We start from the raw sequence: 85,607 nt of genomic DNA, 5'->3' as shown, positions 1-85,607 counted from the left end.
CGCTGACGGAGTAACTGATCCGGATGAATACTTAGAGATTGCGAAGAAAATCGGTTACGAAAACCTTGAACCTTCCCAGCAGCAATATGTCATTCAGCTTGAACAAGCAAAACAGATGGAAGAAGCCGGAGAAGTGACTTGGGATATTTTAAAAGGGGCTGGCGTCGGTCTTTATGATGTCGGGAAAGACACGGTAACCGGTTTATGGCAGCTGATCAGCAAACCTGATGAAGTTGTCGAAGGTATCATAGGGGCAGTTGCTCATCCAATTAACACGTATAATGCCATTTCAACAGCTATTGAGGAATCATATCAAAAGGATATGGTAAATGGAGATGCGTATTCCAGATCAAGATGGGTGACATATGCAATAGGTACAGTAGTTACCTCTGTAGTAGGCACAAAGGGAGCCGGTTCACTTACAAAAGCAGATGTAGCAGGAAAAGTCACCTCTAAAGTCAGTAAAGCAAGCCAGAAGCTGAAAGATGTCTCAATTGCTGATTTATTGCCATATAATCCTCGTTATGATGTTGTTCCGGCTGGAGGAGTTCCTTATAATGTAGTTAACAGTGAAAATTTAAAGAATCGTCTACTTCAATTAATAAAGTCAGCCAATCCTAGAACAAGGTTGCCCAGAAATCATGGGAGGTGGGAAGGGACTCCTGGTAACGGTAAATGGCACTCAGATAGACCAGACGTTAATGCAGTTACTAAAGGAGAACCAGTCACTTTTATAGATGGCAGACCGATTTTTACACCGTGGAGCAAAGGGACGATTAAGTTTAAACCAGGAGAACTGAAAGGTACTAAAAAGGATTTTCCAGCAGTTTATAAACGTATTCAAAAAATGAAAGGCTTTAAAACCCAAAAAGAAGCTGAAAAATGGCTGAAAGAAGTAGTTAGATTAACACCGCATCATTTAGACAATAACACCATCCAATTAATCCCTATGGATTTGCATGGTAATATACCACACGTGGGTTCGGCATCTGATTTAAGAGGAGGATTTTAAATGGGCTTACAGGCAATCAAGAAAAAAATGAGTGAATTTAATTTAGATATAAGACTTGATAAGAACATAAATTCTCATCAAGTCCTTAAAAAGTTTGAGGACGAAAATTCTTTCGATATAACAGATGATTATAAAGAGTTTCTCAATTTGTACGGGGAATGCTGGATAGAGGAAGATAATGTGCTTTTCCCTGTTTTAGAGGACAACCCACTAGCAGATAACGGTAATCTCCGGTTGGGATATTTCTACGGTCTTAATAACAATGATGCTAATATTATCAAATTAAAAGAGGATCTTTCAGAACAAATGCCGGACTGGATTATACCGATTGCTGATGGTGACGGAGGGGATCAAATTTGTCTTGGTGTGAAAGGAGAAGAAGCAGGGAAAGTTTATTTTTGGGATCATGAATTGACAAATGGAGTAAAAGACACATTTTTGGTCGCAAATTCTTTCTCTGACTTCATTCAAAGTCTGTTTATTGAAGAGGTATCAGATGAGGATGATGAAGACGATGGTATTTTATCTATTGAGCTAGATGATGATTTATTAAACAGTTAAGCAAAAGTATTGCAATTGTGATGAGGTAAGCAGGAGCAAGGATTCTCAATCAAAGTGAAAGTGGTTTAATCCATAAAGCAATAGTATTGCAAATACCATTTTTATGTGGTTATAATTAGTGTAGGTAATACAGTTATATGATTATTTGTGCATTTTGATTTGTGAAATGCATAAAATAAAAAGACCAGGGTGCTACCAACACCCCGGCTTTGTACAAAAAGCTGCCCATCAAAGGGCTTGCTCAGCGGTTATTCGTGATAGACCTCTTCAGGATTCCAGTCTCAAGGGAGGTCTATTTTTTATTTATATACGTCAACAGGGCGATTATAAACGACCCGAATGCAAGCATTAACATTAATGCCTGAAATGTTGACATAAGCATCACCCCCTTTCGTAGGGGATGAGCAAGACTCCCTTGAGTGAGCAAACTTAATGTACAGGAATCATTATACACTAATTCCAAATATATGTCTGTGATTGTAGGAAACAGATTACCAAGCTGAATCAGTCAATTGAAAATCAAAGTTTGATGATTAAGACAATATCATGTAACCTTTATTGTATAAGTGCTTCTAGGCTCTTATAATTTTAAATTGTTGAAATTAACTAAAGGAGAATCTGACGTTGGAATTTACTTTAGCTAAACAGGTTTTAAAGTTTTCATTAACAAGTGGCAAAAGGGCAGAAATAAATGTGCCTCCAGTGCTCAATAAACAAGACATTAAGATATTAAAAAGCCAATTAAGTGTTATGGAGATGCAAACAAAAATATCTAATGAAGATATGAAAAGAAAAAGGATTAGAAAAACGAAAATAAGCAGGATATAAAAAATAGCCCTTCATTTGCGTGATCCGAAAGGAAAACAATGCTTTAGGTTGGAGTTTTTAAGTGTGAAAATAAATTACTATGTCCCCCCTTACAAGCATACATTGTGATATGTAAGGGGGGGATTTTTCTTGCCTAGATACCGGAGCGCTCTTCGCAAGAGAGGGCCTTTGCCTTTTCGGTATGTGCTTCTGCTGTCGTTTACTTTTTTTATCATATCGACGGTCATCAGCCTTTGGATGATCAACTCCTCAATCAAACCAGTGCTGATGAACATAGGAGAAATGGAAACCAAACGGGTGGCGACAGAGGTCATTACGGAATCCATTGAAGAATACATGTCTCACAGCGACAATGTGAAAGATATGGTCGATATGAAAACGGATGAAAACGGAAAAGTCACAACGATGGATTTTAATACACAAATGGTCAACAGTATGAAGGCGAAAGTGACAAAGCAGCTCCAGGCTCATCTGAAGGAAGTGGAGTCGAACAATAAGCAGCATGAAACAGAAAAAGGCGCAAAAACGGCCGATGAAATTATGATTAACATCCCTTTAGGGCAGGTCACGGGAAACAGCATTCTCGGAAATCTCGGGCCGAAAATCCCCGTGCGCTTTAACCTGATCGGTGATGCGTTAACTGATGTGAAAACAAAAATAAAACCGTACGGCATCAACAATGCCCTGATTGATATCAGTATTTTTGTGGAAATTAAAGTGAAGGTCATTATTCCGTTTGCCAGTAAGACATCAGTCGTGACAAATAATATTCCGGTCTCCATTAAAGCGATTCAAGGAGAGGTGCCGCAGTTTTATAACGGAAGCGGCGGATCAGGTGTCACGCCTTCCATTCAGCTACCGAATGAAAAAAAGGAGAAATCCGGAGCCGATAAAGACAAATAAAGACACACAGCTGCCAGAAAAGAATGCGGCTGTGTGTTTACTTTTTCCTGCGGATTTCTTTTCGCTCTTGGAGATAATTCAATGCTTCGACTAGAGCAGCTCATAAAGGCTAGTGGATATTTAATGATTAGTCATTTCCAACAATTACATCGAACTATCGTTCTTATTTATATTGAATAAAGAACGTTTGTTCTGTTAATATTAGATCAATAAAGGAGTGATTCAAAATGCTTAGAGATCGAGGAACAATCAAATGGACTTCCATGATGCTTCCAGAACATTTAACACAACTAAAAAAGGACTTGTTAGATGTTTCGAAAATGGAGAAGCCATCTTTAGATGAACAACAAATTGAGGAGATTGACATCTTGGTTTCTGAAGCAATGGCATTGAATAAAGAACTGAAGTTTAAGCTCTTTAAAGAAGGGGTTGCTGAGGATTTAATCGGTACAGTCCAATATCTCAATTACGAACAACACAAATTACATGTAAAAGATCATCACGATAAAACCGTATACATCACCATGAATGACATCATAGGAGTTGCTTACAATGATTGATTACTCACAGTTTCCACGTAAAAATATACTTTGTGTAGATATGAAATCCTTTTATGCGTCGGTTTCAGCTGTAACAATGGGATTGAATCCAATGACATGTTATCTCGCTGTAGTCGGGAATACAGAAAGACAGGGAAGTGTTGTCTTAGCAGCATCTCCTGCACTTAAAAAAGATTATGGAATCAAGACTGGCTCCCGGTTATTTGAGATTCCAGATGATCCAAGAATTCACATAGTAAATCCGCAAATGAAACTTTTCATCAGAGTTTCAACTGAGATCACTAAATTGTTTTACAGGTTCGTTCCTGAAACATGTGTGCACACGTACTCAATTGATGAATCTTTTTTAGATGCAGGAAAAGAAAATCCAGAAGCCATGGCAGAGGCGATTCAGAGCAGTATGAAGAGAGAGTTCGGCTTAGTTTGTACTGTTGGTATTGGTGACAATATGCTACTGAGCAAGTTAGCTCTTGATTTAGAGAGCAAGAAAACAAAGAATGGGATAGCACGATGGAGGTACGAAGATGTTCCGAAAAAACTTTGGCGTGTTCATCCGTTATCTGAAATGTGGGGAATAGGAGGGAGGATGGAGAGGAATTTAAACAGGATGGGGATTTCAACTGTTGGTCAAGTAGCTAATTATCCATTAGAGCTGCTTGAAAAACGATTCGGCATTATGGGCAATCAGCTTTATTATCATGCTCATGGAATCGATCTTTCTGAAATTGGAGCTCCTTTGATGCAGGGACAGATTAGTTACGGGAAAAGTCAGATATTGCTTAGAGACTATACGAAGAAAGAGGATATCAAGGCGGTTCTCTTGGAGATTTGTGAAGAGGTTGCACGGAGAGCGCGAACGCATAATAAAGTAGGGCGTACGATCAGCTTAGGAATTGGTTACAGTAAAGATGAGTTCGGCGGTGGCTTTCACAGAGCTAAAACAATTGATCTTCCCACGAATATAACAATGGACATTTATCGATATTGCTTGATGCTTTTTGATAAATTCTATACAGGCAAAACGGTACGAAGTGTTTCAGTTACCTTATCCAATATTGAGGATGATGTAAATCAACAATTAAGTCTGTTTGAAAAAGATAATGAGAAGAGAAGAAAGCTTGGATTTGTTATGGACGGGATAAGAAACAAATACGGATCTAAAGCGATCTTACGAGCTGTTTCTTATACACCTGGAGGCACAGCTTTGCATAGAGCAGGTTTGACGGGTGGACATAAATCATGAGAACAGAGAGTCGTTCCCTCTGTTCTCCTTACAAAGTCATTAGTTTTTCACGTTTCGGCTCTTTCAGCAACCTTGAACGTATCATTTTGTTGTTGGAGATAGGAAGCACCCACTGTTCCGGCAACGCCGAATAATAGAACTGCACAAATAAATAGCTTAGTTTTCATATTGCTTCTCCCCTTTTGATTTGTCTTCTTGCTTCATTTGCCAAACGATAAAATTCAACTGCACCCCAAGCATCCTGTTTTCCAGTTAGAAAATCTGCTACAGAGACACCATAACTTTCCATGTCAGGGTATATACTTCTTTCTTTGAAGAACTCGAATGTTTTCCTAACTAAGTCTAAATCATAGTCCAAGAAAAGTCCTTTAACCATTTTTAACTTTTCAAGTACCATTTCATTGTTATGCCGTTCAGCCAACTGTTTGGCCTGTTCATAAAATCTTTTTGCGTTTTCAATGTCATTTTGCCTTCCCTTTAAGAAGGAGATAACAAATAATGTTTTAGCAGCGTAATCATGATTTTCCGGCTCAATGATTTGAAGTGACTTATTAAAGTGAAAAAATGCTTTATCAAGTTCTTCCATTTGATTATAACATAATCCAATATTAAACAGTGCTGAACGCATCAAATGCCCACGATTCTTTTCACTTTTGTTTAGCTCTACTGCTTCCTGATACGCTTTGTATGCTTGCTTTAAAGCTTCATCAAACTTCATACTGTCCAATAAATTACCAAATATGACGAACTGACAGCGTACCTTTTGTACCCCGTATGTAGGGTTACCGTCAATAACAGGTTGCTTTTTAAATATATCGTAAGCCCTCATGGCATAATTCATTGAAAAATAAGTCTGTTTCATGTGGTAATACACTTCTGACAATTTAAAATAAAATTCAGCTTTTTCAACTTCAATATCTTCGCTCTCAATTGAATCCAAATACCTCTCAGCTTGTCTATAGTGATTAAGGGAGAAAGCCAACTCCTTTTGTCTAAAATAGAACATGCCCATGAAAAAATAATAGTAATATTCGAGCATTCCTGTTAAGTTTTCATGACCTTCATATGCTTTTAACTCACCATAATTTTTCTCAATGTCTTTTATAGCGTTAGGGTACATATATGCCAACATTAGCTTATGTCTAAACTCAAGTAGGGAGTAGTATAGTAAAACATCTTGGTTTTCTTCCATAACTTTTATTTCCTGCATAACTTCTTTACGCATATCTTCTGCTCTACCGACCCAATTCTTTTTAATAGCCACATACCAATGATTCATCTTTGTTGCTACTAAATCATAAGGAATGACCTTTTCACTCTTCAAGTCCTAAACCCCTTTCATATCCATTTTATTATATAGTTGCATTAGAGGAAAGAAATGTAAAGGGGATTTGAGTGAAAATTAAAAACAAACCAATAATTTGATTGTGAACGAAACGAAAAAAATACCCTCCTCGTTAGAGAAGGGTACGTGATCAGTTTGCTGTTGCTTTCAGTGAGGCAAGCCACTCATCTAATGTTCCTGAGAAACCTTGTTGAACGGCTAATTCATATGCTGATTTTCCATCTTTACCGGCAGCGCCAGTAGCACCTTTAACCCCGGTTGCACCTGTAGCTCCAGTGTCGCCTTTTTCACCTTTTAATGATGCTAACCATTCCTCTACAGTTCCTGAAAAACCATTGTCTACTGCAATATCATAAGCAGACTTCCCAGTGACAATTGAGACATTAACCATTGGATTGAAGAAACTCATTTATGCGCCCCCAAAAAGTTATATGTTATTCCTGACTCAGAAATCTTGAAGCTTGTGATAGGTGAATCATGAGCGTCCATTTGAAAGCCTTGCCCAGCTCTTAAATAGATAGGAATTCCACCGTTGATTGATACATGACATTCCTGATCATTCGAAAAGCTGAACTTATAGAAGGAATATTTAATCGTCCAGGTTGCAGGTGGGGAAGGGATTACTTCATGGTTAGACGTTGACTTCTCAAGCATTGGACTCCCGATATATCCAGATCCTATTTGCATGATCAACAATCATTCCTTTCTTAATTAAAAACGAAAAAAGGGGAGATAAACTCCCCGAGTTATTTTGGTTCTTTGTATTCCATTGCTTGATCACTATCTGAGATACCTGTAGTGGTTGGATCCACTACAACCCCCATTGCAGTTAAAAACGTAAGTAAAGCATTAAATTTCTCAGTGAGATCATCGCTAAACACAGAAATGTCGTATCCAAATGCAGATGCAATTGCTTGTGCAAACAAAAGAGTTGCAGAGAAGATTGCAACCAGGAATGTTTTCTTTTTTAGTCTTACTTTCCAGTTAATTTTAGTCATTAAATCGTCTCCTTATATATTAGCTAATTTGGTGATATCAACACCAGCGATCTCTGCACCAAGCAGTAAGAGAATAATTAGAACTAAAATCTTTAATGTCTTGCCGAATGTTCCTTCTAATAAGTTTTGAAGCCACTTTGTTTGCGACTGATTAACTTGCTGAAATTCATTTCTTAGTCCAGCTATCTCAGTGGTGAACAAATTTTTTGTTTCAACAAGGTTTTTTTCCTGATTCTCAACAACAGTGGTAAGCCTAATGAGCGATTCACTTGTTGTTTTTTGTGTTTCTAACATGATTTTTCTATCTTCTGCTTGTTCTTTAAGACGTTCTTTTATATGAGCGACTTCGGTCTTTAAAACTTCATAATTTTCTTTTTCAGCCACAATGCAATCATCCTCCATAAAAAATAGGAGGTGATGTGACATTACCTCCTAAATAATCATTAATACACTTTGAGCTACAAATATCCTTAAAGATTTTTAAATATATTTAGATTTTTGACCCGAATTGTCCTGAGATGTAGCCGCGTTTACCTTTATAGATCACTTCCCAGTAACCTTTAGCATTGTTTGAACCTTTCACTGAGCCAGAAATGCTGAGTGTGTCACCTAGCTTTACAGTGCCGAGGTTCTTTGCTTTGTTTTTATCGGGTCTGTCCATAACGATTGCAGCGCTTTGTACACCGACAATTTTAATTTTGCCTACAGATTTGATACCACTGCTTTTAGGCTTAGAAGTGGATTTAGGCTTTGGGGTTGATTGTCCAAGTTCAGCATCACTTTTAATGTACTTCACATTTACGTAACCGCTGTATGTAGCAGCTTTAGAGTTTGTATATTTGATATATCCCCAACCATTTTGAGTTGATCCTTTTTGGTATTGGACAGTGGAGCCTTTAGGGAGGGTAAGTACGACAGAGGAGTTTGCATTGCGTTGAGTTCTCACATTGAGACTGTCAGCGATAACTGTGTTTTTAACATAAGAACCATTTGTTTTAACAATTTTTGTTGGCTTTGAAGATGAGGAGGAAGTATTTCCATCCAGTGCTTTTAATTCAGCAGCAATAGCAGCTTTAACAGCATTCCAACGTCCTTCATCTAGAACCCGATGCGGACAGTACTTACCAGACCAGTCTTGATGCTTTTTAACTCGATCCACGCCCCAATCACGTTCTTTAAGGAGTTGTGCAATAAACTTAATTGCCAACGCTTCAGCTTTTCTATAGCGTTCTCCGCCCGATTTAGAGTAGCAAACTTCTACACCAATAGAAGTCCGGTTTCCTGAATTCACACCTGAACCATCACCTGTATGCCATGCATTTCGATTTGTAGGAATCCCTTGAACAACCTCTTCATCATCGACTGCGAAGTGGTAAGAAACTTCATTGTTGTTGCCAATCATGTAACGAATTTCCGCGTCTGCAGATGCATCATTTGCTGTGTTATGAAATGTAATATAAGAGGCTGATAACGTATACGGACACTTAATAGAGTATTTGCTGGTTGAGACAAGATTTTCTCTTACTTGAATAGCCATATTGAACATCTCTCCTAAATTAAATTTGAGCACAAAAAAGAGAGAAGGGGACAAATCCCAATCTCTCTTTATCTCACGTATGCTCTTGTTATCTCTGTTTTTGAATGCTGTAAATTGAATAAAATTTATATTTTAACTAGAACATAACCACCTCCTTTAAAGAGGACACTAAATTAAACTGTGGGTGTTATTAAGCAAACAGCGACACCATATCCTCTTTCCTTTGTATAAGGTGTTGTTATTTTCATTACCGGATAACCTGAAGCATCAGAGGATTTTGATCCTTTTCCGGCTTTAGGTACAATTCTGTCGTCGTTTTGAACTGTTTCATCAATGCGAACGAATATCTGTCCAAACATACCGACTATATTCCATTCAGGACGCTCAGATCGTGGAACATATTCTTCATTGGCGTTGAAGTTGGGGTTTTCTTTTGGTAACCGTCTTATTTCTGTTCTTTGCATACCTTCTGAATCCACAAATGTTACATCCGTATCTTCATAAATAAGACCGCCGAACTCATTTTTGAGGTATCTTCCTTGCCAATTAAACAAAGACTCTCCGAGCACAATACCAGCTGTTTCAGATATAACCCCTAATACCTTGTCACCGAGATTCGCTTTCTTAATTTTGTCCCCATCAAGTGTGACCATATATCCGGTAGGAATTGCTCTTCCATCTGCAGATTCGAAATACTCCGCATAATCAGCAAATGTTGAAGCACCTTTAACCTGACCGGCTAAGGCAACATTTCCTCTCATCGCATCATGTTCTATTTTAATGTTCGAGGTGGAAGGGGTATCTGATGTTCCATATCCCCATATAGTGGTATAACCTTTTCTGTTTACTACAGATTGTGACCCAATAACAACCCTAGAAGATCCTGATCCTTCAATGGAGGAATTATTTGATGCAACAACCAATGAACGACTTCCTTCTGCAGTTGTTTTAGATCCTCCAGAGGACGCAATAACTGCATTACGTGGCCCTTCTGCTTTAGAACCGCCAGTTGTTGCAATAACGGCAGAAGCGTCACCAGTTGCTTGTCCGCCACCTGAAGATGCCATTACGACGCTAGTATTTGTTTTAGCGTAGCCGGAAGTCGTGGCAATCCGTGTACCACCTTTGAAATTATTCGGGATAAATGCGTAGGTTTTCCCGGCAATTTTACTGGGAGTAGCGTATTGTTCGCACATCGCAGCACTAATATTGACCTGGGAGTTAGTACAGTAAACACCTATCGAACCTGCTTTGTTTGTTCCCGTCATGTTAACATTATTAATATTGACTGAGTCAACTCTACTTCCCACAGCAATACCCACTAAAGCAGACTGGTTAATAGTTACATTCGAGATGTTTACATTGTCTGATTTTTGAGCTCCACCGATTACATAGATATCGTTACTTGCTGTTGTAAACCCTGAAACAGTGATGTTGCTTAGATTAATATTTTTGCTCTTATATTGAGTAGAGATTACTGTAGTATTCTTATAATCGTATGTCGGGTCGCCAATTGCATTGAAGTTTGATACGTTGACATTTCTATAAGCGGAAATGACAAGTGCGCGAGGATTTAAACCTTGATAAAGGTCACTGAAAATAGGATGTTGTGCAGTGCAGTTAACGACATTAATGTCAAATGCACTTGTGGAGATTTTTTCGGAGGCTAGGTGGAAGCCAATATGTCTAAAGTCGAAAGCGCGGATATCATTTTCGGAATAGCAGTTAATTAGGTTTACGTTTCTTGCTGCTGGTGCTCTGTTGTGAGCCTTAACTTCAAAACCTCTACAGTTTTTTCGGCTGTAACAGTTCACAAGCCATACGTTTTTAGAACCATCATCAATTTCAAAACCGTTTGAATTTGAAGCTCCTTTGCTGTGTGCAGACCCATTAGCGTCATAGGCGTAACAGTCAGTGAAGAAGATATAATCAGAATAGTGAGTTGTGAAGCCATCGTCCCCATAATTAGTTGCAGTACAATTTTCAATCCACACATATTTGCTACCGTTGGGTTGGTAATGTTCAGCTCCATCAGTGGAAGAATTCCAAACAGGGGAGCTTACATCAAAACCATGCACACCTGGATTACGAGCATTGACGTTATTGACCCGAACAAATTTAGAGTTAACAATGCCCACACAGTTCGCATTTGTTCCGTTTGTAATGGTGTTATCATTTTTATCTAAATTCCAGTCGAGGTCTAAGTATTCAATTAAGATAAATTCGTTTCCATTTGTGTAGTCACTATTGGTTAATACACAAGATGTTCCAGCAGCAGTTGGGTGAAGTTTGATAACAGACCCTGATCCAACACCATAAAGTCTGACATAAGAGGGGATGTGCAACCCTTGAACCATGTAAATCCCTGCCGGAACAAAAACCTCTCGTTTTCCACTTGCAAAGGCAGTTTTGAAAGCTTCAGTGTCATCAGTAACACCATCACCTTTAGCTCCAAAATCCTGAACATTGACACTTCGTCTGATAAATTCATTTAGGACTTTATCAACAATTGTTGCACCGGATGCAGGGATTTTTGAAATGTCTCCAATAGTGTTTGTGATATCTGTTAAGCCAGAATCGACTGTACTTATTACGTTTTTAATATCCTTAGAAGCTTTATCAAAAGCCTCTTGAATATCGTCTGCAGTATATCTAATATTATTTGATTTTAACCCTATAGCATCAATGGGTATCCATTGCTCTGTTTCTTCGTCCATATAACCCATTGTGTTTACGGGAATTAAATTGTCGTTCAATATATACTCCTCCTTATCCTTTTCTAATCCAAACCATACTTCCGTCAGGGGGTTCTACAGAAGGTTTTATCCTCATCTTTTTGGGAGCATTGTTCGTTCTCAACCATACTGACCTGATGTTGTAAGGCTCTACATAGCTAGAAACAATGTTGAAACCATCATACTTATCTGAGACGCTAATATTTATCCAGTCAAAACCATCCCATCGATATTCAATGCCTGTTTCTTTTACAGTGACAGTCCAACCAATTTGAGGGGAAGGATAAGTGCTTAATAAATCCTGATAGGTGTACACAAACGGCAAGTAAATCTTCCTAGTGTTCTCAACTACATACTCATAATCTGATGTTGCTTGTCTGCACCAATTTGTTATTTCAACACATCGCTTGGTGACACGTTCACATTCAGAAATACGTTCGTTGATACGAATAATGGCATCTTCAGCATCATCAATTAAGCCTTGAAGTGTTTCAATGACCATATTTCCTTGCCGTTTAATCCAAATCCTTGAGGCAGGGAAGAAGGATGCGCCTTCTCCTTGATATGTAAAAGTAAGTGATTTACCTTCATTTGAATCATTGAAAAAGACAACCCCCATAAGGTAATCAACCTTAAAGTAGTTGTCTTCTAATTCACCATCTTCAATTTCTCGCCATTCTTTACTGTCGCCACTAACCTCGACCCTGTACTCACGGTTAGGTACTTCTGTAAGTAAGACTCGACCATTGTAAACAGTTAAAGTTTCACTGTAGCTTAAATAAGGGTCATCGATTGAGCCCTTCCTTTTTTGAGAAAGGGTGGGGTCGTTATAGAGCTGAGGAAAATCCAAACTAAATTCACCGTCCTTTCTTATTGTGTAATTGATTTGAGCAATTCTTCTAAGTGTGCGACTCTCTCTTCTAAGCTCTGCAGTCTGCCCTTTGTACCACCTAATGTTTGTCCTCTAATAATGGATTCAGTTTTCCTGCCAATTACGTTGTACACAGACTTCTCATCTGAAATTGCGTATATAGAATACCCTTGCCACCAATCTTGAGCTTGAAAAACTCTAACCCATGCTTCAAACCAATTCGCCTGAATTGATTCATTGTATTCCCCTAGGTCACCGAATGCGTTATGGGGCTGTTCAGGAGAGTTACTGTAAGGTGGGATGCCAAGCTCACCAAAGAAGATCGGCTTATTCCATTTATCATAAAATGCTTTGATTTCCTTGAATATATTCTGTCCTCGTCCGTATAACGGTACGCTATAAATAGCATCAATTAACTGATCTACAGATGGATTACGGTTATCAGTCAATTCAAAATAAGCTGCTATTGCAATAATATCGACTAGTCCAAATATAGGATTGTTCAGCTTTTTGTTATACGCGGCAATCGTTTCGGGAGCCCAATTAGCGGTCACCCAATAATTTGTCCGGTAGAGTATCTTGCCTGGGAATAGACTCCTAAGGCCCGTAATAATTGATTTCCACTTTTCTGTTGAATCTTCCATGTGAACTAAGTTTGAAGCAATGTATAAACCGTCTAATTTAAATTGCTCGCATTTTTTAGCGAAGTCTTGAAGGATGTTATTCCATGCTGCGAACCATTGGTCTAGATTAGAAGGAATCCAATCTGTTTCAGCTATCGTTCCATTTGCGATGAAGGGATACGGTTCCAAAATAATGTTGTATCCATCATTTTTGAGTTTAGGGATCATATCCCACGCTTCGTTATAAGTGTAGTCCACAACAGTTGGATTTGAGTCTGAAGCATCCACAGCATTAATAAGGATAGGAATAGTGATTGTATTTAAATTTAAAACAGTTGAGTCATAACTAACATCGGCATAATATTTACGGCCGAAAGCTGAAACATTTCCGCCTTTCCATTTTAGGGGATTGACCAAAAGGTTATTGAGTTCAATGTTTTGAACACGACTATCATAGTCGGAGAGCTTAGTGTCAACTTGTGCTGCTGTGGTTTCAACTAATTCGGCAGTTTTTTGATCACTGGAAACCCATTTTTCGCCGTCGTAAGATGAAACAACACCGGTAACCGTATTAGTCCATAAATCGTTTGCTTCAGGTTCTTCAGGTTCAGTTGAGGAGACAGTGTATTTCGAACCATTAAGCTTGCCCTTGACTTCTACAGTAGGAGAAGGGAGGTAGGGGTTTTCGTTTGGATGAAGGGATTTTACGATGTCAGATCCGATAAACTGGGTTATTTCAATATCTGCATCAACTCGTCGATAGGCTTGAATACCAATTGTGTAGTACATATTGGAGGGGAGTCCTGTAAATGTAGTAGCTCGTTTGTCATACTTTACATTCTTCAGGTCTTCACTTGCCATTTTTGAGCCGAAAACGTACTCTTCATTTTTGCTGCTTCCATGCAGATATATTTCAAAACCATCAATATTGTATTGATCTTCGTCTGATTCAACATAGTCCCATTGGAAAGTTACATCAACAGAACCATCATCATTGGTCGTATGAGAAATAGCAGTGCCGTCCTTTGCAATAATAGGGGAGGCGGGTTTAACAGCAATCCTGTCATTACGTCGGTTGAAGTTTTCAGTAACCTCATCGTACTTGATTTTCCTTTTGTTTGTCTCAGTGCTGATTTTATTTGTTCGATAAACTGTTTTGAGCATGTTCTCAAAATCCGATGAAGCTCGTTTACCGTTTGAAACTGTAACGCTTAAGTTGGACTGTTCAAAATCAATCGAAATAGCTGTTATTGTTGCTTTTACATCGGTATAGAAGCTTTTCTGTTGTACCCTTACGATGTCGCCAAGAGAAAACCTGTCCCAGTTATGTTTTTCACTAATGCAATTGAAAAAGTTCACTAAACCTAATGTAAGATTTACAGCTGGTGCATTTCGGTTTTCAAGTTCTTCGTTTGCAGCATCATATAGTTCATTCTCATCAAAGATACTGTCATTAGACCATTCTGCTGTAATAATGTATTTTGAAAGTTCCTTCTGGAGATCAGTGCTGAAGTTCTTTTCAAAAGACAGTTTATCTTTAAGGGCGGTAATCTGTGTTGAAATTTGTGCAATAGAAGCTTGTATTGCTTTAATTTCTTCTTTTTTTGATTCAACTTCTTTTGATTTAGCATCTCTTTGCTTTATTAAATCAGTAGTATCATCGCCGGCTTTACTTGCAACTGTAATCCTGTCCAATATCTTTTGGAAATCAAGCTGCAACGTATATAGGTCATTATTCGATGATGTTTCTTTTTCCTCGGCTTTCTTTTTCTCATCTAAAAGCTTGTAGAAAGAGCTGCCTTCTTTATTAACCAGGTCATTGTAATCTAAAATTGCATGACAAAGAGCATCAGACATGTAATTGCTTCTTTGAATTACATTTCGCTCCTGATCACGCTGGAAAGGGTAGAGGAAGTACGAAAAATCGTCTATGTATGATTGTCCGGTTGGATTTACGGAGTTGATGCTTAATCCATCTTTGCCTGTAGCATAAATCCTTGTAACGACATCATCCATATCCTCAATGTCATCCAGAGAAATCATATATTGGGCAGGGCTTATATTGAGACCCTTGTATTTAGACACATCAGATTCTTTGTAAAAATCAACAGTACAGTCAATTGTATTAAAAACAGGAACTGCTTCGAATTTCTCACAAATCGAATACATAAAATCAAGCTTGTTTGAAGAAGAAATATCAAACTGTCTGTATTTTAAATTGAAGAGGGGATCAATAAAACCGATAGACCATTCAGTATTTTTTAGGCAGTCGGTAGCGACCTCTTTAAGGTTTTTCGAAGTTTCTTCATACTTAATGACACCTTGCTTAGAAAGTACATATTGAAGTGATTTGCATTCAACCTGGATAGTGTCCATATCATTGCTGTATGATTTGGTTTTCTTGACTACTGTAAACCAGATTGTAAGTCCATAAAATTCTGATTTTATTAAGTACCAAGGTCTCAATAGATCAACAATATGATTCCGTTTATTTACACCATCGTAAGTAGCAGTTAAAGGGATTGAGAATGTTAATTCGTGTACATTGCTGCCGTGATTGAGCGTTATCATAGGGTTGATTACTTCATCAATATTTGCGATCTTTGTTTTATTTGGTTTGGCTAGGGAAAGACGAATATCTTTAATTTCCGTATCTTTACGAATTGTAATCAAATGTCTAACCCCCTCCTATAAATACTTGTATCTAAATGAAAATCTTAATTTGCATTTCCCTGTAACCTTTAATCTGTTCCTTCCAAAGCCCAATCTCAAGTACTGGTCATTAAAATCATCGTAGCGTTCATTCTCATAAAAATTGGACTCGATAATTTCTTTTTCACCGTTTATTTTTAAGAGTTCTTTATCTTTCAAGTTGCTGAATACGAATGGTTCCGAGAAATCACTGAGATTTTCGATTTTTATGTCACCATCACCAATTTTCAATATTTCTAAAGAGGGGAAGATGTTTACATCGCCTTTATTATGCAACTCAACAATTTCAGTACCAGAGGATATATCAAATGCATGAGTGATTGCATTTCGACTGTAAGCGTAAGGGGAGTTGCATTTCATAGTTAACCGGACATATCCATTACGAGCGGCATTATGAACCAAATCAGATGTGTCTACAGGCATTGCATAATAAACGATATCAATGTTTTGGCTAAACGCAAAAGGCTTGTAATCATCTACACTTAGCCAACGTTTAATTGCTCGTACATTCTTTTCATCAAAGTGATCACCGAGATAAAAATTCAATGGGAATTGCTTAGGTTCCTGTTTAACGCCTTCAGTGTAGGGCTCAGGCCGACCCTTTACATAAGTTTCATTAACTGTTCTTGAGCCTAAAAACGCTTCTTCAACCAAGCCTGAATCAGTGTTAACATTTGTGACGCCATAGTCACTTGATTTTTCGTCATTAAATAAAAAATAGAGGCTTTCTCTAATCAATTTTTATCACCTCAAAATAAGAAGAGCCAGCATATACACTGGCTCATGAGTTGTTGAAATTTATGCCCTTGTTTTTAAGACCATTTGCAAATTTATTGAATACAAAATCAGCTGTTTTCTGAGGATTTCCTGATTCGTTAATGGTGAATTCAACTTTAAAATCATTGTTGTTTACAGTGCCGTTTACTGACTTAGCTGCATCTGGTGGGGAAGAGAGGTTTTGAATACTCGGTACCAAACTATTAGAAAGACTCGATTGATTAATATTCGGAATTATTGATGGGATAGTGGTGATTCCTTTGTTAATCAAGGCTGCTAATTTCCCACCTTGACCCCATTTAGGTGCCTCTTCACTTGGAGTATTGTTCTCACGTACAGCTTTTACTGTATCCAAGATATTTGCAGTGTCGGTTTTATTAAGGATGAGCTCTTTATCGTGTAGGAAGGCGAGCTTACCTGCGCCGAGTCCTGTTCCTGTGTATCCACCCGATGCAAAAGAAGATACCTTTTTTCCAGTTTTATTACCCTTGGTCACAGTATTAAGGGCGTCAGAAGCTTCTTTAAGCTTGTCAATCAGGTTATTAGAAATACTCTTACCGATGGACTCCATATTGCTGTTAATGAACTTAGAGAATTCATTCAGTTGCTTAGCAATATCAGTAATCTTCCCATCCATTAGCTTTTTCTCAAGTTCCTTAAATCCACGTTCATCATTAACGAGATCATCATATTTCTTGTTAATTGAATCTTCATCTTTTTGAAGCTGATCTTGTAACGATTCTTTTCGCTTACTGTTTTCACGATCTTTAAGAAACTCATCTAATGCTTCTTGTTGTTCTTGAAGTTGCTTTTCTAAGTCTTTAACCTGTGATTTTGCTTCATCTGAGTCATCAAGGGATAGTTTGTTTAGCTTATCTTTGGTTTCCTGAATAGCCTGATTCTTTTCTTTGAGCTCTTTTTGGTATTTAGCCTCATCATCAGTTTTATCGATCTCATCAATCAAGTCTTGTGTTGCTTTTTGGTGCGCTTTTAATTCAATATCACGCATCTTTTCGTACATCTCTTTGTATATAGAGACAACTTCATCAGCAAGAGATTTGTACACATCTTTAATTGATTTCTTTGTGTTGTATAGCTCTAGATTGTAATCCTTCTGCTTGTCTTTCCAGTTCTCTATCTCTTCAGTAATTTGTTTCTGAATATCAGGGAACCCTTTAGCAGCTTTCTTTTGAGCTTCCAACTGTTTGATATACTTCTTCGCTTCAGTCTGTTGCTGTTGAATAAGCTTAATCTGTTGGCTATAATATTTAACCTTGTCTTTATCTTCCTCGGTCATGGATATTTTGTTGCTAACATCTTTAAGCTTAGATTCAGTTTTCTTGGTTGATTTCTCAATACCGTTAAGCGTTTCATCAACTTTAGATTGGATGAGCTGTCCCTGAAGTTCTCTTACTTCTTCTTGGAAATTGATGAGATCAATCTTAGCTTGTTTTAATTCTTCAGCAAGTTGCGCTCTTTGGGCAGAGTTCAGAGTTTTGTTTGTTTTGATTTCTTTTTCAATAAAAGAAACCTTCTGACTCTGAATTTTTTGCTGTTCAGTTAAAGCTTTTTTCTGATCGTTTGTATACTTGCGGAATTCTTTGCTGTCGCTTAGGTAATGACTAGCGAGCGCTTTGTCTTTAGCGATTCTTACATCAAAATCACCAATACGCTTGTCATATTCATCAAGTTTCGATTGAACGATCTCATATCTGAGCTCTTGTATCTGATCGTTTACTGAGTCAATATCACCTTGGAGGGAGAGGAGGTCGGATTTAGCTTGTGCTATTGCTTGTTGTCGTTCTGCTTCAGCTTGGGATGCATCTGAAATAGATGTACCGACACCTTTTAAATACTTCTCAGGGTCAACCGTCTTTCCGTTTTCCTCAATTTGAAGATGAAGGTGATTTCCTGTTGAATTGCCCGTACTGCCAACTTTACCAATGGTCTGGCCAGCTTTAACAGTTTGACCGGCTTTAACAGAAGGGGTATCAAGCATATGCATATACTTAGCAACTTTTCCGTCATCCTGCTGAATAACAACCCAGTTACCAGCAGTTTTACTATAACCAGCAATTTGAACTTTTCCACTTTGAACCGATTTAATTGCAGTTCCAGCTTTCGCTGCGAAGTCGATACCTTTATGTGGAGTTGATCGGTAAGCGCCATCTTGTGCACCATACTTAGAACTTATTCTAAAAGCGCTGTTCTTCGTGTAGTAGCTTGCAATGGAGGAATTAGCAGAAGTCATTGACTTGGTGTAGTTTGACATGATCTTCTGAACATAATTCTGCGTTTCTTTGAAAGGAGGGATGCCACCGTATTTAATTACATTTCCAGGCCCTGCGTTATAAGCAGCAAGTGCTTTCTCAACATTGCCACCAAATTTGCTTAGCTGTTGGGCTAAATATTTCGTACCACCCATAATGCTCTGATAAGGATCATAAACATTGTTTACGCCTAAGCTTTTAGCAGTGGATGGCATCAACTGCATCAAACCAGCAGCTCCAGCTCCAGAACGAGCTCTTGCATTGAATCCTGATTCTTGTTGGATTACAGCTGCAATTAGAGCTGGATCAACACCGTATTTGCTTGCGGCAGAATTAATGTAGCTGGAGTATTTACCGGAGTAAGACCCGCCACCGGAAGAATAAGAACTACCAGAAGATGAACCAGAGGAGAGGGAAGAGGTAACTATACCGTATTGTGCAATGTTCCCTGACTTAATTTGATCCTTGAGGAGTTTGGCTTGCTCCTGCATAAGCTTTTTCTTTTGTTGAAGAGCTTTAATTTCTTTCTGTAGGGCATTTCGATAACTTTGAGAATACTTTGGATAGTCGTTTACTTGCTTATTGTACTTTTCGACTTCAGCATTAACTTTCTCCAGAGCTTCCTTGTATTTATCAGCCACATACATAGATGTTTTAATTTCCTCAGAGGCTTTATCACTAGAAGAAGAAAGGTCGTCAAGAGATGTTCCTGTTTCGGATAGGGAAGTTGAAGCCAAATCGGCTAGTTTATCAAGCTCTTTAAGCTGATCGGTGATATCAGTGACCTGGTTTAAATCATCCTGTGTTTTCGGTAGGAACTGCAGCGCACCACTGTTCCCTTTTTTAAGTTCATCGTATATCTTTTTCTTGTTGTCTTCAAGCTCAGACTTCATTTTATAAGCGTCTTGAACAGTCTTGATCGCCTTGACTTCAGACTTATACATGTTAATCTTTTTATTTAATGCATTAGCCTGATTAATTAGATCTTGTCTTACAGATTGTTGCATATCATTGTAAGCTTTGAGTTTTGTGTCCCGAAGCTTAACAACTGCATTTCTGTTGATTTTTACAACACCATTTTCAACTGAAATTGCATCAGCAAGATCATGTTCTTTCTGAATTAACTTCATGGCTTCTGTTGCAGATATGCTTTTACCTTCAGACATTTTTTCAAGGAGGTTATTTAAAGGGGAGATACTGTCAGACATAGTGTCATAAGCTTCATTTTGAATAGCAGATATAGCAGCATCATTTTGCTTCGATTCAACTAAATCATCGATGATTCCTTTAATTGCTTCAAAATCACCTTTAGCTTCTTTGAGCTTGTCAGATAAATTCCCGACTTGCTCACCTAATGCATCTACACCTTCACCATTTTCATCCCATGTTACTTTTGCAGTTTTTGCTGAATCATTTGTAGAGTCAATGGCTTCCTTTAGATTGTCATAAGAGAGAACCAAGCCATTATTCTTGTTTTCACCAGTCATGTATTGATTGACGAGTTCTTCAAGGCTCTTAGATGCGGAAGCAAATCCGCCTTTATCACCAGAGTTCAGTGCCTCTTGTATTCTTACCAAGTCATTAGAAACAGTTTTAGAAAAGGAGGTTAGTTCATCAGCACTTAGCTTAGTAAAATCAATTTTGCTAAATGCATCGTTAATGTCTTTCTTTATATTTGGGTCAATTTTTATTGAGTTGTAAGCATCAACCGTTTTCTGAACTTGTTCCCTTATCTCAATCTGAACACCAGATAGACTTTGGCCTAGTCTTTTGGCTTCTTGTTCTGCTTTAACACCTGCATTTTTGTAATCATCGTTACTAGAAAAAGGATTCTCCAGGAAAGACCAAACAGTTTTACCTTTTGAGTACGTATCTGCCATTTTCTCATACTGGTTGATCTGATCTTTTAATTTGTCAAATTCTTTGAGCTGGTCTTTGAAATCACTTTTGGTGCTTGTTTTGATGTCTTCTTTGTTTAATTCGGCTAAGTCTTTGGTGTACTTAATAGCATCCTTTAATGCCTCATTATTTTTGATAATAGCATTGCCCTGAGAATCATAACCGGAAACCAGCATAGGAAATGTTTGTGCTAATTGCTGCGTTACTTGTAAATATTCTTGTTCTTTTTCAGATGATAAAGAACCTGCTTCCTTAGCTTTTTGAAGGTCTTGATATTGGCTTATTAGTTTGTCTGTTTCATCTTTATTAGTTGTAATTGCTTCAATGCTTGTAGACTTTGATTGCTCAAAATCCTCTTTAGCTTGTTTTAGTTTTGAATAAGATGAAATGAGTTTTTCAATTACTACACCAAGTCCAATCATTGCGGCCATTGGAAGAAAACTACCTGCTAAGAATGCTCCAGTAGTCATTGCTACTTTTTTAAGCCCGGCTAGTGACGTACTAAACGCTGTTACAATTCTATTCCAAATAACTGTTTTGGCAGACGCAGTAGTTACACCTACAGTTACAGCATTAAAGTTGAGCGCTAAATTCTTAAGGGTAGCTCCCATTGCCATTCCTGAGGTAAGTGCACTTGTACGGAGGGAAGTGTTGAAAAGCATAACTGCAGCTGTAGCGGCTCCTATAACTTGGGGAAGAAGTCCAACTGATTTAGTTATTTGGGCACTTATTTGCATTAAACCTTTAAGCGCATCTGCAAAAACAACAATGCTATCTGATATGAAAGCTTCACTTGAGGCAACCGACATTTCTGTAAATGCATTTGACAACCTGTTTAATCTTGCCTGTAAGCTGTCTGCGTATTTCTGTTGCTCGCTCCATGCACTCCCAGCGGAATTAGCGGCAGTCGTTGCGGCATTCTGGGCAATAGAGAAATTATTCATCATTGCATTAAATCTTGAAAGCTGATAAATACCGGCTACGCCTATTGAGGTATTTTGCTTTTGAGCATCACTCAAAGTGTCCCATTTTTCTGCAACTTCGCCGATAAGGTCACTTGCTGACTTAGCTTCTCCACCCGCAGTCTTTACAGAAATTCCGATCTGTTCTAAGGCTTTAATTGAGCTATCATTGTTTCCAATTCGTGCGAAAATCGTCTTTAATGAGTTACCAACAATGTTTCCTGATTCACGAGTGGTACTTCCAATTGCTGTAGTGTATCCAATTAAATCATTTAATTCAACACCAAAAGTAGAAGCAGTACTTCCTGCTTTTCGAATTGAGTTGGCTAGATCAAGAGTGGTTACAGCATAGTTGTTATCTACTTCATTTAGCTTATCTGCGACTGAAATAGAATCATTAGCTGCAATATTGAAGTTTAACATTGCGGCAGTTAAAGTGTTAACTGTGTCGTCAGGAGTCAAGTCAGAGACGTTTTGAAGTACCTGAGCGGTTTTTGTTAGAGTGGACAGTTCACTTTCATCGAACCCCATTCGCCCGAAATCGCCAGTCATTTGGAGTATGTCAGTGATCTTGTTTGAAAGGGTGTCTCCTAGGTTTATTGATTCCTCGAGTAGCTCATTGTACTTATAATCAGGCTCATTCATCACACGTCTGATGTTTGTCATTAGAGTATCAATTTCAACAGCCTGAGATACCATTTCCTTGAGTCCAGATATAGCGCCGTAGAACAAAGAACCAGAGATTAAATATGTAGACATACTTTTGAAAGCTTGCGTTAGCTCCGCACCAAAAGACGAGGCTTGACTAGCTGCTGCTTGCGCATTTGAAGTCAATTCCCTGTATTGCATGTTCAAGCTTTGCATTTGAGCTCTGATATTGCTTCCGCCGGCACTTACATTAAGGCTATTAACTGCATTGAGGTACTCTTGGATAGCTTGTCTATTTCCAGCGCCCATCGTATCGCCATAACGCGTATTAAGGTTTTGTGCGTTTACCTGCGCTTGGCGTTGATAAAGCTCAATAGTTTTTCGGAGTTCATTATTTTTAGCCACAGCAGCAGACTTATCATCGAGCATTTTAATTCTGTTTTGTAATGCTTCAATTTGTTGTGCTGTTTGAGCAGTATTTAATTTCCGTCCAAGGGAAGAGAGGGTGGTGTCAGTTACAATTCCTTGCTGTCTAAGTTTTTCTAAATCCAGCTTTAATTGTTCAATAGCTTTTCGTTGCTGATCATAATTCGTTGTAACTTTTGCCGTTGTAGCGTTTGTTTTTGGGTCAGTTGTATAGGTAATATCGTCAAAGCCATTGCGGTTCTTTTGAGTAACCCTCGTCGTTTGTCCTTGAGCATTCTTTTGCTCTGTTTTCTTCTGTGCCTGACCAAGCTTTTCTGTCGCTTGAGCAAGCCTGTTAACTTCTTGCGTTTGTTCACGTAATGATTGATTACGATTGTCTATGGTCTTTGTTTCTCGCTGAATGATTTCGCCATTTTTCTTATATTGCTGCGTCAGCTTTTCGACAGTGCCATCGGCATTTCTGGTAACCGTTGTGGTTTCTTTAACTGTTTGATTGAAGGATTTGAGATGTTTTTGATAAGTGTCAACTGCAGAGGAGAAATCGTTGAGAGTCTTTAAAGCAGAGGCATCAATATTGGTCTTTAAATTGAGGGAACGAAGCTTTTTCTCTAGAGATTTAATTTGCTGATTTAACTGTTCGACAGTTTTTGAAGAAGTATCAGCTTTAGGTGTGAGTATGATCTTTAAATTTTGACTCAAATATAGGTCACATCCTTTCGAATAGGGGAGAGTGATTTTTAGGGCATATAAAAAAGCCACTCATTATTGAGCGACTTTGTTTGCTTTCCGTATTGCTATCTCCATAATCCCTTGCCATATTTCAGCCTTTGATAATGCATCTTTAACTTTTGGATCATCCTGTTTAAACCCTTTTACATTTTCTAGGCCAAATTCATCTTTGCTTGGCAGAAAATCAAATCTGTAAATAGGGGAGGAGAAATCATCGAGCTTTAATTTTAAATCAATTTTTTTGAAGTACTTTGTTTCTGTCTTATTAGAAGATAACCCACCAACTAATGCTCCAATACTTCCTGCTGCTAACCCACCAACAACAGCACCGGCTATTTGACTTCCTTTGGACACTTTTGTAACTGTGTTATCATCAATTGAAACCTCAGCTTCAATGATTTTTTCAAAGGGTATAATTTTTTCTTCTAGCTCTCCATTTTGATTGAACATATGGATTGCAAATTTATCTTCTGGTTCAACCAATGTAAGTTTTGTTGTTTTATCTGGATTTAAAATGCCCTTGTACTGAGCAGGGAAGTTCCCGGCAGTTTCAATTTCAACCAACTTTTTTTTCTCAATTTCTTTCTGTTTGTCTGTTCCAAAGTCTCCAATTATAAAAAAAGCAGCAATGATCAATAAAATAACTATTGCCCAGATCATCCAACCACCACCAGTATTATTTTCCTACATTATATCATGATTTCCAAAAGGTTAGAACCAGCAAAGGGGAGGGTCACTTTCCTTTTTCGGACTTAATCTGCTCGAGTAACTCTTTAAAATATGTTGCAGTAATAACAATATCCCTATCCTTTCGTACAATGAAAAGTAGGAGAAGGCAAATGGATGTTGCGATTAGAATATACCAAAGCAAATTAAAACTAAACATAATTCTGAGAGATAGTAAGCATGTTCCTATGAGCACACTTCCAACTGTCCACATTTTTGTATGATCGAAGGATGCTTCAATTCGAGTCATACGAGAAATAGCTAAAGTTAAATCTGATGGATTAAGTGATTTCAGGATTTGAAATTTGCGTTTTTGTTCTGAGTAAGGTTCGCCTGAGTGGGGGAATTCCTTTTGTATATATTTGATTAGGTCACGACTATCCATCTGTACTAAATTGTGTTTAAGTATGGTCTTATTCATATTTTTCACCTCTCCATATTATCGTCAAATATGGAAATAAGTTTAAGGTTTTATCCATAAGCAAAACCCCTCAATCGAAGGATTTTGATTCTGCATAAAAGAGGGATTTCATAAAGAATGTCGCTAAAGCAAATCAATTGATATGTCTCCCAACAAGCTTTTCTTAATCTTTCCGTATTCAAGTTTACCGGTGTTTGCATTGTAAACAAGAACTTTACCGTCACTGATCTTGGATTCATCAATCTGTTTAGACCCGAATTGATTCTTATCTGCTTTAGTATCAAGCAGCCTAGTTAATTCAGCTACAGCTTCGTTCAATTCATTAATTTGCTGTTGCATATTCTCAATTGAACTTTGGTGAGGATTGAAGAGACTCATAATGTTTACGAGAAGATTTGATTCTTTTCTTCTTTAAAATCACGAAGGTCGTAATGCTTAATTGTTGTAGACACGTCATTATGCTGTGCAACATATTTACTCACGAGCTCAATCTTAATTTTCTTGACTTCAAGAAGGTAAGTAATACAGGAGGCCTTAAAGAGGTGAGGGTTAATGCGGCGACCGAGGATATCAGAAAGAACATCAGAACAAAAATAGTCAGCCCAACCCTCTGACATTTGTCTTGGTTGGCCACCGTACTGTGTAGTAAATAGATATTCATGGTCATATCCCCGTTGTTCATGCCAAAGCTTCAAATATTCCAGAGCTTCTGTGTTAATCATGTAGTCGAGGGGTTTTCCTTCGCCTTTTCCTTTTCCGAGAACTTTGTGAGCCATGACATAAGATTGGCCTTCAGGTATCTCATAATTCAGGATTTCGGTTTTAAACTGAATGATTTCAGCTCTTCTGGCACCTACATTAAAGGCAGTAGCTAACCAAGCCATCCCCAAATAGTTTTTATCTTCTTCAAGCACTTTCATCATTGTTCTGTATTCATCGTAAGTAACCTTTACTTTTTCATACGTGGTTGTTTTAGGGATGGCAGGGAGACCTCTTGTAAAGTTCCTGAATGATTTGTAATTATCGTCATCTTCAGCAACAACATTTTCAATGTAGTTATTTAAAGAAGATACTCCAGCCTTTTTTAAAGCTATTCCACTTGAAGACATCCCTCTATTTTTCAGGAAGCTTTGATATCTGATGAAATCCCTTTTAGATATTTTGTAAAGCTTCTTCCCATTCAAGGAATTGTGCACCCACCAGAAGAACTGACGAAGAGAGGAGTTGTATTGCTTCCTGGTTTTATCTCGGAATGAGTGGGCGTCAAGAAACTCTTGAGTTAAGCTTCTATGCTCGTCATCAACCTGACCCCACATTTCATCCGTGACTTCGGGCAACTTTTCGGCTCTAGAGCGCATCATGTTTTGTTTTATTTCTCTGGCCATTAATACACCACCGTTATTCTGTTTTAATACCACTTGTATATAAATCTTTTTTCATAGCAGCAACCAATCGCCCATCTTTTAACGATTCAGCGGTATTCTTCATAAATGGGCGAGGTTTTCCATAACCATAACCGTATTTATCTGGATACGTATATCCTTGACCAGTCTCAACAACCGTGGCAACATCCTTACCGTTGTCTTCACGAGTATTGTCTAATGAAATTCCGTTAGATTCGTTTTGAATGACGAAGGAGTCCTTCAAAAGAGACGTACGTTCATATGCAAGAGGGTCGTATGTGTCATATACATCAGATTGCACATGCTCTTGACCCGTTTTAATCATCGTATTTTTTGTGCTGGATTGCTTTTGAACGGCTTGCTTTGCGGCAAATTCAATTAGTGCTGCTATTTCTTTTATGTTCTTGGCCATTATTCAGCCTCTTGTTCATTTTCAATCTCTTCGACCTTATTAAGGATAAGATCATTTATTTCTTCTTGAGATATGTTTGACAGTTTGTCTAAATTCTCTTGCATCATCTTTGTTGCTTCTCTAAATTTCTTCATGCTTTCTTCAGGGAAACTACTAATAATCAATGGGAAAAATTCAGAGTCCACAAGCTTAACAAACCACTTTACTTTGTTTTTGATATCACTTGGAATACCCAAGTCTGTAAATTCTTTAATTAATGAAAAGAATCCCCATTGAACAGGATTAATATCTTCAAACTTAATTCCAGCTTCTTTTGCCTCTTCTTGATCCGTAATTAATTCAGTAAGCATTTTGGTTAAGCGGGTAGGGGAGAAGTAAGGGTAAATATAAACATGAACGTCATCAGTAAGTTGCACTCGTTCTTTCTCGTCATATTTGCTTACACTTTCTTCGATCAACCCAAGATTTAATTTTTTCGATGCCATCTCATTTCCTCCTTATATATCCTCTGAACTCATTAAAAAAGACACCTCAAAAGGGGAGAGGTGTCTAAATAAAACTTGTATTTTATTTATAATCTTCTTTTAGAACTTTTTCTGTATAAGCTGGATTATTTGTAAATAGTCCATCAACTTTCAATTTCAGCATTTTGGAAGTGAATGTTCTTTCTTTATCAGTATCAAAAAACACATGTACTTTCATATTGTTTTTGTGGACTATCTTAACAAAATCTTTATCAACCAATTTGGCATTAGGGCCAACAACGTTAGAATACCTCTTAATTTCATTTAGCTTTGAATTGCTCATATTCTTAACGTCTTTATCTTTTAAAAGTTGAACAAGAGGAACATCGCTGTTAAGCTTATGTAATTTCTTTAGACTTTTGTCACTGAATGATTCTAGAACAACTTTGTTATTAGCGATTAGGTTATTTTTAGAGAGTGTGTCAATTAACTTTTTCTCCATTACCAATTTGCCTTTGTTGTTTGTTCTAGTCTCGATATAATAATTTGTTGTTTGTCCAAACTTTTTAATGATTTCTTCAATCGTTAAGATCTTTTGTCCTTTTCTAGTATGTAGCTTTTTAATCTGATCTAATGTAAGATCTTCAACTTCTCCTTTACCGTTTGTGGTTCGATCAACAGTCTTGTCATGGTTTGCAACTAGATGACCGTCTTTGGTTTGTCGTAAATCAATTTCAATGTAGTCTGCTTTGTCTTTTATTGCTCGTTCATAGGAGAGTAGGGTATGTTCTGGCTCAATTTCCGATGCACCTCTGTGTGCTATCATTAGCGGCTCGTATTTTTTACTGCTTTCTTTCGCATAGCCTAAAGCTGATGAATCAACTTCGTTAAATGAACACCCTCCTAGCATGACTAAAGCAACGGTTAATGTTATAAAATTTAGTATTTTCATAACCTAAAATTATCATATTTAGGTAGTTGGTTCAATATATTTCTTTCCAACAATTTCTTCGTACTGTTCTGGTGTAATTTTGCCTTTGACTACAGCTTGCGCTACACGATATTCATCCCATACACCATTACCATCGTTGTAATAATCTTTTATAAGTTCATACCAATTCATTTAAAGTACACCGTCCATCATTAGTTGATATGTTAAGTCACTTAATTGTTTTTTAACCTTTTCTACTTCCGATGGCTCGGGATCAAGTGGTTTTAAACTGTCAATGTATTCTTCTGATGCAGACTCCACCCACTTTTTTGTTTTAGGGCTGAACTTTGGAATATAAAGACCATCAGAAGGAGCAATTGGTGTGCAATTATTGGGAAGCGGACTACCGTCTTCAAGTACAACAGGGGATTCGTAAATATAATTTTCGTCATATTTGTATACTTGCATCATAATATTCTCCCTACACGGCTTTAAAACTAAAGCCTAAACTAATGTAATCATTGGGCTTGGAGGTATTTGAGCTATTTTCTATAATAACTTTTCCGTCAGTGTCAATAAGCGCTCTGTGAGTTTGCGGTACACCTGACATTCCTGATTGGGAAGCCACACCGACCCACTGAAATGCTCTTCCAGGTCTGTAGCCTTCAGGTAAGGTGAATGCAGCCACTCCAAAACCAATCGTTCCTTTTGCTATAGCGCCCTCTACAAAAACAGTTCCTGTTGCATCCTTTGTGTATCGAGTTTTAAACACTGTTTGATCTGTAGAGTTAGCATCTGTGTAATTAACCCATCCATTCTGTAAAGTAGGAGTGTACCATGTCATTGAGGAAAGCTTGGTATCAGTATAGGTTTTAGCTGAGTTGAGTGCGCCAGTAGCCCTTGCTTGTGCTCCGTCAGTCGTTTCATGTGTTTGCCACGAACCCCAAGTTAAATCGCTTTTTCTAAATCGGAAATAAGTATGTGTTCCGTAATATGCTTCTAAAGCAAATTGCGCTACTGTGTCACCGTAATCCATGACAACCAAATAGACATTGGACAAGTTAGCAGGGGAATGGAGTCCCTGGTTGGCGATTAAATAGAACCCTGTTGCAATCAAATCGTTGTACTCTGTTTTTTCGGAGCTCCCTTTGTAGATAATGTTTCCATCATCGGCAGTGAGTTTGAAGAGTTGAGCAGCGTTCCATTTATCTCGATCAAATTTGTTAATATGAACACTAGTGTCATTCAGATGATTATCAAAGTCACTTTTAGTAGCTTGTTTTACATTGTCTACATTCCCAAGCCCAACCTGTTCAGCAGTAACCTTATGTGGGTTTGATTGATCGTCAGTATGTTCAGCTAATAAAGACTTTGTCCTTTCATCGGAGCTGTTCCAATAACTGCGCTCATCCTTTGTGATATGTCGATCGAGGTCTGCATCGTGAGCGTCAAAGTCAGTCTTCGCTGCTTGTTGAACATTATCAACCTTAGACAAGCCAACTTGGCTTTTAGTAACTGAATGGGGATTTTCCTTATCGTCAAGATGACTATCAAAATCTACTTTTGTGGCTTGCTCTTCATTTATTACATTTGATAATCCGACTTGTTCTTTAGTGACATGATGTGGATTCTCATTGTTTTGAATATGCATTTTTAAATCGAAATTCTGCTTCTCCATGAACTCATCAACTTTGTCATTCAAGCGTTTTTCATGATTTGACATATGAGCTTCAGTTCTGAAAAATTGATCTTTAAGATTATTAATTTGCTCGTTATTTTGTTTGAGCTGACCTACAAATTTACTATCACTCATTAACTCACCGCAATTCCTTTAATCGTTACATCTCCATTTACAGAAACAACCTCAACCATGAATTTGAAAAGCCCCGCAATATCAAAATCCCAGTTTTCATTTGTATTCAATGTGCCCGTACCTAATTGAAAATCAGTTTTGTTTGTTCCAGCAATTTCTGTCTTTTCGCCATTTTCATCTACAGCAAAGAATTTTATTTCTCTTGAAGTTGAGGAACCAGAGATCTTAACAGTAATATCCCGATAATGTGATACTACAAATTCTTCACCTTCAGACGGGGCAGTTGTTGCTTCGTGGAATGTAAAGGTTGCTTTATCTGGAATGGTTTTTAAAATATATTCATCGGTTTCTGTCAACAACTCCACCTCCTAAGTCTGTTTAAAAACTGACTTTTATTTAAAAAGGAGAGGGGAAGGATCCCCTCAAATTATTTAGCTTCAAATACTCTTACGTCTCTGTCAGTACCATCATTAATCACATAGACATAAAGTGTTTTACCAGCGGCGACAGGAACTGAAAAAGGTTTGTCACCGGCGGTCAATGGGATACCCGTATCAGCAGTTACAGTTGAGTTCCCAATGTAAACCGTGCCTTCTGCGGGAGGATAAATAGTAAGTGCTGTTCTATCAGTGATACCTGCGGTAACTTTTTGGGCTGTTGAAGTAACAGTGAATTTATCCGTTTTAAAAGAGGAGAAACCGGGATCTCTTTCATTTAAGCTCACCGAAGGGGATTGTACTTGGATCCCTTTGATAGCATCCAAACCAGCTTGAGGGAAGTCAACTTGCAGAGGCTTTTCTTGTGATTTGAGATGAATGTCAGTTACTAAACCACCGTTTCCATCATCTCTAGCTGAAGATTTTACGCCATCGAAATCATTAAGTTTTGCTGCCATTAAAAATCACTCCTGTAAAATTAATTGCCAACGTCTACGGATTTAGTTTGAGTTTCTGTATCAGGGTCAGGATCTGGAGTGGCTACATTATCATCTCTGCTCGCTTCAATAACAACAGCCATTTCGTCTGTGTCAGTGTCGGCCAGTGCTTCAAATTTAATTTCTGGAGCTAATGCATTACCGTTTTCGAGAGACATTTCAAACTCACCTGAAGGGGATACGTTAGGGAATTGAATATAGATATCGCTATAGACCTCTTCGGTATCAGGGTTATACGCAATTGTACGGTACTCAACTTCATATCGCTCAGAGAATTTACTTGCTTTAATAGCGAGCCGTCTGCCGATTTTGTTAATCTGATATACGGCTGTTAATTTCTCTTTTGTACCAGCAAATCCAGTAGGGATTAAATACGTGCCATCTGTAGATACAGGCGTCTTATAAGTTAATCCTTTTTTGTTGAAGAAGGTTACATCACTTACCGGTTTACCTTTCAGAGTAACCGCATTTTTGTCATCAACAATTAGACCATGTTCACGGTCAAATACCTGAACTTTAGCTTCTTCTTCAATTGTTTCTCCTTGTGTCATTGCCAACCATTCAAGGTCGAAAAATGCATTCTTGACGGTAAGATTGATTTCTTTTTCAGACTTCAAGATGTAAAGTGGTTTATTCCCGATACCACCACGAAGTTTTTCTTCGGAGATGGCTTGGGAGAATGAAGCTGTTTGTGCTTCTGCTGTGAATACAAGCTGACCATCAGATTTTCTTCTGAAATAAACATCAGCTGTATCTTGAATAACTGTTTTCATCTATAGATTTCCTCCTTAAAATAAAAAAGAACAGCTTTTAGCTGCCCTTAAAACCTTTGGTCTCTTTCATAAACTTATCTCGGCTTATGTAATGTTTCTCTTCCTCAAATAAGTCAATGTGTTTATCCCAGTTCACAATGTTTTTACCTGCTTCTGGTGAAACTGTAGCAAAGAGGGTAGAAGTGTCATATTGCTTGAATTGAGCAATCCGGTGATAAGTCATATAAAGTTGAAACAGGGTCATGTCATTAATGTCTTTATAAAGATAGCCTGTATAAGTCGACACTGTGCTAATGATATCTGCCATATCAACTGGATCAACATCTTGACTCTTGACTCTTTTGCTTCGCTCATTAGCTTTTTGAATCTCAGGATTGGAGCTTATTTTTTCTTCCTTCAAACAGCACATTTTTAATACCAGTTCTCTAATGGAATCGAAGTTGTCTGGGGTAAGCTTATCCAGTATTTCTTCTCCATTGAACATTTTAGAAAACACTGTGCTGTAGGCTTCTTGAAAATTAGGAAGGGTACCCGAAATTTCATAAAGAGTCATTTTTTTTAATTCAGCAACAAGCTCATCAAGTTCCCCGAAACGATTAACATCTTCTTTGCTATAAACGTAAATGATCTCTTTTTTGGACATTTTGATTAGCCTTAAATAATTGGCTAACTGACCGTACTCTTTAACTTTAATGAATCTGCATTCACCAAGTTCTGTAGAGATAGGTTCTCCAGTAATGAAAAACTCCATATCAATCATTTCATAGCTCCGAAAGTGAATATCAATTTGTATCCCAAGTACCCTTCAGGCGCATTTGATATGAGCAACCTTGTGTATTTAATATTTTTACCGATACCAGCAAAATTTTGATTGAAGAGCATGTCACAAATACGATCAGTAATTTTCAGGTTCCTAAATTCAGTCTCTTCATAAGTGTTAATGTGTGTATAAACATCAATCATCAAGTCTTGATCTAGCAGCATCACACTTTGGGTTGAGGGTTTAGGGATTCCATTGCCAAGATAAACACAAAGTCTGCATACTGGTTGATCGGTTAAATCATCAGTTTTGGGAGCACGTTTAATTATTGAGCTTAATATTGATGGGGAATCATCAACTGGATCATAATAATTTTCCAACGTCTGAACGTCAGGGAGAGAAGAGGAGAGAGGGTCATCCTTATAATATAAAAGACGATTCAATTCTGAATCATTCATAATAGTTCTGAATACAGTTGTCATATGTTCGACCATCATACTCATTCGCTATCACCTCCAACTTTCTTTTTGGCTATAAGTCTAATTGTTCCAGTGTTTCCATAAACCTTGGAATAGTCTATATCATCAACACGGAATTCCTCGCCATAAAAAGAAAGAAAAAGACCCTTCTTTAATTTTTCATGTTTTAAAAAGGGGATGGTAACGTGTGCCTGTCCCTCAGGAAGATTTATGGCCATCTCTGATCCAATTGTTGAGGTTGTTCGTTCTAAAACACACGGGATGTCAACCTTCTCACCAGGTACTTTAATCTTTATCGGTCTCCCTGTAACTTCATCAATCTTCCCAGAATCAATTAGTTCATCAGAAGATGTTAGACTAATTGATGAATTACAAAGCCGCATAGTAGCACTGTCATTCATTTTGTTATCGGTAGGACGTGAATTAACTAGCCAGTAACTACTGTCATACAAAATCAAGTCTCCACGATTCAATAAGCCTAAAACTGTAAGGACTTTTTTTGTTTCGCTGTCCTGAGTGGTTTGAATTATTACCTGTTCAGGTTTGCCATTCAATTCAATATCGTAAGTTTCAGGTGAATTTGCTAAGATTTCCTTGAAGATTTCATACTTGTTTGAATTAAACTCTTCGTTTTCCCAGCCACTCAAATAATTTGAAGAAGAGGTTAGATACCAATCTATAGACATCTAATCACCTCAATCAAAATTATTCACTTTCAGTTTGCTCATCTTTTTTTCAATCTCATCGACAAGATCTTCATAGGATCTATTAACCTGAGCTTTAGTATTGGATAAACCTGTCAATTGGATATCTCTTCCTACAATGTTGTTTAATTTTAGAGCCCTATCACGATATCTTCCTAAATAATCTTTGTACATGAGTCTTCCTAAAATTTGAATTTGAGCAGAGGAGAGGGGTTCTTTAAAATCTTTTGTTTCTTTATCAAAACCCAGTTCAGTTAAATCTGTTTCATATTCACCAATAGCGTTCTTGAAAAACTGATACTCAAGTCCATCTGGTAGTATTTCATTTGACTGAAACTTTGAATGGAAAACGTTTATGATTTCATCATAGGTAGTCAAGATTTAACCCCCTTATGATTGAGTGTCAAATTTAAATCCAGTGTATTCTTCAATGAACTTAATCTTAGCGTAGTCATTAATCTTTTCTTTTTTAGCCACATCAAACAGCTGAGCTTTTTCAGACTCAAGTAAAATTTCTTTTTGAACATTTTCTTCGAAGGCTTTTTGTGTTTTATACCCCAAGATTTGTTTAATTCGTTCTACAGTAACAATTTCTTGCTTGTCATCTTTATCTTCAGTCTCGAAACCTAAGTGCACACGGGTTTCTTTGTCATCGATATAGATTTTGGCGTGGGTACCTTGCCCGTCAGTTCCGGTAAACAGTGAGGTATTGTCATAAACTTGGGATTGCACTTCTCCAGCTGTAATCTGTCTAATCCCATTGGCTGGCAATCTGAAGTCTCCGTGAGTGTCAATCTTTCGGAAATATAAATCCCATGGACATAAATTTTTAATTGTGATCTTTTTATCTAAATTAAAAGACATGTAATCCCTCCAAAAATAAAAGGAGGGACACAGCCCTCCTAGATTTTAAATTGTTTAAATTTGTGGCAATTCATATTTGGTGTCTCTGATGAGACCAATTTGATGCTCTTGTCCTTTGGCTACACCAGCTCCAATTTCCATATCAAAACGAGTGATCTCAGTTCCAGTGATGATGTCGTTACCATTCATTGAAGTAAGTCCGCCTTTTTGGAATACTTGAAGAGGAGACTTTTTGCCTTGAGGAATGAAGAAGAGAAGACCTTCAGGAAGATATGTTTTGAAGTTATCGCCGGCTTTGTTTAATTCAGTAAGATTATAAGAGTTAGGCAATTCTACAACAGAAGAACCTTTATAAGTGTTAAGCAATCCGGTTCTTCGGATTTCATCCATTACAGATTGAGGGAGCTTAGTGCTTGAAGCATCTCCGGCTACAGCCTGGAATCCTGCAAAGTCATTTAACTGAGAAACAACAGAAAAGTCACCAACAATAGAAGGTTGTCCAAATCGGCGAATCTTTGTGATTATATCGTCTACAGATGATTTGGTGATGTTTTCAGTTTCAGCAAAGTATTTAACGCCTGTTGCATTTTTAATTGCATTGAACATTTCATTTACTACATAGTACATTGCTTTGTTCATCATATCTGTTTGAACTTGCTCCATGCCTTCAGCTACTTTATCGAGGTTTCCACTTTGAATCTCCCGATAGTTAACAGCATAACCAGAAGAAATGGTTTGTGTTCCAATTGGGTATTCGCTCCAAGTTGTAGTAGCAAATGGTACGTCACCACGGGATGCTTGGAATTGGCTTCGGATGGATTCATGAGCGTATGTTGTCATCAGTGGTTGCTGATCATAGCCAATATTTCTAAACGTGCCCATAAAATCAAATAGCTTAATTGCTGAAATAAGTTTAGGCTCAATAGCATAACGCACAATTGTGTTGATCTCAGCTTTAGCTACAGGGTTGCCCATTAGAGCTTTGGAGGCTAGTTCCTTCACATGGGTCATAGCGGCATCGGCTTTTGCACCAAATTTGGAAAGATCTTGACCCGTTGCAGCTGCAGAAAAGATTTCCACAAGAGGGGATTTAGCATTCAATTTAGCATTTGCATAATGGTTTGAGTCTTTTTGAACATTGTTTAATTCAACTGTAAACATTAATAATTACCTCCAGAATATTAATTAAGCCTGTACTGTTAGGTACAAACCTTTTCCGCCAAATGTATTTTTCTCTAAGACTTTTAGAGATACTTTAAACTCTGCAACGTCATCTCCAGCTTTAACCCATTTACCTGTTTTGTCCGCAGCAGGAACCAATACGTCATCTTTAACAAGCGCATCATAATCAACTACCACGTCTGAGCTGAGTTCAATGGGCAGTCCTTTTAAGTCTGCTAAATTAAAAGCAAGGACATATTCACCTTTTAAAACTTTGAAGTCGGCTTTATGACGGATTTCAGGTTTATCAATAATGTTTCCAACCACATACACATCACCTTTTGCAGTTGAAGATGCGCCTGGAGGGAATGCATTACCAGATGAATCGTTAGGAATTACGACTAGACCAGGGACTAAATCGACACTAGCCTTGCAACGTGGATTATTTCGTACTTGTTTATAAGCACCAATTGTTCCGAATTTGAACATTGAGTATTCCTCCTAAATTTTATAAAAGTGTTATTTTATCTTAATAAAGATCATCAATTGTCACTGAACCTTGTTGCCCAGAATCACGAACGTCTGAATAAATATCGAAATTTTTGCTATTAGTCTCAGAGGCTTGTTTCTTTGAGCGTTCAGCGATGAAGGATCGAGCGATTGCTGAGTTGATTTCAGAAATAATTTCGTTTTTAAGCTCGATAGAAGGAGACTTAGAGAACATTTCAATTTTCTCTTTTGCGACATCCTTTTCTTCAGGAGAATATTCCTTTAAAGCTTGGTTAAGCTCTCCTTGCATCTTTTCGGCTACCGCCTTGTTTTTGAATTCCTTTAGGGAATTAAGCTCTTCATCTGCCTTGGCTTTTTCATCCTTGGCTTTTTGCGCTTCTTTTTCTTTTGCATCAGCCTTAGCTTTTTCATCCTTTGCAGCTTTAACAGCAGCATTCAGTTCTTCAGTTTTTTGCTTTAAGTCCTCAGTAAGTTTCTCAACTTTTTGATTTAACTCTCCAATTTCTTTATTCTTATTATCAAGTTTGTTGTTTAACTCAAGGACTACTTCTTCTTGAGATTTTGACATTAAATTATCCTCCTTTTGGTTACTGTTTAATTCAAGTAAAATGGCAGCGTCATCTGCAGGATCGATACCTAAAATTGCATCACCTGTAAAGTCAAACTTCATAGGTATACGTCCTTGCTCTTTCCAGCCACCTTCATATTCAATTGCATCTGAACCTTCCACAGCTGCTATCTCAACCGAGGTTTCAGGGAAATCACCATCAAACATTTTTGATTTTAACCATTGAACAAATTTAGGGTAGCGCTGGTTGTATAGGAAGCCTTCAGCTATTAACACTCTTTTTGGCTCACCATTAACATCTATAGTATCAATGTAAGCATTGGTGGTCGTACCAACCACAGCGCTGTTTTCAAAGAGCGGGGTACCGTCCTTGACTTCTGTTAACCCGTGTCCGAATGGCTCACTGTTTTCATCATCCAAGAACTCTGCGCAAATTGGCATTAACTTGATTGATTCAAGGTTAGCGTTTATGTATTTCTCCAGCCAGGTAATGCCATTCTTGTTAAACTGAGTATTGTTTTCATGAATTTCAAGAACGACCCACTTGATGTATGTCTGACCACTGGTTTTCTTCTGATTGTTAATTTCTAAAATCGTGCTTTTCAAATACTAATCACCTCCTCTCAAGAGCCAGAAGGCGTTCCGTTACTGTTATTTGTCTTCGATTTAATCGTGTTTTCATTTTTCGGATCGTCGATCTCAGGTGCGCCGGCTGACTTGTCGCTATTCTTACTCATTGTGAAAGAGGTCGCATGAACAGGGAACTTTTCATCAAAACCTTCGTCTTTTTCATATTCCATTAGGGATAAGTAAGCATCAGGATTCCATCCAGTCGCGGCTATCCAAGCAATAAGGCTACCTCGACCACTTGTATAAAGATCTTTCATGTTTTGGACTTTTTCTTTCCTGTTAACGTGAGTAAGAGGGAGGTAATAAACCTCAATATAAGAGCGAGGATCTTTGATGATATTGGCGTTTATCACCTTGTTAAACTCACTTTGAATTTGTTCTAACCAGGAGAATATTTGGGAAGAAACCATCTCGATATTGGTTTGTTGAGAAGAGTAGTTACCATCTTGCCCGTTGAGAGCAGAACCGGCAAATCCTAAATTTGTAGTAATTCGCTTAATGAGCTCGTCTTCACCTTTAACCTTCAAGAAATCCACATTGGTTTCTAACTTGTCTAATTTTGTTCCCGAAGCCAAGGAGAAGAACTTAACACCTTTAACGCTTCCTTTAGCAACTAATGCTTTTTTTATATTCTCATGCTGCTGTTCCTGTTGCTTCTGAGATAATGCAGATTTACCTTTTTGATCACCTTCAGGGAAAGTCTGATAAATTAAAGTGCTGTTGAGCTCATCTAAAATGTTCCGTTTAGTGTCAACAAAGTATTCATCATAAACCATATCAATAAATGCAGATAAACCGATTGGGCGTCCCCATTGATCTTCAATGTCGCTGCTTCCTTTAACAGCAATGGTCTTATTGTTATCAAGAACTAGCCATTTTCGATTTTGATCTTTCTTATAAGCCCTATAGCCTTGTCTAATTTCTTCTGGCCATCGTCTAAGCTTGAGCGATCTTCCGTTACTTGTGAACTTGTCAAAATAGGAGACATCAAAAGCTAACTGATAAGAGGAGTTTTTCCTGCCTATAATTTTGCAATAATCGAGAGGAAGGGGGAGAACGGAACAATTAAAGTCGTCAATAGCATTTGATTCAGTTATTGATCCGATCTCATTGTCACTTAGAGTAGTGGGGAAGGAATCATTCACCACAGAATCAAAATAATAAAAACCAGTGCCATATTTGCTGAGTTTTCCTAATGCATCCCTGACAGCACTTTTGTCGCCGATTTTTCTTAAAGCCAGGTTGAATCTTTGTTTGTTCGATTTGAAACTATCCACTTTACTTGATCCCAAAATAACTCTGTCTAAAGTAGGAAGGGCAACCATGTAGTCAATAACGTTTCTATACACGCCATTTGCGTTATAAAGCAATTTAGAGGCATCCCTAATCTGTTTATTATAGGCGTTGTGGTCTTTCAGCCATGATTTAACTTTGTCGTAAGAAATGCCGTTAAATAAATCATTAAAAAACAATGAATCAAGCGGTGTTAAATTTGTATTAAACTCATATGATGGCTGTGGTTCAGGTGTAGTCATTATTCACCTCCTCAATTTCTAATTAAAAAAGAATCCAAATGAATACTCATCATCGGATTCTTCCTTTTCTAAAAATAAAGCTATGTAGTAAAGAGCGTAACTCAATGCACTGTACCTATCTTTATCAATACGTTTAACTACTTGTTCAACGCTAATTGAGTTCTGTGTTTTCTTTAACCTTAAGTTGGCTACTTCATCAATTAATAATTGTGTTTGTATACATGTGGCCTCAACCATAATATCGTCGCTAATAACTTTTTTGCTTTTTATTTCTTCATATGGTCTCAATAATTTCAACTTTCCAGACTCAACATAATCTAAGAAAGTGGTAATAATCTTGTCGTTAATCCCTTGAGATTTGAGGTTATAAACAATAGCAGGGGAGTTTGGAACATCTGGTTTCTGATCAGTATTGATTGTTGCCCAGCATCCCAATTCTTCATTCGTTTCTGGATCTGTAACATCTTCAAGAAGTCTATCCACCAGTCCACTTCCGACTCCATTTCCATCCACAATCACAGCTCTAACCCTTGATATAGATAGATCTTCATTACCTCCATAGTTTTTGAAAACCCTTTTAACCATGATCGATTGCTCTTTAAAATTCAGTCCATTTGGTGGTTCGATTATATTTACAACCTGGACTTGCCTAATTGCATTATTTGAGTTGCGAATAATCTTGAGAACAATTATAGCTGTTTTGTTGTTTGACTTTTCACTTGAGCGGGCAACGTCGACCCCGATAACATATTCATTTAATAAGAAATTCTTATTCTTATCTCTAGGACAAGCTAGTTCTGGGTTTGTAATTGTCCTTGCTTTGATCAACTTGCTAATGTTGATAAGTGCCCCATCACTCGCTCCAACCCATTTAGATTCATAGTTCATTGCAAAAGCAGTCGATGAGGTTGTAGGATCATTTTTCTTCGCAAGTATCTGAGTCCGTGTTTCACCTCTGCCAAAGTGACAAGGCAATTCCCAGCTTGCTCCTAGAACAATTTTCCCTTTTAAATCAGCCATTTCATCAAGCATGTTCAGAATCCTGTTGAATTCGTCTGATCCTCGATAGCCTGACGTTGTTAGGTAATTAATCATTCCGTTCAATTCAAAAGGGTTTACTGTAGCAAGCTTGCCAATTGTTCTTCTGGGTACGTTTACTACTGGTTCAAGTACATCTTTAAATAGCTCGTTATTTAAGAGAGCTGATTCTTCAACATTTAGCCTTCTTCTACGCTGTCCTTTTGTAGACTGTGCATTTGCCAGCACAGAATAAACTCCTCCAGAAGAAAACTTAACCTCAACAGAGTCTTTAGTAAAAGAAGGTCTACCAGCTAATTCATTTTTCATTAAAGGAAACCACTTCATAATTTCATTGTGTTTCTCTTCACTGATTGAAGCTGCATTTTCTCTTGTTTGTGCTGACATGGCTATCGTGATATCAGGAAACCAAATAGCAGTATGGTAAATTGACATTAACTCGAGCATTGTTTTCCCAAATCCACGAGGAAAAACTCCATATGTACTTACAAAACGACTCATACATCTTAGGAAAACCCTTTGATCTAAATCTAGTCTCATGCCGCCTTTTTCTGGCTTAATTAAGTCGTACCATAAATCAGGAAACCATCTTGCCCATTGAACAAATTCAATCCATTTATCTAAATTTCTCTCAAAAGTATCAACCTTATTTTGATTTGCTTGGACAGGGGAGTTAAATTCAGGGTCGCTGTCCAATCTTGAACTTTGTTTGGTGTATTTAAAATTATCTTTTTGGAAGTTCTTTCTCGAAGCCATTATTATAACTCCCGCATTGAAGGATCGTTATCTAATTCCTGTTTCTCATAATCTGATCTACGTTCTTCATAGAAGTTGTAGATATCTTTATAATCAGCAGGTGGAAGACCTTTTAAGTCCCGAACATAATTTAAATAGCACCATAATACTACATCTGGCTTATCTTTCGGCTGAGAAACAAACTTCGGTAAAATAGGGATAATGTCAACTTTCTCTTCAACCATTCTCGCCAGTTGTCCAAATCCATCCAAACCTTGCGATAAATCAGCTTTACTCATTTGAGAAGGTTTTAATTTCCCAGCTTCAGCTGTATCTTTTGCCATTGCAGCCCAGTCTTTAGCTTGTTTAAAATCTCCTTTTGCTTTAGCAAGGGTCTCATATACCTTATTTACGCAGTATTCTCGTAAGCACTCTTCGTGCATTGTGGTGAGTAACTGAAAAGAGGGTTTTAGTTGAAGGAATTTCTTTTCGAAGAGGAGGTAGTCGTCATCGGGATAGCCATATCCGTATTTTTCTTTAAGTTTCTCTAGGTAGTCTGAGTCAATGTCTTGAGACGTTTGGCTCTCTTCTTCATTAGCTGTTACATTTGTTTTATCTTCTTTTGTAAATATACTGTCTTTGTAACCAGTACCGTTAAATTGCTTCAATGAATTAGCCATTGTCATATAAGCGCTAAATGTATCTGTTTTTCTCTTTTCAGCTTGTTCCCAATACAAAGGATCAAATTTAACATCGATCTGTTGTAAGACTGTATATATTGACTCAATATTGTTGTAATCAATGTTTTTCTTCAAGCAAGTCTTGCAAATAGGGACTTTTCCAGTCTTCTCATACAGACTGCTTCGTGAATTATAGAACCCTGACTCTTTGTCCTTTTCTTTCTGACAAGCAGCACAGATCAATTTTTCCTTTTCTTTGGCTTTTCTAGGCATTCATACACCTCCAATATAATTTTTAAAAACACGTTTTATAAAACGCCCAGCAATAGAGAAGTGGGGAGACTTCAATCATCACTGGGCGCTCTTAAAATGTGTTTTTAATTACATAGACAATTTATAATCAAATCGCATCCCCCTAGTAGAGGACGTCTTCTTCAAAAAAGTTATCTCAATTTCCTCTGTAATTATCTGAGCTTGATCTCGACTTATATTGCATCTTACTATAGTTGATTCAGGTACAATATATGCTTTGAAAAATTCAAAAAGCAAACCAGGTTCACCAAGAATCAATAGCTTAGGTTTATCTTTCTGACTGTTTAAGGGGGTATCACCTTTAGATGACCCAAATGCCGGTGAATAATTAACTGCTCCTTGTGAAACAACAACGGAAGGTTCTTTTATACTAATTCCAGGCATTGAACATTTTCCGATAGTTGCTCTTTGCTCAAGACCCATTTTTTCATGCAATTTATCTAAGACAGTTCTAATCTCAAAATCACATTTATAACCAGATTCTCTTAATTTAATAAGCTGTTCAAAATGCTTGTTTAAGTATTTAAAATCTTCATTCGTCATTTTTCGTCTTCATCCTCAATATTTTTTGTATTACTTTAATAAACCTTCAATAGCTCCTAGGCTCACAACTGTCTCATAAGGTGAATAGTGTTTTGCTGCCACACTCATGTTTCTTAAATCATCTATGACAATTCTTTTATTTATAAAAGCTTCTCTATGAGTCTCAATAACATATTTAGGATCAGCAAATGGCTTACTTACAGTATTACAAGTCACTTCTTCATAAACAGCAGGAATTGAATCCAACAGATACTTATAATCACACAGCTCTTTCATTAATTGTTCTTTGTTAATATTTCCTGTTCCATCTTCAATGATTTCCTTCCAGAAAGACTCGTAAACATCTTTGTGATCAGCCACTTACACTGCTCCAATCTGAATAAAATTAAAGTTTTAAATCAATTAACAATCAAATTTACTAAAGTGTTTTTGCTTTCATGGGACAGGTTGTCCCAATGTTCTGCTAATATTTCAATAAATTCGTTGGCAGACATAGAATCATTCCTTTTACTTTTCATTTTTAAAGCGAATTATGTATGTAGCCTCAATACCAGCATCATCAAAAACCATAAATTTTTGAGAAGGTTTTGTTCCGAACCGACCTTGCATAGCATAATCATCCGCACCGACAAGCGCTCCATTTACTACAACTGTTGTGCTGCCATACTCTTTTTCATAATTGTGATGAATATGACCGCCGAATATGTAAGAAGGGATGTAACCAAGTAATTGGGGCAATCGTGTTACACACTGATCAACACGATCGTAGTGGCCGTGCACAAACACGACTTCCTGATTGTTGATTTTAGCGGGGATGAATCCGTCTTGCTCAGGTTCAATTGAGATGTTCTTTATATTCTTCAATCTGGCTTCAAGATACCAATTAATGAGGTATTCAAAGTTTTCTTTGATCCCCACATCATTCTTAGAAGGGGAGAGGCGACCGTGATTGCCTGCAACGTTATAGAACTTAACCTCTTGAAACTCACTAGCCAACATAGCTAACACCTCAGCAAGCGTTTCAGATACATATTTAATTTGTTCTACAGCATCTTCATTGGCCTGAACTCTTGTAGACACATGAATTAGGCCTCCGATTAAATCACCGAGATTTGCTACATGAAGTGTGGAAATGTGATTCTGCTTACCATACTCAATCACTTTGTTGGTGAGATGTTCTACACGCTCATTAAAGATTTCTTTATTGAATTTATTAATGCGGTTGTCAATTTCCATTCCGAAGTGCCAATCACTGAATAGAGCAAGTCCATGTTTTTCAGTAATAGCAGGTGATGGGAAGGTGAAGCGAAGGGGTCTTTTTGACTCTAGAGATGCAATAGCTTGAACAACATCATCTTTAATTTTTTCAAATCGTGCTTGATTGGCAATGAACTTGCGGTATTCTCTTTTTTGATCTCGTGCTTTGATTGTTTGTTTTTCGGTTTCAATGCGAATTTCTTCATGTTTTTGTTGAACTTCTTTGTTCATATTCTTTGAGATGAAGTAATCGTGCCAGCGTTCATACTGTTTAAAGTCTTTACGCCATTTGCTTTCATCATAGTTGGTTCCTTGATCCTTATTTAAAAGGGATGCAATTGTTTTTGTGTCAATGTGATAAGTGTCTTTGTTTTTGAAAAGTCTAATATGATAATCAGTAAATGATTCGTCTTTTTCACGATGCAAAACAGGATCTAAAATAGCTGTCATTCAGTCACCACCTACTCATTGATTTGTGGAAGTTCGTCTTCTTCGGTAATAGAAATTTTCACTTTCCGACCATCAAATGATTTTAAGATTGAATTTAGATCATAACGCTCGATGTCTGTTTTTGTTTCTTCTTCAATAATTCCATCAATGTAAGTATAGTTACCTTTTAAATTTACTGTATGAACTTTCTTAGCCAAATTTAATTCCTCCAATATGTGTTTTATTTACGTACAATAAGCTCCTTCGGAAGCCCGATGATCCGAAGCATCGGTAACGTCCGAAAAGGGGATATAAAGGAGATGAAAAGATAAGTCGGATAGGCGTTGGGGAAACGCCCGAAGGAGATTATTGATTACTTGCGTACCGGAAGCCTCTTTCTGATTGCGTTATTTGTCGTCTACTAATTTAAATCCAGGCTCTAGTACGAGCTTACCGTACATGTCGAGAGATGCGACAAATACTTCGCGACCTCCATGATCTTTTCCAAAATATTCTTCTGTGTCTTCGTTAAGGATAGCATCGATAATCTCGCCGGCATAAGTTTCATTAATAATCTCGCCCCACTTATTATATACCGTGTCATCATACATAACTTTAACGCGAATGTTTGTGTCCATCTTTTCGTCCTCCCTTGAAAATTATACGAAATTAGCGTTTCCTTAAATATTATTCATTAACCCACGTAGGTACGCAAAATCGACAGGGAATACGCTGATTACAGGTTCATCGATCGAAATCTTTGTAAGTCGAAAATAACAAAAGACGCCATAATAACGTCTTCAGGAACTCCTTGTACATCATGGTACATGAGCATAAAAGGCTGGTTATCGCTGTGCGAAATCCAGCTGGCTCCTTCTACACCTGGCAGATGAGCTATGACAACAAATAATACACGCTTTCTGGAATGTGTTAAAAGTTCCTATTACCTTTACATCTTATGTATCAAGTTTTTATGTTGCTTGCCAACGTCCGGCTCTCGTAGTCTGGAAAATGTATCAAGTTTTTATGTTGCTTGCCAACTGCTCAGCCCTTAGAGTCTGAGAGCCAAGGAAAAATTTGAGAAGGGAAGACCCTAATAAGCCTTCTCAATGGCATTTTTAATGCTCTTGTCAGGTTACACGCCTTATTGAGAAACAAAGCGTCTCAAACGCTCGTCATTTATTTTGCACAGTTTTCTCTGACCCGTGTAAGGAGGTATGTGCATTGGGAAAGGTAAGTCTCCATTCAGAACATTGAAGGAGATGAAGTGAATAAATAGCGAATGTGTTGCTAAGTGAAGTTGAAAAGGTAAGACCGAAAATAATCCTTTTCTGTGAAATGGGGGCGGTGATCAAGCGCCCAAACCTCCATCTCACTTATTTTACGAGTATAGAAGACTCGCTAACCCGGAAATTTTTTATGTGGCCGCATAATAAGCATCAAAGCTTACAAGGGCATTATTTAAAGGGAAGGGAGACGCATCTTCCTTACCTAAGTGCAAGCCGAAGCAATACACCGCAATTAATATTCAGGTCACATGCCACCCATAATAAGACCCTGATGGGATTCAGTCGCAATTTGCATTAATGCGCTAAGTCTTATCGGCATGTTTAGCCCGATAATAGCCAATTACCTGTCTCTTTAAGATACAGACATCCAAGTTAACCTCGAACCCTCATAAATGACCATTATCCGACTAACCACAATGACCAGTTGTAGCTGTAAAGTCGAATTTAATGCTTTTGTTCGTTAGAAAGTGAGAATAGACATGTTTAGAAAAAGCTTAATCCACGAAGGGGCAATACCCCGCTAATATCCACTTGTCCGAAGCTCCAGCATTCCAAGTCCTCAAACAAATGAATATTAGCCGAGAACTGATATCCCACATATCAGTAATCAGCTTATTATTGACGACACCCCCATGCCATCAATAAAAGAACTCTAATTAATAAACCTGGAGATGAATGCGGGAGAGGATTTGCACCTCTCATGGATGACAATTCGCCAACTATTAGTCTTCTCTTGAAGGTTGGCCTCGAGATTCCCGAAGGTCAGTCATACCACCTCGATCTACGCGTTTACCTTTTTCGCCACCGCATTCTAGGGAAAAGGGAGGAAGATGCTACATTAAGCTTTCACTGCGTCTTTTAGTGCTTTAGCAGCCTTGAAGGCAGGTGCCTTTGTAGCTGGAATATCAATTTCCTCACCCGATTGCGGATTTCTCCCTTTACGAGCTGCACGTTCACGAACTTCAAACGTTCCAACTCCTGGAATCTTGATTGATTCACCTTTTGTTAGTGCTTCAATGATGACATTAAATACTGCTTCCACTTTAGGTGCAGCTTCTTTCTTAGTAACTCCTAATTTTTCTGCAACTTCTCCAACAAATTCTGTTTTGTTCATGTTTTAATTCCTCCTAGTGATATTGTTTATTTTTGTGTTAAAGTAAAATTACGGTAACGTTTGTGCTTCTTTTGAAAAACGGGAGACGTACTCACCCTTATATGTGGAAATTAGCTTTCTTTCTCCCTTATGGCGATTATCTCAAAAGGGGCTTTCAGACCAGTCATATCAAGGGTTCAAGGCGCTTTTTTCGTTAAACTTTTTCCGGTAAAATCGCTGTACCCCTTGGGGGAGTAAGGCTCAGGGCACTTTCTATTTCGCTACCAGTTGTTTTCTCTTCCATTCTCTTTTTCTTATCTTTTCTCGTTCATTTAAACATTTTGTACAGTACTTTTTCTTGTTTCCTTTATTGCTTATAGGTTTCAAGCAGCTTAAACATACCTTCCTGTTCTTTAAGTTTATTGCTAAGTTATTTAATAGAATCTCACCAAAGCACTCCCATAATGTTGATTTAAATTTGCTTTTCTTTTTATATAGGTACTTTGCTAAAACATCAGCAACATATTGCTCGTCATTATGGATTTTCAACAATCTGTCTTTGATAACCTTATAAACATAAAGTTTTTGTCCAGGCTTAATGTCCTCATCATTCATGAGCCATTTCTTGTTCTGGTCTAATCGTTTATATTCACGAATAATTGCATCGTCCAATTTAATATCCTTGTTCTTGAGTAGGAAGCGATAATCGAACTTTCCTGCAACAGCTGCGAAATTAATTCGGTCAGAAGGGATAATGCAGTCTAACTTATTTACTGTGCTTTCATTAATAAACTCAACGCTATGTTCTTCTTTATCCTTTGCGTTGATGAAGAAGTGGGGGACTTTATTTTTTATGTAATCTTTGATTTTTTCATCAACATGATCAGGACGGGTAGGCATGAACAAGGTTTTTGCAAAATCAATAGTAAAGTTATTTTCCATGCATAACCATTTGATCACGTCCAGGTTTATATTGTCACTGTTCCATATCTTAGTGATGTTGTTACTGTACTCCCCGATATTGATTCCGTAAGCAAGGGTTAGTGCTTCATAGATGTTCCTGCTATTAATCTCTTGTTTCTGGGCTACTGACATTTCATAATACAAAGGAACGATGTTCTCCATATTACGCTTGGCAATATTGACGATTAACTCATCAGAAATAATTAAGGCCTTATCCCCGTCATTATCAAACTGCAGCAACTTAGATATCGGATCATGAATGCTTGTGTAAACACCTGGGGTAATGAACCACTTTTCATATTTCTCATCTTTTTTGTTCCACCTAACACCATGCTCTCTGAATAGGTGAGGGGAGCGGAGGATGTCAATATACCCTTCATCATATAAAGAACAATGGACATCACTTCCTGAAAGCATTCCTTTTGGATTCTGGATATTCAGAAATAATTTTTCGCAGAAAGCATATAGATCAGGGCATAAGTATGTATAACGAGCACCATCAACAAGCAATTTTCCTGATTTGGCATCTTTAATCATGCTTTTCTTTTTATTTTTAATAATTTCTTTCGTGTGATCATCGTTAAGAAGTTCTGGATATAGAAGTAAAGCGTCCTGAAGAGCTGTCCGATGTTTCTTTTTCTCCGTAGCTCCAAGAACTCTTAACATGGTTTCTTTGTCAGTTCCCAATGTGGTAATCTCTTTTACAGTCTTTGAGCTCATTTGAATTAATTCTTCATCGGAGATATCTGTAAGTGTCTGGAGCATTTGATAAGTGAGCTTACCTTCAACAGAAGGGTCTTCTTCGTTGAGTTTTGCCCCTAAGCATCCATATTTTTTATAATTATCTTGATATTCTTCCCACGATGAATAATACTTCCACATTTTAAACTGGCTTTTAGTGAAGATAATTTGAACATCATCTTTCACTACGTCCCATTCCTTGCCGTATATATCAGTTACTTTAAAAGCTTTGTTTTCCTCAGCAAATTTACGAAAATCAAAAGGGACTAATAAACCCTTTACCCACGGGAGCCTTACCATGAAGCTTTTACGACTTAGAGTGGGGAGTATCATTCCGCAGCCATCTGTATGCTCAATGGGAATGTTCATTGTTTTTCGTGTGATTTCGTAGGTGTCTCGGTCAATATAGTCAACAAGGCTTGATACATCCGTTTCTAGGTCGTTAACAACAATTGCTTTATCAATATCGATCTCCCAAGGGCTACTGGCGCTGTTAGATAAGGCCATATAGCTATTCCATTTGTTAATGCTGCTCCCACCAAGGGAATTAATCTTTTCAATTCTCAAGCCACAGGTCAAAGCATCCTGATACTTATCGTAAGTGCTTTTTTTTATGAAACATGACTTCTTTGTGCGAATTTGACCGGCACTGCTTGTGAAATAAACGTATTTCTCATTGTTATGTAAAAATCCTTTGTCAATAATGTCTTTCAATACTTCAAAATGATAAGTTTGTACAACCATGATTTCCTCTGAAAGGGTATTTTCTTTAATCCCTAATGTACGGGTCAACACTGAATCAAATAAAGAAATTACTTTATTATCCCTTAAACTGTCAGTTCGAAGTGTTCTTATGTCATTATGTTCTTCGAATGCAGAATAGAGGCACTCTTTAAGGTATGTAATTCTATGTGATATGTATTTCTTATGTTTATTATTTACATTGTCTAATGTTTTAAGATAATCTCTGTATCTATAAGACTTCAAAATCTTATTATGTAATGAATTTTCTTTGTCATTATAAAATGCTGATGTGTCTACGCTGTATATGTGAACTTGCTTAGACAATCCATCTTTTTTTCTTTTCAATCAATCCCCTCCATTTAATACTTATATTTTATTTTTTAATATTAATAATCACTCCTTAAATATTTATAAACCAGTTTTTTATATGTAATCGATTCTTTATCAATAGTACCGAAGAGTTTGAAGTCCTCATAAAGCTCACATTCGCTTTGTGTAGCCCAATCATTTTGCACAATTGATTCTAGAAATTCAATTACGTGAGTAGTCATGTATGTTTTCCGCATATCACACCTCCTTGTTCTTGTTTATATTATATACTTATATTTTATTTTTGTCTATGGTTTTCTGAGCCGAAAAATTACTTCAGCTCAATAAGTTCAAAAATTTCTTTGATGTCGCAATCCAAGACTTTTGAAATGACAAGAGCATATGAAAGTGAAGGGGTATACTTACAGAAACCACTCTCATCATTTTTAGACCATCTAGAAATCTGCTGTTTTGTTACACCGGTTTTTTCTGCAAGCCAAACTTTTTGAATACCTCGTTCTTTTAAATAAGGTTCTAAATTGGTTTTTATTTTGTATTTCAATAATAACCATCCTTTCTTATTTAAAAGATACAACACTAATACCTTCATCTCAATCGAGTTATTGATTTTTTAAATGTAATGTTCTTTTTGTAAGCATTAATGATTACAATAGTTGCAGAAAATGATTACTTCGGATATTATCATATTGGGTAATCTTTTATCCAGAAATATCAAGCCTGATCATTTTGTGGAGGGAGTAATTTTGGGGAATTATTTTGAGTTGATAACTTCAAACCTAAATTTTGATGACTTGTCAATTTTGACTTTTCTTTCGGAAAGGGGAGCAGACATTAAAGTTAAAGCAATTTCCAAAATTGAAATCAAAGATATAGCTATTGAAGCAGGTACGCCTTTGACAGAAGCAGCTTTAAGAAAGTCATTATATCGGCTTGAAGCTCTTATGTTTATAAAAATTGTGGCTGGGGCTAGATCCCACAAAGTAATGTTAACTGATTACGGATACGAAGCTTTGAGATATCAATTAGAAGGGGAGAGGGTTTAATGTTTGGATTTATTGGAGTAGGTCAGGCCGGTGGAAGTGTTGCAGATGAAGCAATGAAGAGAGGATTTCATTCTGTTGCAATAAATTATTCACTTTCAGACCTTAATTCATTGGTTAATGTCCAGGATAAGCTTCATCTGGTTGGAACAGAAGGAGTTGGCAAAGAAAGAAGTGTAGCAGCGAAACATATGAAAAACAACTGGGAATCTTCTATTGAGTTTATAAAGAACACAATGGAAAAGCCTTCAGTTCAAGTCATTTTTGTTGTTTTCTCTGCAGCTGGTGGAACTGGTTCAGGGGTAGCTCCTATATTATTAGAATTGTTAAACGAATGTCTTACTCATAAAACAATAGTTGCTGTACCAATCCTTCCTGACAACAATGAAGTATTGGTTAACCAGATGAATTCACTGGAGCTACTTGATGACTTATCTATGCCAGATACATGTGTTTTACCTTTGGATAATCAAATGGTTTTGAGTAAATATGATGGAAAGATTTCAGAGAGCAGGCTTTACAAGGAGACAAACAAGATGTTCCTTGATTTAATTGAAGTCTTACTCAATTACACGGATAGAGGATCAAAGATCAGTACATTAGACAGGAAGGATTTAAATCAGCTTTTTGACACACCAGGAATCATGACTATTGCTCAAACAGACCTCAATGAATTTACAAATGAGGGCAAGTATTTTGATAAGCTGCATGAAGATATACAGAAATCATGGAACAATTCGATATTCACTCCAGTTGAGTTTACAAATGTGATGAGAGCTGGAGTTATTCTGGATGTTCATGAATTCTTAACAGAGCATATTTCGTATAATGAACTGTTTAATGTCTTTGATAACAAAATGCCTTTAGACTTATTTAAGGGGCATTATGAAAAGGGGAATAGGGCGATAACCATTCTTAGTGGATTAACCTGGATCAATGAACGGATGAAGCAGTTAGACGATCTAATTGAAACAGGGAACACTGAGATGAAAGAAACAATTGTTTATAAAGCTAGAAATCGACGTAGAGAGGATTTATTTAAACCGAAGAAACTGGAGAGCAAGGAATCGAAAAAGACCTCGTATATGGAGGCACTGAAGAGACTAAAGCGCTAATTTTAAAGGGAAGCTGCCTACTAAGGTGGCTTTTTTATTTTGATTTTTAATGACCCCCTGGTGATCGTGAGCTGAAAAAGTGCTTATCGTAAATGAAGATCGGAAAGGGGTAATTAGTTGAAATAGCAATGTTTTAGGGCTGTCAAAGGGGACAATAGGTGTTTTGTGATCGTAAAACGTAGGCAGGAGAGAGGGAAAGATGTCGTTCAGTTAAAAATCTGATGAAAAAGGGAAGAATGAGGGGTGGAAAAACATTGATATTATAGGCTTTTACGATAGCGATTACGATGTAAAAATAGGGTGAAAAATGGGAAAGTGAAAAAATAAGTTGGGTGTGGAAATGGAAGTGCTAGGGGTACATTTGTTCCTGTTTTTTGGCCTTTAGATGTTAATACACCCCCATATACTGGTAATGTAATGCACATATAATATCCGTTATACCTGCATTTGAGGATTTCAGCCATTAAACAGAGTCTTTACCACGATTACAAACGAAAAACAATATTTATTTTTAAAAATTAAATAAGAATGTACTTTAAATATGAATGGCCATTCATCAAAAATAATCGTGTATATAACGAGAGGGAGCAAATCGAAGTCTTATTTTTTATTCTTCATCATAATACTATTCCAATTCTCCGCACTAATCACATTCATAGTCTTCCTTCATCCTGTTTTCTACTCTCACATATCCATTACCGCACATCATGCTATATCATTCCTTACCTTATCACCATAGTAATTCACAGACATCTCTTCAGAAGCATTCTAATACCTTTCTCAGCCTTCTTATCTCCAATCTCATACCATAAGTCTGTTTAACTCCACATCCTCATATACGCAATTATAATGGACAATACACTATCCACTAACACGATATAAAAATAAAAAATAAGTATAATAATTGTATACATTTAGTTTGGAAAATGTTATAATAGATACATAGGGAAAGGAGGTGTACATAGTGCTTGAGAAAGTGGGTATAGCAATTGCTTTTCTTATTCCTATCACGGTTTTAATCATCAACTGTTTAACAATAGTTGAGAAATTCCAAAACATAAAGAAGAATAAGAAAAGCAAAAAGGAGAAAGAGATAGACAAAAAAATAAAGCGTATACGCAAGCGACTCCGACCAAAGAGAAAACGCAAACGTACACGCAAATAACATCTCTAAAGGGGAAATTAATCCCCTTTAGTTGCTACCCATATTATAACATGATCAAGCACTTTGTAAACATGAAACGATTCTCATTGTGGTTTACGAACATTACATTTGTTGTTTTATTCTTATTGTTCCTCCTCATCAAAGATTACTTCAGCAGCGGAATACAGTCGCTTATCACGATTGTCTTTATAGTAACATGTGTTATCATCGTTTTGTTATGGATCATTTACTTTGCTTTACGCGGAAAGAATGTAGACAAGTCTAACTAAACATCACACTATATGGTGCTTATTTGAGATGAGCGGGACAAATAAATGGACTGTCACAAATGAACCTGGAGAAATTGCATCTATGTTGCCATTGTAAACAAGTGATCAACAGTGCAATAATGATTCATTTTCTAGGCTGGAAGGATACTTTAATGATCTTGAAGAGAGAACTAACTATTGAATTTAAGGCATGAGAAGGAGCGGTAAAATGTTTATCGTTCCTTTTTTAAAAAGAAAATATAAGGGGATAAAATTTGAAAAAGATTAAAGTGATTGATTCCATTATGGGATCTGGTAAAACAACATACATTATTAAAATGATGAATGAGGCACCGAAAGATGAACACTTCATTTTCATCACACCTTATCTTGACGAGGTAACAAGGATAAAGCGGTCATGCATCAGTAGAAAGTTTTACGAACCGAAAATACATAGTGAGGAGGGTGAAACACTCTATAAACTGGACTCATTGCACAAACATTTAGCGGAAAACAATGACATTGTGACAACTCATGCTTTGTTCAGTATGGCTAATGAAACAACTAAAGAATTGATTTATTCGGGGAATTATACACTCGTACTTGATGAAACAATGGAAGTAGTAAAGAAATTAAATATATCTAAAGATGATTTAGATATGTTGTTTCAAAATGAATGGATTAAGAATCAAAACGGCATAATCATATGGAATGATGATCAAGAAAAGAATCTTAATAGGGAGTATAGAGGAGAATTCCAAACGCTTAAGCAGTTAGCCAAGAGTAATAACTTAATTCTGCACAATGATTCCGTACTTTTTTGGCAATTCCCAGTCGACATTTTTACTCAATTTAAGCAAGTATACAACCTTACATATTTGTTTGATGCGCAGATACAGAAATATTATTATGATATTCATGGAATTGAATATGAACTTTATGCCGTAGTTAAAGACAATCACAGCTACAAATTGATGCAACACAATAAACAGTTTGATAAAGCAAAGAAGGATAAACTAAAGAATAAAATTAGAATATATGAAGGTGATTTAAATAAAATCGGTGATGACTATTACGCGTTATCAAAAACGTGGTTTGAAAAACGGTCAGTGTTACATAAAAGACTAAAGAATAACATACTTAATTATTATCAAAACATCATTAAATCAAAGTCTAAGGACAATCTATGGACAACGTTTAAATCACATAAGAGCAAGCTAAGTGGTAAAGGATATACAAAAGGGTTTTTAGCCTGTAACATCAAGGCAACAAATGAGTACAGCCATAAGAAAACATTAGTTTATTCAATAAATAGGTTTGTCAATCCTGCAATTGATGATTACTTTAGATCTAAGGGAATTGATATTAACGAAGATAATTTTGCACTTTCTGAAATGATTCAATGGATTTGGAGATCAGCAATTAGAAATGGTCAAAATATCGATATTTATGTTCCTTCATCAAGAATGAGAAAGCTGTTAAAAGATTGGCTTGAAAACAAGATATGAATAAGGCGTATGAAAAAAAAAGCAATAAATCGTTTTTGAAACCCTTGATACGTAAGGGTTTGAAGGGGGTCTTTCGTAGAAGAAAAGAGGTAAAAGGGATTGTAGCTTATTTAAGATTAATTCGTGATCCGCATGATGATGCAGCCTTTCGAGATATTTTCACACTAAGAAATGATCCATTTCGTTATTTTAGCAATAAAAATTTAAAAGATGTTGAGTCATTTGCCGGACAAACAAATATGTCCCTATATGAAGCCATGTTAAATATGAGATTTGATCGTCCGACTCAAAACGATAATGTCTTAAAATTTCAAAGTATGATCAATAAACTTCAAATGCAAGTGCTTAAAGGGATTGGTGTAGAAGAATTGATCGACAATGTAGTTAAAACTTTTAGAATGAATGATTACATAGAAGAAAAGTATCTTGATGAAGATGAGATAATCGATAGAAAAGAATCTCTACATACCATGAAAAAGTTTGTTAAGAATAACAATTTAGAGCAGTTTATAAACTTTGCATACGGAAGTCAGCCGAGTAAAAAGACAAAGGAAAATGCGGTACGATTAATGAGTATACATGCAAGCAAGGGGCTAGAGTTTAAACATGTATTCTTAATTGGTGTTGAAGATGGAAAGTTTCCACATAGAAAAAGCGATCTTTTAGACGAAGCAAGGTTATTTTATGTTGGTGTAACAAGGCCTAAAGAGAGTCTGTATCTTAGTCAAATTGGTCACTGTAATATGTTTTTCGATGAATATAGGCAAAGGGAGCTCGTTTGTTAAAAATCTAAATAAAAACACCATTTCATGCTAAACAGGATTCGGGCTGCCTACATAAGAACAGCCCTTGCAGTTAGCTCGCAATCCTTGTTTTGACTGGTTTGTTTTTCTTGATATTACGTAATTTAAGAGCGGGTTTTTCCACTATTCTGTACGAAAGAAATGCGATTGCAGCAGTGACAACAATTAGAACTATAATCAGCGGGTAATCTGATAGTGACTTATAAATTCCGGTGTACAAGAAGATGTTGATAATCACCATATGCCATATGAAAATTCCCATGCTGATATCGTCTAACCTGTTTAGCTGCCACAATATCTTCGGCCCATTGTATCCGAACCACACGATCGCATAGCTCAAAGGGATAAACCATAAAAAACTCCATAGTGTACTGTTTATTGAACTGAGATGTAAAAGGTCAATTTTAAAGAATAAAAATAAAGTAACAGAAGAAAAAAATAAAACGATATACTGCGGCGACTTATTCCATGCCTTTGCCCAGAAGATTCCCAAAGTGAAATAAAACATTTGCGGCAGGAAAGAATGTAAGTATAGGTTACCGATAAGACTCCCAGGCAAGAACTTTAAAGTTACGAAAGAAACCAAAACACTTAAAGCGGAAACAGCAAAAGAACAAAGAATCATTTTCTTAAATCCGAAACGTTTAAACAACCAATAAATAGCTGGTAACACTAAGTAAAAGCTAATTTGAACAGGAATTGTCCAAAGTGAATCGTTAAGGCGACCTGTGCCAATATGATGGAATATGTCAGGGAAGTATTGAGGGTATAGCACAAGATTGCTCAGAAGCCATATCCAGTAATCTTTTGTAGTGAATACTGTTAATGAAAGAGCTCCTAGAACAATTAACAGTACCGTGGAGGTAATAGCATAGGTGTATATTGCGGGTGCGATCCTGATAATTCGGCTCCAATAAAAATCGGTTATATTGTTTCCTTTAAGCTTGGATCTCTCATAAGAAGTGAAAAGGAAAAATGCGCTTAGAAAAAAGAAGATTGATATACCGGTGTGAAACATTGCTTTACTCTCTGGAGTATAACCAAAGACAGAAATGTTTAGATCTCTTGTAGCATGACCAACTAACACACATAGAGCAGCAAACAGCCTGATAACAAAGAAACAGTTAGAATGTTTTACGTTCATTAAAAGAACCTCTTTCCTATACCATATAGCGAATAAGCAGTAAGGGTGCCTATAAGCAGTGATGATTATATCATAAAAATGGAAGAAATGTTCTTTGAAATGAATATTTTTGTTCTTTATATAATTTTTTGTGTGATTTATGATGATATTGATATATATAGACACACATAGATACTCATAGATACATGTATATCTTGCTGTATCACGGTGAACACAGATAAAGAAGGAGTTTCATTTCCTGGGCTAAGTACCGATATAAATCATGGAAAAGAAGCAGGAAGGAAAATACAGAAAATTATGAGGTAGGTTTGGAGATGTGAATATTTTAATTTTACCCAGGAGGAGGCCTTATTAAATTTAAGTTTGAAAAATAAGAATAAATATAAAATAAATTATTGACTATTTTAAGTAGTCGTTGTATACTTAATTTACAAGATGAAAATAAAATTATCGAATGGGAGAGGTCAACATGACAAAATATAAACTTTTCTATGGCGTGGGCGGTTCAATAAACGATATCACAAGAGATGAAGAAGCTTTTGATTTTGATAGTTATGACGAGGCTATTAATATTGCTAGGCAGCAAGCCTTTGAAGCGTTTGAAGATTACGAAGTGATTTGTAGAGTATTAAGTGTTGAAGAAAGAATGCAACAAGAAGGTTTAACAGAAGAAGAAGCCATTGCTGAGTACGAAGAAGATGTCGAATCTTTTATTGAATATGGCGCAGAAGAAGTAAAATAAAAAGTCTCTGTGATGACATCCTATTATAGACCACCCCCTTTTTTAAATGTAGTATAATTTGGGAAGAGGGGGAGTGGATATGAAAAAGTTGGGTTTGAGTATTGTTGCAGTGTCTTTAACTTGGTGTTTGAGTAGCGGAAGTACTTTGGCCAAGATTACAAAAGATGAACATAAGGTCAGCTTTAAAATGACTGAGAATGAAACGGGCTTCTTTATGGCTGATGACACCAATCTCGAGTATTGGCCAACTAAGTTGGGATACAGGTTCACCATTTACAATGCTGAAGGTTGTACATTAAATTTTAAACTCCAAAGAATTACACTGGCAGGTTATGATTTTACTCTAAGTGAAAAGAATTTCACGGGAAATCATTTGAACTTGAGCGCAGAGGATAAGGTGAATGGTGATGCAAACAGGAATCATTACTTAAGTATCACAAAAGGAACCGGCTGCGGTGACGTCTGGATTAAAGGCTTTTATGGATTCGAACATGATGAGCCGGATGATGATTGGTAAGCTTAATACATAGTCAAGGTATATCCTTGACCTTTTTTATGGATATAATGATAATTTAAAGTGATCATACATAATGAAGTGGGGTAGTTAAATTGATTAAATCAAATCTAAAGCCGATATTAGACGAAAGGAATATCAGTATTCGAAAGCTGTCCAATGATATTGAACATGGTTTTAATACAGTTAGGAAACTTTATCATGACGAAATGGAGCGGTACCCAAGGGATCTGTTGGATAAAATTTGTACATATTTAGACATTGAGCTGCATGAGCTGTTGATTTACAAAAAAGATTAAAAAGATATTGATCACTTTAAGTGATCATGATATACTAAAGTTACAAAAAAAGTAAGGAAATGAAAATTTCCCAGATGTAATTTAAAGCGCACATTCAACAAAAGGAGAGAGAATATATGAAAGATTATTCTGTGAAATTTTACGATCAGGACTATATGCTATTATCTGAAATAATTAAAGCCGAAAGTTTAGAAGACCTAAAAATGAGCGCGGATAGCAAAGCGAAAACCTTGATGGATGAGAATGGAGTTAATGAGATCACTTGGACAGCAAGTGACGTTGTACTTGAAGGAAAGGTTATAGAGTAGGAACACAAACTTAATTAGAGGAGGAAAGGCAATGATAATACAAGAAGAAATCATCTTAATGGAAGCACTTCTAAGAGATGTAAGGGGTAACTGGTCAGATGAAATTATATCCAGGTTGACAGAGGCAAACCGGATTGCCAAGAGTCACAATTTTGAAGCAATAGAGAAAAAAACTCGTGGAATTTTAGACGCAGAAATGACAGGAAACAATAAGAATTTTGACGGGAGATGTTTTAGATCAGACTACAAATCAGGCGGTTATGAAGGCTTGAGCGAATTTTATGGTGGAGACGGCAATTTTAAATTGAAAGCCAGATCAAAAGAATTTTTGCAAAAAGTGGACGAGCTGATGACAAATGACTGGCTTATCTTTCCGGATTTTGACGAATACAATCAATGCAATGTTTAAATAAAATCGTACTTTTAACTAGATAGGGGTGCAATATGCAACTAATCAATGACACAATTATTCTAACTAAAGAAATGAAAGATATTTTAGGTGATGTGGTGGAATATGCATACATAAAAAAGCCTTCCTGGTCGAGTAAGCAAGATTTTGAAGGAGTTTACTCAGAGATGTTGGGACAAAAGGCAAGAATAGAGCCGGTTGATTCCTACCCGATTTTCGTTAAATTATCAAACGGCAAAACATTTACACTGTGGTCATCTGAGTGGGGCGGAATAAGATCTGAAACGGAAAAAGGATACTTAAACGACTAAAATAATTAAGTTAAAATCATTCTTTCATCTTAATAAATGAAGGAGAGTACATAATGTATAAGTTCATATCAGAGTTAAATTTAGACGACTCGACAATTCATAAAATGGAGATATCTAAAAGCTTTAAATATATTGGTGGTTTTTATATGTATAATCCCCGCCAAAATGAAATTCAACTCCCAGAAGGAGAATCATCTTCGCTCAGTGATTTAGCCCATTTAAGTTTTAATTCTTATGACTGTGAAAACCAAATGATTGCGGATATGAAAAGGGAATTCACTGAAGAAAAGCTATTAAATATTTTTAATTCTAAGTGCCCAGAAACAGCTTTTAATGACGCTGCTTCAAGAATCATTGAAAAATATAATTAAGGTGGGTTTTAATTGGCTAGTGATAAAGAATGGGTTAAAATAAGCGAACTTTCTGAAGAAGAAAAACAAAGCTTGACTGCCGGTACTGAAGTTTTGCTGCATGATAATTATTATAATGGGTCATCAGATAAAGCTGCCTTGATAAGAAAAAAAGGTTCTCAAGGAAAACTAGAAGGCCAGTATTACGAATTGACCGGCCAAATGGTTAGAATTCTTTTCGGAAGCAGAAGCTTAAAAGTCCCTTCTTCTTTATTATCTGTTCCAGTTACAATCGACAGGAAACAGGAAGTCGAACTAAATCTTTCACCAGTCCAAATTGTTAAAGTTGTGAAGTCATTAGAACTGTTACTAGACTTAGACAAGGAAGAATTTAAGTTTAATCGAGATGAGATTGCCCTATTATTGGGGCAGCTAAGTGAAAATCTAGATAGTAATGGTATTGATCCTGACAGAGTACTGAACGAGCTGTTCTCAAGGATTGATTAAGTTGTAATGAAACCAGTCATTTATGGAGAGAGAGCTAGTAGTTATAGACTGTGCGTACTACGGCAAAGTTTTTAAAAGGAGTGATAATATGAAGTTTACCTTGTTGCAGAATGCAATCGATTCTTTAAAATCAACTTATAATTCTCTTGAGAAATATAAAGAAATTGCAATAGGAGGTGAACATTTAGTGAAAGATGCAGTTCTTTCTTTAAATCATGCAAATGAATTACTTTTTAAACACGTACTGAAGGAAGAAAATGAGTTTTTGATATTCTCTGATATTCATAAATATATGTCCGCGAAAGAAAAAATGATTGAGAAACAGAAGAAAAATGTGTTTGAAGTAAATCCAAACTTAAGCACTGTGGGTTTTTATGAAGCCATACGCAGGTTGGAGTTATTGTGTGAAAAGACCGTGCCTGACAATTTCAAGAGTGCATTGTTATACATAAACAAAAAAAGAAATGAAATCACTCATTATGAAATTGATATGGATCAAGATGAGTTTAGGTTGTTTATTGAGAATTTAGAAGCTGCGTATGAGATGACCATTTCATTCTTTTCTGAATATGAAAAGGAATTAATTTTATTGTTATCTGAAGCGCGATTTGAAGTTTCCCTTGAAATTATCGATCCTGATGTCGAAGCAATGGCGCATGATTCTTACATCGAGTATATGGAGGAAATGATGCCTTAATTTGTTGTTAAAGAGAAAGGAGCGAACAAATGATGTTCAAAATGATAACTGTCTGGTACAAATACGATGATAAAGGTAACGAAGCCAAACTAAATCATATTGAAGATGGATGGGTGAACGGAGAATATCCAAAGCCAATAGATCCGTCATTCACAAATCAAGAAGCGTGGAAGAAAAGTGATTGGGAAAGGAAACATGCTTACTTAGATGAACAGTATCGAGTATTGAGCGTTCCGCCAGCTTATTGGATTAAATGATGAGATAAGAAAAATTATAAATTGAAATGGGCTTGAAGACTATGTATTCAACAAGAGATTGAGATACATAAAGACACTATCATCTGAGGTTTAAATCATGAATTTAATAATGCTCACGGCAAGTATAAAGGCGGATGTTCCAAAGAAGATATATCCATAGCTCTTTTGTTTCTTTGAAAGTAATTCCAGCCCGACTATGATAAAAAGAACTGCAACTAATACCTGAAGAGAAATCAACAGGAATCCACTTTGATTAAACAGAGAATACACGGCTAGTAACAACGCCATAAATGAAATGAGAATTTTTGTAGCTTTTAGCATGCAAACACTCCTAAGGTAATTTGGTTAACCTTATCACGTTGCAGACTTTTTTTGCAGAGGCAAAGGGATCAAGAACAAGCATTATTTTATAGGGGGAGACCAATAAATGATCAAGGTTTACACAATAGGTCACAAGATACCAGAAAAGATTAAGTCATGCATCTCTGAATGGGATTATTGGTCTTGGATTGTAGTTTCCAATACTGCAAAGAGGAACAAGGATGCGAAACGACTAATAGAGAAGATTGAAACTGATCCAGACAGGATTGCAGAATATAAAACTGAAGATGGAATTGAAGTATATGTAAGCTACATGGATCCAGTGAAATAAAAAAGAGCATTAAAACTAAATGCTCTTCTTCATACCACACCTACGACACTCACGTAAAAACACACCACTTTTTACTGAACTCTTGAACAAAGCATAATCACAGTTGTCACAGCGGCCATATTTAACATCGGGATACTCCTTATAATCATATACAATTGTTACATCGTAGCCATTAGTCTCAAAATCTTTCTCTTCCATTAAATTTCACCTACACAAAGTATTTAACACTACTATAATACCAGACGATGTATATAAGGAGGGTTTTAATTTGATTGGAATAGCATATTTCTTAATACTCTGGCTTGGTATTGGCTTTCTAACGGGATTTAAGGCCTTATTTGTTGATCAGGTTTATGATGAAGAGTTTAAGCAGGAACTGATTGATTCATTTTCACCAGGTATGGAGCAGAATATGATTGAACTGTTCTTTAAGAATAAATTAAATATCATGGTGTTTTACATATTAATTGGATTGCTGCCACTGGCCATAAAAATTGCTGGTCTGTTGAAGAGGGGTTAGCTATGCCGGTTATCGATAACTTTTTTGTTATTCAATTTGATAATGATGATTACTTCAAGTCATTTAAATTAGATGGAAGTGGTTATAAGACATCTAAGGGGCTTCATGACGCTTCTAAGTTCACTACAATGTCAGAAGCTTTAGTGATCTCAAACGAGCTGCACACAGAGTTTAAAGTCATTTCTGCTATAAGACAAATTGAGGTTATTACTAGGTGAGGAGTGTTCAGGTGTACTGGATTGAATGGATTGAGGATGGGAAGAAGAAAAGTATTGTTGCGGATGGCTGGGTTGAATGGGCTTCAATCCTGGAAGACCTTTATCAGCAACGATTTGAGTATGTTGAATGGAAGAGGCTTTAAAAAACAGAAGTCTAAATAAAATTAATGTAAAGGGAGAAGGTTTTAGAATGGAAGAACTAAATCATTATAGAAAATGCCTTAGTGTGAATTACGAATCCATTATTTTATTGGTAGCAACCCCAAAAGGGAAATATCCTTCAAAAAGTGTTGATTTAAAAACAAAAGAATTTGTTAATGAGATATTATATAAAGAGTATTACATTGATATTTATGAAAAAGGTAAAAAAGAAATTCTTCAGGATACAGCGTTTAAGCTTTTTACATTGCCATTAATCGGAGATTCATTTGATCACAAAGTAAATAGGACTGTTGCGAATAGCAGGGCATCTGAAGATAAAGTTGAGGCATTTTTTGTATTACAAAGTATTAATAAAGAATTTCAAGAAAACAATTCAAATATCAACATAGATAATGCAATAAAGAGAGGAGAAGAGAGTGCTAAACTCTTTTTAAATTGTTACCCATTAGGTACACATGATGTTTCCGTGATACCGGTTGAAAGAGGGAACGAAGGGGTAGAGCTATTACTTGACATGAAGTTTAAAGATAATGCCTCTGAGTACTATTTTGATTTCACATATTTTGGCGGTTGATGGACATGGATGAAACATTTATCAATAATCTAAATAAGAACAAATTTGAAAATGAAGAGTTTAAAAATGGTTTTAGAGCAGGAGCTGAATACAAAGATCAAATGGAAAAACGGATACGCGATCTTGAATCAGTGCTGCTTGAGTTTATTGGGTATGAAGACGAGTGGCTACTGACAAAAGCGGGCTTAAATAAACGTACTAGGTCAGTCTTAGTTGACATGATTATTGATCAGCGTTATCTTCTTCACACTCTCTATAACAAATTAGATGAAGAAACAAAAAAGAAGTTAAAAAGTGAAATTGAAATGTGTATTTGGCCTGGTGATAAGGAGCAATAAAGATAAACTCGGACTAAATATCTTTAAGGCACAGTAAGGATTCTTATTGTGCCGGTTCAAATAAAATACGAATTTTAAACAGATAAAAATAAAAAATAAGTATAAATGATTGACTAAATTGTATTTATTCTGTATTATAAGACTATAAATAAAGGAACATATGAAAAGAGGGGAAATGAATGGAGCTTATAAGAATAGCTATGCGGAAAGATTTAGAAAATGATAAATCACTCATGAGCAAATGGGCTGCGGTAGCCGGTCTTAAAAACCCAAACCCTCTTTACGATTTCCTAAACCATGATGGTAAGACTTTTAGTGAATTTAACTCGATAGTTAACATTGTGAAGAACCACTACCCTGACCGAGAATATGAACTCATGGAAAATTACTGTCTGTTGCTTGACCCAAATACTAAGGCTGCAAGAAGCGCACTGGAATATGCAGACGCTAACAGTTTTAATACTCTAACTGATAAGCTGGTAGAAAAAATGAGCATCGCCTCTAATTTGAAAAGTAAAGAGTACGGAAAAATTTACGAGATACATAGGAAGCTATCAAAAGGAGAAATAGATGTTCTAGAAGCATCAAAAAATATTGGAAAGTACAGAATTAAAACTGATGAAATGAATATTTTTTCAAAAATGATTCCCATGTACGACTATTTAAGTAAAGGGAACTTCTCTCCGATGAAGTCTTTACTGAAGCAAATAGACCTTAATGATATTAAAGAAAATAATTATTTGAAAAAGTCGTTTGAGACTAGAATTTACGTTCTTTTATCTAATATTTATTTAAATGAAAATGAACTTGAATTGTCTAGAGAGTATGCAAAAAAAGCGATTAAATCAACTGATACCAAACGTTTTTTGGTTTTTAGTTATCTAACAATAGGTACGTCCTTTATTTTTTCAGACTATGCCTTAAGCAAGCAGAATTATTTATCTGGCTATGAAATTGCAAAAGGGAACAGTGTTTTTGAAGAATTCTTCAAGAGAAATTTGAGCTTTTTAAATAACTTTTGGAATAAAGAAAATCCATGGATCAACTACGATTCAAATGCAGTGACTGATGTCCAAGAAGTGATTTTTGAACTTATAAACCAAAAAAAATTGGAGAGAGCTTTAACTTTGTTAAAGAGTCTGGAAAGAAAAAAGCAAAACGAAAATGACCTTGGATTTCATTATTACTTAGAGGGTCTTATAACGAATGATAAAGAAGCATTTTATAAATCGGTTGAATATTTTAAACTTTCGCAAGACAAGCTTTTTATTAAAATGCCTCTTATTAAATTGGAGAGTTTGGGTGAGAATCCAAGACTACTAAAAATTATTTCTATGTAAACAAATAACTGAAAGGAGGTGATATTATGAAAAAATTATTTATGGGGATTACAATCGCGGCAGTTCTAATGTTTTCGTATGCATCAGTCAAATTAGCCTCAAATGAACAGGCTTCAGGTGATTACGAAGTGGCAGGCGTTGTTCGGGGAGCTTAGCCATTGACACATAAGGGGATATTTAGTATCATTTTACTTAATTTAATAACTTAGAAATGGAAGACGTTTGGCTCTCGCGAGCTAAGCGTCTTTTGTACTTTAAAGACACTCACGAGATTATTTAATTTTTGAAAACTCTAGTGGGACTCCCTATACATATTGAAACCAAATAATGAAAAACAAAATAATTTTCAAAGCGCATTCGAAAAAAGATTAAAAAGAATGTGCTATTTGTCGTTAAAACATCTTTACTTATTAGGGTTAATGCATTAAAATGAATTTAGAAATAAAAAGAAAAAATAAGTATTGGTTCAGGAGGAGAAATTATGTCGGCTATAAAGTATTTGCAAAGCAGCATGACATTACATAAAACCTTATATCAGAATAAGTTTGAAAATATTGCACATAACGATTTCTTTGCAAACGAAAAGGAATTAGAAAAAGAAAAAATAAAGAGAAGGGAAACCGTTAGAAAGGAAATGACTAAGGGCTATATGAAATTATTGAGCGCGTGTAAGGAGGGTTAAGTACCCATGCAAGTAGTGGATTTAAAGGCTACTAAGAAGAAAATTAGCAGTACTAAGAGCATTGACGAAAACTTTACTAATATGGCTGTTGAGACGTATCTAAATAGTATTTTGGACATCAGAAAAATCATACTTAACGCAAAGACTCAAAGCGACCTATTTAAAGCAAAAACGGAAGTGAAAGCATTGCTCCAGGATATAGAGCACGTTCTCAGAGGCGGAGATGCGCTGTATAGAACTGCAGAATCTAATCCTCATTATGCTACGCTTATAGCTTTTATGGAGAATTTAAAAACACATATCTCAATTGAATTTGAGCAATTTATTTATAAACCGCAGCTCTAGGGCGGGCATATCCTTATTATACATAACTTATAAGGAGGATCCTATGACAAAGCGAATTAAAAAGCTGATGGAAGAACGCAACATCACAATGGAACAGATTGCAAAAGAAACAATGATTAATATTGATAAAATCAAGAAAATCATTAATGAACCGCATGAGGGAGATGTAACTTCCGTTAAGCTGATCGCTTTGGTACTGGATGTTTCCATTGATGATCTTATTGATGATAACGAATTTAAACGGAAGGAGGAACAAGACGATGAGTGCAGAAATTAAACCTATTAAGGAATACAAGGTGTTTGAGGATATTATGAGCTTTCTCTACACCAAAGACATAGCCAGCAGCTCAGGTAACTCAAAGTACCAAACTCAGGATTTAACTGCTGTTTCTAATACACGAAAAAATTATGCATGTGATATAAAGCAATTTTTCAGAATCATAAAAGAAAAAGAAATCGAATATTTGTCTGAAAAAGATTTAGAAATCACTAAAAGCGACCTTGCGGGGTATATAAAACATCTTCAAAGTAAAGGACTTGTAAATAAGAGTATTAAAAGAAAATTAGCATCCTTAAGAATGCTATATAAATACCTTAACCACGATTACAAAGAATTTATTGATTTAAGCGTATTTGACTCTGTTGGAAAGTTGAAAACAGTTGAGAAGAATTGGGGAAGAACAAACAAAGAAGAAGCTGATCTTATAGCCGAAGATATGTATATTAACGAACGTCAAAAACCATTACACAAAAAACTGTGTGTGAAGGCAGCAGCAAGAACTTCTTTTCGTCTTAGCGCATTATTAGTTTTAAGATGGATTGATTTTGAACTTGATCCGACGACCGGTCATTATGTGGTTTCAGTTTTAGACAAGGGCTCTAAAGTGGTGTCTACTGGGATCAATAAATCTTTTTATGAAGAGCTTTTAGAACTAAGAGATGAAAACGCAGTCGACACGGATTATGTTTTTAAAGGTCTATCTGAGCAATCTCTAAGACATTCTCTAAAACGGTCTAAAGAAAGGTTGGGAATACCGCCTGAGAGGGACTTGAAATTTCACTCTTTTAAGGGCGTGGGTATTGACTATGTTTACGAACACACTGGCCACGACATATTAGCTGCGAGGGAGCAAGGTAATCATAGCAGTGTAGCAACCACTGAACGTTATATGAGTAAAAGAAAAGATATATCCAAGGCTGCAGGCGTTATTATGGATGAGGACATTGAAATTGACATTCTTTATGAAGCTAAAAAAGAAGATTTTATTTCTTTTTTTGAAACAGTGGAACCGTCAATACTGAATAAATTCATTAAATTCCAATCGGAATCAAAAGAGAAATGATTATAATAATTATTATTTATTTTTCTCTTGATAATAAAGTTTCCCTTTGGTAACTTTATTTTAGCAACATAATATGAGGTGATATAATGACGGTAATATTTGACCAATCTGCAAATGAGAAATTGCTCACCGAAATGAGAGACGTGTTTTCTGAAAAAAAACATATACGCTCTTTTATAAATGATGTCCAAATAGGTATGGCGGAGTTCAAAATACCTCCTGGTACAACACAAAAAATAATTAACGAATTAGAAAATCCAGAGTTAGACCTTTCTAAAGAATACATGTATTTTTTAGCTAAATGCCTATTCAAGATTCTTGAATCAGAAAGGTTTAACCCTGCCAATTATTTTACTGAAGCCGATATGCAGGATATTGAAACGCTTTGGGAAGGTGAAGTGGAAGACGAAATTAAACTTCCTTACACCTTTAAAAACGCTGTTAAATACTCAGATAGCAATTTAACATTCCAGATTACTGCTGAAGAGCTTTATCGTCTATTTGAAAATAAGCTACTTCATTATAATCCGAATGCTCAAAGAACAAATAAAACCAAGAAACTTGAAGGAACTGATATTGAAATACCCGTTCCTGAATTAAATAAAAAATCAGTAGATGAAATTAAAGAGTTGTTTAAAGAGGGAAAATTAATAAGCTCAATGTTCACTTTTAATGCACGTGTAGGCAGCGCGGATGAAGGAATTGAGTTAATATATGACGAAGAAAATATGTCTTTAACAGTAACTGAAGGTACAATTTTGGACGTGCTGGACGGGTATCATAGACTTATCGGGATAACCACTGCTATTAGACAACATCCTGAATTAAAGCATTTGCTAAAGCGTGTGTTCAAAGTAGACATATACAATTACACTCAAAAACAGGCTAGAGAGCATTTTGGACAACAGAACACTATAAACCCAGTGAAAAAATCTAAGGTTGCTGAGATGAGTCAGCATTATTTCTCGAATAAGATCGTTAAGTTTATTCAAGATAACAGTCTCATTGGCGATTACATTAAGACCAACAGTGACTGGATCAACCGCGGGCAAAACCTGTTAATTACTTTTTCGGATTTCAAGAAAGCTGTTGAACGCAACTATTCTAAAAAGGATTTTAGCAATCAAGCAGACATCTTGAAAACCGGGAGATACTTAAGTGCCTTTTTTGATGCTATGGCCAATATTTATATTGATGAATTTTTAGGCAGTATTGCAGACGAACGGAAGCGATCTCTTGTTAACGCCAATTTGTTTTTTAACGGCTATGTTCAATTAGCGAAACGATTACAGGAATCAGATGTATCGATTGATGATGTAGAAAATAAGGTCGAAGAGATACTAAAACAAATTGATTTCAGAAAAGACAATCCTCTTTGGAAGGAGCTTGGGGTCATTGATAATAACGGTATTCCGAGAGCTCCTCAAAAAATTTGTGACTTCTTCAGAGAAATTGAGATAGAGCAGCAATTTAATTAGCTTAGGAGATGTTTGATGCAATGTTCAATAGTGATATTAAGGAAAAGTATTTAGATTCTGTTACAGAGGCAGTAGCTCACCAGTTGAGACCCTTGTTCTCAAAATCAGAAATAACGGAAAATCTTTATAAAAAAGATATTTATGATTTCACTTCAGTACAGATTTTAGAGCTAATACGATCATTCGATCAAACAACAATTGGGAGTGTAAAAAGAACATTATCATTATTGTCAATGTATATCGATTGGGCAGCATCTTATAATTTGAGCAAGGGTACTGTAAATTTAGCGAGAACTATATCGAATGAAGAGCTATATGGGTGCTTAGGTGGTAAAAAATTATACATCTCCTATAGTGAACTGGAAGAGATGCAAGAAAAACTGCTCAATTATCAATCGAAAGCAGTTCTAAGATGTTTGTTTGAAGGTATCTCAGGTATGGCGCACTCCGAACTTCTTAGTCTTTCACGGCAACAAATTGAAGAAGCAATGCTAAACGGTAATGTTCTAACATTGCATGACATAAAGAATGGAGATCGCAAATTAAAAGTTAGTAGTGATTGTCTCATAATTGCATTAAACGCTTCAAAGGAAACCATGTATCAATTGAAAAATGGTAGAGGCGAAGGCTGGGCAAAAGAAGTCTCCCTGGTGGACAATGACTATGTAATAAAAACTAAAATAACTCGGGGAAAAAATGAAGGGCAAGCCGGTAGACATATAATCACAAATTTAATTACGGATATCTCAGAATTCTTTAAAATAAACTTTCTTACGCCTAATACAATTGTAAGGTCAGGTCATCTTTATCGAGCGTATCAGCTTTATAAAGAAAGAGGCGTTGTCGATAATGCCGTTAGATACCAGATCATCGATGATTTTAATTTAGTTGTTAGTAATAGATCTAGGGCTGTTTACAGTATGAAAGATTACGTTAATGAAGAAGTGATAAAAAAGCTTTATGCAGAAGAGTTAGGTTTAAAAGAAGAAGAATTAATTTAAATTTTATTTCCCTGCCCAGCTTAAAGCTGGGTGTTTTGTTATGTTCAAAAATAAAAAATATGCATAATATTAATATTCATATGAAAAATTTCGACATTCGACAAAACTAGACACAATATGCCAAAATAAGTTCTTTCCACCAATGGCAGCATGTAGTAAAATAGTTGTGTAAACCGTATGGTTTACTCAGGAGGAGACCAGGACATTTGTCTTAGTCGAAACTCAATGCCGTTCAACCTTGAATTCATAGAGATCTTCCACATTACAATCTAATGCTTCAGCGATTCTTTTAGCTGTTCTGATAGTCATCTCGACTTTTTTCATCCGGTTATAATCGCTCAATTGCTGCTTTTTGATTCCTGTTATTTCAGCAAGTTCATTAATTGTAATGTCTTTCTTTCTACAAAGTTCAGGTATCAAGCATTGCCCGATCCCAACTTTAATCATTATCGGACATCCTCCTGCTAGTTCTGATATGGAAAGACATAATACATATCATACGATGACTTCAAATAACCACTAGCGTTACACTCATATTAATTGTATAATGTTATCAAACAAAATAGAACGCTTGTTCCCTTGTAAGGTTGTCGGAGAGAAAAAACATAGTATAGGAGAATGAGGATGGCAGGTTATTTGAACAATGTATCACTACATCTAGAAATTGTACTTAAAAACAAAGCAAAAAACGAAGAGGTTTCTCAAAGCCTTGCTGAAAGACTGTGTGAAAAACTCATGGTCGCCAGGGAAGTATGCTTTCTGCAGGCAGACGGGAAAGTTGAGAAATTTAAATTGAATGACATTGAATATGAGGTATCTAATACTGAAGAAGTACTTTAAATAAAAAAAATAGGAAGACTCCATGGAATTACAGCATGTGCATTACAGCAGTGTAGTTGGAGCTTGTAGGTGAACACGTGAAATTGTTTGTTGATCTTCAGGATTACAACACCGTTAATCTCAAACTAACTAAAAAGATTTTGACATCAGAGCAATATCAATTCCTTTTAAACTTTAATGGCAAACATGTAGACGTAACAGTGTCCGTAACACCAGAAAATCTGGTGAAAATAAGGGATCATATCAATGAAATAATATTTAAATTTGCAGAATGAAAAATCAAATTCGGTCATCTGGAAAAAATATGATCGAATTTGATTGACAAAGATTATTATGTAGCGTAAATTATAGTTAAATATAAAAAATAAGTATCTGGTGGTGAGTTAGAAAAGCAATGCTCCTTGATGAAAAGTTGAGTAAATTAAAAGACGCATATGATACACTTCTCATTCACAAAGACAAAAAAGAAATGAGAAGAGTTGTAGGGCTATTTCATTCAATAATCGATTATGCGTATGAAGGTATGTACATAGCAGAGATACAAATTGACCAAGAAGGAGAGGCCAATGATTAGAACAAAAAGCTGTATGAACAATACAATTTCATTAACTGATTTTAATAAAGTAAGTTTAGTTAGAAGAATTATAGAAAAAGAGAAAATTGGTTATGTGTGCGCACATCCGATAAAAGAAAAATACTTTGAATTTGTTGATGCCGGCTCCGATAAGAAGGGAAGCAAATACAAAAGGGAATACATAGGGTATACAAAATTCTTTATTAAAATGAAGTTGGATAAAAATGAAATATAAGTACATAAAATGTAAGTTTTATAGAGATTCGGATAAGGAGGGAACAGTAATGAATGAAATCAAAATCAGATACGTTTTCCGGCATAAAAAGACCAATGAAATTGTCTTGCATTGTTACACCTTGAGTGAAATTGAATATTTCGGGGAGACGATCTATACAGATAAAGAAGATTATGAGTTGATTAGTCGGGATATATGGACTTGTCTTAAAGACAGCAATGGCAAAGACATATATGCCGGAGATTATATAAAAATTACATACGACTCTGCTTTTTCCAAAGAGCCATTCTATATCGGAGTGGTGAAATATTTAGAAAACGAAGATTACCCAGCATTTGATTTAAGACCTTGGATTGATTTAGACATGAATGCTATAAGCTGGTTAAAAAGTGAATCAGATCCTAGCGTAAAAAAATACGAAGTTATCGGCGACATTTATCAAAATCCTGAGTTATTGGAGGGCGCGGAGTGAAATTTAAAAGCTTTGACATACATCGTAAAAAACAATGGGATTTAAACAACATTAAGCCGCTAATATGCATACATAAAGAATATGATAGCGGCTCCGGAAGTAAAAGGGTTCTGTGCATAGGATTCGATAAACGTAAACCTGTGTTTGTTTTTGCCAATCCGTTTAAACACAGATACTGAAGAGGGGGCGGGGAGTGAAGCAGATCAATAGAATGATCATTATTTTTCTGGCGCCCATGATATTCACTATGGCGGGCGATTTACTAAGTCATCATTTCGGAAATGGTTATATCAAAACAGGGTTCGTAACGACGGGTGGTTTCATCAGTGGTTACCTCGTTAATAAATGGATAGTTAAGAAGGAGGGCGCGGAATGACAAAGACAAAAATCACAATCAAAACAAGCGATAAGGTTGAAGTAACAAAAGCACAGGCACGAGCAATTGAGGAAGGGAAGAAATTTTATTTAAGAATGGCTGACGATGAACCCGAAAGAGTGAACGCCTTGACTAAAGGAGATAAAAAAGAGTTTGCACGCCTTCAATTCGTCGGGAAACACTTTGTCATTAAAATAGGGGATGTAAAGCCATGGGAAGAGTTATTTGCATCACTCAATGAAATGTCTGCTGACGAACTGAACAGGGCTATCTTGAAAGGCTATATCATTAAGGAGGGTGCGGAGTGATGAATGCTAATGACAAATTAGGTGCTTATGTCCTTCTGGCTATGCATGGATACAAGAAAGAGGAGATAAAAGAAATTATGGAAGAAGTTAAATCAGTTATGAAAAACGAGGAGGCTGCGGAGTGAACCAAAATAACAAGGTACTTACAAGCTTTATCTATTATGCGACTTTTTACAAACTAGCAGACTCAAAAGGATTTAAAATCCTCCCACAGAAAGACCATTTAGAGATTTTTGCTCCATTCTACGGGAGTGACCAAGGCGTCAAAATTAAAACAGATGAAGATTTAGCTGAAGTTATTCAAGACATCCTTCAGTATAAAATTTAAGCCAATAAAAGATGCATTTTATTAAAAAAGGATGGCGATTGAATGGGAATGTTTGATACCTTTGTTGGTCAGATCAAATGTCCTAACTGTTCTGCAATCCAAAACGCAGAGGTTCAGTTTAAATGGGGTGAATGCTTACTATTAGACTATGAGTTGGGGGATGTTGTTTCAAGAGCGCCAGAAGGCTTATATGTCGAAGATGATTGGTTTAACGAGAGGTGCTCAAATTGCAAGTTAGAATTTTTGCCAAATGTGGTTTTAAAAAACGGGAAGGTTATTTCATTTATTAGCAAAGAGGAGCTTCAAAGAACAGACATTACTCAATTAAAGGATATCCCATTAAAACACGCTAAGACACAAAGGTATGAAAGAGATAAAATCGATGCCAAGGGTTTTACTAAAGAGACAGCAGATTTCAAAAAGCAACCATTCAAGGAGAACCAGTCTATAACGGCTTTTGAGCGTGAATGGCAAGTTGTTAAAGGATGGAGAAAGGGCTTCAACCCGGAAAAAAGTAGTGAGTTTATTAAACTTTCCGGTTGTGCAACAAGGAAATCTGATTACTGGTTCGTTTATATAGTGGTAGATGCAAAAGGAATGAAACGCTTCGTGGAAGTTTCCGACAGAATTAAACATTGGTCAGACAATGATGATAGGTACGGCAATATGCTTTTCAGTGAAACCTATGGATTTAAAGATGAACACTTTTTATTTAGCCAAATCTCCTAATTGGGAGTGGGAAAACATGAGGGAATTAGATTAAAAATAAAACTTTATTGAGAAAGGGAGGATTTAAATGGAGAATGATGTTTTATATGGAGGATATAATACACGATCACGAAAGTTTTGTTTTGGAATATCAGAACCATCAAAAACAAAAGCAAGAAAAAGTTATTCGATCGAATTGGCTCAGATGCATATAAATGGCGTTTTGAAATTAGAAAAATTAAAAGAAAGTAGATGAAAAAATGAAGTTTGCACCAATGGATAAAGTTAAATTAAAAACAGCTAGTCATTTCAACAAACTTCGAACTTTAAAGAAAAGAGTTCCTGAATTAGATGATCCTTTACTAGGTGAATGCTGGGAATTTGAAGAAGATGGTTTAAAACAATTTGATTGGGAGGAGAACTACGAATTTGTCGCTAGACCCAAACATTTTAATTGGGATTAAAACAGAATCTAATTGAAGTTAAATGAGCATCGGGGGAATAAAAATGGAGAAAATGAACTTGCTAAAAGAAGTAACAATATTTGACCCGGATAAAATCCAACCAGGAACTGAAGTTAAAGTGATCTGGTATAAGGGTTCAGAGATGGAGTATACGCACCATGGTGAAGTTATCATCAATAATGGGGAAAAGTTCTTCTATACTTACATTGATAAAGAAGGCCATGTAGGACACTGTCATGTGAACGCACTTGATTTGAAGAACTATCCAGACAGTCTAATTGTTGAAATTAAATCATAACAAACATATGAAATAACGGAGGGAAATAAAGATGACGGAATCACAATTAAGGGAAGAAAATGAAAATTTAAAAAGGCAAGTCGATCATATGAAAGATGTCTATAAAGAAAATATGTATCTTCATATGGCAGTAAGACAAGGCGAACAGTTAAAGGCTAACCTACAAGCTTATTTGCGACAAGATGACCGAGTATATAGTCCTCATTTCATTACACCAAAACAAAAACAATATATCGTGACTCTGTTCAAAAAACATGGCTTGTCTCCACTCAGTAAAGCAAAACGAAAAATAGTTAGGCGTTTTAATGGGGGCGGTCTGATTTCAGAGCACGAAGCACATCAAGTTATACAAATGTATGAAAGAAAGTAATAGTTAATCTTGACTTGGCTGTTTCAATTGTAACCAAGAAGGAAAGAGATTTTTAATTTAGGCTACAGAATCGTAATAAAAAGACTGTTTTAATAAGAGGGAGTTGTATTAATGGGGATGTATACAGAATTGGTATGTGCTTTTGAACTTATTAAGGAAACACCAAGTTGCATAATTGAAATTTTAGAGTTTATGACTGGTCAACGAGATGAACAACCAAATGAACTTCCAGAGCATAAGCTGTTTCTTGAAGGGAGCAGGTGGCGATTCATGCTTCAATCTGATAGTTATTATTTTGATGGCAAAACCCACAGTGAAATTGTAAGGGATACTCTAGTAGATGGGTATTATGCAACAATTAGATGCAATCTAAAAAACTATAATAATGAAATTGAGAATTCTATTGATTGGATTTCACCATTTATCTATAAAACAGATGAGAATTACTTTATTGGCTACAAACGATATGAAGAGGATAAAGAGCCAGAGTTGATATTTGTTTAAAAGGATTATTTCATTGAAAGGAGGAAGGCGCATAGGATATTTAAAGCACATAATTGACACAGCCTGGTTTAACTTAGTTTGGTTTAAATGGCATCTGGGTGCGGACATAAGCATGTTTGACGGCTGCGGATGGAATACATATAGAAGAAATAAGGATAAAAATAAAATAAGTGGAGGTTATTCGAATGATAAAGGCAAATCTGCATAGCAACCACGTTGATGAGATTATTGGAGAATATTACGCTGCTAAAGGATATTCAGTCCAGAGCATTGACCGCCAGGAAAATGGACAACTGATTGTTGTTACGGAGCGAGTAGCACCAGAGGTGAAGGAACCAACAAAAGTTAAAGTTGATATCGCATTTGATTTTGTACATAGAAGACGGCATAAAAAGAAATATTTAGCTTAAAAAAGGCAAAGAGTCAAAGCTCTTTACCAACAGGTGTTTTCCTTAACCGATCAGCCATATACTTGATTAAACTCAGCGCAGCAGTCACTAATACAATAACTAAGACAATCTCAAGTAAGATGATAAGGCCCATATTTAAGCCATGGCTCTTAAAATAATCACCAGTTATAGAGAGCAATTGATAAATTCCAAGCATTAATACAATGAAGGAAGAGCCTATAATAGCCAAAGATTTTTTAGAGAACTCCTTAGTATGTTCAAAATTATAAATCAATAAGAACAAAAATAGACAAGCCATAGCGATCTTTTGAGTCAATGAATCACTTGCTGAAAACCCTGACACAAGTAAGGAGATAATTAATCCAGCCATTCCGATTATTTTATTCATGACATCACCTGCCTTGTATAAGTATGATCTGGTGTCAGCTTACCAATTAAAGGGGATTTTCTCAAGATGATACACATTAAAGTTAAATTAAAATCGTGATTTTAAACAGATGGGAGGAAGCAAATGAATCAAGATATTCAGTTTTTAAAAGAACTTCAGCAAGAGTTGAAAAATCAAGATAGCGACGGTCAAGCTGCACCACGTTTCTGGACAGTTGGTGATTATGAATGGGTCGAAGCTCGAGAAGAAAATGCAGAACGGTATTCTGTATACCTGCCATATATAGCAGAAGCATATGTTTTAGATGATTATTTAGAAGAAATAAAAGAAGATAGTAAGCTTTCTGAGGAAGCTTTAACAGAGTTGGAAAAGGACGACTTTGACGATCCTATTGAGTGGATTCAAAAATACATTGATGAGGAAGCAGAATTAATTCCAGAAAGAAAGGTTCACATTGTACGGCCGGATACAATGTTTTTGACTAAAGCAGAGGCGAAGACACATATCAAATTGAATAAGCATCACTACACTTCAGAAGCTCATACATACGCCATGACAGCTTGGAGGGCACCGAAAGTAGAGCAGTTACTTAACGTGCTTGAATCGTTTGATTGGGATTCACTTAAAGACAGTCAATACAATCTATAAGGAGTGGCAAAATGAATACATATGTAGTCGACAACAGTAAATATAAATGCATTTATGCGGGAATTAACAAAGAAGTTGCTTTTAATAATGAATTTGAAAACGGAACAAGAGTAAGGGTTTGGTTTGAAGGCCATCACATAAAAACGTTTGAGAAAGAACGAAGAGAAGTCTGTGGAGTAGGAGAATGGATCCTTAAGTATGATGCTGCTACTGAATTACAAAAGGAAGTAAATCGTTTGGAAAAGACATATTTCAAGAAGAAAGAATTGTTAGACACTATTAGACAAGCTGATGAAATCTAAATAAAAGATAGTTTTTATACAAATGAAAAAGGGCATACGCCCTTGAATTAAAGTCCTAAGTATACAGTTCCTTTATATTCTACTCGGTACCTTCCATCAGGTTGTTGTTCCCAAGTTTTTAAATCAATATACAGAGTTCCATACCATCCATTTTCCGCATAATCAATTGAGTTAGGAAATCCACTTCGGGCTTCTTCTCGAGTGTAGTATTTAACAACGGTCATCTCCATCTGGTTGCCCTGTATTCCTAAATCATTTTGACTTTTAACAACATTAGTTGCATATGCGGGAGCAGCGGTAAGGATTAAAGATGTTAGTAAAAGAGAACTCGTAATAAGCTTTTTAATTTTCAATATAATCAACTCCTGATTTATTGATTAAATACAATGTAATTATATGTAAATGAACTGAGGTATCCAAGTTACAAAGATACTGTATTTTTAGGGATAAGAAGGAGCTTCAATAAAATAGTTATTTTATAGAAAGAGGGGAAGAGTGCAGATGGCATCAGCAGAGCAATTGAAACGAATGAACGACATAAACGATTTGATTAAGCTTATCGCAAGTATTGATAGATGTACTTTCTACTGTAAGTCAAAGAATCGGATAGCGTATTTCAGGTTTAAGAAAAAACTGTTCTTCGTTGATGATTACACGGGGAGTGATGTTTACCCGTATGAAATGGGATACGGGCGTGCAAACGGCTTTTCGCATGGAGGCAACATGTGGCAACTGGTCAACAGCTTCAGAAAATTCATCATAACAGGGAAATACGGCGAGCTGAGGGATTATAAAGAAATATGGGCTTACAGCTATGAAGGATGTATGAAAATCCGTCAGAAGGCGAAGGAGGTCGGTTTCATTGACAGTGTTGATTACCCCTACAGCTTTGATGAATGGGCGAGTTAAACTAATTGATTCATGTACTAAATTTTCATCAAAATTAATTAACTTTGAACTAAGGAATTATGTAACGGAGAGATTAGACTCTCCAGGATTCAAAGGAAGGGATGCGGAGTTTACCGTGCTTAGTCTTAAATCTGTGCTTAACCTTACATAAGATAGGTTCTACAAATACATATTCATCAGATTCAGACTTTACTTGTTTCATAGAGTGGAATTTACTTCGTTCCGCATTCGGCATAAATTCCATGAATCCGGCTGCAGTTCCATCAGGATAAGACAGAAGAAACTTTATATCTTCTTTGGTGTAGCCGGTGATAAGCACATCTGTGTAATCGTAGTTAATCACTTTCAGCCAGTTATGGGAACGTTTATTGATTTCATAAGGGGAGTTAGCTTTCTTTAGTACGATTCCTTCAAGATGCTTTTCTTTGGCCAGATTAAAATAAGCTAATCCGTTTCCTTGCAGGCCTTCAATAACAAATACATTATCGTGGTCAAGGTTTAGGTCTGAAAGCATACTCTTACGTTCAGTGAGTGGCTTAGTAGCGATTGAATGTCCATCAATATAAACTACATCGAATACACAGTAAACCACCTTATGGGCTGATTTCTTAGACATAAAGCGTTCCATTACAGCCTCGAAATCAGGAGCCCCACCTGGGGTAGCAACAATGATTTCACCGTCTAAAACAGTTCCATTGGGTATATCGAGATCCAACAGTTCTGGAAACTTGCTTGTTACTTCATTGTTGTGACGAGTGTAAAGCTTTATCTGATCATTAAACTTGGAGAGGATGAGTCTTATTCCATCAAATTTCAGCTCGGTAATATAACTATCGTCATCAAATGGTTCTTTGATTGAATGCAATAACATTGGCGATACAAACAAAATATCACCTCCTACTTAGAACATAATAGCTAAGCGAAGGTGATATATAAAGCAAAATGACTGTGGTACTTAATGGGATTCAATCAGTTCCGGTGAGTTGTTTTTAGGTGAATTCACTAAAGATGAAACTTGATAAGCCTCCATGTCATCAGCGTCATATGGCAGCAGTAAGCTTTGAAGATAATTAGTATCGGTGTTTTTGGGGTTAAGCCATTCCTTTTTGTTCTCATCAGTAAGGATAACTGGCATCCGATCATGGATGTCTTCCATAAGCTCATTGGGCTTTGTCGTGATGATTGTACAGGTGTATAACGGTTTGCCTTCTGGCGTATTCCACCTTTCATATAAGCCAGCAAATGCAAAGAGGTTGGATGATTTAAGCTTTATCCGCATAGGAATCTTAGTCTTTGGGTCAAGACGTTTCCATTCATAAAAACTGTCCGCAGGGATGATGCAACGTTTGCTGACAAGCGGCTTTCTAAAGCTTGCTTTCTCGGCCAATGTTTCAGCACGAGCATTAATCATTTTATACCCGATCTTTTCATCCTTAGCCCAAGGAGGTATAAGACCCCATCTAAGTTTGCCCAGACGATTATTTGATCCATCATTAATGATTGTCAGGATGTTTTGTGATGGAGCGACATTATAGCTTGGGTTGTATTCGTCTTCAGACAAAAATTGGTCTATATTGAACTGTTCGATGATGTCGTCAAACTCAGAAAATAAAGTGAACCTGCCACACATGTTCATCATCCTTTAGGGTTTTTGAATATTGTACAGGCTTGATACACGAAAATCAAAAAGGAGGAATGTGATGAAGCAGCAAACAGTTGAGGTTAAAGAAGTGGATGTGTTAATTAGAGGGATATGGACAAAGAAGAAGTTCACTGATATTCAAAAGGGGCAAACATTTAAGATTAAGGAGAATGGAAGAGCAAAGAAATACATAGCAAGAACAGATCCTTATTGGGATGACATGTATGAGACTTACATAATTGATTTATTGGATAAAAATAAAATAAGTGTATGATAATTAGAGAGAGCAGATAGCATCGATGAAGATAAAACAGGAATTTTATAAGGATAAAAATAAAATCAAAAAGGGGAATTTTGATGAAGCTAATTGGTATTAAAACTAATAACTGTTTTTTGGTGTCTGACAATATTGAAGGAAAGAAATATTTTCATAGTCAATTAGATGAATTGTTTTTCGATGGGAAACGAGCAACTGAAACGTATAAATCAGACTGGTTTAAGCTTGATAAGGAACCAAGTGTTATTGAAAAACAAATGCCGGCTAAAAAAATCAATCATAGGTATGAATTAAAAGAGGGATTCCAGGAAACTGATCTGACACCACAAGTAATTAATGTTTCATACATAGATGAAGAAAGTGAATACTACGAAGTAAAAGGTCTATATGATTTGAAATTTGAAGAAGTCCCACAACAAAATGAAAAAATTGAGTTTGAAATGAACGTAATTGAAGAGATTGACGGAGAACTTAAGCTGCAAAGTCATAATTTTAACTTGAATTATAACTTACTGGATAGAATTCAAACTCATCCAATGCTTCTTGAAACAAAGCCGTGTCACCTGTCCCGAGAAGAAAGCTATAAGATTATCAGAAACCATATAAAAGCCAATATAAACCCTAAACTTGCAAGAGTCACGAGTGATTATGATTTCTGTTTTACTGTGGTCAAAGTTTTGGAGCTTTACAAACCTCACGAGTATGTAGTTGATCTTAATGCAATGTACAAACGGAGAAAGCCTAAACTTGAGAAAAGATTTCAAACAAAGCGGGAAGTTGAAATTTACAATGTTGCACCTAAAGCCTATCAGAGCTACCCAATTGTAGAACCGTTTAGTGGAAAGGACGTTGAAGATTTAAAGAGTAATATTAAGAAATTTTTAGATGATCTGATGGCCAAAATCAACGAGCCTTTAGTCGAATGTGAATGCTGCAAAGGAAGAGGGGTTATTTTGAATGAATATTAAATTGGACAAGGATTACATGGTAAATGAATTGGGGCTACCGGAGTCCTCAATTTTAGAAGAAATCACTGACACATCAAGGTGGAGCGTTCACTATAGAATTGTATTTCCATATCAAGGACGCTTTTTTGAAACTTTCTATAGCAAGGGTGCCACTGAAAGCCAGCATGAAAGCCCTTGGGAATTTGAAGATCAAGTGGATTGCTATGAAGTGGAGTTAAAAGAAATGAAGGTTAGAAAATGGGTAAGAAAAGAAACTGAATAAAAACGATATTTTATAGGAAAGGAATTTGAAAATGACCACCTACTACTGTAATAAATGTAAAAAGGTTTGTGCAAGAGAAGAAGTTGAATTAGAAGAAGATTCATGGGAAGGTGATTGGCAAGAAGTCCACCTAGCTTGTGGAGAGAAAGTTATTTGGTTTTTGATCGAAAAGGAGTGAGAGAATGGACTACATAGAAAAAACGAAAAAAGAAATTAAAGATAATTGGTTTAAAAATCATGTTGCTGAAATCAGAGGCAATGAGGGGCTGCAGGTTATCTATTGGGAAAAGCCTGAGACATTTGAGTACCGAACAACGTTTGTATTGTCTGACAATAACATATTTATTTCTGGAGATATAGGTGAAGCAGTTTATAACCTAACATGTAGTGCCACATTAAAAAACATAAAAGAATTTGATCTTCACTATTTAACTAGAAAACTGACAGCTCATTCAGATGAAAGATGGAGTTTTAACTACAAGAAGGCACTCAGGGAATTAGACGAATGGTATTTAGAGAGGAAAGATGACCAATTAGACGATTTGGATGAATTGCATGAAGATTTAAGGGAAGCAGCAATGAATTTTTCATTACATGAGCATTTTAAAACAGCAGTCTTTTCTATTTATGAGACTACTACAGCGGATTGGTTTGACACAGAAGAAGCAGAAAGTGTTTCTGATTTTGGCAGTGAGTTACCGCATCAATTTATTGCATACTGGGTTGGATTACAAATGGCAATTAAGCAGCTAGAAAAAACAAATACGAATTTTGCATAAAAGTAATTTTTTATTTAAGGGGGTGATAACAATGTGAGTTACCTATGTGATTTGAGTTTTAAGAATAAAACAAAAATAAAAAGGAGTGGTTATTAATTGTTGAGGATTAAAAACAGAATAGAGGAAATGTTAAAAAAGATTGAAGAGGCAGAGAGGGTTTGCTATGACGGGCGCTCCCAACTCTGCATGCATCGTATCACTACGAAGCTATTAAAGTATATCACAGTAAAGAAGACTTTTCCAGTCTTGGCGACTGCTCTGGTTTCATTCCTGAATCCTGAGAGTATTTTAGCAGCGGACAAGTATCGGAACTTTGAAGAGCTTAAAGCGAATGAATCACCGTTCAATTTTAGCGTATTTTCAAAAGAGCAAGACACTGATGTATTAATTCTTGCTCCCCATGGAGGTGGTATAGAGGGGGGAACAAGCGAGCTTGCAAAGGAATTAAGCGAAACATACTCTACATATCTTTTTGAAGCTTTAAAGACACCAGGAGCATTTGATTTACATTTAACCAGTACGAATTTTGATGAACCACAAGTACTTGAAATGTTGAAGGAACATGAGTTCACATTGTCACTTCACGGTTATGCAAGTAATGACCAACATGTTTTAGTTGGAGGCACAGATCGGGACAAAGCTGAAGCGATAGCAAGCACATTAAATAATGCCGGTTACTCTGCAGAGCTTCTTGATGAGGGTACGAGGCTATCTGGTAGCAGCCCGAACAATGTTGCCAATAAAAATAAAACAGGAAAGAGCATTCAACTTGAATTGAGTACTGGACTGCGAAAATCAATGTTTAACACCTTTTCTCTCAAAGGGCGCTCAGGAACAAGAAATGAGACCTTTTATAACTTCATTGACACTCTGTCACGATTTCTCAATGAAAATGCAGAAGGGAAGGGTTTGACAACATGAACATGGAGCAGCCCTTATACTATTTTGTTGATGCTCTGGATTGGGGAATTGATGATAAAGGGTCAAATGCAATTGAAACAACAGAAGGAATAAACCGAGCTTTAGAGTATGCAAGCTCAAAATCATTCTATAAAGTACATATTCCAAAAGGTACCTATCTAATTGATGCTGTGAATATGTCAAGGCGGTTGCCTGAATTCGGTGGAGGTATTAATGTTCCTTCGAATATTGAGTTAATACTTCATCCAGAGGCTGTTTTTAAAGTGTTGCCTAATGATTCTCAAGGCTACTCCTGTTTTTATATTGGCCAAGCGAGCAATGTAACGATTCGTGGCGGTCAAATTATAGGGGATCGATACGAGCATGATTATTCAAAAGTAACTTCAATTAAAAGGACACATGAATGGGGATACGGAATTCATATTCATGGCAGCAGTAATGTGTTAATTGAAAATGTGCAAGTCTCTGACTGTATTGGAGATAACATTTGGATAGCAGCCGATGGGATGATGAACACTTCAGGAGCGTATACGCCTTCAAAGAATGTAACCGTTCGAAAGTGTACTCTTTTAAGAGGGAGAAGAAATAATCTGGCTACCAATGGTTGTGAAGGTCTTCTTGTAGACGACTGTGATATAGAGGAAGCTGGGGGAGATACCATTGGGCCACAATTAGGAATTGATTTAGAGGGTTTTGGAGAAAACGGAATTAAGTATGATCACCCATACAAATTAACTGTACGAAACTGCAGGTTTAAAAATAATGGGCGTGGATCCGTTACAGCTCACACAAGTGGTGAAGTAAACTTAGAAGGAAACTTTAGTGACAATGTTATCTCTTTTGGATACAGCACTGATGTCAGTGTTAAGGACAACAAGATTATTAATAAGGGAAAATCCAAGAAATATGGAATTGACTCGGTGGGTGTTTCAAGCACGGAGTCAGGAAATAGAGTGCAAATCAGCGGTAACACTGTAAGAGGGTTTGAAATAGGCATTTGTGTAAGAGGTAAAGGGATTGATGTAACGAACAATATACTTGAAAACATCGCGGCTTGTCCGATTGCAACACATGAAGCAGAAGATGTTTTTATTTCGAATAATCATATTGAAAACAGCGATTGTATACAAGTTCAAGTGCGAAACTCAAAAGATGTGAGAGTTACAAATAATAAAGGGGGAAATACCACATCTGCTTATGCCATTAAAATCATGGATTCGAACCGTGTAAGCTTTGCAATTAATGAATTTGCAAATGTGCACGGGGGAATTTATTGTGAAAGGTCTCAATCAGTTCGTTTAAAGTTGAATGACCTATTCTTAAGCGGAAGTGGATACGGCATCTTTTGGGATAAGGATTCTGAAGTGTATTTCAACAGAAATGAAATTCATAATCCAAGAAATGTTGCAATCAAAGGTACATCCGAGAAATACAGCTGTCAGATCAGTGAGAATCAGATTTATTTTTGTAAGTCATTGATTGCTATCCACCTGACAGGTGGTTCAGAACACATGTTAAACAATAATGAGATCATGTTTAATCGTTCAACAGACCAAGGATATGGAGTGTATTTGGAGAATACGGACAAAGTACGGCTTGTAAGAAATGATGCGCGTGGAATTGGGGGTAAGTTATTATCTCACCCGTATTGCACAGATAAAGCAAAGAATACAACCTTAATTCATAACACATTCGATAGTGGGACGCTGAAGACGGCAGAAGGAGATATTGTAGTCTAAATAAAATTGTAGTTTTAACAAGATTGGGAGATGGATATATGGCCAATATTTTAAGTAAAGAACAAGATGAAGCAATCCGGTATTTCAAGAACAAGCTAAACATATCGGAAAAACTGTACATATCCCTAATTAATTTTAATCTGCTTAGAGATAAACACGAAGACTTTGGCAATAGACTATATGAGCTTTATAAAACAGATCCTTATCTGTATATCAAAGCGCTCAAAGAAGGTTACGTGGTTGATCAGCCAATTGAATTTAATGAAGCAATTGTGCGGTTCTATGATGGTGAAGAACTTGCTGTAATTCATAAGACCACTGGGAAAAGATATAATGTAAATGTAAAAATGAAAAAGCTTCCTGACGGTTTTACGCTGCAAACAATGAACATGTGGTCATGGAGTGAAGTTGTTTAATAATCCATTTTAATTGCAGGGTTTCGATAGATAACTGAAGCCTTGCAATCATAAAAAATAAAAAATAAGTATAAAAATCATAGACAAATATAAAAAATAAGGATATAATAAACTCAAGTTAAAGGAAAGGAGGTACAGCCGTGTTAGTACTCGGAATTACTGAGAAAGCTTTGGCTCAATATCGAAAGTCGGTCAAAAATAATCACGCTACTTCATCGGATCAAGTGTTATTAAAGATGATTCGAAATGTCACTTTAGTTAAAGAAACACATCCTAGTCGAGTGAGGAAACGGCTATTTTACACGGAGTATGCATATGGCAATTTAATCATCAAGGTAAATAGAAAAAAGCAGGTCTTTGAAATTTTAAATAAGAAAGACAAAGATGTTGATCAAGTGAATTGGAAATTTCCTAAAAGGAGATACATAGAGTTAAATAAAGAACTTGGGATTAAAGATTGTAAGTTTAGTAAAACTACATATTCAAAGAAAAAATGAATTTAAAAATAAAAAAAGAGGATGATGATTAAATGGCGAAGAAAAAAGATGAAATTAAAATCAATAAAAAACATGGTGGTAAAGAGTTTACCAATAGTTTCAGATTTGTTGGATTAGTGAAGCCGGTAAGAAAAAAAGATCCTGAAACAGACAGTTGGTATGATGTTGATATTTATGAAACGACAGTTACCCAGACTAAAAAGAATCGGAGAGTACTTCAATTCAGTATCGAAACTGCGCCTTATAATGAATTAAAAGTTGAGCTTGCAGGAATGGAACGTGATTTAGTTTATGCGTATAGCTCCAAACATAAAAAAACGGTAGCAGTCCCGTGGGCAGATCGTAACGACAAGACAAAGCTACCTGATGAGACATATCATGTGATTACCCCAGAATGGGATATGGCAGAACAATTTGCAAAAATCGTTAAGCCTGGTATGTGGGCTGAAGTTCAAGGGCAGTACGAATTTGATACTTTTGAAAACGGCAACGGAGAAGAAATTAAATTAGTGAAACGAATTATTAACAGAGTTTTTCCTTTGAAAAATGGAGAAGTTGAAATTAAAGACGTGGAAAGTGGAACTCAGTTTAATGTGTATGACTCAGAACAAGACGGAATCCAACTCGGTAGTGGAAAAGCGAAAGAAGGTGTGGCGAAAGTTAAGGTAGGTTGGCTAGATCCTTCCGGTGGAGACCTATTCATTGCAAAGGTAAAAGACGACGCTGAGGGGCAGCGGTTTAAAGTAAGTTACACTGATGGAGTTGTAGAAACAGACAAAATTAAGGTGTCAAATAATATTCAAAGTGAAGTGAGAGTAGCCGAACCAAACGGCAAATACAGTTATGTGCCTTATGTAAGAGACTTTGGCTCTGAAAATTTTACCGAACATAATAAATTTGAAATGCAGCTAGGGATTAAGAGTACATACCAAGACGAAGAAACTAAAGACACTAAAGTAAATGGAGTTTATCTTGATTATGGAAAAGATCGAAGTGTCCCAAAAGATGTTGATCTAGTTGT

112 protein-coding genes and 2 pseudogenes (1 of these 114 cut by a window edge) are annotated in these 85,607 nt (G+C 36.3%); 63 read left to right on the top strand and 51 right to left on the bottom strand.

Going from position 1 to position 85,607, the window contains the following annotated elements; genetic code table 11:
* Together NQS30_RS11955 and NQS30_RS11950 are read left to right on the top strand one after the other, a co-directional pair.
* Positions 1-1,012, top strand: a 1,012-nt coding sequence (locus tag NQS30_RS11955; protein WP_350322291.1) for an Arm DNA-binding domain-containing protein, incomplete at its 5' end; no start/stop codon positions are given.
* Complete coding sequence (locus NQS30_RS11950) at positions 1,013-1,573, top strand: SMI1/KNR4 family protein (RefSeq protein WP_218791649.1); 561 nt, start codon at positions 1,013-1,015, stop codon at positions 1,571-1,573.
* A 292-nt stretch (positions 1,574-1,865) separates the two neighbouring features.
* On the opposite strand, the gene NQS30_RS11945 is transcribed toward NQS30_RS11950, so the two are convergent.
* Positions 1,866-1,955 (bottom strand): putative holin-like toxin, encoded by a 90-nt coding sequence (locus NQS30_RS11945; protein ID WP_076982784.1) that lies wholly within the window; start codon positions 1,953-1,955, stop codon positions 1,866-1,868.
* Positions 1,956-2,197: 242 nt separating this feature from the next.
* Between NQS30_RS11945 and NQS30_RS11940 the strand changes: the two genes are divergently transcribed.
* The 4 genes from NQS30_RS11940 (at position 2,198) to NQS30_RS11925 (ending at position 5,107) form a co-directional block, all read left to right on the top strand.
* Complete coding sequence (locus NQS30_RS11940; RefSeq protein ID WP_021493638.1) at positions 2,198-2,401, top strand: hypothetical protein; 204 nt, start codon at positions 2,198-2,200, stop codon at positions 2,399-2,401.
* A 129-nt stretch (positions 2,402-2,530) separates the two neighbouring features.
* Positions 2,531-3,304, top strand: coding sequence for a sporulation protein YunB (gene yunB / locus NQS30_RS11935; protein WP_218791650.1), 774 nt, complete (start codon positions 2,531-2,533; stop codon positions 3,302-3,304).
* Between the two features lie 227 nt (positions 3,305-3,531).
* Positions 3,532-3,864, top strand: a complete 333-nt coding sequence (locus tag NQS30_RS11930; RefSeq protein ID WP_122504362.1) for a YolD-like family protein — start codon at positions 3,532-3,534, stop codon at positions 3,862-3,864.
* On the top strand, positions 3,857-5,107 hold the full coding sequence (locus NQS30_RS11925; protein ID WP_218791651.1) for a Y-family DNA polymerase: 1,251 nt from the start codon (positions 3,857-3,859) through the stop codon (positions 5,105-5,107). Before NQS30_RS11930 ends, NQS30_RS11925 begins: the two co-directional genes overlap by 8 nt.
* A 163-nt stretch (positions 5,108-5,270) precedes the next feature.
* Here NQS30_RS11925 and NQS30_RS11920 read toward each other — a convergent pair whose 3' ends face one another.
* From NQS30_RS11920 to NQS30_RS11715, 42 genes and pseudogenes are all read right to left on the bottom strand, one after another.
* Positions 5,271-6,431 carry a response regulator aspartate phosphatase gene (locus tag NQS30_RS11920; RefSeq protein WP_218791652.1) on the bottom strand — a complete coding sequence of 387 codons (1,161 nt, stop codon included), beginning with the start codon at positions 6,429-6,431 and terminating at the stop codon, positions 5,271-5,273.
* Positions 6,432-6,582: 151 nt separating this feature from the next.
* Positions 6,583-6,861 (bottom strand): hypothetical protein, encoded by a 279-nt coding sequence (locus NQS30_RS11915; RefSeq protein WP_022553060.1) that lies wholly within the window; start codon positions 6,859-6,861, stop codon positions 6,583-6,585.
* A gap of 337 nt (positions 6,862-7,198) precedes the next feature.
* Positions 7,199-7,450: a phage holin gene (locus NQS30_RS11910; protein WP_218791653.1), complete on the bottom strand. Its 252-nt coding sequence runs from the start codon at positions 7,448-7,450 to the stop codon at positions 7,199-7,201.
* Between the two features lie 12 nt (positions 7,451-7,462).
* Positions 7,463-7,834, bottom strand: coding sequence for a hypothetical protein (locus NQS30_RS11905; protein ID WP_232603452.1), 372 nt, complete (start codon positions 7,832-7,834; stop codon positions 7,463-7,465).
* Between the two features lie 106 nt (positions 7,835-7,940).
* A complete protein-coding gene (locus NQS30_RS11900; protein WP_218791655.1) occupies positions 7,941-8,987 on the bottom strand; it encodes an N-acetylmuramoyl-L-alanine amidase in 1,047 nt (348 codons plus the stop codon).
* A 173-nt stretch (positions 8,988-9,160) separates the two neighbouring features.
* Positions 9,161-11,743: a peptidase G2 autoproteolytic cleavage domain-containing protein gene (locus NQS30_RS11895; RefSeq protein ID WP_232603453.1), complete on the bottom strand. Its 2,583-nt coding sequence runs from the start codon at positions 11,741-11,743 to the stop codon at positions 9,161-9,163.
* A gap of 13 nt (positions 11,744-11,756) precedes the next feature.
* Positions 11,757-12,572: a hypothetical protein gene (locus NQS30_RS11890; RefSeq protein WP_124692885.1), complete on the bottom strand. Its 816-nt coding sequence runs from the start codon at positions 12,570-12,572 to the stop codon at positions 11,757-11,759.
* A gap of 20 nt (positions 12,573-12,592) precedes the next feature.
* On the bottom strand, positions 12,593-15,889 hold the full coding sequence (locus tag NQS30_RS11885; RefSeq protein WP_232603454.1) for a DUF7359 domain-containing protein: 3,297 nt from the start codon (positions 15,887-15,889) through the stop codon (positions 12,593-12,595).
* 15 nt (positions 15,890-15,904) lie between these two features.
* On the bottom strand, positions 15,905-16,666 hold the full coding sequence (locus NQS30_RS11880; protein WP_108490756.1) for a phage tail domain-containing protein: 762 nt from the start codon (positions 16,664-16,666) through the stop codon (positions 15,905-15,907).
* Positions 16,667-16,709: 43 nt separating this feature from the next.
* Complete coding sequence (locus tag NQS30_RS11875; RefSeq protein WP_218791656.1) at positions 16,710-23,609, bottom strand: phage tail tape measure protein; 6,900 nt, start codon at positions 23,607-23,609, stop codon at positions 16,710-16,712.
* 63 nt (positions 23,610-23,672) lie between these two features.
* Positions 23,673-24,299, bottom strand: coding sequence for a hypothetical protein (locus NQS30_RS11870; RefSeq protein WP_095353061.1), 627 nt, complete (start codon positions 24,297-24,299; stop codon positions 23,673-23,675).
* Between the two features lie 610 nt (positions 24,300-24,909).
* Positions 24,910-25,125, bottom strand: coding sequence for a hypothetical protein (locus NQS30_RS11865; protein WP_218791657.1), 216 nt, complete (start codon positions 25,123-25,125; stop codon positions 24,910-24,912).
* Between the two features lie 44 nt (positions 25,126-25,169).
* Positions 25,170-26,171 (bottom strand): tyrosine-type recombinase/integrase, encoded by a 1,002-nt coding sequence (locus NQS30_RS11860; RefSeq protein WP_014472041.1) that lies wholly within the window; start codon positions 26,169-26,171, stop codon positions 25,170-25,172.
* A 13-nt stretch (positions 26,172-26,184) separates the two neighbouring features.
* The gene (locus NQS30_RS11855; protein ID WP_218791658.1) at positions 26,185-26,601 is read right to left on the bottom strand and encodes a hypothetical protein; all 417 of its coding nucleotides are present in this window, start codon (positions 26,599-26,601) and stop codon (positions 26,185-26,187) included.
* Positions 26,601-27,086: a hypothetical protein gene (locus NQS30_RS11850; protein WP_218791659.1), complete on the bottom strand. Its 486-nt coding sequence runs from the start codon at positions 27,084-27,086 to the stop codon at positions 26,601-26,603. The genes NQS30_RS11855 and NQS30_RS11850 overlap by 1 nt, the downstream gene beginning before the upstream one ends.
* An 82-nt stretch (positions 27,087-27,168) precedes the next feature.
* Complete coding sequence (locus tag NQS30_RS11845; RefSeq protein WP_218791660.1) at positions 27,169-28,017, bottom strand: glycerophosphodiester phosphodiesterase family protein; 849 nt, start codon at positions 28,015-28,017, stop codon at positions 27,169-27,171.
* 18 nt (positions 28,018-28,035) lie between these two features.
* On the bottom strand, positions 28,036-28,188 hold the full coding sequence (locus NQS30_RS11840) for an XkdX family protein (RefSeq protein WP_014470095.1): 153 nt from the start codon (positions 28,186-28,188) through the stop codon (positions 28,036-28,038).
* Positions 28,189-28,464 (bottom strand): hypothetical protein, encoded by a 276-nt coding sequence (locus NQS30_RS11835; protein ID WP_122504348.1) that lies wholly within the window; start codon positions 28,462-28,464, stop codon positions 28,189-28,191.
* Positions 28,465-28,477: 13 nt separating this feature from the next.
* Positions 28,478-29,809, bottom strand: a complete 1,332-nt coding sequence (locus NQS30_RS11830) for a pyocin knob domain-containing protein (RefSeq protein ID WP_122504347.1) — start codon at positions 29,807-29,809, stop codon at positions 28,478-28,480.
* Positions 29,809-30,165: a hypothetical protein gene (locus tag NQS30_RS11825; protein WP_122504346.1), complete on the bottom strand. Its 357-nt coding sequence runs from the start codon at positions 30,163-30,165 to the stop codon at positions 29,809-29,811. The genes NQS30_RS11830 and NQS30_RS11825 overlap by 1 nt, the downstream gene beginning before the upstream one ends.
* A gap of 71 nt (positions 30,166-30,236) precedes the next feature.
* Entirely contained in the window at positions 30,237-30,704 is a 468-nt protein-coding gene (locus NQS30_RS11820) for a hypothetical protein (protein ID WP_218791661.1), read from the bottom strand.
* Positions 30,705-30,724: 20 nt separating this feature from the next.
* Entirely contained in the window at positions 30,725-31,516 is a 792-nt protein-coding gene (locus NQS30_RS11815; RefSeq protein WP_218791662.1) for a hypothetical protein, read from the bottom strand.
* Between the two features lie 37 nt (positions 31,517-31,553).
* Positions 31,554-32,276, bottom strand: coding sequence for a hypothetical protein (locus NQS30_RS11810; RefSeq protein WP_199022546.1), 723 nt, complete (start codon positions 32,274-32,276; stop codon positions 31,554-31,556).
* Positions 32,273-32,779: a hypothetical protein gene (locus NQS30_RS11805; protein WP_095353075.1), complete on the bottom strand. Its 507-nt coding sequence runs from the start codon at positions 32,777-32,779 to the stop codon at positions 32,273-32,275. Before NQS30_RS11805 ends, NQS30_RS11810 begins: the two co-directional genes overlap by 4 nt.
* On the bottom strand, positions 32,776-33,441 hold the full coding sequence (locus tag NQS30_RS11800) for a hypothetical protein (RefSeq protein WP_095353076.1): 666 nt from the start codon (positions 33,439-33,441) through the stop codon (positions 32,776-32,778). Before NQS30_RS11800 ends, NQS30_RS11805 begins: the two co-directional genes overlap by 4 nt.
* Positions 33,442-33,450: 9 nt before the next feature.
* Positions 33,451-33,837 carry a hypothetical protein gene (locus tag NQS30_RS11795; protein ID WP_095353077.1) on the bottom strand — a complete coding sequence of 129 codons (387 nt, stop codon included), beginning with the start codon at positions 33,835-33,837 and terminating at the stop codon, positions 33,451-33,453.
* A 12-nt stretch (positions 33,838-33,849) separates the two neighbouring features.
* The gene (locus tag NQS30_RS11790; protein ID WP_047474205.1) at positions 33,850-34,323 is read right to left on the bottom strand and encodes a hypothetical protein; all 474 of its coding nucleotides are present in this window, start codon (positions 34,321-34,323) and stop codon (positions 33,850-33,852) included.
* Positions 34,324-34,377: 54 nt separating this feature from the next.
* Positions 34,378-35,484, bottom strand: a complete 1,107-nt coding sequence (locus tag NQS30_RS11785; RefSeq protein ID WP_218791663.1) for a hypothetical protein — start codon at positions 35,482-35,484, stop codon at positions 34,378-34,380.
* A gap of 24 nt (positions 35,485-35,508) precedes the next feature.
* The gene (locus NQS30_RS11780; protein ID WP_218791664.1) at positions 35,509-35,973 is read right to left on the bottom strand and encodes a hypothetical protein; all 465 of its coding nucleotides are present in this window, start codon (positions 35,971-35,973) and stop codon (positions 35,509-35,511) included.
* Positions 35,974-36,013: 40 nt separating this feature from the next.
* A complete protein-coding gene (locus NQS30_RS11775; RefSeq protein ID WP_218791665.1) occupies positions 36,014-37,168 on the bottom strand; it encodes a hypothetical protein in 1,155 nt (384 codons plus the stop codon).
* 17 nt (positions 37,169-37,185) lie between these two features.
* The gene (locus NQS30_RS11770) at positions 37,186-38,727 is read right to left on the bottom strand and encodes a hypothetical protein (RefSeq protein ID WP_218791666.1); all 1,542 of its coding nucleotides are present in this window, start codon (positions 38,725-38,727) and stop codon (positions 37,186-37,188) included.
* A gap of 18 nt (positions 38,728-38,745) precedes the next feature.
* On the bottom strand, positions 38,746-40,521 hold the full coding sequence (locus NQS30_RS11765) for a hypothetical protein (RefSeq protein WP_217492945.1): 1,776 nt from the start codon (positions 40,519-40,521) through the stop codon (positions 38,746-38,748).
* 2 nt (positions 40,522-40,523) lie between these two features.
* Positions 40,524-41,453 carry a hypothetical protein gene (locus NQS30_RS11760; protein ID WP_218791667.1) on the bottom strand — a complete coding sequence of 310 codons (930 nt, stop codon included), beginning with the start codon at positions 41,451-41,453 and terminating at the stop codon, positions 40,524-40,526.
* Positions 41,454-41,561: 108 nt separating this feature from the next.
* Positions 41,562-42,035, bottom strand: a complete 474-nt coding sequence (locus tag NQS30_RS11755) for a hypothetical protein (protein ID WP_218791668.1) — start codon at positions 42,033-42,035, stop codon at positions 41,562-41,564.
* Positions 42,036-42,065: 30 nt separating this feature from the next.
* Entirely contained in the window at positions 42,066-42,395 is a 330-nt protein-coding gene (locus NQS30_RS11750) for a hypothetical protein (RefSeq protein WP_218791669.1), read from the bottom strand.
* 147 nt (positions 42,396-42,542) lie between these two features.
* Positions 42,543-43,742, bottom strand: coding sequence for a metallophosphoesterase family protein (locus NQS30_RS11745; RefSeq protein WP_122504339.1), 1,200 nt, complete (start codon positions 43,740-43,742; stop codon positions 42,543-42,545).
* 11 nt (positions 43,743-43,753) lie between these two features.
* The gene (locus NQS30_RS11740) at positions 43,754-43,939 is read right to left on the bottom strand and encodes a YonK family protein (RefSeq protein ID WP_019712268.1); all 186 of its coding nucleotides are present in this window, start codon (positions 43,937-43,939) and stop codon (positions 43,754-43,756) included.
* A 189-nt stretch (positions 43,940-44,128) separates the two neighbouring features.
* Positions 44,129-44,359, bottom strand: a complete 231-nt coding sequence (locus tag NQS30_RS11735) for a hypothetical protein (protein WP_122504338.1) — start codon at positions 44,357-44,359, stop codon at positions 44,129-44,131.
* A 766-nt stretch (positions 44,360-45,125) separates the two neighbouring features.
* Positions 45,126-45,237 (bottom strand): annotated as a pseudogene (locus tag NQS30_RS11730) (hypothetical protein); the annotation flags it as partial.
* A 611-nt stretch (positions 45,238-45,848) separates the two neighbouring features.
* Positions 45,849-46,124, bottom strand: coding sequence for an HU family DNA-binding protein (locus NQS30_RS11725; RefSeq protein WP_077722257.1), 276 nt, complete (start codon positions 46,122-46,124; stop codon positions 45,849-45,851).
* Between the two features lie 252 nt (positions 46,125-46,376).
* Positions 46,377-48,896, bottom strand: coding sequence for a hypothetical protein (locus NQS30_RS11720; protein ID WP_218791670.1), 2,520 nt, complete (start codon positions 48,894-48,896; stop codon positions 46,377-46,379).
* Positions 48,897-49,191: 295 nt separating this feature from the next.
* On the bottom strand, positions 49,192-49,422 hold the full coding sequence (locus NQS30_RS11715) for a helix-turn-helix transcriptional regulator (protein ID WP_014472522.1): 231 nt from the start codon (positions 49,420-49,422) through the stop codon (positions 49,192-49,194).
* Between the two features lie 202 nt (positions 49,423-49,624).
* Between NQS30_RS11715 and NQS30_RS11710 the strand changes: the two genes are divergently transcribed.
* From NQS30_RS11710 to NQS30_RS11690, 5 genes are all read left to right on the top strand, one after another.
* Positions 49,625-49,924, top strand: coding sequence for a hypothetical protein (locus NQS30_RS11710; protein ID WP_122504336.1), 300 nt, complete (start codon positions 49,625-49,627; stop codon positions 49,922-49,924).
* A complete protein-coding gene (locus NQS30_RS11705; RefSeq protein WP_218791671.1) occupies positions 49,924-51,036 on the top strand; it encodes an FtsZ/tubulin family protein in 1,113 nt (370 codons plus the stop codon). Before NQS30_RS11710 ends, NQS30_RS11705 begins: the two co-directional genes overlap by 1 nt.
* A gap of 964 nt (positions 51,037-52,000) precedes the next feature.
* Complete coding sequence (gene yonT / locus NQS30_RS11700; RefSeq protein ID WP_122504334.1) at positions 52,001-52,201, top strand: type I TA system toxin YonT; 201 nt, start codon at positions 52,001-52,003, stop codon at positions 52,199-52,201.
* A gap of 523 nt (positions 52,202-52,724) precedes the next feature.
* Positions 52,725-53,957 carry a hypothetical protein gene (locus NQS30_RS11695; RefSeq protein WP_218791672.1) on the top strand — a complete coding sequence of 411 codons (1,233 nt, stop codon included), beginning with the start codon at positions 52,725-52,727 and terminating at the stop codon, positions 53,955-53,957.
* The gene (locus NQS30_RS11690) at positions 53,954-54,742 is read left to right on the top strand and encodes a 3'-5' exonuclease (protein WP_232603456.1); all 789 of its coding nucleotides are present in this window, start codon (positions 53,954-53,956) and stop codon (positions 54,740-54,742) included. Before NQS30_RS11695 ends, NQS30_RS11690 begins: the two co-directional genes overlap by 4 nt.
* A 70-nt stretch (positions 54,743-54,812) precedes the next feature.
* On the opposite strand, the gene NQS30_RS11685 is transcribed toward NQS30_RS11690, so the two are convergent.
* Positions 54,813-55,904: an acyltransferase family protein gene (locus NQS30_RS11685; RefSeq protein ID WP_218791673.1), complete on the bottom strand. Its 1,092-nt coding sequence runs from the start codon at positions 55,902-55,904 to the stop codon at positions 54,813-54,815.
* A gap of 469 nt (positions 55,905-56,373) precedes the next feature.
* On the opposite strand from NQS30_RS11685, the gene NQS30_RS11680 reads away from it, so the two are divergent.
* The 10 genes from NQS30_RS11680 (at position 56,374) to NQS30_RS11635 (ending at position 60,298) form a co-directional block, all read left to right on the top strand.
* Positions 56,374-56,646, top strand: coding sequence for a hypothetical protein (locus NQS30_RS11680; protein WP_113766192.1), 273 nt, complete (start codon positions 56,374-56,376; stop codon positions 56,644-56,646).
* Between the two features lie 79 nt (positions 56,647-56,725).
* Positions 56,726-57,163: a hypothetical protein gene (locus NQS30_RS11675; protein WP_053574281.1), complete on the top strand. Its 438-nt coding sequence runs from the start codon at positions 56,726-56,728 to the stop codon at positions 57,161-57,163.
* 92 nt (positions 57,164-57,255) lie between these two features.
* Entirely contained in the window at positions 57,256-57,459 is a 204-nt protein-coding gene (locus tag NQS30_RS11670) for a helix-turn-helix domain-containing protein (protein ID WP_218791674.1), read from the top strand.
* A 116-nt stretch (positions 57,460-57,575) separates the two neighbouring features.
* Positions 57,576-57,767, top strand: coding sequence for a hypothetical protein (locus NQS30_RS11665; protein WP_218791675.1), 192 nt, complete (start codon positions 57,576-57,578; stop codon positions 57,765-57,767).
* A gap of 31 nt (positions 57,768-57,798) precedes the next feature.
* Positions 57,799-58,176: a hypothetical protein gene (locus NQS30_RS11660; protein ID WP_218791676.1), complete on the top strand. Its 378-nt coding sequence runs from the start codon at positions 57,799-57,801 to the stop codon at positions 58,174-58,176.
* A 35-nt stretch (positions 58,177-58,211) separates the two neighbouring features.
* Positions 58,212-58,487, top strand: coding sequence for a VOC family protein (locus NQS30_RS11655; RefSeq protein WP_218791677.1), 276 nt, complete (start codon positions 58,212-58,214; stop codon positions 58,485-58,487).
* 53 nt (positions 58,488-58,540) lie between these two features.
* Positions 58,541-58,858 carry a hypothetical protein gene (locus NQS30_RS11650; protein WP_020954144.1) on the top strand — a complete coding sequence of 106 codons (318 nt, stop codon included), beginning with the start codon at positions 58,541-58,543 and terminating at the stop codon, positions 58,856-58,858.
* Between the two features lie 12 nt (positions 58,859-58,870).
* Complete coding sequence (locus tag NQS30_RS11645; protein ID WP_020954143.1) at positions 58,871-59,344, top strand: hypothetical protein; 474 nt, start codon at positions 58,871-58,873, stop codon at positions 59,342-59,344.
* A gap of 88 nt (positions 59,345-59,432) precedes the next feature.
* Complete coding sequence (locus tag NQS30_RS11640) at positions 59,433-60,041, top strand: hypothetical protein (protein ID WP_113766188.1); 609 nt, start codon at positions 59,433-59,435, stop codon at positions 60,039-60,041.
* Between the two features lie 29 nt (positions 60,042-60,070).
* Positions 60,071-60,298 carry a hypothetical protein gene (locus NQS30_RS11635; RefSeq protein WP_113766187.1) on the top strand — a complete coding sequence of 76 codons (228 nt, stop codon included), beginning with the start codon at positions 60,071-60,073 and terminating at the stop codon, positions 60,296-60,298.
* 90 nt (positions 60,299-60,388) lie between these two features.
* On the opposite strand, the gene NQS30_RS11630 is transcribed toward NQS30_RS11635, so the two are convergent.
* Entirely contained in the window at positions 60,389-60,619 is a 231-nt protein-coding gene (locus NQS30_RS11630) for a hypothetical protein (protein ID WP_113766186.1), read from the bottom strand.
* Positions 60,620-60,725: 106 nt separating this feature from the next.
* Here NQS30_RS11630 and NQS30_RS11625 point away from each other — a divergent pair, with 106 nt between their 5' ends.
* Positions 60,726-60,950: a hypothetical protein gene (locus NQS30_RS11625; RefSeq protein ID WP_199022568.1), complete on the top strand. Its 225-nt coding sequence runs from the start codon at positions 60,726-60,728 to the stop codon at positions 60,948-60,950.
* A gap of 15 nt (positions 60,951-60,965) precedes the next feature.
* On the opposite strand, the gene NQS30_RS11620 is transcribed toward NQS30_RS11625, so the two are convergent.
* Complete coding sequence (locus tag NQS30_RS11620; protein ID WP_041482308.1) at positions 60,966-61,148, bottom strand: DUF8096 family protein; 183 nt, start codon at positions 61,146-61,148, stop codon at positions 60,966-60,968.
* A 70-nt stretch (positions 61,149-61,218) separates the two neighbouring features.
* Between NQS30_RS11620 and NQS30_RS11615 the strand changes: the two genes are divergently transcribed.
* The 13 genes from NQS30_RS11615 to NQS30_RS11555 all read left to right on the top strand — a co-directional run bounded on the left by NQS30_RS11615 (position 61,219) and on the right by NQS30_RS11555 (position 68,951).
* A complete protein-coding gene (locus NQS30_RS11615) occupies positions 61,219-61,470 on the top strand; it encodes a hypothetical protein (protein ID WP_218791678.1) in 252 nt (83 codons plus the stop codon).
* 2 nt (positions 61,471-61,472) lie between these two features.
* Positions 61,473-61,688, top strand: a complete 216-nt coding sequence (locus tag NQS30_RS11610; protein WP_218791679.1) for a hypothetical protein — start codon at positions 61,473-61,475, stop codon at positions 61,686-61,688.
* An 11-nt stretch (positions 61,689-61,699) separates the two neighbouring features.
* On the top strand, positions 61,700-61,831 hold the full coding sequence (locus NQS30_RS11605; protein ID WP_124692914.1) for a hypothetical protein: 132 nt from the start codon (positions 61,700-61,702) through the stop codon (positions 61,829-61,831).
* On the top strand, positions 61,816-62,424 hold the full coding sequence (locus NQS30_RS11600; RefSeq protein ID WP_218791680.1) for a hypothetical protein: 609 nt from the start codon (positions 61,816-61,818) through the stop codon (positions 62,422-62,424). The genes NQS30_RS11605 and NQS30_RS11600 overlap by 16 nt, the downstream gene beginning before the upstream one ends.
* Positions 62,425-62,429: 5 nt before the next feature.
* Complete coding sequence (locus tag NQS30_RS11595) at positions 62,430-62,762, top strand: hypothetical protein (RefSeq protein ID WP_218791681.1); 333 nt, start codon at positions 62,430-62,432, stop codon at positions 62,760-62,762.
* Between the two features lie 179 nt (positions 62,763-62,941).
* Complete coding sequence (locus tag NQS30_RS11590) at positions 62,942-64,102, top strand: AimR family lysis-lysogeny pheromone receptor (RefSeq protein ID WP_218791682.1); 1,161 nt, start codon at positions 62,942-62,944, stop codon at positions 64,100-64,102.
* 26 nt (positions 64,103-64,128) lie between these two features.
* Complete coding sequence (locus NQS30_RS11585; RefSeq protein WP_142746847.1) at positions 64,129-64,257, top strand: lysogeny pheromone AimP family peptide; 129 nt, start codon at positions 64,129-64,131, stop codon at positions 64,255-64,257.
* 326 nt (positions 64,258-64,583) lie between these two features.
* A complete protein-coding gene (locus tag NQS30_RS11580) occupies positions 64,584-64,784 on the top strand; it encodes a hypothetical protein (protein ID WP_218791683.1) in 201 nt (66 codons plus the stop codon).
* A gap of 6 nt (positions 64,785-64,790) precedes the next feature.
* A complete protein-coding gene (locus tag NQS30_RS11575; RefSeq protein WP_218791684.1) occupies positions 64,791-65,129 on the top strand; it encodes a hypothetical protein in 339 nt (112 codons plus the stop codon).
* A gap of 43 nt (positions 65,130-65,172) precedes the next feature.
* Positions 65,173-65,406, top strand: coding sequence for a helix-turn-helix domain-containing protein (locus NQS30_RS11570; RefSeq protein ID WP_218791685.1), 234 nt, complete (start codon positions 65,173-65,175; stop codon positions 65,404-65,406).
* Positions 65,390-66,472, top strand: coding sequence for a tyrosine-type recombinase/integrase (locus NQS30_RS11565; protein WP_218791686.1), 1,083 nt, complete (start codon positions 65,390-65,392; stop codon positions 66,470-66,472). Before NQS30_RS11570 ends, NQS30_RS11565 begins: the two co-directional genes overlap by 17 nt.
* Before the next feature lie 86 nt (positions 66,473-66,558).
* Entirely contained in the window at positions 66,559-67,950 is a 1,392-nt protein-coding gene (locus NQS30_RS11560; RefSeq protein ID WP_218791687.1) for a DNA sulfur modification protein DndB, read from the top strand.
* A gap of 20 nt (positions 67,951-67,970) precedes the next feature.
* Entirely contained in the window at positions 67,971-68,951 is a 981-nt protein-coding gene (locus NQS30_RS11555; protein ID WP_218791688.1) for a phage lytic cycle repressor MrpR family protein, read from the top strand.
* Between the two features lie 222 nt (positions 68,952-69,173).
* Here the strand turns inward: NQS30_RS11555 and NQS30_RS11550 are convergent, their stop codons facing one another.
* Positions 69,174-69,398 (bottom strand): helix-turn-helix domain-containing protein, encoded by a 225-nt coding sequence (locus NQS30_RS11550; RefSeq protein ID WP_122503948.1) that lies wholly within the window; start codon positions 69,396-69,398, stop codon positions 69,174-69,176.
* Positions 69,399-69,575: 177 nt separating this feature from the next.
* Here NQS30_RS11550 and NQS30_RS11545 point away from each other — a divergent pair, with 177 nt between their 5' ends.
* From NQS30_RS11545 to NQS30_RS11475, 15 genes and pseudogenes are all read left to right on the top strand, one after another.
* On the top strand, positions 69,576-69,791 hold the full coding sequence (locus tag NQS30_RS11545; protein ID WP_122503950.1) for a YopT family protein: 216 nt from the start codon (positions 69,576-69,578) through the stop codon (positions 69,789-69,791).
* Between the two features lie 394 nt (positions 69,792-70,185).
* Positions 70,186-70,365 carry a hypothetical protein gene (locus NQS30_RS11540; RefSeq protein WP_122503951.1) on the top strand — a complete coding sequence of 60 codons (180 nt, stop codon included), beginning with the start codon at positions 70,186-70,188 and terminating at the stop codon, positions 70,363-70,365.
* Positions 70,358-70,600, top strand: a complete 243-nt coding sequence (locus tag NQS30_RS11535) for a hypothetical protein (protein ID WP_122503953.1) — start codon at positions 70,358-70,360, stop codon at positions 70,598-70,600. Before NQS30_RS11540 ends, NQS30_RS11535 begins: the two co-directional genes overlap by 8 nt.
* A 49-nt stretch (positions 70,601-70,649) precedes the next feature.
* Complete coding sequence (locus NQS30_RS11530) at positions 70,650-71,072, top strand: YopX family protein (RefSeq protein WP_232603457.1); 423 nt, start codon at positions 70,650-70,652, stop codon at positions 71,070-71,072.
* A 193-nt stretch (positions 71,073-71,265) separates the two neighbouring features.
* Positions 71,266-71,448 carry a hypothetical protein gene (locus NQS30_RS11525; protein WP_218791690.1) on the top strand — a complete coding sequence of 61 codons (183 nt, stop codon included), beginning with the start codon at positions 71,266-71,268 and terminating at the stop codon, positions 71,446-71,448.
* Positions 71,445-71,756 (top strand): hypothetical protein, encoded by a 312-nt coding sequence (locus NQS30_RS11520; protein ID WP_218791691.1) that lies wholly within the window; start codon positions 71,445-71,447, stop codon positions 71,754-71,756. The genes NQS30_RS11525 and NQS30_RS11520 overlap by 4 nt, the downstream gene beginning before the upstream one ends.
* The gene (locus tag NQS30_RS11515; protein WP_256994858.1) at positions 71,753-71,881 is read left to right on the top strand and encodes a hypothetical protein; all 129 of its coding nucleotides are present in this window, start codon (positions 71,753-71,755) and stop codon (positions 71,879-71,881) included. The genes NQS30_RS11520 and NQS30_RS11515 overlap by 4 nt, the downstream gene beginning before the upstream one ends.
* Positions 71,878-72,084, top strand: coding sequence for a hypothetical protein (locus NQS30_RS11510; RefSeq protein WP_218791692.1), 207 nt, complete (start codon positions 71,878-71,880; stop codon positions 72,082-72,084). The genes NQS30_RS11515 and NQS30_RS11510 overlap by 4 nt, the downstream gene beginning before the upstream one ends.
* A 42-nt stretch (positions 72,085-72,126) precedes the next feature.
* The gene (locus NQS30_RS11505; protein WP_218791693.1) at positions 72,127-72,813 is read left to right on the top strand and encodes a hypothetical protein; all 687 of its coding nucleotides are present in this window, start codon (positions 72,127-72,129) and stop codon (positions 72,811-72,813) included.
* 67 nt (positions 72,814-72,880) lie between these two features.
* Positions 72,881-73,044: pseudogene (locus NQS30_RS11500) on the top strand (hypothetical protein).
* Between the two features lie 8 nt (positions 73,045-73,052).
* Positions 73,053-73,256: a hypothetical protein gene (locus tag NQS30_RS11495; RefSeq protein ID WP_110124776.1), complete on the top strand. Its 204-nt coding sequence runs from the start codon at positions 73,053-73,055 to the stop codon at positions 73,254-73,256.
* Positions 73,257-73,299: 43 nt separating this feature from the next.
* Positions 73,300-73,554 carry a hypothetical protein gene (locus NQS30_RS11490; protein WP_169539258.1) on the top strand — a complete coding sequence of 85 codons (255 nt, stop codon included), beginning with the start codon at positions 73,300-73,302 and terminating at the stop codon, positions 73,552-73,554.
* A gap of 31 nt (positions 73,555-73,585) precedes the next feature.
* On the top strand, positions 73,586-73,924 hold the full coding sequence (locus NQS30_RS11485) for a hypothetical protein (RefSeq protein ID WP_069007476.1): 339 nt from the start codon (positions 73,586-73,588) through the stop codon (positions 73,922-73,924).
* 111 nt (positions 73,925-74,035) lie between these two features.
* Positions 74,036-74,428 carry a hypothetical protein gene (locus NQS30_RS11480; RefSeq protein WP_218791694.1) on the top strand — a complete coding sequence of 131 codons (393 nt, stop codon included), beginning with the start codon at positions 74,036-74,038 and terminating at the stop codon, positions 74,426-74,428.
* A 185-nt stretch (positions 74,429-74,613) separates the two neighbouring features.
* Positions 74,614-74,838, top strand: a complete 225-nt coding sequence (locus NQS30_RS11475) for a hypothetical protein (protein ID WP_218791695.1) — start codon at positions 74,614-74,616, stop codon at positions 74,836-74,838.
* Between the two features lie 13 nt (positions 74,839-74,851).
* On the opposite strand, the gene NQS30_RS11470 is transcribed toward NQS30_RS11475, so the two are convergent.
* Complete coding sequence (locus NQS30_RS11470) at positions 74,852-75,226, bottom strand: YoqO family protein (RefSeq protein ID WP_218791696.1); 375 nt, start codon at positions 75,224-75,226, stop codon at positions 74,852-74,854.
* A 123-nt stretch (positions 75,227-75,349) separates the two neighbouring features.
* Between NQS30_RS11470 and NQS30_RS11465 the strand changes: the two genes are divergently transcribed.
* Both NQS30_RS11465 and NQS30_RS11460 read left to right on the top strand, forming a co-directional pair.
* A complete protein-coding gene (locus NQS30_RS11465) occupies positions 75,350-75,874 on the top strand; it encodes a hypothetical protein (RefSeq protein WP_218791697.1) in 525 nt (174 codons plus the stop codon).
* Between the two features lie 11 nt (positions 75,875-75,885).
* A complete protein-coding gene (locus tag NQS30_RS11460) occupies positions 75,886-76,176 on the top strand; it encodes a hypothetical protein (RefSeq protein ID WP_218791698.1) in 291 nt (96 codons plus the stop codon).
* A gap of 47 nt (positions 76,177-76,223) precedes the next feature.
* Here NQS30_RS11460 and NQS30_RS11455 read toward each other — a convergent pair whose 3' ends face one another.
* Entirely contained in the window at positions 76,224-76,529 is a 306-nt protein-coding gene (locus tag NQS30_RS11455) for a hypothetical protein (protein ID WP_218791699.1), read from the bottom strand.
* Positions 76,530-76,677: 148 nt separating this feature from the next.
* On the opposite strand from NQS30_RS11455, the gene NQS30_RS11450 reads away from it, so the two are divergent.
* Positions 76,678-77,085 carry a hypothetical protein gene (locus NQS30_RS11450; RefSeq protein WP_218791700.1) on the top strand — a complete coding sequence of 136 codons (408 nt, stop codon included), beginning with the start codon at positions 76,678-76,680 and terminating at the stop codon, positions 77,083-77,085.
* A 73-nt stretch (positions 77,086-77,158) separates the two neighbouring features.
* On the opposite strand, the gene NQS30_RS11445 is transcribed toward NQS30_RS11450, so the two are convergent.
* Together NQS30_RS11445 and NQS30_RS11440 are read right to left on the bottom strand one after the other, a co-directional pair.
* On the bottom strand, positions 77,159-77,971 hold the full coding sequence (locus tag NQS30_RS11445; RefSeq protein ID WP_218791701.1) for an ATP-dependent DNA ligase: 813 nt from the start codon (positions 77,969-77,971) through the stop codon (positions 77,159-77,161).
* Between the two features lie 69 nt (positions 77,972-78,040).
* Positions 78,041-78,715 carry an SOS response-associated peptidase gene (locus NQS30_RS11440; RefSeq protein ID WP_218791702.1) on the bottom strand — a complete coding sequence of 225 codons (675 nt, stop codon included), beginning with the start codon at positions 78,713-78,715 and terminating at the stop codon, positions 78,041-78,043.
* 70 nt (positions 78,716-78,785) lie between these two features.
* On the opposite strand from NQS30_RS11440, the gene NQS30_RS11435 reads away from it, so the two are divergent.
* The 10 genes from NQS30_RS11435 to NQS30_RS11390 form a co-directional block, all read left to right on the top strand.
* A complete protein-coding gene (locus tag NQS30_RS11435) occupies positions 78,786-79,001 on the top strand; it encodes a hypothetical protein (RefSeq protein ID WP_206583879.1) in 216 nt (71 codons plus the stop codon).
* Positions 79,002-79,084: 83 nt separating this feature from the next.
* Positions 79,085-79,972, top strand: coding sequence for a hypothetical protein (locus NQS30_RS11430; RefSeq protein WP_218791703.1), 888 nt, complete (start codon positions 79,085-79,087; stop codon positions 79,970-79,972).
* Complete coding sequence (locus tag NQS30_RS11425) at positions 79,962-80,234, top strand: hypothetical protein (protein ID WP_218791704.1); 273 nt, start codon at positions 79,962-79,964, stop codon at positions 80,232-80,234. Before NQS30_RS11430 ends, NQS30_RS11425 begins: the two co-directional genes overlap by 11 nt.
* 31 nt (positions 80,235-80,265) lie before the next feature.
* The gene (locus NQS30_RS11420; protein ID WP_218791705.1) at positions 80,266-80,412 is read left to right on the top strand and encodes a hypothetical protein; all 147 of its coding nucleotides are present in this window, start codon (positions 80,266-80,268) and stop codon (positions 80,410-80,412) included.
* Between the two features lie 4 nt (positions 80,413-80,416).
* A complete protein-coding gene (locus NQS30_RS11415) occupies positions 80,417-81,013 on the top strand; it encodes a hypothetical protein (RefSeq protein ID WP_218791706.1) in 597 nt (198 codons plus the stop codon).
* A gap of 96 nt (positions 81,014-81,109) precedes the next feature.
* A complete protein-coding gene (locus NQS30_RS11410; protein WP_218791707.1) occupies positions 81,110-81,934 on the top strand; it encodes a poly-gamma-glutamate hydrolase family protein in 825 nt (274 codons plus the stop codon).
* Positions 81,931-83,673 (top strand): right-handed parallel beta-helix repeat-containing protein, encoded by a 1,743-nt coding sequence (locus NQS30_RS11405; protein WP_218791708.1) that lies wholly within the window; start codon positions 81,931-81,933, stop codon positions 83,671-83,673. Before NQS30_RS11410 ends, NQS30_RS11405 begins: the two co-directional genes overlap by 4 nt.
* A gap of 38 nt (positions 83,674-83,711) precedes the next feature.
* A complete protein-coding gene (locus NQS30_RS11400) occupies positions 83,712-84,089 on the top strand; it encodes a hypothetical protein (RefSeq protein WP_020954103.1) in 378 nt (125 codons plus the stop codon).
* Between the two features lie 140 nt (positions 84,090-84,229).
* The gene (locus NQS30_RS11395; protein ID WP_122503977.1) at positions 84,230-84,586 is read left to right on the top strand and encodes a hypothetical protein; all 357 of its coding nucleotides are present in this window, start codon (positions 84,230-84,232) and stop codon (positions 84,584-84,586) included.
* Positions 84,587-84,618: 32 nt separating this feature from the next.
* Positions 84,619-85,607 carry the 5' portion of a hypothetical protein gene (locus NQS30_RS11390; RefSeq protein ID WP_218791709.1) on the top strand. It continues 349 nt past the right edge of the window, so 989 of the gene's 1,338 nt are visible here — the first part of the coding sequence; its start codon is at positions 84,619-84,621; the stop codon falls past the right edge of the window.

The organism is Bacillus sp. B1(2022), from assembly GCF_040259625.1.
Lineage (GTDB): Bacteria > Bacillota > Bacilli > Bacillales > Bacillaceae > Bacillus > Bacillus velezensis.
Note: the sequence above shows the minus strand (reverse complement) of the source record. Positions and strands in the feature narration are given on the sequence as shown.

Coding starts and splice junctions, on each gene's coding strand:
- NQS30_RS11950 (WP_218791649.1), top strand. CDS start 1,013: ATGGGCTTACAGGCAATCAAGAAAAAAATGAGTGAATTTAATTTAGAT.
- NQS30_RS11945 (WP_076982784.1), bottom strand. CDS start 1,955: ATGCTTATGTCAACATTTCAGGCATTAATGTTAATGCTTGCATTCGGG.
- NQS30_RS11930 (WP_122504362.1), top strand. CDS start 3,532: ATGCTTAGAGATCGAGGAACAATCAAATGGACTTCCATGATGCTTCCA.
- NQS30_RS11925 (WP_218791651.1), top strand. CDS start 3,857: ATGATTGATTACTCACAGTTTCCACGTAAAAATATACTTTGTGTAGAT.
- NQS30_RS11915 (WP_022553060.1), bottom strand. CDS start 6,861: ATGAGTTTCTTCAATCCAATGGTTAATGTCTCAATTGTCACTGGGAAG.
- NQS30_RS11910 (WP_218791653.1), bottom strand. CDS start 7,450: ATGACTAAAATTAACTGGAAAGTAAGACTAAAAAAGAAAACATTCCTG.
- NQS30_RS11900 (WP_218791655.1), bottom strand. CDS start 8,987: ATGGCTATTCAAGTAAGAGAAAATCTTGTCTCAACCAGCAAATACTCT.
- NQS30_RS11870 (WP_095353061.1), bottom strand. CDS start 24,299: ATGATCTGGGCAATAGTTATTTTATTGATCATTGCTGCTTTTTTTATA.
- NQS30_RS11865 (WP_218791657.1), bottom strand. CDS start 25,125: ATGCAACAGCAAATTAATGAATTGAACGAAGCTGTAGCTGAATTAACT.
- NQS30_RS11860 (WP_014472041.1), bottom strand. CDS start 26,171: ATGGCCAGAGAAATAAAACAAAACATGATGCGCTCTAGAGCCGAAAAG.
- NQS30_RS11855 (WP_218791658.1), bottom strand. CDS start 26,601: ATGGCCAAGAACATAAAAGAAATAGCAGCACTAATTGAATTTGCCGCA.
- NQS30_RS11850 (WP_218791659.1), bottom strand. CDS start 27,086: ATGGCATCGAAAAAATTAAATCTTGGGTTGATCGAAGAAAGTGTAAGC.
- NQS30_RS11845 (WP_218791660.1), bottom strand. CDS start 28,017: ATGAAAATACTAAATTTTATAACATTAACCGTTGCTTTAGTCATGCTA.
- NQS30_RS11840 (WP_014470095.1), bottom strand. CDS start 28,188: ATGAATTGGTATGAACTTATAAAAGATTATTACAACGATGGTAATGGT.
- NQS30_RS11835 (WP_122504348.1), bottom strand. CDS start 28,464: ATGCAAGTATACAAATATGACGAAAATTATATTTACGAATCCCCTGTT.
- NQS30_RS11830 (WP_122504347.1), bottom strand. CDS start 29,809: ATGAGTGATAGTAAATTTGTAGGTCAGCTCAAACAAAATAACGAGCAA.
- NQS30_RS11820 (WP_218791661.1), bottom strand. CDS start 30,704: ATGGCAGCAAAACTTAATGATTTCGATGGCGTAAAATCTTCAGCTAGA.
- NQS30_RS11815 (WP_218791662.1), bottom strand. CDS start 31,516: ATGAAAACAGTTATTCAAGATACAGCTGATGTTTATTTCAGAAGAAAA.
- NQS30_RS11810 (WP_199022546.1), bottom strand. CDS start 32,276: ATGATTGATATGGAGTTTTTCATTACTGGAGAACCTATCTCTACAGAA.
- NQS30_RS11805 (WP_095353075.1), bottom strand. CDS start 32,779: ATGAGTATGATGGTCGAACATATGACAACTGTATTCAGAACTATTATG.
- NQS30_RS11800 (WP_095353076.1), bottom strand. CDS start 33,441: ATGTCTATAGATTGGTATCTAACCTCTTCTTCAAATTATTTGAGTGGC.
- NQS30_RS11790 (WP_047474205.1), bottom strand. CDS start 34,323: ATGTCTTTTAATTTAGATAAAAAGATCACAATTAAAAATTTATGTCCA.
- NQS30_RS11785 (WP_218791663.1), bottom strand. CDS start 35,484: ATGTTTACAGTTGAATTAAACAATGTTCAAAAAGACTCAAACCATTAT.
- NQS30_RS11780 (WP_218791664.1), bottom strand. CDS start 35,973: ATGTTCAAATTCGGAACAATTGGTGCTTATAAACAAGTACGAAATAAT.
- NQS30_RS11770 (WP_218791666.1), bottom strand. CDS start 38,727: ATGACTACACCTGAACCACAGCCATCATATGAGTTTAATACAAATTTA.
- NQS30_RS11765 (WP_217492945.1), bottom strand. CDS start 40,521: ATGGCTTCGAGAAAGAACTTCCAAAAAGATAATTTTAAATACACCAAA.
- NQS30_RS11760 (WP_218791667.1), bottom strand. CDS start 41,453: ATGCCTAGAAAAGCCAAAGAAAAGGAAAAATTGATCTGTGCTGCTTGT.
- NQS30_RS11755 (WP_218791668.1), bottom strand. CDS start 42,035: ATGACGAATGAAGATTTTAAATACTTAAACAAGCATTTTGAACAGCTT.
- NQS30_RS11745 (WP_122504339.1), bottom strand. CDS start 43,742: ATGACAGCTATTTTAGATCCTGTTTTGCATCGTGAAAAAGACGAATCA.
- NQS30_RS11735 (WP_122504338.1), bottom strand. CDS start 44,359: ATGGACACAAACATTCGCGTTAAAGTTATGTATGATGACACGGTATAT.
- NQS30_RS11725 (WP_077722257.1), bottom strand. CDS start 46,124: ATGAACAAAACAGAATTTGTTGGAGAAGTTGCAGAAAAATTAGGAGTT.
- NQS30_RS11705 (WP_218791671.1), top strand. CDS start 49,924: ATGTTTGGATTTATTGGAGTAGGTCAGGCCGGTGGAAGTGTTGCAGAT.
- NQS30_RS11690 (WP_232603456.1), top strand. CDS start 53,954: ATGAATAAGGCGTATGAAAAAAAAAGCAATAAATCGTTTTTGAAACCC.
- NQS30_RS11685 (WP_218791673.1), bottom strand. CDS start 55,904: ATGAACGTAAAACATTCTAACTGTTTCTTTGTTATCAGGCTGTTTGCT.
- NQS30_RS11680 (WP_113766192.1), top strand. CDS start 56,374: ATGACAAAATATAAACTTTTCTATGGCGTGGGCGGTTCAATAAACGAT.
- NQS30_RS11675 (WP_053574281.1), top strand. CDS start 56,726: ATGAAAAAGTTGGGTTTGAGTATTGTTGCAGTGTCTTTAACTTGGTGT.
- NQS30_RS11665 (WP_218791675.1), top strand. CDS start 57,576: ATGAAAGATTATTCTGTGAAATTTTACGATCAGGACTATATGCTATTA.
- NQS30_RS11660 (WP_218791676.1), top strand. CDS start 57,799: ATGATAATACAAGAAGAAATCATCTTAATGGAAGCACTTCTAAGAGAT.
- NQS30_RS11655 (WP_218791677.1), top strand. CDS start 58,212: ATGCAACTAATCAATGACACAATTATTCTAACTAAAGAAATGAAAGAT.
- NQS30_RS11650 (WP_020954144.1), top strand. CDS start 58,541: ATGTATAAGTTCATATCAGAGTTAAATTTAGACGACTCGACAATTCAT.
- NQS30_RS11640 (WP_113766188.1), top strand. CDS start 59,433: ATGAAGTTTACCTTGTTGCAGAATGCAATCGATTCTTTAAAATCAACT.
- NQS30_RS11635 (WP_113766187.1), top strand. CDS start 60,071: ATGATGTTCAAAATGATAACTGTCTGGTACAAATACGATGATAAAGGT.
- NQS30_RS11630 (WP_113766186.1), bottom strand. CDS start 60,619: ATGCTAAAAGCTACAAAAATTCTCATTTCATTTATGGCGTTGTTACTA.
- NQS30_RS11625 (WP_199022568.1), top strand. CDS start 60,726: ATGATCAAGGTTTACACAATAGGTCACAAGATACCAGAAAAGATTAAG.
- NQS30_RS11620 (WP_041482308.1), bottom strand. CDS start 61,148: ATGGAAGAGAAAGATTTTGAGACTAATGGCTACGATGTAACAATTGTA.
- NQS30_RS11610 (WP_218791679.1), top strand. CDS start 61,473: ATGCCGGTTATCGATAACTTTTTTGTTATTCAATTTGATAATGATGAT.
- NQS30_RS11600 (WP_218791680.1), top strand. CDS start 61,816: ATGGAAGAGGCTTTAAAAAACAGAAGTCTAAATAAAATTAATGTAAAG.
- NQS30_RS11595 (WP_218791681.1), top strand. CDS start 62,430: ATGGATGAAACATTTATCAATAATCTAAATAAGAACAAATTTGAAAAT.
- NQS30_RS11590 (WP_218791682.1), top strand. CDS start 62,942: ATGGAGCTTATAAGAATAGCTATGCGGAAAGATTTAGAAAATGATAAA.
- NQS30_RS11585 (WP_142746847.1), top strand. CDS start 64,129: ATGAAAAAATTATTTATGGGGATTACAATCGCGGCAGTTCTAATGTTT.
- NQS30_RS11580 (WP_218791683.1), top strand. CDS start 64,584: ATGTCGGCTATAAAGTATTTGCAAAGCAGCATGACATTACATAAAACC.
- NQS30_RS11575 (WP_218791684.1), top strand. CDS start 64,791: ATGCAAGTAGTGGATTTAAAGGCTACTAAGAAGAAAATTAGCAGTACT.
- NQS30_RS11570 (WP_218791685.1), top strand. CDS start 65,173: ATGACAAAGCGAATTAAAAAGCTGATGGAAGAACGCAACATCACAATG.
- NQS30_RS11565 (WP_218791686.1), top strand. CDS start 65,390: ATGAGTGCAGAAATTAAACCTATTAAGGAATACAAGGTGTTTGAGGAT.
- NQS30_RS11560 (WP_218791687.1), top strand. CDS start 66,559: ATGACGGTAATATTTGACCAATCTGCAAATGAGAAATTGCTCACCGAA.
- NQS30_RS11555 (WP_218791688.1), top strand. CDS start 67,971: ATGTTCAATAGTGATATTAAGGAAAAGTATTTAGATTCTGTTACAGAG.
- NQS30_RS11550 (WP_122503948.1), bottom strand. CDS start 69,398: ATGATTAAAGTTGGGATCGGGCAATGCTTGATACCTGAACTTTGTAGA.
- NQS30_RS11545 (WP_122503950.1), top strand. CDS start 69,576: ATGGCAGGTTATTTGAACAATGTATCACTACATCTAGAAATTGTACTT.
- NQS30_RS11540 (WP_122503951.1), top strand. CDS start 70,186: ATGCTCCTTGATGAAAAGTTGAGTAAATTAAAAGACGCATATGATACA.
- NQS30_RS11535 (WP_122503953.1), top strand. CDS start 70,358: ATGATTAGAACAAAAAGCTGTATGAACAATACAATTTCATTAACTGAT.
- NQS30_RS11530 (WP_232603457.1), top strand. CDS start 70,650: ATGAATGAAATCAAAATCAGATACGTTTTCCGGCATAAAAAGACCAAT.
- NQS30_RS11520 (WP_218791691.1), top strand. CDS start 71,445: ATGACAAAGACAAAAATCACAATCAAAACAAGCGATAAGGTTGAAGTA.
- NQS30_RS11505 (WP_218791693.1), top strand. CDS start 72,127: ATGGGAATGTTTGATACCTTTGTTGGTCAGATCAAATGTCCTAACTGT.
- NQS30_RS11495 (WP_110124776.1), top strand. CDS start 73,053: ATGAAGTTTGCACCAATGGATAAAGTTAAATTAAAAACAGCTAGTCAT.
- NQS30_RS11490 (WP_169539258.1), top strand. CDS start 73,300: ATGGAGAAAATGAACTTGCTAAAAGAAGTAACAATATTTGACCCGGAT.
- NQS30_RS11485 (WP_069007476.1), top strand. CDS start 73,586: ATGACGGAATCACAATTAAGGGAAGAAAATGAAAATTTAAAAAGGCAA.
- NQS30_RS11480 (WP_218791694.1), top strand. CDS start 74,036: ATGGGGATGTATACAGAATTGGTATGTGCTTTTGAACTTATTAAGGAA.
- NQS30_RS11475 (WP_218791695.1), top strand. CDS start 74,614: ATGATAAAGGCAAATCTGCATAGCAACCACGTTGATGAGATTATTGGA.
- NQS30_RS11470 (WP_218791696.1), bottom strand. CDS start 75,226: ATGAATAAAATAATCGGAATGGCTGGATTAATTATCTCCTTACTTGTG.
- NQS30_RS11465 (WP_218791697.1), top strand. CDS start 75,350: ATGAATCAAGATATTCAGTTTTTAAAAGAACTTCAGCAAGAGTTGAAA.
- NQS30_RS11460 (WP_218791698.1), top strand. CDS start 75,886: ATGAATACATATGTAGTCGACAACAGTAAATATAAATGCATTTATGCG.
- NQS30_RS11450 (WP_218791700.1), top strand. CDS start 76,678: ATGGCATCAGCAGAGCAATTGAAACGAATGAACGACATAAACGATTTG.
- NQS30_RS11440 (WP_218791702.1), bottom strand. CDS start 78,715: ATGTGTGGCAGGTTCACTTTATTTTCTGAGTTTGACGACATCATCGAA.
- NQS30_RS11435 (WP_206583879.1), top strand. CDS start 78,786: ATGAAGCAGCAAACAGTTGAGGTTAAAGAAGTGGATGTGTTAATTAGA.
- NQS30_RS11430 (WP_218791703.1), top strand. CDS start 79,085: ATGAAGCTAATTGGTATTAAAACTAATAACTGTTTTTTGGTGTCTGAC.
- NQS30_RS11425 (WP_218791704.1), top strand. CDS start 79,962: ATGAATATTAAATTGGACAAGGATTACATGGTAAATGAATTGGGGCTA.
- NQS30_RS11420 (WP_218791705.1), top strand. CDS start 80,266: ATGACCACCTACTACTGTAATAAATGTAAAAAGGTTTGTGCAAGAGAA.
- NQS30_RS11415 (WP_218791706.1), top strand. CDS start 80,417: ATGGACTACATAGAAAAAACGAAAAAAGAAATTAAAGATAATTGGTTT.
- NQS30_RS11405 (WP_218791708.1), top strand. CDS start 81,931: ATGAACATGGAGCAGCCCTTATACTATTTTGTTGATGCTCTGGATTGG.
- NQS30_RS11400 (WP_020954103.1), top strand. CDS start 83,712: ATGGCCAATATTTTAAGTAAAGAACAAGATGAAGCAATCCGGTATTTC.